Origin of the sequence: Shinella sp. HY16, assembly GCF_028534175.1 — a bacterium.
In the GTDB taxonomy this organism is placed as follows: domain Bacteria; phylum Pseudomonadota; class Alphaproteobacteria; order Rhizobiales; family Rhizobiaceae; genus Shinella.
In genome coordinates this window covers 2,217,235-2,331,471 of sequence record NZ_JAHYXL010000001.1, presented here as the reverse complement: position 1 = coordinate 2,331,471, position 114,237 = coordinate 2,217,235, and the positions used below count along the sequence as shown (strand labels likewise).

101 protein-coding genes and 2 other RNA genes (2 of these 103 cut by a window edge) are annotated in these 114,237 nt (G+C 64.8%); 62 read left to right on the top strand and 41 right to left on the bottom strand.

Going from position 1 to position 114,237, the window contains the following annotated elements:
- The 3 genes from K0P03_RS11680 to K0P03_RS11670 all read right to left on the bottom strand — a co-directional run.
- Positions 1-541, bottom strand: partial view of a lytic transglycosylase domain-containing protein gene (locus tag K0P03_RS11680; RefSeq protein ID WP_272789661.1) — the 5' portion only. 389 nt of this gene lie to the left of the window's left edge; only the first 541 of its 930 coding nucleotides appear in the window; the start codon lies at positions 539-541; its stop codon lies off the left edge, out of view.
- A gap of 132 nt (positions 542-673) precedes the next feature.
- A complete protein-coding gene (locus K0P03_RS11675) occupies positions 674-1,303 on the bottom strand; it encodes a LysE family translocator (protein WP_023517179.1) in 630 nt (209 codons plus the stop codon).
- A gap of 83 nt (positions 1,304-1,386) precedes the next feature.
- Positions 1,387-2,601 (bottom strand): pyrophosphate--fructose-6-phosphate 1-phosphotransferase, encoded by a 1,215-nt coding sequence (locus tag K0P03_RS11670; protein ID WP_272789660.1) that lies wholly within the window; start codon positions 2,599-2,601, stop codon positions 1,387-1,389.
- A 239-nt stretch (positions 2,602-2,840) separates the two neighbouring features.
- On the opposite strand from K0P03_RS11670, the gene K0P03_RS11665 reads away from it, so the two are divergent.
- From K0P03_RS11665 to aqpZ (K0P03_RS11575), 19 genes are all read left to right on the top strand, one after another.
- Positions 2,841-3,581, top strand: coding sequence for a TerB family tellurite resistance protein (locus tag K0P03_RS11665; RefSeq protein WP_037409464.1), 741 nt, complete (start codon positions 2,841-2,843; stop codon positions 3,579-3,581).
- A complete protein-coding gene (locus tag K0P03_RS11660; RefSeq protein WP_023516140.1) occupies positions 3,578-4,342 on the top strand; it encodes an N-acetylmuramoyl-L-alanine amidase in 765 nt (254 codons plus the stop codon). Before K0P03_RS11665 ends, K0P03_RS11660 begins: the two co-directional genes overlap by 4 nt.
- Before the next feature lie 225 nt (positions 4,343-4,567).
- On the top strand, positions 4,568-5,230 hold the full coding sequence (locus tag K0P03_RS11655) for a lytic transglycosylase domain-containing protein (protein ID WP_023516141.1): 663 nt from the start codon (positions 4,568-4,570) through the stop codon (positions 5,228-5,230).
- Positions 5,231-5,303: 73 nt separating this feature from the next.
- Positions 5,304-6,485: an NAD(P)/FAD-dependent oxidoreductase gene (locus tag K0P03_RS11650; protein WP_272789659.1), complete on the top strand. Its 1,182-nt coding sequence runs from the start codon at positions 5,304-5,306 to the stop codon at positions 6,483-6,485.
- Between the two features lie 41 nt (positions 6,486-6,526).
- Positions 6,527-6,922, top strand: an RNA gene (gene rnpB / locus K0P03_RS11645) — RNase P RNA component class A.
- 420 nt (positions 6,923-7,342) lie between these two features.
- A complete protein-coding gene (gene mraZ / locus K0P03_RS11640; protein ID WP_272789658.1) occupies positions 7,343-7,783 on the top strand; it encodes a division/cell wall cluster transcriptional repressor MraZ in 441 nt (146 codons plus the stop codon).
- 14 nt (positions 7,784-7,797) lie between these two features.
- Positions 7,798-8,823 carry a 16S rRNA (cytosine(1402)-N(4))-methyltransferase RsmH gene (gene rsmH, locus K0P03_RS11635; RefSeq protein WP_272789657.1) on the top strand — a complete coding sequence of 342 codons (1,026 nt, stop codon included), beginning with the start codon at positions 7,798-7,800 and terminating at the stop codon, positions 8,821-8,823.
- Positions 8,824-8,826: 3 nt separating this feature from the next.
- Positions 8,827-9,228 (top strand): cell division protein FtsL, encoded by a 402-nt coding sequence (gene ftsL / locus K0P03_RS11630; RefSeq protein ID WP_272789656.1) that lies wholly within the window; start codon positions 8,827-8,829, stop codon positions 9,226-9,228.
- The gene (locus tag K0P03_RS11625) at positions 9,228-10,976 is read left to right on the top strand and encodes a peptidoglycan D,D-transpeptidase FtsI family protein (RefSeq protein WP_050744530.1); all 1,749 of its coding nucleotides are present in this window, start codon (positions 9,228-9,230) and stop codon (positions 10,974-10,976) included. Before ftsL ends, K0P03_RS11625 begins: the two co-directional genes overlap by 1 nt.
- A 64-nt stretch (positions 10,977-11,040) precedes the next feature.
- Positions 11,041-12,492, top strand: coding sequence for a UDP-N-acetylmuramoyl-L-alanyl-D-glutamate--2,6-diaminopimelate ligase (locus tag K0P03_RS11620; protein WP_050744531.1), 1,452 nt, complete (start codon positions 11,041-11,043; stop codon positions 12,490-12,492).
- Positions 12,489-13,922, top strand: coding sequence for a UDP-N-acetylmuramoylalanyl-D-glutamyl-2,6-diaminopimelate--D-alanyl-D-alanine ligase (locus K0P03_RS11615; RefSeq protein ID WP_272789655.1), 1,434 nt, complete (start codon positions 12,489-12,491; stop codon positions 13,920-13,922). Before K0P03_RS11620 ends, K0P03_RS11615 begins: the two co-directional genes overlap by 4 nt.
- Before the next feature lie 116 nt (positions 13,923-14,038).
- Positions 14,039-15,139, top strand: coding sequence for a phospho-N-acetylmuramoyl-pentapeptide-transferase (gene mraY, locus K0P03_RS11610; RefSeq protein WP_023516116.1), 1,101 nt, complete (start codon positions 14,039-14,041; stop codon positions 15,137-15,139).
- Positions 15,140-15,146: 7 nt separating this feature from the next.
- The gene (gene murD / locus K0P03_RS11605) at positions 15,147-16,544 is read left to right on the top strand and encodes a UDP-N-acetylmuramoyl-L-alanine--D-glutamate ligase (protein WP_272789654.1); all 1,398 of its coding nucleotides are present in this window, start codon (positions 15,147-15,149) and stop codon (positions 16,542-16,544) included.
- A gap of 67 nt (positions 16,545-16,611) precedes the next feature.
- Entirely contained in the window at positions 16,612-17,766 is a 1,155-nt protein-coding gene (gene ftsW, locus K0P03_RS11600) for a putative lipid II flippase FtsW (protein ID WP_023516471.1), read from the top strand.
- Between the two features lie 9 nt (positions 17,767-17,775).
- Positions 17,776-18,912, top strand: a complete 1,137-nt coding sequence (gene murG, locus K0P03_RS11595) for an undecaprenyldiphospho-muramoylpentapeptide beta-N-acetylglucosaminyltransferase (protein ID WP_272789653.1) — start codon at positions 17,776-17,778, stop codon at positions 18,910-18,912.
- Positions 18,909-20,324 (top strand): UDP-N-acetylmuramate--L-alanine ligase, encoded by a 1,416-nt coding sequence (murC, locus tag K0P03_RS11590; protein ID WP_023516473.1) that lies wholly within the window; start codon positions 18,909-18,911, stop codon positions 20,322-20,324. Before murG ends, murC begins: the two co-directional genes overlap by 4 nt.
- A complete protein-coding gene (gene murB, locus K0P03_RS11585; protein ID WP_050744536.1) occupies positions 20,321-21,295 on the top strand; it encodes a UDP-N-acetylmuramate dehydrogenase in 975 nt (324 codons plus the stop codon). Before murC ends, murB begins: the two co-directional genes overlap by 4 nt.
- 136 nt (positions 21,296-21,431) lie before the next feature.
- Positions 21,432-22,169: an aquaporin Z gene (gene aqpZ, locus K0P03_RS11580; RefSeq protein ID WP_272789652.1), complete on the top strand. Its 738-nt coding sequence runs from the start codon at positions 21,432-21,434 to the stop codon at positions 22,167-22,169.
- A 126-nt stretch (positions 22,170-22,295) separates the two neighbouring features.
- Positions 22,296-22,982: an aquaporin Z gene (gene aqpZ / locus K0P03_RS11575; protein WP_272789651.1), complete on the top strand. Its 687-nt coding sequence runs from the start codon at positions 22,296-22,298 to the stop codon at positions 22,980-22,982.
- A gap of 65 nt (positions 22,983-23,047) precedes the next feature.
- On the opposite strand, the gene K0P03_RS11570 is transcribed toward aqpZ (K0P03_RS11575), so the two are convergent.
- The gene (locus K0P03_RS11570; RefSeq protein WP_050744538.1) at positions 23,048-24,352 is read right to left on the bottom strand and encodes an MFS transporter; all 1,305 of its coding nucleotides are present in this window, start codon (positions 24,350-24,352) and stop codon (positions 23,048-23,050) included.
- Between the two features lie 436 nt (positions 24,353-24,788).
- On the opposite strand from K0P03_RS11570, the gene K0P03_RS11565 reads away from it, so the two are divergent.
- The 8 genes from K0P03_RS11565 to ligA all read left to right on the top strand — a co-directional run bounded on the left by K0P03_RS11565 (position 24,789) and on the right by ligA (position 36,060).
- Positions 24,789-25,715: a D-alanine--D-alanine ligase gene (locus K0P03_RS11565; RefSeq protein ID WP_024271548.1), complete on the top strand. Its 927-nt coding sequence runs from the start codon at positions 24,789-24,791 to the stop codon at positions 25,713-25,715.
- Positions 25,703-26,623 carry a cell division protein FtsQ/DivIB gene (locus tag K0P03_RS11560; RefSeq protein WP_023515847.1) on the top strand — a complete coding sequence of 307 codons (921 nt, stop codon included), beginning with the start codon at positions 25,703-25,705 and terminating at the stop codon, positions 26,621-26,623. The genes K0P03_RS11565 and K0P03_RS11560 overlap by 13 nt, the downstream gene beginning before the upstream one ends.
- Entirely contained in the window at positions 26,620-27,951 is a 1,332-nt protein-coding gene (gene ftsA / locus K0P03_RS11555; RefSeq protein ID WP_023515848.1) for a cell division protein FtsA, read from the top strand. The genes K0P03_RS11560 and ftsA overlap by 4 nt, the downstream gene beginning before the upstream one ends.
- Positions 27,952-28,048: 97 nt before the next feature.
- A complete protein-coding gene (gene ftsZ / locus K0P03_RS11550) occupies positions 28,049-29,785 on the top strand; it encodes a cell division protein FtsZ (protein WP_272789650.1) in 1,737 nt (578 codons plus the stop codon).
- A gap of 361 nt (positions 29,786-30,146) precedes the next feature.
- On the top strand, positions 30,147-31,103 hold the full coding sequence (gene lpxC, locus K0P03_RS11545) for a UDP-3-O-acyl-N-acetylglucosamine deacetylase (RefSeq protein ID WP_050744603.1): 957 nt from the start codon (positions 30,147-30,149) through the stop codon (positions 31,101-31,103).
- Positions 31,104-31,257: 154 nt separating this feature from the next.
- On the top strand, positions 31,258-32,124 hold the full coding sequence (locus tag K0P03_RS11540; protein ID WP_023513535.1) for an outer membrane protein assembly factor BamD: 867 nt from the start codon (positions 31,258-31,260) through the stop codon (positions 32,122-32,124).
- A 20-nt stretch (positions 32,125-32,144) separates the two neighbouring features.
- On the top strand, positions 32,145-33,815 hold the full coding sequence (recN, locus tag K0P03_RS11535) for a DNA repair protein RecN (protein WP_272789649.1): 1,671 nt from the start codon (positions 32,145-32,147) through the stop codon (positions 33,813-33,815).
- Between the two features lie 82 nt (positions 33,816-33,897).
- On the top strand, positions 33,898-36,060 hold the full coding sequence (gene ligA, locus K0P03_RS11530; protein WP_272789648.1) for an NAD-dependent DNA ligase LigA: 2,163 nt from the start codon (positions 33,898-33,900) through the stop codon (positions 36,058-36,060).
- Here the strand turns inward: ligA and K0P03_RS11525 are convergent.
- The 4 genes from K0P03_RS11525 to K0P03_RS11510 form a co-directional block, all read right to left on the bottom strand.
- Positions 36,047-37,006 carry a M23 family metallopeptidase gene (locus tag K0P03_RS11525; protein WP_272789647.1) on the bottom strand — a complete coding sequence of 320 codons (960 nt, stop codon included), beginning with the start codon at positions 37,004-37,006 and terminating at the stop codon, positions 36,047-36,049. The genes ligA and K0P03_RS11525 overlap by 14 nt on opposite strands.
- Before the next feature lie 65 nt (positions 37,007-37,071).
- Positions 37,072-37,482, bottom strand: coding sequence for a TIGR02588 family protein (locus tag K0P03_RS11520; RefSeq protein ID WP_130515341.1), 411 nt, complete (start codon positions 37,480-37,482; stop codon positions 37,072-37,074).
- Between the two features lie 7 nt (positions 37,483-37,489).
- Complete coding sequence (locus tag K0P03_RS11515; RefSeq protein ID WP_272789646.1) at positions 37,490-38,332, bottom strand: TIGR02587 family membrane protein; 843 nt, start codon at positions 38,330-38,332, stop codon at positions 37,490-37,492.
- Positions 38,333-38,406: 74 nt separating this feature from the next.
- On the bottom strand, positions 38,407-40,350 hold the full coding sequence (locus K0P03_RS11510; RefSeq protein ID WP_272789645.1) for a DEAD/DEAH box helicase: 1,944 nt from the start codon (positions 40,348-40,350) through the stop codon (positions 38,407-38,409).
- Positions 40,351-40,631: 281 nt separating this feature from the next.
- Between K0P03_RS11510 and panC the strand changes: the two genes are divergently transcribed.
- The 4 genes from panC (at position 40,632) to K0P03_RS11490 (ending at position 43,558) form a co-directional block, all read left to right on the top strand.
- Positions 40,632-41,501 carry a pantoate--beta-alanine ligase gene (panC, locus tag K0P03_RS11505; RefSeq protein ID WP_130515347.1) on the top strand — a complete coding sequence of 290 codons (870 nt, stop codon included), beginning with the start codon at positions 40,632-40,634 and terminating at the stop codon, positions 41,499-41,501.
- A gap of 1 nt (position 41,502) precedes the next feature.
- A complete protein-coding gene (gene panB / locus K0P03_RS11500; RefSeq protein ID WP_050744547.1) occupies positions 41,503-42,327 on the top strand; it encodes a 3-methyl-2-oxobutanoate hydroxymethyltransferase in 825 nt (274 codons plus the stop codon).
- A gap of 182 nt (positions 42,328-42,509) precedes the next feature.
- Positions 42,510-43,244 carry an AzlC family ABC transporter permease gene (locus tag K0P03_RS11495; protein WP_272789644.1) on the top strand — a complete coding sequence of 245 codons (735 nt, stop codon included), beginning with the start codon at positions 42,510-42,512 and terminating at the stop codon, positions 43,242-43,244.
- A 2-nt stretch (positions 43,245-43,246) separates the two neighbouring features.
- Complete coding sequence (locus tag K0P03_RS11490) at positions 43,247-43,558, top strand: AzlD family protein (RefSeq protein WP_272789643.1); 312 nt, start codon at positions 43,247-43,249, stop codon at positions 43,556-43,558.
- Here K0P03_RS11490 and K0P03_RS11485 read toward each other — a convergent pair.
- From K0P03_RS11485 to K0P03_RS11465, 5 genes are all read right to left on the bottom strand, one after another.
- Positions 43,548-45,383 (bottom strand): aminopeptidase P family protein, encoded by a 1,836-nt coding sequence (locus K0P03_RS11485; RefSeq protein WP_272789642.1) that lies wholly within the window; start codon positions 45,381-45,383, stop codon positions 43,548-43,550. The two genes, K0P03_RS11490 and K0P03_RS11485, sit on opposite strands and share 11 nt — an antisense overlap.
- A gap of 163 nt (positions 45,384-45,546) precedes the next feature.
- Positions 45,547-46,071: a hypothetical protein gene (locus K0P03_RS11480; protein ID WP_272789641.1), complete on the bottom strand. Its 525-nt coding sequence runs from the start codon at positions 46,069-46,071 to the stop codon at positions 45,547-45,549.
- Between the two features lie 429 nt (positions 46,072-46,500).
- Positions 46,501-47,382, bottom strand: coding sequence for a 50S ribosomal protein L11 methyltransferase (locus K0P03_RS11475; RefSeq protein WP_272789640.1), 882 nt, complete (start codon positions 47,380-47,382; stop codon positions 46,501-46,503).
- Positions 47,383-47,460: 78 nt separating this feature from the next.
- Positions 47,461-48,060, bottom strand: coding sequence for an SCO family protein (locus tag K0P03_RS11470; RefSeq protein WP_023514277.1), 600 nt, complete (start codon positions 48,058-48,060; stop codon positions 47,461-47,463).
- Between the two features lie 120 nt (positions 48,061-48,180).
- Positions 48,181-48,339, bottom strand: a complete 159-nt coding sequence (locus tag K0P03_RS11465; RefSeq protein ID WP_197283984.1) for a hypothetical protein — start codon at positions 48,337-48,339, stop codon at positions 48,181-48,183.
- Positions 48,340-48,605: 266 nt separating this feature from the next.
- Between K0P03_RS11465 and K0P03_RS11460 the strand changes: the two genes are divergently transcribed.
- On the top strand, positions 48,606-49,070 hold the full coding sequence (locus tag K0P03_RS11460; RefSeq protein ID WP_023514279.1) for a chemotaxis protein CheW: 465 nt from the start codon (positions 48,606-48,608) through the stop codon (positions 49,068-49,070).
- 64 nt (positions 49,071-49,134) lie between these two features.
- Here K0P03_RS11460 and K0P03_RS11455 read toward each other — a convergent pair whose 3' ends face one another.
- The 7 genes from K0P03_RS11455 to K0P03_RS11425 form a co-directional block, all read right to left on the bottom strand.
- A complete protein-coding gene (locus K0P03_RS11455) occupies positions 49,135-49,641 on the bottom strand; it encodes a CreA family protein (RefSeq protein WP_130515353.1) in 507 nt (168 codons plus the stop codon).
- A 92-nt stretch (positions 49,642-49,733) separates the two neighbouring features.
- Complete coding sequence (locus K0P03_RS11450) at positions 49,734-50,480, bottom strand: copper homeostasis protein CutC (protein WP_272789639.1); 747 nt, start codon at positions 50,478-50,480, stop codon at positions 49,734-49,736.
- 21 nt (positions 50,481-50,501) lie between these two features.
- Positions 50,502-51,557, bottom strand: a complete 1,056-nt coding sequence (locus K0P03_RS11445) for a dipeptidase (RefSeq protein WP_272789638.1) — start codon at positions 51,555-51,557, stop codon at positions 50,502-50,504.
- Between the two features lie 84 nt (positions 51,558-51,641).
- Positions 51,642-52,802, bottom strand: coding sequence for an N-acetylglucosamine-6-phosphate deacetylase (gene nagA, locus K0P03_RS11440; protein ID WP_272789637.1), 1,161 nt, complete (start codon positions 52,800-52,802; stop codon positions 51,642-51,644).
- Complete coding sequence (locus K0P03_RS11435) at positions 52,799-53,821, bottom strand: SIS domain-containing protein (protein ID WP_130515359.1); 1,023 nt, start codon at positions 53,819-53,821, stop codon at positions 52,799-52,801. Before K0P03_RS11435 ends, nagA begins: the two co-directional genes overlap by 4 nt.
- Before the next feature lie 20 nt (positions 53,822-53,841).
- Positions 53,842-54,606, bottom strand: coding sequence for a GntR family transcriptional regulator (locus tag K0P03_RS11430; RefSeq protein ID WP_023514285.1), 765 nt, complete (start codon positions 54,604-54,606; stop codon positions 53,842-53,844).
- Positions 54,603-55,490: an N-acetylglucosamine kinase gene (locus tag K0P03_RS11425; protein ID WP_023514286.1), complete on the bottom strand. Its 888-nt coding sequence runs from the start codon at positions 55,488-55,490 to the stop codon at positions 54,603-54,605. The genes K0P03_RS11430 and K0P03_RS11425 overlap by 4 nt, the downstream gene beginning before the upstream one ends.
- A gap of 197 nt (positions 55,491-55,687) precedes the next feature.
- Here K0P03_RS11425 and K0P03_RS11420 point away from each other — a divergent pair, with 197 nt between their 5' ends.
- From K0P03_RS11420 to K0P03_RS11380, 9 genes are all read left to right on the top strand, one after another.
- Positions 55,688-56,581, top strand: coding sequence for an N-acetylmuramic acid 6-phosphate etherase (locus K0P03_RS11420; RefSeq protein WP_272789636.1), 894 nt, complete (start codon positions 55,688-55,690; stop codon positions 56,579-56,581).
- A 43-nt stretch (positions 56,582-56,624) separates the two neighbouring features.
- Entirely contained in the window at positions 56,625-57,884 is a 1,260-nt protein-coding gene (locus K0P03_RS11415; protein WP_050744558.1) for an ABC transporter substrate-binding protein, read from the top strand.
- A 288-nt stretch (positions 57,885-58,172) separates the two neighbouring features.
- Complete coding sequence (locus K0P03_RS11410; protein ID WP_023516266.1) at positions 58,173-59,123, top strand: carbohydrate ABC transporter permease; 951 nt, start codon at positions 58,173-58,175, stop codon at positions 59,121-59,123.
- Positions 59,124-59,138: 15 nt separating this feature from the next.
- The gene (locus K0P03_RS11405; protein WP_024271551.1) at positions 59,139-59,978 is read left to right on the top strand and encodes a carbohydrate ABC transporter permease; all 840 of its coding nucleotides are present in this window, start codon (positions 59,139-59,141) and stop codon (positions 59,976-59,978) included.
- Entirely contained in the window at positions 59,975-61,039 is a 1,065-nt protein-coding gene (locus tag K0P03_RS11400; RefSeq protein WP_023515748.1) for a Gfo/Idh/MocA family protein, read from the top strand. Before K0P03_RS11405 ends, K0P03_RS11400 begins: the two co-directional genes overlap by 4 nt.
- Before the next feature lie 11 nt (positions 61,040-61,050).
- A complete protein-coding gene (locus tag K0P03_RS11395) occupies positions 61,051-62,052 on the top strand; it encodes an ABC transporter ATP-binding protein (RefSeq protein WP_272789635.1) in 1,002 nt (333 codons plus the stop codon).
- Positions 62,053-62,229: 177 nt separating this feature from the next.
- Entirely contained in the window at positions 62,230-63,516 is a 1,287-nt protein-coding gene (locus K0P03_RS11390; protein WP_272789634.1) for an efflux RND transporter periplasmic adaptor subunit, read from the top strand.
- Between the two features lie 11 nt (positions 63,517-63,527).
- On the top strand, positions 63,528-66,665 hold the full coding sequence (locus K0P03_RS11385; RefSeq protein ID WP_023515745.1) for an efflux RND transporter permease subunit: 3,138 nt from the start codon (positions 63,528-63,530) through the stop codon (positions 66,663-66,665).
- Between the two features lie 6 nt (positions 66,666-66,671).
- A complete protein-coding gene (locus K0P03_RS11380; RefSeq protein ID WP_272789633.1) occupies positions 66,672-67,295 on the top strand; it encodes a TetR family transcriptional regulator in 624 nt (207 codons plus the stop codon).
- Here the strand turns inward: K0P03_RS11380 and K0P03_RS11375 are convergent.
- From K0P03_RS11375 to K0P03_RS11360, 4 genes are read right to left on the bottom strand one after another with little or no spacing between them, the layout of a single operon-like run.
- Positions 67,287-67,490: a hypothetical protein gene (locus K0P03_RS11375; protein ID WP_336314288.1), complete on the bottom strand. Its 204-nt coding sequence runs from the start codon at positions 67,488-67,490 to the stop codon at positions 67,287-67,289. The genes K0P03_RS11380 and K0P03_RS11375 overlap by 9 nt on opposite strands.
- A 40-nt stretch (positions 67,491-67,530) precedes the next feature.
- Complete coding sequence (locus tag K0P03_RS11370; protein ID WP_272790475.1) at positions 67,531-68,754, bottom strand: aminomethyltransferase family protein; 1,224 nt, start codon at positions 68,752-68,754, stop codon at positions 67,531-67,533.
- A gap of 5 nt (positions 68,755-68,759) precedes the next feature.
- Positions 68,760-70,316 carry a phytoene desaturase family protein gene (locus K0P03_RS11365; RefSeq protein ID WP_272789631.1) on the bottom strand — a complete coding sequence of 519 codons (1,557 nt, stop codon included), beginning with the start codon at positions 70,314-70,316 and terminating at the stop codon, positions 68,760-68,762.
- Positions 70,303-71,922 (bottom strand): phytoene desaturase family protein, encoded by a 1,620-nt coding sequence (locus K0P03_RS11360; RefSeq protein ID WP_272789630.1) that lies wholly within the window; start codon positions 71,920-71,922, stop codon positions 70,303-70,305. The genes K0P03_RS11365 and K0P03_RS11360 overlap by 14 nt, the downstream gene beginning before the upstream one ends.
- A gap of 163 nt (positions 71,923-72,085) precedes the next feature.
- On the opposite strand from K0P03_RS11360, the gene K0P03_RS11355 reads away from it, so the two are divergent.
- Genes K0P03_RS11355 through K0P03_RS11345 form a run of 3 tightly spaced genes read left to right on the top strand, consistent with a single transcriptional unit; the run spans position 72,086 to position 74,722 of the window.
- Positions 72,086-72,904 (top strand): class I SAM-dependent methyltransferase, encoded by an 819-nt coding sequence (locus K0P03_RS11355; protein ID WP_272789629.1) that lies wholly within the window; start codon positions 72,086-72,088, stop codon positions 72,902-72,904.
- A 41-nt stretch (positions 72,905-72,945) separates the two neighbouring features.
- A complete protein-coding gene (locus K0P03_RS11350) occupies positions 72,946-73,611 on the top strand; it encodes a TetR family transcriptional regulator C-terminal domain-containing protein (RefSeq protein ID WP_050744605.1) in 666 nt (221 codons plus the stop codon).
- A 28-nt stretch (positions 73,612-73,639) separates the two neighbouring features.
- Positions 73,640-74,722, top strand: coding sequence for an extracellular solute-binding protein (locus K0P03_RS11345; protein WP_272789628.1), 1,083 nt, complete (start codon positions 73,640-73,642; stop codon positions 74,720-74,722).
- 164 nt (positions 74,723-74,886) lie between these two features.
- Here the strand turns inward: K0P03_RS11345 and K0P03_RS11340 are convergent, their stop codons facing one another.
- The 3 genes from K0P03_RS11340 to K0P03_RS11330 are packed head-to-tail and all read right to left on the bottom strand — an operon-like array spanning position 74,887 to position 77,750.
- Complete coding sequence (locus tag K0P03_RS11340; protein WP_272790474.1) at positions 74,887-75,981, bottom strand: ABC transporter ATP-binding protein; 1,095 nt, start codon at positions 75,979-75,981, stop codon at positions 74,887-74,889.
- Positions 75,982-76,011: 30 nt separating this feature from the next.
- A complete protein-coding gene (locus K0P03_RS11335) occupies positions 76,012-76,836 on the bottom strand; it encodes an ABC transporter permease (protein WP_130515379.1) in 825 nt (274 codons plus the stop codon).
- Positions 76,833-77,750, bottom strand: coding sequence for an ABC transporter permease (locus tag K0P03_RS11330; protein ID WP_272789627.1), 918 nt, complete (start codon positions 77,748-77,750; stop codon positions 76,833-76,835). The genes K0P03_RS11335 and K0P03_RS11330 overlap by 4 nt, the downstream gene beginning before the upstream one ends.
- A gap of 261 nt (positions 77,751-78,011) precedes the next feature.
- Between K0P03_RS11330 and K0P03_RS11325 the strand changes: the two genes are divergently transcribed.
- Positions 78,012-79,436 (top strand): aminotransferase, encoded by a 1,425-nt coding sequence (locus K0P03_RS11325; RefSeq protein WP_272789626.1) that lies wholly within the window; start codon positions 78,012-78,014, stop codon positions 79,434-79,436.
- Positions 79,437-79,532: 96 nt separating this feature from the next.
- Here the strand turns inward: K0P03_RS11325 and K0P03_RS11320 are convergent, their stop codons facing one another.
- The 3 genes from K0P03_RS11320 to K0P03_RS11310 form a co-directional block, all read right to left on the bottom strand.
- Positions 79,533-80,732, bottom strand: a complete 1,200-nt coding sequence (locus tag K0P03_RS11320; RefSeq protein ID WP_272789625.1) for an aromatic ring-hydroxylating oxygenase subunit alpha — start codon at positions 80,730-80,732, stop codon at positions 79,533-79,535.
- A 164-nt stretch (positions 80,733-80,896) separates the two neighbouring features.
- Positions 80,897-81,127: a hypothetical protein gene (locus K0P03_RS11315; RefSeq protein WP_023512225.1), complete on the bottom strand. Its 231-nt coding sequence runs from the start codon at positions 81,125-81,127 to the stop codon at positions 80,897-80,899.
- 99 nt (positions 81,128-81,226) lie between these two features.
- Positions 81,227-82,015, bottom strand: coding sequence for a DUF1194 domain-containing protein (locus K0P03_RS11310; RefSeq protein ID WP_272790473.1), 789 nt, complete (start codon positions 82,013-82,015; stop codon positions 81,227-81,229).
- Positions 82,016-82,195: 180 nt separating this feature from the next.
- On the opposite strand from K0P03_RS11310, the gene K0P03_RS11305 reads away from it, so the two are divergent.
- Positions 82,196-83,284 (top strand): hypothetical protein, encoded by a 1,089-nt coding sequence (locus tag K0P03_RS11305; RefSeq protein ID WP_272789624.1) that lies wholly within the window; start codon positions 82,196-82,198, stop codon positions 83,282-83,284.
- 1 nt (position 83,285) lies between these two features.
- Here K0P03_RS11305 and K0P03_RS11300 read toward each other — a convergent pair whose 3' ends face one another.
- A complete protein-coding gene (locus tag K0P03_RS11300; protein WP_023512222.1) occupies positions 83,286-83,894 on the bottom strand; it encodes a TetR/AcrR family transcriptional regulator in 609 nt (202 codons plus the stop codon).
- A 106-nt stretch (positions 83,895-84,000) separates the two neighbouring features.
- On the opposite strand from K0P03_RS11300, the gene K0P03_RS11295 reads away from it, so the two are divergent.
- From K0P03_RS11295 to K0P03_RS11275, 5 genes are all read left to right on the top strand, one after another.
- Positions 84,001-84,825, top strand: a complete 825-nt coding sequence (locus K0P03_RS11295; RefSeq protein ID WP_272789623.1) for an NAD(P)H-binding protein — start codon at positions 84,001-84,003, stop codon at positions 84,823-84,825.
- Between the two features lie 2 nt (positions 84,826-84,827).
- The gene (locus K0P03_RS11290; RefSeq protein ID WP_272789622.1) at positions 84,828-85,319 is read left to right on the top strand and encodes an anthrone oxygenase family protein; all 492 of its coding nucleotides are present in this window, start codon (positions 84,828-84,830) and stop codon (positions 85,317-85,319) included.
- 64 nt (positions 85,320-85,383) lie between these two features.
- A complete protein-coding gene (locus K0P03_RS11285) occupies positions 85,384-86,802 on the top strand; it encodes an amidase (RefSeq protein ID WP_272789621.1) in 1,419 nt (472 codons plus the stop codon).
- A 253-nt stretch (positions 86,803-87,055) separates the two neighbouring features.
- Positions 87,056-88,246 (top strand): DUF2778 domain-containing protein, encoded by a 1,191-nt coding sequence (locus tag K0P03_RS11280; protein WP_272789620.1) that lies wholly within the window; start codon positions 87,056-87,058, stop codon positions 88,244-88,246.
- A 255-nt stretch (positions 88,247-88,501) separates the two neighbouring features.
- Positions 88,502-90,178, top strand: a complete 1,677-nt coding sequence (locus K0P03_RS11275) for a methyl-accepting chemotaxis protein (protein ID WP_051758656.1) — start codon at positions 88,502-88,504, stop codon at positions 90,176-90,178.
- Between the two features lie 32 nt (positions 90,179-90,210).
- Here the strand turns inward: K0P03_RS11275 and K0P03_RS11270 are convergent, their stop codons facing one another.
- From K0P03_RS11270 to K0P03_RS11260, 3 genes are all read right to left on the bottom strand, one after another.
- Entirely contained in the window at positions 90,211-92,670 is a 2,460-nt protein-coding gene (locus K0P03_RS11270) for an ATP-dependent helicase (RefSeq protein ID WP_023514221.1), read from the bottom strand.
- 102 nt (positions 92,671-92,772) lie between these two features.
- Positions 92,773-93,186, bottom strand: a complete 414-nt coding sequence (locus K0P03_RS11265; protein ID WP_272789619.1) for a carboxymuconolactone decarboxylase family protein — start codon at positions 93,184-93,186, stop codon at positions 92,773-92,775.
- 48 nt (positions 93,187-93,234) lie between these two features.
- Positions 93,235-94,056 (bottom strand): cyclase family protein, encoded by an 822-nt coding sequence (locus tag K0P03_RS11260; protein ID WP_272789618.1) that lies wholly within the window; start codon positions 94,054-94,056, stop codon positions 93,235-93,237.
- A 299-nt stretch (positions 94,057-94,355) separates the two neighbouring features.
- Here K0P03_RS11260 and K0P03_RS11255 point away from each other — a divergent pair, with 299 nt between their 5' ends.
- From K0P03_RS11255 to K0P03_RS11240, 4 genes are all read left to right on the top strand, one after another.
- Positions 94,356-95,531: an efflux RND transporter periplasmic adaptor subunit gene (locus tag K0P03_RS11255; protein ID WP_272789617.1), complete on the top strand. Its 1,176-nt coding sequence runs from the start codon at positions 94,356-94,358 to the stop codon at positions 95,529-95,531.
- On the top strand, positions 95,531-98,707 hold the full coding sequence (locus K0P03_RS11250) for an efflux RND transporter permease subunit (protein ID WP_272789616.1): 3,177 nt from the start codon (positions 95,531-95,533) through the stop codon (positions 98,705-98,707). The genes K0P03_RS11255 and K0P03_RS11250 overlap by 1 nt, the downstream gene beginning before the upstream one ends.
- A 264-nt stretch (positions 98,708-98,971) precedes the next feature.
- Positions 98,972-100,393 carry an FAD-binding oxidoreductase gene (locus K0P03_RS11245; protein ID WP_050744577.1) on the top strand — a complete coding sequence of 474 codons (1,422 nt, stop codon included), beginning with the start codon at positions 98,972-98,974 and terminating at the stop codon, positions 100,391-100,393.
- A gap of 57 nt (positions 100,394-100,450) precedes the next feature.
- The gene (locus K0P03_RS11240) at positions 100,451-104,233 is read left to right on the top strand and encodes an AsmA family protein (RefSeq protein WP_443020577.1); all 3,783 of its coding nucleotides are present in this window, start codon (positions 100,451-100,453) and stop codon (positions 104,231-104,233) included.
- A gap of 116 nt (positions 104,234-104,349) precedes the next feature.
- Here the strand turns inward: K0P03_RS11240 and K0P03_RS11235 are convergent, their stop codons facing one another.
- From K0P03_RS11235 to K0P03_RS11215, 5 genes are all read right to left on the bottom strand, one after another.
- On the bottom strand, positions 104,350-104,574 hold the full coding sequence (locus tag K0P03_RS11235) for a ribbon-helix-helix domain-containing protein (RefSeq protein ID WP_050744579.1): 225 nt from the start codon (positions 104,572-104,574) through the stop codon (positions 104,350-104,352).
- A 135-nt stretch (positions 104,575-104,709) separates the two neighbouring features.
- The gene (locus K0P03_RS11230; protein ID WP_023514230.1) at positions 104,710-104,919 is read right to left on the bottom strand and encodes a DUF4169 family protein; all 210 of its coding nucleotides are present in this window, start codon (positions 104,917-104,919) and stop codon (positions 104,710-104,712) included.
- Positions 104,920-104,928: 9 nt separating this feature from the next.
- Complete coding sequence (locus tag K0P03_RS11225) at positions 104,929-105,450, bottom strand: SspB family protein (RefSeq protein ID WP_024270540.1); 522 nt, start codon at positions 105,448-105,450, stop codon at positions 104,929-104,931.
- Between the two features lie 206 nt (positions 105,451-105,656).
- Positions 105,657-106,017, bottom strand: a transfer-messenger RNA (tmRNA) gene (gene ssrA, locus K0P03_RS11220).
- A 32-nt stretch (positions 106,018-106,049) separates the two neighbouring features.
- The gene (locus K0P03_RS11215) at positions 106,050-107,381 is read right to left on the bottom strand and encodes a putative bifunctional diguanylate cyclase/phosphodiesterase (protein ID WP_272789614.1); all 1,332 of its coding nucleotides are present in this window, start codon (positions 107,379-107,381) and stop codon (positions 106,050-106,052) included.
- 238 nt (positions 107,382-107,619) lie between these two features.
- On the opposite strand from K0P03_RS11215, the gene K0P03_RS11210 reads away from it, so the two are divergent.
- The 7 genes from K0P03_RS11210 to K0P03_RS11180 all read left to right on the top strand — a co-directional run bounded on the left by K0P03_RS11210 (position 107,620) and on the right by K0P03_RS11180 (position 113,404).
- Complete coding sequence (locus K0P03_RS11210) at positions 107,620-107,931, top strand: DUF2853 family protein (RefSeq protein WP_023516050.1); 312 nt, start codon at positions 107,620-107,622, stop codon at positions 107,929-107,931.
- A gap of 87 nt (positions 107,932-108,018) precedes the next feature.
- Complete coding sequence (locus K0P03_RS11205; protein WP_023516051.1) at positions 108,019-108,813, top strand: thymidylate synthase; 795 nt, start codon at positions 108,019-108,021, stop codon at positions 108,811-108,813.
- A gap of 15 nt (positions 108,814-108,828) precedes the next feature.
- On the top strand, positions 108,829-109,350 hold the full coding sequence (locus K0P03_RS11200; protein ID WP_023516052.1) for a dihydrofolate reductase: 522 nt from the start codon (positions 108,829-108,831) through the stop codon (positions 109,348-109,350).
- 154 nt (positions 109,351-109,504) lie between these two features.
- A complete protein-coding gene (hflK, locus tag K0P03_RS11195; protein ID WP_023516053.1) occupies positions 109,505-110,632 on the top strand; it encodes an FtsH protease activity modulator HflK in 1,128 nt (375 codons plus the stop codon).
- The gene (gene hflC, locus K0P03_RS11190; RefSeq protein WP_024270541.1) at positions 110,632-111,558 is read left to right on the top strand and encodes a protease modulator HflC; all 927 of its coding nucleotides are present in this window, start codon (positions 110,632-110,634) and stop codon (positions 111,556-111,558) included. The genes hflK and hflC overlap by 1 nt, the downstream gene beginning before the upstream one ends.
- Before the next feature lie 7 nt (positions 111,559-111,565).
- Positions 111,566-111,754 carry a DUF2065 domain-containing protein gene (locus tag K0P03_RS11185; protein WP_272789613.1) on the top strand — a complete coding sequence of 63 codons (189 nt, stop codon included), beginning with the start codon at positions 111,566-111,568 and terminating at the stop codon, positions 111,752-111,754.
- 117 nt (positions 111,755-111,871) lie between these two features.
- Positions 111,872-113,404 carry a DegQ family serine endoprotease gene (locus K0P03_RS11180; protein WP_443020543.1) on the top strand — a complete coding sequence of 511 codons (1,533 nt, stop codon included), beginning with the start codon at positions 111,872-111,874 and terminating at the stop codon, positions 113,402-113,404.
- 91 nt (positions 113,405-113,495) lie between these two features.
- Here the strand turns inward: K0P03_RS11180 and K0P03_RS11175 are convergent, their stop codons facing one another.
- Positions 113,496-114,050 carry a GNAT family N-acetyltransferase gene (locus K0P03_RS11175; protein WP_272789611.1) on the bottom strand — a complete coding sequence of 185 codons (555 nt, stop codon included), beginning with the start codon at positions 114,048-114,050 and terminating at the stop codon, positions 113,496-113,498.
- Positions 114,050-114,237, bottom strand: the 3' end of a protein-coding gene (gene serB, locus K0P03_RS11170; protein ID WP_272789610.1) for a phosphoserine phosphatase SerB. 703 nt of this gene lie beyond the right edge of the window; the window shows 188 of its 891 coding nt (coding positions 704-891); its start codon lies off the right edge, out of view — the gene reads right to left on this strand; it ends in the stop codon at positions 114,050-114,052. Before serB ends, K0P03_RS11175 begins: the two co-directional genes overlap by 1 nt.

Here is a 114,237-nt window from a genome sequence, read left to right as displayed (position 1 = left end):
GACGGGTCTGCGTCGTCAGAACGGCGTTGCTCACCAAAGCAGGTTTCGCCATCGGCACGATCTTGCGGCTGGCGACGAGCTGTTCGAGACCTTCCGGCTCGCCACTGTCAAAGCCCGGCTCCATGACGGAAACGCCGATGACAGTGTCATAACCCTGCTTCGTCGTGGTGGCTACGCCCGCAACGTCGTTGCCGGCAAGCGCGGCGGTGGCGGCTGCGGCGCCGGTCACTGGCTTGGCCTCGGCAAGAGCCGAAACCGGAACGGCAACGCCCGACGTGCCGCCCGCAACGGCGATCGGCGTCGGCAGGGCTTCGGGCGTGTTTTCCGTACCGGGTTTGGCGGCGGGCAGAGCGGCGTAGGAGACTTCCGTCGTCGTCCCGGCGGCAGCGGCGATATCCGTGGTTCCCGCGGATGCCGGCGTCACGGTCCTGGCCGAGGTCGCATCGTCGGCGACGCTGGCGCAGCCGGCGAGCGTCACGAGAAGGCCGGCGCAGGCAAGCGTGGCAATGCGTGCCGGACGGGAAACGGGTGTATCAGCCATGGTCGTCGCTCTCGGTTTGCGGGGGTGCGCGGGCGCCGAAACGCCCCCGTCTTTGCAAATCAATCGGCCGTGGCCGTGCCCCGTCCATAGCCGATCGGGCGGCAAGCGGCAACCCGTAGGCTTACCGAGGCCTCAGGTGCCTGCCCGCTTGAGCCCTGCCGTCAGCAACCCGGCGCCGATCAGCAAGGTGCCGCCGGTGCGGTTGACGACCTTCTGAACCGAGGGTTTGCGGATGGTTTTGCGCGCGGCGGAGGCGAGCAGGGCATAGGAAAAGGCGTTGAGCGTCGCGAGCACGAGGAAGGTGATTTCGAAGATCACCATCTGCGGCAGGACGGGCTGCGTGAGGTCGAGGAACTGCGGCAGGAAGGCGACGAAGAAGACGATGCTCTTCGGGTTCAGCGCGGTCACCACATAGGCATGCGCGAAGATGCGGAAGGGTTTTTCTTCCGCCGGTGCCTCACCCTCGACCCCGCTGGAGACGGGCGCGCGCCACAGCTTGATGCCGAGCCAGATGAGATAGGCGGCGCCGACCCATTTCAGCACCGTGAAGACCGCGGCTGACGTCGCGAGCAGCGCGCCGAGGCCGAGCATCGAGGCGGTCATGGCGGTGAAATCGCCGAGCGCGACGCCTGCGACCGTGGCGCCCGCCGTGCGCCGTCCATGGCCGAGCGCATAGGAAATCACGAGGAGGATCGTCGGGCCTGGAATGGCCAGCATGATGGCGGAGGCGGCGGCGAAGGCCAGCCAGTGTTCGAAAGACATAAAAAACTCCCCGGATCGAGTGCAATCCGGGGAGCAAGCCATCACAATTTTTTGCCGTCAAGCGGCGTTTTGCGCGACAGGCGTCAGGCCGCCGGCTTCCACTTCTGGCCGATGACGTTCATCACGTCGCCGAACCATTTCGCCGAGGTGTCGAAGTGCTTGCCGCCCTTGATGCGCGGGAACTCGATGGTGCGCAGCTTGCCGCCCTGGCCTTCGTCATGGCCGGTAACGCCCGAGACCTTGTTGAGCGCGCTTTCGACGGCAAGGTCGGTCATGCTCTGGATGAGGCGGAGGTCGTCGCCGTTCGCCGGGGCGGAGCGAGCGTAGTAGCCCGACTTCTGCACCATGGCGCGCTCGGCGCCGAGCAGGGCGGCGAACTGTTTGGAGAACCAGTTGCCGACATTGATCGTGTCGATCTTCACATGGCCGAAAGCGTCGCGCTTGACGGTTTCGCCGGCGGCTTCCCGTTCGGCGACGATCGCGTCGAGGCAGGCGCCTTCCGAAACGAAGAGCGTGACGAAGCCGGCGCGGTTCATGATCTCCTTCAGCCGCTCGGCCTCGGCCTCGAGGTTGAAGGCCAGCTCCGGCAGGTAGAGGCCGTCGATGTTCTTGAGCTGCTTGTTCATCATGAAGCCATCGACATATTCGTTGGCGTTGGTCTTCTGGATGTAGGCCCTGGCCGTTGCGGCGGTGAGCCAGCCGCAGTGGCGGCCCATCACTTCATGCACGACGAGGGTCTTGGGAGCCGCGCTCTGCTCGTTGCTGACATGGTCGAAAAAGCCGGCGCCGACTTCGGCGGCGGTCCAAGCGCCGAGCGACTGGCGGATCGGCACGACGTCGTTGTCGACGGTCTTCGGCAGGCCGACGACGGTGAGGTTGTAGCCGTTTGCGCCGAGATAGGCGGCAAGGTCGGCGGCCGTCGTGTTGGTGTCGTCGCCGCCGATCGTGTGCAGGATGGTGATGCCGTCCTTGGCGAGCCGTTCGGCCGCCACGCGCAAGGGATTCTCGCCTTCCTTGACGAGGCCGCGCTTCACGCAGTCGGCAGCGTTGGTCAGCTTGACGCGGCTGTTGCCGATCGGCGAGCCGCCGTAACGGTGCAGAAGCGGCGCCTTTTCGCGCATGTCCTTGGTGATCTCGATGCGGTCGGCCAGCAGCAGGCCCTGGTAGCCGGAGCGATAGGCGACGAGCTCGATCTCGGGCGCGACGTCGCTGTAGCGTTCGATGAGGCCTCCGACAGCGGACGACAGACAGGGTGCGAGCCCGCCCGCGGTCAGCATTGCGACTTTCTGCTTGGCCATGTTTCCTCCTCGGCGTCAGCCCGTCTCGATGGTGCAGTTGCTCTAGCGCAGAATCCCCGAGAGGGGAACGGCGCGGCGAACTTATCCGCACTCCATGACGGATTGACTCTCGTGCTCCACAGGCGGAAATCCTGCCGCGGGGATTTTGCATGCCGCCACTTGATGAGGGCCATCAAAATTTTGTCATTCAGACATTTCGCGCCTTGCTTTCCCTGCAATTGTCTGCTCAAGATCACCTTATGTTCCAGAATTCGCCCAGTTGCTTCATCAGTGCCGTATGGGATCGCCTCGTCGGCATGGTCTCGGATGCCGCCAGCAACGTGCTGTCCGGCGTGGTCGAGGCCGTGCGCACGCTGTTCGAAGGCGATCCGGAAACCCGCAGGCAGGTCGCCTTCTCGGTGGCGATGATCGCGCTTTCGGCCAAGATGGCGAAGGCGGACGGTATCGTGACGACCGCCGAGGTCGACGCCTTCAAGGACATCTTCAAATACCCCGACAATCAGGCGGCCAACGTCGCCCGGCTCTACAACCTCGCGCGCCAGGACGTCGCCGGCTACGAGGCCTATGCGGAGAAGATGAAGGCGCTCTGCGTCTCCTGCGAAAAGAACTGCCCGATCCTCGAGGACATCGTCGACGGCCTGTTCCATATTGCCAAGGCCGACGGGCTGATTCACGAGAATGAAATGGCCTTCCTCGGCCGGGTCGCCGAAATCTTCGGCATGGCGGACGAGCGCTTCGAGCAGATCACGGCGCGGCATGTGCATGTCAGCGGCCGTGACCCCTACAAGGTGCTGGGCGTCAAGCCGAGCGACGATTTTGCGGAAATCCGCAAGCGGTACCGGGTGCTTGCCTCGGAGAATCATCCTGATAGGCTGGTGGCGCGTGGCGTGCCGGCCGAGTTCCATCAGATTGCGAACGACCGCATGGCCGCGCTCAACGCTGCCTATGAGGCGATCGAGAAGGAACGCTGCGCTGCATGAGCGCATTCATCTGTGACTATGCCGGCGCGACCGCTGCGCCGTCGCCGAATTTCGGCGAGCGGGCGGGCGGGCGCACGCCTGACATCATCCTCCTGCATTATACCGGCATGGAAACGGCCGACGGCGCGCTGAAATGGCTCTGCGCACCGGAAAGCCAGGTCTCCTGTCACTACTTCGTGCATGAGGACGGGCGCGTCGAGCAGCTCGTGCGCGAGGCGGATCGTGCCTGGCACGCGGGAAAGAGCTTCTGGAAGGGCGAGACCGACATCAATTCGGCCTCCATCGGCATCGAGATCGCCAATGCCGGACACCCCGGCGGGCTGCCGGATTTTCCGGATGCTCAGGTCGCAGCGGTCGTCGAACTGTGTCGGGATTGTGGCAAGAGATGGCAAATCGCCCCGGAACGGGTGCTCGCGCACTCCGATGTTGCCCCCGTTCGCAAGGTCGATCCGGGTGAAAAGTTCCCCTGGGAACGCCTTCACGCCGGGGGGGTCGGGCACTGGGTGGCACCGTCGCCGATCGCCGGCGGACGCTTCTTCCAGAAAGGGGATGCGGGCCAGCCCGTCGAAGCCCTGCAGACCATGCTGTCACTCTACGGCTATGGTACTGAAATCGATGGTGTTTATTCGGAAAAAATGGAGGGCGCCGTAGCTGCTTTCCAGCGCCATTTCCGGCCTGAGCGGGTTGATGGCATCGCCGATTTTTCGACCATCGACACGCTGCACCGACTGCTTTCCGCGCTGCCGCGACTGGCTGCCTGACAGCCCATCCGAATATTCGAATATTACAGGCCGTAACAGAAGTTTACCGTTTCGCCACATCCTGACCCGATTGGGGATGTTCTTTCCGCTTGCGTTCATTGCAGCGCAGCATGCGGTCAGGGCCTGATCGCGATCAATGAGGATCGAGACGTTTGCGCGGGCTGCGCGGCTTGAAATGCCGCCGGCCAAGGCAGTGCCTTTGCGCCTTTTGGAGACGATGACTAGATGAGAAGACTTCTTGCTGCCTTCAGCGCGGCCTGCTTTTGTGTGTCCGTTTTTTCCGCCGCCACGGCATATGCCGAACCCTCCCGGGGCCCGGCCAAGAAACAGTATCTGTTCCAGACTTCCGAAAAACAGGAGGCCGCCGGCAAGGAAAAGCCGCGCAAGGTTTCCAGCAAGCGCAGCAACAAGCGCAAGACCGTCATCGACAAGGACGGCGTGGTCGTCGGCAAGCTGAAGACCTACAAGAGCACGACCGGCTATCCCAAGGCGGAAAACCCGCTGAGCGCGGATCTCAAGACGGCCAGCTATTCCGGCTTGATCCAGACCTACGCCAAGGCCTACGGCGTGCCTGTCGACCTCGCCCATGCGGTGGTGCGCGTCGAGAGCAACTTCAACCCGCGGGCTCGCGGCGGTGCCGGTGAAATCGGGCTGATGCAGATCAAGCCGGCGACGGCCCGCATGATGGGCTATCGCGGCGGCGCCAAGGGTCTCTACGATCCCGAGACCAACATCAAGTTCGGCATGAAGTACCTTGCCATGGCGCACGACCTTTCCGGCGGCACGACCTGCGGCACGATCCTGCGCTACAATGCCGGCCATGGCGCCAAGCGCATGAACCCGGTCTCCAAGCGCTATTGCGGCAAGGTGCAGAGCATCATCGACTGATCGCCGCGACGTTTCGCGGGCTGGAATCGGCCCGCGGCCATGCTATGCCATCGGTGAAAAGCGAGGGTAGGGCATGGATCGGCATTTCGATTTCGTCGTCGTGGGCAGGGGCATGATGGGGGCGGCGGCCGCGCGCCACCTTGCCGCAACGGGCGCTTCCGTGGCGCTCGTCGGGCGGGGAGAGCCTGCCGACTGGCAAAAGCACGACGGCGTCTTCGCCAGTCACTACGACAGCGGCCGCATTACCCGCACGATCGACCAGGATCCGGACTGGGCCCTGCTCGCCAAGCGGTCGATCGCCCGCTACCGCGCCATCGAGGCCGAGAGCGGCATAGAGTTTTACGGCGAGACGGGTTGCCTCATCAGCGGTCCCGCCGGTGGCGGTTTCCTCAATGCCGTGGAGGCGGTGGCGAAGCGCTATGCGCTGGAAGCGCCGCTGCTCGACCGGGCGGCACTGCGGGCGCGGTTTCCCTGGTTCGACCTGCCGGAAAGTTCGGCCGGCGTCTTCGAGGTGAAGGGAGCCGGCTATGTCGATCCGCGCAAGCTTGTCGCCGCGCAGGTTGCCTGCCTTGAAAAGGCCGGCGGCGTTTCCATCCTCGACGATGCCTTGTCCGTGACGGATGCCGGCGAGCGCGCTTCGGTGGCGCTGAAGTCTGGCGGCACGGTCACCGGCGGGCGCGTGCTGGTCGCGACGGGCGGCTTTTCCCGCGCCCCGGGGCTTTTGCCGAAGGTGCCGGCGCTCGTCATCAAGGCTCGCACGGTCGTGCTGGCGCAGCTTACGCCGGGACAGGCCGAGGCCTATCGCACCATGCCGTCCTGGATCGACGAAAGCGCCGATCCGAGCGACCATTTCTACTTCCTGCCGCCGATCGTCTATCCGGACGGCCATTCCTATCTCAAGATCGGCGGTGATCCGACCGAGGTCGAGATCGAGGACGAGCAGACGATTCGCGACTGGTTCCGCGGGGAGGGGCGTCCGGAGGCGATCGTGCATCTGAAGCGCCTGCTTGCACGGTCGATCCCCGATCTCGATCCGGTCCGCCTTGTCTCGGTGCCCTGCGTCACGACCTATACGGTACGCGGCTATCCCTATGCCGGTTTCGTGGAGGGAGACCGCATTGCGCTCCTGACCGGTGGCAACGGTGCGGCGGCGAAGAGTTCCGACGAGATTGGCCGCATCGGTGCGGACCTGCTGATTCGCGGAAAGATGGACGAGCCGGACTACAAGACGGATTTTGCGGTTCATTTCCGCTAAGCCACTGGCCTTTCCCTTCGGTATCGGTTAGTCAGCGCCTGCCAGTTGGCCGGGCAGCCGCGCCTTGCAAGTGCCGAAAGGCCGCAGGGGGAGGAAAGTCCGGGCTCCACGGAAACACGGTGCCGGATAACGTCCGGCGGGGGCGACCCCAGGGAAAGTGCCACAGAAAGCAAACCGCCTTCCTCGGAAGGTAAGGGTGAAAGGGTGGGGTAAGAGCCCACCGCGGCCATGGCGACATGGACGGCAAGGTAAACCCCACCGGGAGCAAAACCGAATAGGGATGACGCGAAGCGTGCAAGCGCTTCAGCCTGTTTCCGGGCCGGTCATCCGGGTGGGTTGCAAGAGGCCGGGCGCAAGTCCGGTCCCAGATGAATGGCTGCCACGTTCCGGCGAAAGCCGGAGCCATACAGAACCCGGCTTACAGGCCAACTGGCAAAAATCTCTCGTCGCATGACGATTTTTCACGACGTGCTAATGCGCTGAATTCCTTGGGGTTCGCGCATGGCTTGCCGTGCGTCGAAACGCACGCGGCCAATGTTTCGATCCGTGCAAATACAAGGTGTTGGCAGGCCGTTCCTAACCATTTGTTAAACTTAACGCCTTATAAACATTTGACGGTCTCACTACGGGGAACGAGGTCACTTCCCATTGACGCCCATATGGTCCCATGGTATCCCAAACTCACACTGCACGAGGACGCATGAGCGTCCGATCATCGCAAAGCTTTGAGGCTAACCGGCTGGGGGCGGTGCGGCGCGTAGGCGACGCATCAGGGCTGGCTTGCGTGCGCGGTGTTGTGTTGGGTGAGCCGGGGCGGATGCACAGCGCCATGGCTCTGGAAGCGGCTGTATCGCGTCATGAACCGGTTCCTGTCGAATGCGACAAACAGGATCGATGCCAAGGGGCGGGTTTCCGTTCCTTCGGTCTTTCGCTCCGTGCTGTCGCAGCGCGACATCCGGGAGCTGTACTGCTTCCAGGATTTCTTGTTTCCGGCGATCAGTGTCGGCGGGCTGGATCTTCTCGATCGTTTCGAGCGCCAGATCGCCAGCGAGGATGTTCTTTCGCCGCAAGCCAATCGGATGTCGCTCCTGGTTCACGGGGGCGGGGTCTTCATGAAGCTCGATTCGGAAGGGCGCCTGCCGGTCACGGATTTCATCCGGGACTATACGGGTATTGCCACGGACGTGACCTTTGTCGGTCGGGCGGATCATTTTCAGCTCTGGGCACCGCAGACATTCCTAGCCACACAGGCGGCCGCCCGGGAAGAGTTCAGGACGCGAGGTCTGGGCTTGGGGTAAGACGGAGAATCGGAATGGCGGCGGATCTTGGCGGAGGTTTTTCTGATGCCGATGGCGGATCGGTCCGTCACATTCCGGTTCTTCTCTCCGAGGTTCTTGCGGCGCTTACGCCGAAACCCGGCCAGGTCATCCTCGATGGCACGTTCGGTGCAGGCGGGTACACCTCCGCAATCCTCGCCGAGGGGGCGGATGTTATCGCGCTTGACCGCGATCCCAACGCCATTGCCGGCGGCCAGGGGCTTGTCGCGGCCTCCGGAGGCCGGCTGAGCCTCATCCATTCGCGTTTTTCCGAGCTTGCCGAACACGCGCCCGCGGGCGGGCTTGATGGTGTCGTGCTCGATATCGGCGTGTCCTCCATGCAGATCGACGAGGCCGAGCGCGGTTTCTCTTTCCAGAAGAACGGCCCGCTCGACATGCGCATGTCCGCATCGGGCGTTTCGGCCGCCGACGTGGTGAACCGCGCAAAGGTTTCCGACCTCATCCGCATCTTCGGCTTCCTCGGCGAGGAGAAGCAGGCCGGCCGAATCGCCCGCGCCATCGAGAAGGCGCGCGAGAAGGAGCCCTTCACCACGACGCGCCAGCTCGCCAACCTCATCGAGCTGACGACGCCGCGCAAGGCCAAGGACAAGATCCATCCCGCGACACGCGTCTTCCAGGCGCTGCGCGTCTTCGTCAACGACGAGCTCGGCGAGCTCGCCGAGGCGCTGTTCGCGGCCGAGCGGGCCCTGAAGCCGGGCGGGCGGCTCGTCATCGTCTCCTTCCATTCGCTGGAAGACCGGATCGTCAAGAAATTCTTCCAGGATCGCGCCGGAAAGGCGGCAGGGTCGCGGCATCTGCCGCAAGTTCACGACAAGGCCGCAACCTTCGCACCAGTCGGGCGCTCTATGGTGGCGGCCAGCGACGAGGAGAGCGCGGTCAATCCGCGCGCCCGATCCGCGAAGCTGAGGGCGGGCGAGCGCACCAGCGCCCCTGCCGGGACGGATGACCTGTCCATTTTCAACCTGCCGAACCTTGCCGACCTTGCGAAGATGGGAAGCTGAGTGATGTTCCGTACCCTTGATGTCGTGATGATCGCGGTCATGACCACAGCAGCCACCGTCACCTATTCGATCAAGCACCAGGCGGAGAACAAGCTGGAAGAGGTGCGCAAGCTCGATGCCGAGATCAAGCTGGAAGAGGACACGATCGACCTCCTCAAGGCGGACTGGGCGCTGCTCACCCAACCGAACCGCCTGAACCGCCTGGTGAAGACCTTCGAGACGGACCTGAAGCTCGTTCCGACCGAATCGACCCAGCTCGCCCAGCCGAACGAGCTGCCCATGCCGATGGCCGAGTTGCCGGCGCTGGAGCCGGAGAAGGACGACAAGGTCGCCCAAAACGACAAGAAGAACAAGAAGAAGGCGAAAGAGACGGACGCAATCCAAACCGGATCGGTGGCAAACTGATGTCGTTTCTCTCCCGCATCATGGACCTCAAAAGCAAGGCGCATTTCAGTGCCGGCGGCAACAACAACCGTGCGACCGGCAATGGGGGCCACGCCTTCGAGGGCACGCGCAAGCGCTCCGGCTCGCAGGCCCGCAGCCGCGTCGCCGTCATCATCTGCTGCTTCGGCATGGTCTATGCCGTCATCGGCGGGCGCCTCGTGCAATATGGCATGGCCTCGCCCGAAACCGTGTCCTCGATCGGTCCTGCCGACCACCTGATGGCTTCGCGCCCCGACATCGTCGACCGCAACGGTGAAATCCTCGCCACCGACATCCGCACCGTCTCGCTCTATGCCGAGCCGCACAAGATCGTCGATGCGGACGAGGCGGTGGAAATGCTCGCGACCGTCATGCCCGATCTCGATCGGCGCGGCATCTACCGCAAGCTCACCTCGAAATCCCGCTTCCAGTGGCTGAAGCGCCAGCTGACGCCCAAGCAGCAGAGCCGCATCCTGGCGCTCGGCATTCCCGGTGTCGGCTTCCGGCCGGAAAAGCGCCGCTTCTATCCGGGCGGCGTTACGGCCTCGCATATCGTCGGCCACGTCAATATCGACAACCGCGGCATTGCCGGCATGGAGCGCTACATCGACAGCCAGGGTCTTGCCGACCTCGCTGCGATCGGCATGACGAGCGATGCCAAACTGGAACCGGTGCGCCTGTCCATCGACCTGCGCGTCCAGGCTATCGTGCGCGAGGTCGTCGCGACGGGCATGGAGAAATACAAGGCCATCGCCGCCGGCGCCGTCGTGATGGACGTTCATACGGGCGAGATCCTCGCCATGGCCTCGGTGCCGGATTACGATCCGAACAACCCGGCCGAAGGCGCCAAGGACGGCTGGATGAACCGCATGTCGAACGGCACGTTCGAGATGGGCTCCACCTTCAAGAGCTTCACGACGGCCATGGCGCTCGATTCGGGCAAGGTGAAGATCACCGACAGCTTCGATGCCCGCGCGCCGATCCGCATCGGCGGCTTCACCATCAAGGACTTCCACGGCAAGCACCGCGTGCTGACCGTGCCGGAAATCTTCCAGTACTCTTCCAATATCGGTACGGCCAAGATGGCCGACGTCGTCGGCATTGCCGGCCACAAGGAGTTTCTGACGCGGCTCGGCCTGCTGACGAAGCTCGAGACCGAGTTGCCCGAGGTGAAGACCCCGACGCAGCCGCGCGAATGGAAGAAGATCAACTCCATCACCATTTCCTTCGGCCACGGCGTCTCGACGACGCCGCTGCAGACGGCGGTGGCCGCGGCAGCGCTGATGAACGGTGGCCTCCTGATCAACCCGACCTTCCTGCCGCGCACGGCCGAGGAGGCGAACGAGGTGGCGAAGGTCGTGGTCAAGCCGGAGACCGGCGACAAGATGCGCTACCTTTTCAAGCTCAACGCGAATGACGGTTCCGGTCGCCGGGCGCTCGTTCCGGGTTTCAACGTCGGCGGCAAGACGGGTACGGCCAACAAGGTCGTCGGCGGCCGCTATTCCAACACCCAGAACTTCAACGCCTTCCTCTCGGCCTTCCCGATCGACGACCCGAAATATGTGGTCCTCACCTTCATCGACGCGCCGCAGACGGGCGAGGGTGGGGGGCGCACCGCCGGCCTCAACGCCGCGCCGATGGTCGGCGAGATCATTCGCCGCTCGGCCGCGCTTCTCGGTGTAAAGCCGAAATTCGGTGAGGACGGGTCTGCCTTGCTCGTGTCTTATTGAATGGAGAAGACGGGAAGCCGATTCGAATGGAAACGGTTTCCACTGGAAAGCAGCAGAGCGGACAATGAAGATCAGTGACCTTGCCGGACCCGAAACCAACGACCTTTCCGTCGCAGCCGCGACAGACATCCGCGGCATAACCAGCGACAGCCGGAAGGTGAAGCCGGGCGATCTCTTCGTCGCGCTTACGGGCACCAAGGCCGATGGCAGCGCCTTCATCGCCGATGCCGTCTCGCGCGGCGCCGCCGCGGTCGTCGTTGCCGCCGGGAGCAAGGCTGACGCCTCTGTCCCGGTCATTGCGGTTGCCGAGCCGCGCCGGTTCCTGGCGCTTGCCGCCGCCCGCTTCTACGGTCGCCAGCCGGAGACCATGGTCGCAGTGACCGGTACCGCCGGAAAGACCTCCGTCGCGTCCTTCACCCGCCAGATCTGGGCCCATGCCGGCCACGCCGCCGCGATGATCGGCACGACCGGCGTCGTCGCACCCGGCCGCAACGACTATGGGTCGCTGACGACCCCCGATCCGGTGTCGCTGCACGAACTGCTCGCCGAACTTGCCGCTGCCGGAGTCACGCATGCGGCCATGGAAGCGTCCAGCCACGGGCTCGACCAGGCGCGCCTCGACGGCGTGAAGCTTGCCGCCGCCGCCTTCACCAATCTTGGTCGCGACCACATGGATTATCATCCGACGGTCGAGCACTACATGGCCTCCAAGATGCGGCTGTTCGATACGCTGCTTGCCAAGGGCCAGCCCGCCGTCATCTATGCCGACGACGAGTGGTCGGCCCAGGCAATCGACGCTGCGAAGAAAGCCGGGCTCGATGTGCGCACGGTCGGCCGCAAGGGCGACTATCTCGCGTTGAAGCGTGTCGAGCATTTCCGCCACAAGCAGACCGCCGAAATCCATGTCGGCGACGACATCTATGAGGTGCACATCCCGCTTGCCGGCGATTTCCAGGTGGCGAACGCCCTTGTGGCTGCGGGCCTTGCCATGTCGACCGGCGTTTCCGCTGCAACCGCCATGGCCGCACTCGAAAAGCTGATCGGCGCCGCTGGCCGCCTCGAACTGGTGGGGCATGCCAGGAACGGCGCGCTCGCCTATGTCGACTATGCCCACAAGCCGGATGCGCTGGAAAACGTCCTCAATTCCGTGCGCCCCTTCACGACGGGTCGCGTCATCGTGGTCTTTGGCTGCGGCGGCGACCGTGACAAGGGCAAGCGGCCGATCATGGGCGAGATCGCGACGCGCCTCGCTGACGTGACGATCGTCACCGACGACAATCCGCGCTCCGAAGTCCCCGCTGTCATCCGCTCGGAAATCATGGCTGCAGCGAGGGGGGCGACCGAGATCGGCGACCGCGCCGAGGCCATCCGCAGCGCCGTCCGCATGCTGCAGTCCGGTGATACGCTGATCGTCGCCGGCAAGGGCCACGAGGAGGGGCAGACCGTCGGTACCGTCACGCTGCCGTTCTCCGACCACGCGGAACTGCGCAAGGCCCTGGAGGAACTCGACCGTTGAAATGGCTCTGGACCACGCCTGATCTCGTCGCCGCCCTGCACGGCCGCCCCATCGGCAACCTGCCGCAGGGCGTCACGGGCATTTCCATCGACAGCCGCAACATCGGCCCCGGCGAAGCGTTCTTCGCCATCAAGGGCGACCGCGTCGATGGCCATGACTTCGCGAGCTTTGCCGTTGCCAACGGTGCGGCGCTGCTCGTTGTCAGCGAGGGCAAGCTGCCGGCGCTCGGCCGGCTCGTGACGCCGATGATCGTGGTGCCGGACGTGCTCCAGGCGCTTGTCGATCTCGGCTGCGCGGCGCGTGACCGTACGGCTGCCCGCATCATCGCCGTCACCGGCTCCGTCGGCAAGACGACGACGAAGGAGATGCTGCGCCAGGCGCTCTCGCCGTCCGGCAGCGTGCATGCCTCCGTCGCATCCTTCAACAACCACTGGGGCGTGCCGTTGACGCTCGCCCGCATGCCCGAGACCACCGACTATGGTGTCTTCGAGATCGGCATGAATCACCCCGGCGAGATTCGCCCGCTGGTCGCCATGGTGCGCCCGCATGTGGCAATGATCACGACGATCGCACCGGCCCATCTCGGCAATTTCCGCGATCTCCAGGAGATCGCCGCTGCCAAGGCCGAGATCTTCGAGGGTGTCGTACCGGGTGGCCATGCCCTTCTCAACCGCGACAACGAGCAGTTCGCCTTCCTCGAAAAGGCGGCCGAAGCGGCCGGCGTCTCGCATATCCACAGTTTCGGCGCCGATCCGTCGGCCGAGTTCCGCCTGCTCGATTTCATGCCGAGCGCCGATGGCGGGCTGCTGCGCGCCGCGGTCGGCGGGCAGACGCTGGAGGTGCCGATGGGCGCGCCCGGCCGGCACATCGCCGAGAATGCCGTCGCCGTGCTCGGCGCGGTGCATCTTGCCGGTGGCGATGTCGAGAAGGCGATGGCGGGGCTCGCCACCATGCAGGCGGAGAAGGGGCGGGGACGCCGCTACCGGCTTGCCAAGGATGGCGGCTGGTTCACGCTGATCGACGAGAGCTACAACGCCAATCCGGCCTCGATGCGTGCGGCGATCGCGCTCTTGCGCGACGCCGAGCCGCATGGCCGCGGCCGGCGCATCGCCGTGCTCGGCGACATGCTGGAAATGGGCGAACATTCGCCCCTCGTTCATGCCGGCCTTGCCGAACCGCTTCTCGAGGCGGGCATTGGCGATGTCTGGCTCGGCGGGCCTGATATGGCGGCGTTGCGCGATGCGCTGCCGGAAGGCGTTGCAACGGAGTATCGCGATACGGCGGATGCATTGGCCGCTCACGCGCTGGGCGCGGTGCAGCCGGGCGACGTTCTGGTCGTGAAATCGTCGAAAGGCACGGGATTCAGCCGTATCGTGGCGGCCCTGCTTGACAAATATCCGGCGTTCTCGGAGAGGGAACGCGAGCTTTGAGGGAGGTTCGGCCGGGCAGACGCCCGCCGGGCCTTCTTTTTTATGGAATCGACATCTCCGTCTGCGGTCGGTCACGTCGTGGATGACTTGGGGAACCTTTTGGGGAAAGGGTGACAATGCTGCTTTGGCTCGTCGAACTGGCTGACACCGTGCAGGTGTTCAACCTGTTTCGCTACATTACCTTCCGGACGGGCGCTGCGCTGTTCACCTCGGCCACCATCGTCTTCCTGTTCGGACCGATGATCATCTCCTCCCTGCGCATCCGCCAGGGCAAGGGCCAGCCGATCCGCGCCGACGGGCCGCAGACGCATTTCAAGAAGGCCGGCACGCCCACGATGGGCGGTCTGATGATCCTCGCCGGCATCGTCGGCAGTGCGCTGCTGTGGGCCGACCTTTCCAACGTCTACGTGGTCGCGACGCTGCTCGTCACCCTCGGCTTCGGTGCGATCGGCTTCTACGACGATTATCTCAAGGTTACCAAGCAGACCGAGAAGGGGTTTTCCGGCAAGGCGCGCCTTGGCCTCGAATTCCTTATCGCCGGGGCTGCGACCTATTTCATGATGCGGGCGTCGCTGGCGACGGGTGCCGCCGGCTCGACCTTCGGTTCCTCCATCGCCTTTCCCTTCGCCAAGGACTTCCTGCTCAACCTCGGCATCTTCTTCGTGCTGTTCGGCGGTTTCGTCATCGTGGCGGCCGGCAATGCGGTGAACCTGACGGACGGCCTCGATGGCCTTGCGACGGTCCCCGTGATGATCTCTGCCGCCTCCTTCGGCGTCATCGCCTATCTTGCCGGCAACGCCGTCTTCGCGAACTACCTGCAGATCCATTTCGTGCCCGGCACGGGCGAGCTTGCCGTGGTGCTCGGTGCGGTCATCGGCGCCGGCCTCGGCTTCCTGTGGTTCAACGCCCCGCCGGCCGCCATCTTCATGGGCGACACGGGTTCGCTGGCGCTCGGCGGCCTCATCGGTACCGTCGCCGTCGCCACGAAGCACGAAATCGTCATGGCCATCATCGGCGGTCTCTTCGTCATGGAGACACTGTCGGTCATCATCCAGGTCGCTTCCTTCAAGCTGACGGGCAAGCGCGTCTTCCTGATGGCGCCGATCCACCACCATTTCGAGAAGAAGGGCTGGACGGAAAGCCAGGTCGTCATCCGCTTCTGGATCATCGCCGTCATCCTGGCGCTGGTCGGCCTTTCCACGCTCAAGCTGCGGTGAAGAGGCCATGATCTCCGTCACCACCTTCAAGGGAAAGACGGTCGCGCTCTTCGGGCTCGGCGGCTCCGGTCTTGCGACGGCGTTGGCGCTTGCCGCCGGCGGTGCCGATGTCACCGCCTGGGACGACAGCGCGGCAAGCGTCGAGAACGCGTCGTCCGCCGGTATCCGCACGGGTGACCTGCACAATCTCGACTGGACGGCCATCGACGCGCTGGTGCTCTCGCCCGGTGTGCCGCTCACCCATCCGAAGCCCCATTGGAGCGCGGAGCTTGCCCGCGCCGCCGGCGTCGAGATCGTCGGCGATGTCGAGCTCTTCGTGCGTGAGCGCCGGGCGCATGCGCCCGATTGCCCCTTCATCGCCATAACGGGCACGAACGGCAAATCGACCACGACGGCGCTGATCGCCCATATCCTCAAGGCGAGCGGGCGCGATACCCAACTCGGCGGCAATATCGGCACTGCGGTGCTGACGCTCGACCCGCCGAAGGCCGGCCGCTTCTATGTGGTCGAGTGCTCCTCCTACCAGATCGATCTGGCGCCGACGCTGAATCCGTCCGCCGGCATTTTGCTCAATCTGACGCCGGATCATCTCGATCGGCACGGTTCGATGGAGCACTATGCCGACATCAAGGAACGCCTTGTCGCCCACAGCCGGACCGCGATCGTCGGCGTCGACGACAGTTTTTGCGAACGCATTGCCGACCGCGTCGAGCGGGCCGGCACGAAGGTCGTGCGCATCTCCAAGCGCAATGTTCTGGCCGACGGCATCTATGCCGAGGGGCCGCGTCTCATCTTCGCGCAAGGTGGTGCGACCCGTGTGATCGCGGACCTCTCTTTGATCCAGACCCTGCGCGGCGCCCACAATGCCCAGAACGCCGCAGCCGCCGTCGCCGCTTGCCTTGCCGTCGGTATCGGTGAGGACGAGATCCGCGCCGGCCTTGCGTCCTTCCCGGGCCTCAAACATCGCATGCAGCCGGTCGGGCGCAAGGGCGGCACGCTCTTCGTCAACGATTCCAAGGCGACGAATGCCGATGCGGCGGCACCCGCCCTGTCGAGCTTCGACCGCATCTACTGGATTGCCGGCGGCGTGCCGAAGGAGGGCGGGATTTCCTCGCTCGGCACCTTCTTCCCGAAGATCGCCAAGGCCTATCTTATCGGCGAGGCGGCGCCCGCCTTCGCGGCAACACTGGGCGAGGCGGTACCCTTCGACATGTCCGGCACGCTGGAGCGGGCGGTTCAGGACGCGGCGGCGGATGCCGAGCGGGAAGGAAACGGCCCGGTTGCCGTTCTGCTTTCCCCGGCTTGCGCAAGCTTCGACCAGTACAAGAACTTTGAAGTGAGAGGCGATGCCTTCGTGAAACATGTCGCGGCGCTGCCGGGCGTGTTCATGCTGGTCGAGGTTTAGACGAAGCGATTCCGGCAGGCGCATGCGGCGGCTTGCGTCCGGAATGGTGGAAACAGAGGATTGAAACATGGTTAGTCGTGCCGAACGTGGTGCATTGGCGGACTGGTTCTGGACGATAGACCGGTTCTTCCTGGCGGCCTTCATCCTGTTGATGGGCCTCGGCTTCATGCTGTCCTTCGCGGCGAGCCCGCCGGTTGCCGAGCGCCTCGGGCTCGACAGCTTCCACTTCGTCAAGCGCCACGCCATGTTCCTGATCCCGGCCATCGCCGTGATGTTCGGCATTTCCTTCATGACGCCCCGGCAGGTGCGGCGGGCGGCGATGATCCTTCTCGTCATCTCGATCGCCGCCATGGTGCTGGCGCTGTTCTTCGGCGTCGAGGTCAAGGGCTCGCGGCGCTGGATTTCCATCGGCAGCTTCTCCATCCAGCCGTCGGAATTCATGAAACCGGCCTTCGTCGTCATCTGTGCCTGGCTTTTCGCCGAACACGCCCGCCAGCCGGAAATCCCCGGCAACCTCTTCGCCATCATCCTCTTCGGCATCGTCGCGGCGCTGCTCGTCGCCCAGCCCGACCTTGGCCAGACCATCCTGACCGCTGCCGTCTGGGGCGGCATGTTCTTCATGGCCGGCATGCCATGGCTCTGGATCATCGTGCTTGGCGGTGCTGCCGTCGGCGGCCTGTTGACGGCCTATACCTTCCTGCCGCACGTCGCCGGCCGTATCGACAAGTTCCTGACCGGCGAGGGCGACACGTTTCAGATGGACACGGCGCGCGAGGCGATCATCCGCGGCGACTGGTTCGGCCAGGGGCCGGGCGAGGGTACCGTCAAGCGCATCATCCCCGATAGCCACACCGACTTCATCTTCTCCGTCGCGGCCGAGGAATTCGGCATTCTCTTCTGCATGGTCATCGTCATGATTTTCGCCTTCGTGGTGATGCGCGGCCTCAACCATGCCTTCAAGGAGCGCAACGATTTCACGCGGTTCGCCGTTGCCGGCCTCGTGCTGCAGATCGGTACGCAGTCGATGATCAACATCGGCGTGAACCTCGAACTCCTGCCGGCCAAGGGCATGACGTTGCCGCTGATCTCCTACGGCGGCTCGTCGATGATCGCGATCTGCGTGACGGCCGGCTTCATTCTGGCGCTGACCCGCCACCGTCCGGAAAAGCGCGCCTCCGAGCGCAGCCTGTTCCGTGGTGGTATCATGGCGCCTGCCGAATAAGGGTTTTGCATGAACAAAGGCATCGTTCTTCTCGCCGCCGGGGGTACCGGCGGCCATCTCTTTCCCGCAGAGGCGCTCGCCCATGAGCTGAAGGCCGGCGGCTGGTCGGTGCATCTCGTCACCGACAGCCGTGCCGAACGTTTTGCGGGCAAGTTCCCGGCAGACGAGATCCATGTCGTGCCGTCGGCGACGATCGGCTCGAAGAACCCGGTCAGTGTGGTCAAGTCGCTGTTCACACTGTGGAAGGGTATTCGCGTCGCGCGAAAACTGATGGCGCGGCTGAAGCCGAAGGTCGTCGTCGGCTTCGGCGGCTATCCCACCGTGCCGCCGCTCATCGCCGCGACGGGCATGGGCATTCCCTCGATGATCCACGAGCAGAACGCCGTGATGGGCCGTGCCAACAAGGCATTGGCGAACCGCGTCAAGGCGATTGCCGGTGGCTTCCTGCCGGAAACGGACGGTCCCTATGCGGCAAGGACGGTGACGACGGGCAACCCGGTCCGCCCGGCTGTGCTCGAAGCCGCAAACATTCCCTACCAGGCCTCGACGGATGGCGAATTCCGTCTCGTGGTGTTCGGCGGCAGCCAGGGCGCGCAGTTCTTCTCCAAGGCCATCCCTTCGGCGATCGCGGCGCTCGAGCCGGCGGACCGGATGCGGCTCAGGATCACCCAGCAGGCGCGGCCGGAAGACCGCGACGAGGTGGTGCGCACCTATGGCGAGCTCGGCATTCCCGCCGACGTCTCGCCCTTCTTCACCGACATGGCCGCGCGTATCGGCAACGCCCACCTCGTCATCAGCCGTTCCGGCGCCTCGACGGTCTCGGAGGTCTCGGTCATCGGTCGGCCCGCCATCCTCGTGCCCTATCCCTATGCGCTTGATCACGACCAGGCGGCGAATGCCGCGGCGCTCGCCGCGGGCGGCGGGGCGAAGGTGATCGTGCAAGGAGAGCTCTCGACGGAGCGGCTTGCCAGCATCGTTTCGAAGGCGATGCACGATCCGGCGCGCATGACGGAGATGGCCGCAAACGCCAGAAAGGCGGGCAAACCGGATGCCGCGCGCTTGCTCGCCTTGATGGTTGAGGCTATTGCGGGCGGCAAGCCCATTGCACAGTTCAAGGGCGCACAATTCAAGGGAGAACGGCCATGAAGATGCCGCAGAGCATAGGGCTCGTTCATTTCATCGGCATTGGCGGCATCGGCATGAGCGGTATTGCCGAGGTGCTGCACAATCTCGGCCACAAGGTCCAGGGCTCCGACCAGGCGGATAGCGCCAACGTGCAGCGCCTGCGCGAAAAGGGCATCGAGGTCTTTGTCGGCCACAAGGCGGAAAACCTGGGCGACGCCGAAGTGGTCGTCGTCTCCACCGCGATCAAGAAGAGCAATCCGGAACTCGTCGCGGCGCGGGAAAAGCTGCTGCCGGTCGTGCGTCGGGCGGAGATGCTTGCCGAGCTGATGCGCTTCCGCAATGCCATCGCCATCGGCGGCACACACGGCAAGACGACGACGACCTCGATGGTCGCGACGCTGCTCGAGGCCGGCGGCCTTGACCCGACCGTCATCAATGGCGGTATCATCAACGCCTATGGCACCAATGCCCGCATGGGCGAGGGTGAATGGATGGTGGTGGAAGCCGACGAATCGGACGGCACCTTCCTGAAGCTGCCGGCGGATGTCGCTATCGTCACCAATATCGACCCCGAACATCTCGACCACTACGGCAATTTCGATGCCGTGCGCGCGGCCTTCCGCCAGTTCGTGGAAAACGTGCCGTTCTACGGCTTTGGCGTCATGTGCCTCGACCATCCGGAAGTGCAGGCCATGGTCAGCCGCATCGAGGATCGCAAGGTCATCACCTATGGCGAAAACCCGCAGGCCGACGTGCGTTTCGGCAATATCCGCATGGACGGCGCGACCTCGGTCTTCGACGTCGAGATCCGCCGCCGCCGCACCGGCCAGGTCATTTCCCTGAAGGACCTGCGCCTGCCGATGCCGGGTCGCCACAACGTTTCCAACGCGACGGCGGCGATTGCCGTTGCGCAGCGTCTCGGCATCGCGCCGGAGGCGATCGCCAAGGGGCTCGCCAGCTTCGGCGGCGTCAAGCGTCGCTTCACGCTGACGGGCAGCTGGAACGGCGTGAACGTCTATGACGACTATGGTCACCACCCGGTCGAGATCAAGGCCGTGCTGAGCGCGGCGCGCGAGGCCTGCACGGGTCGCGTCATTGCCGTTCACCAGCCGCACCGCTACAGCCGCGTCGCGAGCCTGTTCGAAGAATTCGCCGGCTGCTTCAACGATGCCGATACGGCGATGATCGCGCCGATCTATGCGGCGGGCGAGGACCCCATCGAGGGCGTCACGGCGGAGGAAATGGTTTCCCGCATCAAATCCGCCGGCCACCGGGACGCGCGTTTCCTGTCGTCGCCGGAAGCTTTGGCGCCGATCGTCGCCGGCATTGCAAAGCCCGGTGACTTTGTGGTTCTCTTGGGGGCTGGCAGCATCACGTATTGGGCGCAGGCGCTGCCGAAGGACTTGGCAGGCATTTCGGGGCAGGTGGCATGAAGCAGGTGGATGGTGCAAAACTTCTGGCGTCGTTGGGTGAGGGGATCAAGGAGGTCCGTGGCCGCCTGACGCCCGATGCGCCGATGGATCGCGTCACCTGGTTCCGGGCCGGCGGCCTTGCCGAGCTGATGTTTCATCCGCATGACGGCGAAGACCTTGCAACGTTCCTGAAGCTGGTTCCGGAGGAAGTACCGGTCACGGTGACCGGTGTCGGCTCGAACCTTCTGGTGCGTGATGGCGGCATTCCCGGCGTCGTGATTCGTCTTTCGGCCAAGGGGTTCGGTGATGTCGAGCTCGTTGGCGAGAACCGGATCAAGGCCGGCGCGATCTGCCCGGACAAGAACATCGCCGCCATGGCGCTCGACCACGGCATTGCCGGCTTCGAATTCTACTATGGCATTCCCGGTTCGATCGGCGGCGCGCTGCGCATGAACGCCGGCGCGAATGGCGGCGAGACCAAGGACCTCGTGGTGGAGGTGCATGCGATCGACCGCAAGGGCAACCCGCATGTGCTGTCCCATGCGGACATGGGCTATACCTATCGCCATTCGGCTGCGCCTGCCGACCTGATTTTCACCCACGCCGTCTTCCAGGGCGAGGCGGGTGACAAGACGGATATCCGCGCCAGGATGGATGCGGTGCGCCAGCATCGCGAGACCGTGCAGCCGATCCGCGAGAAGACCGGCGGTTCGACCTTCAAGAATCCCGAGGGGCATTCGGCCTGGAAGCTGATCGACGAGGCGGGCTGCCGCGGCGTGATGATCGGCGGCGCACAGATGTCGCCGATGCACTGCAACTTCATGATCAACACGGGTCAGGCGACCGGCTACGAGCTGGAATATCTCGGCGAGACCGTGCGCAGCCGCGTGCTGGAGCATTCCGGCATCATGCTGCAATGGGAAATCAAGCGCCTCGGCAATTTTATGCCGGGCTACGAGGTCAAGGAGTTCCTGGGCCGCGCAACGGCCTGATCCGACAACACTCTTGCTGGGGCGTTTTGACAAGCGCCCTCTCCCCCACAGGCAAGTTCATCGAAACGAAACTGTGTAACGTCGCGCCTCCGGCGCGCGATGCGGCTCTGCGCGCAGGGCCCTGATGGGGATATTCATGAACAGGAAACTCGCTGCCGAGTTCATCGGCACGTTCTGGCTCGTCTTCTGCGGCTGCGGCAGCGGAATCCTGGCTGCGGCCTTTCCGGAGAGTGGCATCGGCCTTGCCGGTATTTCCCTTGCCGCCGGCATCGCGCTGATGGCGATGATCTACACGATCGGCGGCATTTCCGGCGGGCATATGAACCCTGCCGTTTCCGTGGGCCTTGCCATCGCCGGCCGGTTTCCGGTTGCCCATATCCTGCCCTACGCGGTGGTGCAGGTTGCCGGTGCAACGGTGGCGGGCACCGTTCTCTATCTCATCGCTTCCGGCAGGGCCGGTTTCCAGGCGGGCGGTTTTGCCGCGAACGGTTACGGCGATCTCTCGCCGGGCGGCTATTCGCTGACGGCGGGTCTTGTGACCGAGGTGGTGCTGATGGCGCTCTTCCTGTTCATCGTCCTCGGCTCGACCCATCGGCGTGCGCCGGTGGATTTTGCGCCCGTCGTCATCGGTCTCAGCCTGACGGCGATCAACCTCGTGTCGATACCGGTCACCAACACGTCCCTCAATCCGGCGCGCTCGACGGGTGTCGCGTTCTTTGCCGAGACGGCGGCTCTGTCGCAGCTCTGGCTGTTCTGGCTCGCCCCTCTTCTCGGCGCCATTATCGGTGCCGTGGCCTGGAGATATGTCGGAGAGGCAGACGAGGCGCAGGCGAAACCGGCTCTGGTTTCGAGCAGAAATAATGTGCTTAATTAGAAAATGCGAAGATTTATTTTTCCTGTTCAGCCCCTGTTCATAGGGGTTTAGCGAAAGCTATGCTGGATCGCGCGATGGTTGCGCGATGAAGCCTCGCTCCAGCGGGGCTTTGACCAGGGGGCATTCATGTTCAAGAAACTTTCCGCCGAATTCCTCGGCACGTTCTGGCTTGTCTTCGGCGGCTGCGGCAGTGCGGTGCTGGCTGCTGCATTCCCGGAGGTCGGCATCGGCCATCTCGGCGTGTCCTTCGCCTTCGGCCTCACGGTGCTGACCATGGCCTATACGGTCGGCGGCATTTCCGGCGGGCATTTCAATCCCGCCGTCTCTGTCGGCCTGACGGTCGCCGGCAAATTCCCGGTTTCCAGCCTCGTGCCCTATATCGTGGCGCAGGTCGTCGGGGCGGTTGCGGCGGCGGCGGTGCTCTACCTCATCGCGTCCGGCAAGACAGGCTTCCAGGCGGGCGGTTTCGCCTCGAACGGCTATGGCGACCTGTCGCCGGGCGGTTACTCGCTGACGGCGGCGCTGGTTGCCGAAGTGGTGCTGACGGCGTTCTTCCTTATCATCATCCTCGGATCGACCCATGGCCGTGCGCCCGTCGGTTTCGCGCCGATCGCCATCGGCCTCGGCCTGACGCTGATCCACCTCATTTCGATCCCGGTGACGAACACCTCGGTCAACCCGGCCCGCTCGACCGGCGCGGCGCTCTTTGCCGATACGGCGGCGCTCTCGCAGCTCTGGCTGTTCTGGCTCGCCCCGGTCCTCGGCGCCGTGGTCGGCGCGGTGATCTGGAAGATCGTCGGCGAGGACGACTGATTGCGGACAAAAAAAGAACCCGCCGCGTTGCCGCGGCGGGTTTTTTGAAGGAAGCCACGAAGGGCTCAGACTTCTTCCTTGCCCGAGAGCAGGATGCAGACGAGCGTGATGACGGCTGACAGGCCGAGATAGTATCCGACATAGGTCATGCCGTAGTTCGCCTGGAGCCACGTCGCGATATAGGGCGCAAGCGACGCGCCGAAGATGCCGGCGAAGTTGAAGGTGATCGACGAGCCCGTATATCGCACCTTCGTCGGGAAGGGCGCGGCGAGCGCCGTGCCGATCAGACCATAGGTCATGCCCATCAGCGCCATGGCGAGGATGACGAAGACGAAGATGCCGCTCTCGCCGCCCGTCATCAGGCCCGGCAGGAGGAACGAGAAGGCGCCGATCAGCACGGTCGTGAGAATCAGCACCTCCCGGCGGCCGAACCTTTCGGCAAGCTTCCCGGCCAAAGGAATGAAGAGGCCGAACAGCACCGAGCCGAGGAGCTGGACTTCCAGCGCTTCGACGAAGGGCAGCTTCAGTATCTTGACGTTGTAGGACAGCAGATAGGCCGAGCCGATATAGAACAGCACAAAGGTGGCGAGCGCCACGAAGGTGCCGAGCACGAGGCTGCGCTTGTGGTTGCGGAAGAGCTCCACGACCGGGACTTCCACGCGCTCCTGCTTGTCGATGGCTTTCTGGAAGGCGGGCGTCTCGGTGATCGACAGGCGAACCCACAGGCCGACGGCGATCAGGATGATCGAGGCGACGAAGGGGATGCGCCAGCCCCAGGCGAGCAGCGATTCCTGCGACATGACATGCAGCAGAAGCCAGAAGACACCGGAGGAGAGGAAAAGGCCGACGGGGGCGCCGAGCTGCGGGAACATGCCGTACCAGCTGCGCTTGCCCGGAGGAGCGTTTTCGGTGGCGAGCAGCACCGCGCCACCCCATTCGCCGCCAAGCCCGAAGCCCTGGCCGAAGCGGCAGAGCGCCAGAAGCAGCGGCGCGAGCACGCCGATCGTCTCGTAGGAGGGCAGGAGGCCGATGATCACGGTGGAGACGCCCATGGTCAGGAGCGCCGCCACCAGCGTCGTCTTGCGGCCGACGCGGTCGCCATAGTGCCCGAAGACGACCGCACCGAGCGGACGGGCGAAAAAGGCGATCGAGAAGGTTGCGAAGGACGCGAGCAGGGCAGTCGTCGGATCGCTGTTCGGGAAGAACAGCGTCGGGAAGACCAGCACGGCGGCGGTGGCGTAGACGTAGAAATCGAAGAATTCGATGGTCGTTCCGACCAGGCTTGCAAAGAGAACGCGCGCCGGGGAGTTGAGCCCGGCGCGGTTGGAATGCGTTGCGGTCGGCGACCCGGAAGCGAGCGTATCACTCATCGTGGGTGCCTTTTCTTGGTTTTGAGGCTGTCTTGGGAGGCAGCGCCGTTCTATTACGTCAACCGATCGGTCGGTGAAACAATAAAAGTACGCTGAACGGTAAAAAATCGTACTTTTCGTACGCTTTCGGGCGATCCCGCATTTACCAAGCCTTTGCGGGCAGGCAGCGGCCGTTCGGTGTCGCTTTAGGAAGAGCTAAATTTTTCTTTTTCTTGCGTCCGTCACAACTCTCTGATTCCAGAGAGAGAATCGAAGCGTGACTTGATTCGGGACAGGAAAATTCGCCTCCGGGCGGCCGCGGTTAACGAAAGTAAACGCTTCATTAACCTTAATGGCGCTCTAGTGGTCCCAACTCGCTCGCCGAGTCGGATCGCAGAGGCAAATCAGGTCCGCGCAAGGGACGAGAGGCAGTGTGCGGAATTCAGTTGGGGGTTCTATGAGCGTAAAGCATGTCGCGATGCTGATGGGTGGTTTTTCGTCGGAACGGCCGGTGAGCCTTTCGTCGGGCAACGCCTGCGCCGACGCGCTTGAGGCCGAGGGCTACAAGGTCACGCGTGTCGATGTCGGTCACGATGTTGCAAGCGTGCTTGCCGAACTGAAGCCCGATGTCGCCTTCAATGCGCTGCATGGCCCCTTCGGCGAGGACGGCACCATCCAGGGCGTGCTCGAATATCTCGAGATCCCCTATACCCATTCCGGCGTGCTCGCCTCGGCGCTCGCCATGGACAAGGCGCAGGCAAAGATCGTCGCCAAGGCGGCGGGCATTCCGATCGCCGAGCAGCGGTTGATGAACCGCTTCGATTTCACCTCCTCGCATCCGATGAAGCCGCCCTATGTGGTGAAGCCCGTGCGCGAGGGGTCCTCCTTCGGCGTCGTCATGGTCAAGGAAGACCAGTCTCATCCCCCGCAGATCATTACCTCGTCCGAATGGCGCTATGGCGACAGCGTCATGGTCGAGCGCTACATCTACGGCCGCGAACTGACCTGCGGCGTTATGGGAGACGTGGCGCTTGGTGTCACGGAAGTGGTGCCCCAGGGCCACGCCTTCTACGACTATGATTCCAAATACGTAAAAGGCGGTTCGAAACACGTCATCCCGGCACAAATTTCACCGAATATTTACCAAAAAGTACAAACACTCTCCCTCAAGGCGCATCAAGCGATCGGGTGCCGTGGCGTCAGCCGTTCCGACTTCCGTTACGACGACCGATTCTCCGAGAATGGCGAGCTTGTCTGGCTGGAAATCAACACCCAGCCCGGCATGACCCCCACCTCCCTGGTGCCCGAAATGGCTGTTCATGCCGGCCATTCCTTTGGTGAATTCTTGCGGTGGATGGTGGAGGACGCGTCGTGTTTGCGTTGAGCGTCAAAAGGAGCAGGGTACGCCCCGTCGGGCCTCCGGAAACGGAAGCCGGTCGTGTGCTGCCGCGCCCGCTGCGCCGGATCGTCCGGTTCCTGGTCAGCCTTGCGGCCGGTCGTATCCACATTCCGCGCCATACCGGCAGCATCGCGACCGTGCTTTTCATCGGCGCGACGGGCCTCTACGGCATGTCGCTCGGCGGTCATTCGCAGGATGTCGCCCAGGCCTCGACGACGGCGATCGGCTTTGCCATCGAGGACGTCAAGGTTTCCGGCAACCGCGAGACTTCGGAAATCGACATTCTCGAACGCCTTGGCCTCGATGGCACGACCTCGCTGGTCGCGCTCGACGTCAACGAAGCCCGCAAGCAGCTCACCGAACTGCCGTGGGTCGAGGATGTCTCGGTTCGCAAGATCTATCCGGGCACGATCGAGATCGCACTGAAAGAGCGCGAAGCGTTCGGCATCTGGCAGCACGGCAGCGATCTTTCGCTGATCGAGAAGAACGGCAGCGTGATTGCGCCGCTGCGCGACAACAAGTTTTCGACGCTGCCGCTGTTCGTCGGCCGCGACGCCGAAACCGCTGCCGCCGGCTTTGCCGACGAGTTCGACAACTGGCCGGAAATCAAGGCGCGCGTGAAGGCTTACATCCGGGTCGCCGGCCGGCGCTGGGACCTGAGGCTCGACAACGGCATCGTCGTCAAGCTGCCGGAGCACAACGTGCCGCGCGCCATGGATACGCTGGCAACGCTTGAAGCGGAGCAGGGCATTCTGGAACGGGACATCGCGGCCGTTGATCTTCGGTTGGAAGACCGCACGACGGTTCGTTTGACGGAAGGGGCGCTCGAACGCCGCAATGCGGCGGTCGAGCAGAGAACGAAGGACCTGAAGAAGGCAGCGAAGCGCACATGAGCATTTTCGGTTCGTCCCATTTTGGCCTGCCGCGCTTGAAGCCGCTTTCCTCCAAGCGGGCGCATGTCGTTTCGGTCCTCGATATCGGCTCCACCAAGGTCGTCTGCATGATCGGCCGGCTGACGCCGCGCGCCGAGAGCGAGATCCTGCCCGGCCGAACGCACAATGTCGAAGTCATTGGCATCGGCCACCAGAAATCCCGCGGCGTGAAGAACGGCGTCATCACCGATCTCGACGCGGCCGAAAGCGTCGTACGCCTTGCCGTCGATGCGGCCGAGCGCATGGCCGGCCTGACCATCGAAAGCCTGATCGTCAACGTTTCGGCCGGCCGCCTGCAAAGCGACGTCTACACCGCGACCATCGATCTCGGCGGCCAGGAAGTCGACGCGAACGACCTGCGCAAGGTGCTTGCCGTTGCCGGCCAGCAGTCGCTGCGCCAGGACCGCGCCATCCTCCACTCGCTGCCGACGGGCTTCTCGCTCGACGGCGAGCGCGGCATCCGCGATCCGCTCTCCATGTTCGGCGACGTGCTCGGCGTCGACATGCATGTGCTGACGGCGGAGCGCGCCGCGCTGAAGAACCTCGAACTGTGCATCAACCGCGCCCACCTCTCCGTCGAGGGCATGGTCGCGACGCCCTATGCCAGCGGCCTTTCCGCGCTCGTCGACGATGAGGTCGAACTCGGCTGCGCCTGCATCGACATGGGCGGCGGCACGACGACGATCTCCGTCTTCGCCGAAGGCAAGCTGGTGCATTCCGACGCCGTCTCGCTCGGCGGCCACCACGTCACGACGGACCTTGCGCGCGGTCTTTCGACCCGCATCGAGGATGCCGAACGCCTGAAGGTCGTGCACGGTTCGGCGCTGCCGAACGCGGCCGACGAGCGCGACATCGTCACCGTCCCGCCGATCGGCGAGGATGACCGCGACCAGCCGACCCATGTGCCGCGTGCGCTGCTCTCGCGCATCGTGCGTGCCCGCATCGAAGAGACCATCGAACTCATCCGCGACCGCATCCAGCGCTCCGGCTTTTCGCCGATCGTTGGAAAGCGAATCGTGCTGACGGGCGGCGGGAGCCAGCTCACCGGCCTGCCGGAAGTCGCGCGCCGCATCCTCGCCCGCAATGTCCGCATCGGCCGCCCGCTCGGCGTGTCCGGCCTGCCGACGGCGGCGAAGGGCCCGGCCTTTTCGACAGCGGTCGGCCTGATGATCTATCCGCAGGTCGCGGAACTGGAAGAACACGCTGTGCAGGGCGGCATGCTCTCGCAGCTCACGGGTGGCAACGGCCGCATTGCCCGCATGGGCCAGTGGCTGAAGGAAAGTTTCTGACGGGTTTTCCGGCGGCGTAGTGCCGGGAAAGACCGAGATTTGAGTTTTGGGAATAGACCGGCTGGGCGAAGCGGCCGGAAACGAAAGGAACACTGCAATGACTATCAAGCTCCAGAAGCCGGACATCACCGAGCTGAAGCCCCGCATCACCGTCTTCGGTGTCGGCGGGGGCGGTGGCAATGCTGTCAACAACATGATCACCGCGGGCCTGGAAGGCGTCGACTTCGTCGTCGCCAACACCGACGCCCAGGCGCTGACCATGACCAAGGCGACGCGGATCATCCAGATGGGTGTCGCCGTCACCGAAGGTCTTGGCGCCGGCTCGCAGCCGGAAGTCGGCCGCGCTGCCGCCGAAGAGTGCATCGATGAGATCATCGACCACCTCAACGGCACCCACATGTGCTTCGTCACCGCCGGCATGGGCGGCGGCACGGGCACGGGTGCGGCTCCGGTCGTCGCGCAGGCCGCCCGCAACAAGGGCATCCTGACGGTCGGCGTCGTCACCAAGCCGTTCCACTTCGAAGGCGGCCGCCGTATGCGCCTTGCCGAAGAAGGCATCCAGGAACTGCAGAAGTCGGTCGACACCCTGATCGTCATCCCGAACCAGAACCTCTTCCGCATCGCCAACGACAAGACCACCTTCGCCGACGCCTTCGCGATGGCCGACCAGGTGCTCTATTCGGGCGTCGCCTGCATCACCGACCTGATGGTCAAGGAAGGCCTCATCAACCTCGACTTCGCCGACGTCCGCTCGGTGATGCGCGAGATGGGTCGCGCCATGATGGGCACGGGCGAAGCTTCGGGCGAAGGCCGCGCAATGGCCGCTGCCGAAGCCGCGATCGCCAATCCGCTGCTCGACGAAACCTCGATGAAGGGCGCACAGGGCCTGCTCATCTCCATCACGGGTGGCCGTGACCTCACCCTCTTCGAAGTCGACGAAGCCGCAACCCGCATCCGCGAGGAAGTCGATCCGGACGCAAACATCATACTCGGCGCTACCTTCGATGAAGAGCTCGAAGGCCTGATCCGCGTTTCCGTTGTTGCAACCGGTATCGACCGCGCGGCCTCGGAGGTGGCTGCACGTAATGCTGACTTTCGCAGCCTCAGCAAGCCGGTAGTTCGTCCCTCCGCCGCCGTTCCGGTCCAGCCGCAGTTCCAGGCCGTCGCGCCCCAGCCGCAGCCGGTCATGCAGCAGCCCGTCATGCAGCAGCCGGTTGCCCAGCAGCCGCTCGTCGATCCGATCGCCGAAGCCATCCGCGCCTCGGAAGAGAGCCTCGAGCGGGAACTGGCCATTCCGGTGAACCGTCCGGCTCCGGTGCAGCAGCCGGTCGCTTCCACCCAGGAAGAGCCGCGCCTGCAGAACCGTCTCTTCGCCGCTCCGGCAGAAATGCCGGCGCAGCGTCCGGTCCAGCAGCAGCCGATGCACCAGGCTCCGGTCATGCAGCAGCGCGTCGAACCGTCCGCTCCGATCATCCGGCAGGAGCCGCAGACGATGCGCATGCCGAAGATCGAGGACTTCCCGCCGGTCGTGCAGGCCGAGATCGACCATCGCGCTGCCCAGCAGCCGGTCGCCTCGCACAGCGAAGAGCGCGGCCCGATGGGTCTCCTGAAGCGCCTGACGTCCTCGCTCGGCCGTCACGAGGAGCCGCAGGTCGCCCAGGAGCCGGCACCGCAGGCCCAGCAGCAGCGCCGCCCGCTGTCGGCTGAAGCCAGCCTCTATGCTCCGCGCCGCGGCCACCTCGACGATCATGGCCGCGCCAATCCGCAGCCGCGTTCGCTTGGTGAGGACGACCAGCTCGAAATTCCGGCCTTCCTGCGCCGCCAGTCGAACTGAGGTCTTCCCGGAGATCGTTTTTCAGAATGCCCGGACCCTGGTCCGGGCATTTTTGATTCGCCTCTGATTTCAAGAGCTTGCCGCCGAGATAAAGCGTTACAAAGCGAAAGAAACAGTGATTTGTGTAGCCCTGAGGGACCTACTACATTCAGGCTAGGCACAGGGGCCAGTCAGGGATCGGATGCCGGCATCGCGCCGGAGAGCATCAAATCACTCCAGACGTCGAGGCGGACTTGTCGGTGGGCGCAGCGCGCCCGGCCAAGGGTTTCCTTGGGCCAATGAAAGACCGGGGCTCCCGCGAGCCCATGAAAGACAGAATGTCGGCGAGGAATGAGCCGACAGTAAGACGAGGCGAATGCACATGACGATCGGTATGCTCGGTTTCCAGACGACGATTGCGAACCCGGTGACCATTTCGGGCACGGGCGTCCATTCCGGCGCGGCCGTTTCGATCACCTTCAATCCTGCCGAAGCCGACAGCGGCATCGTCTTTCAGCGCCTGCACGACGACGGCACCGTCAGCGAATACCGCGCGGTCTCCGCACAGGTCGGCAACACGGACCTCTGCACGGTCCTCGGTTTTTCGCCGGCCACCATGATCGCCACCGTGGAGCACGTCATGGCTGCGCTGTACGCGCTTGGCCTCGACAACGTGCTGATCGAAGTCACCGGCGCCGAAATGCCGATCATGGACGGCAGTTCTGCGCCGTTCATCGACGCGATCGACCAGGTCGGCCTCATCCCGCTCGCCGTCAAGCGCCGCTATATCCGCATCGTCAAGCCGGTGCGTGTCGAGGCAGGCGCGTCCTGGGCCGAGTTCTCGCCCTATGACGGTACGCGATTCGAAGTCGAGATCGATTTCGACTGCCCGTTGATCGGCCGCCAGTCCTGGAAGGGCGACCTTACGCCGACAGCGTTCCGCAACGAACTGTCGCGCGCCCGCACCTTCGGTTTCATGCGCGACGTGGAAAAGCTCTGGGCCGCCGGCTTTGCGCTCGGCTCGTCGCTGGAAAATTCCGTCGTCATTTCCGATGACAACACCGTGATCAATGTCGAGGGCCTGCGGTACGCCAAGGACGAGTTCGTGCGCCACAAGACGCTCGACGCCGTGGGTGACCTTGCGCTTGCCGGTGCACAGTTCATCGGCTGCTACCGCTCCTATCGCGGCGGCCACAAGATGAACGCCCATGCCCTGAAGGCGCTGCTCAGCGACCGTACGGCCTATGAGGTCGTCGAAGCCGCCGCGCCGCGCTCGCGGCCGGGGCAGCGCGAGCTGATCGCGGTCAACGCGCCGGAATTTGCGCCCTGGTCCCTTTGAAGGGAATTTTTCCGGCCGCTGCTTTCCAGACAGCCTTGCCACAAAAATGCGTTAATGCATCGGCATGGCGTTGCGGTCTTCACGTATTTGGAGATACAACGCGGGGCGCGCGGGGCGGGTTACCGCATCGCGTCCGTTGAACTGGGATTGTCACATGGTTGTTGCAGGGTCTGTTGGTGTGAAGAAGACGGCGCGCATTGTCTATCTTACGCTTTTTGCGGCGGCTTCGCCTGTCGTTCTTTCCGCGTGCCAGTCGGATCCCGATATCGACATCACCAAGCTGGCCGGCGAGACTGAGCCTGCCGACAAGCTCTACAACCAGGGCCTTGCCAACCTGAACGCCGGCAAGGTGGGAGAGGCGAGCCGCAAGTTCGAGGCCGTCGATCGCCAGCATCCCTTCTCCGAGGAAGCGCGCAAGGCGCTCGTCATGTCGGCCTTCACCAATTACCGCCAGGGCCGCAACGAGGAAGCGATCACCGCCGGCAAGCGCTATCTCAACCTCTATCCGGGTTCGGAAGACGCGGCCTATGCGCAGTACATCGTCGGCCTTGCCTATTGGAAGCAGATCCCGAGCGTGACGCAGGACCAGCGCGCCTCCGCGCAGACGCTGGAAGCCATGCAGGCCGTTGTCGAGAACTACCCCGATTCGGAATATGTCGAGGACGCGCAGACCAAGATGCGGTTTGCCCGTGACCAGCTCGCCGGCAAGGAAATGCAGGTCGGCCGCTACTATCTCGAGCGCAAGGAATATATCGCGGCAGCCAGCCGCTTCCGCGTCGTCGTCGAAAAGTATCCGATGACCAACCAGATCGAGGAAGCGCTCGCCCGTCTCGTCGAGACCTATTACGCCATGGGCGTGGATACGGAAGCGCAGACGGCGGCGGCGGTGCTCGGCCATAACTATCCCGACAGCCAGTGGTATTCCGACAGCTACAAGCTCCTGCAGTCGAAGGGCCTCGAACCGCGTGAAAACAGCGGGTCCTGGATTTCTCGTGCAGGCAAGAAGCTGCTCGGCGTCTAAGCAAGAGATATGGCAGGGCCATGCTGGCGCAGCTTTCGATCCGCGATATCGTCCTGATCGAAAGGCTCGACCTTGCTTTCGAGCCGGGCCTTTCCGTGCTGACGGGCGAGACGGGCGCCGGAAAATCCATTCTTCTCGACAGTCTGTCGCTCGCGCTCGGCGGGCGGGGTGACGGCTCGCTGGTGCGCCATGGCGTGGATCGCGGTCAGGTGACGGCGGTCTTCGACGTGCCGCATGGTCACGCCGCCCGGACGCTCCTGCGCGACAATGGCATCGACGACGATGGCGACCTCATCTTCCGGCGCCAGCAATCCGCCGACGGGCGCACCAAGGCCTTCGTCAACGATCAGCCGGTCTCCGTGCAGCTGATGCGGCAGGTCGGCCAGCGCCTCGTCGAAATTCATGGCCAGCATGACGATCGTGCGCTTGTCGATACCGATGCGCACCGTCTGCTGCTCGATGCCTTCGGCGGTCTCGGCGAGGCGGCAGGCGATGTCGGCACGCTCTATCACCAGTGGAAGGAAGCCGAACGCACGCTGCGCCGTCACCGTGACAAGGTGGAAGCGGCTGCCCGCGAGGCCGATTACCTGCGTTCCTCCGTCGAGGAGCTGGAAGTCCTCTCGCCGCGGGATGGCGAGGAGGATGCGCTGGCGGAAGTCCGCGCCCGCATGATGAAGGCCGAGCGTATCGCCGGTGACATCAACGAGGCGAGCGAATTCCTGAATGGCAATGCCTCGCCCGTGCCCCTCATCGCCGCGCTTGTGCGCCGTCTTGAGCGCAAGAGCCACGAGGCGCCGGGCCTGCTGGAGGAGACGGTCGAGCTGCTCGATCAGGCATTGAACCAGCTTTCCGACGCACAGATGGCCGTCGAGGTGGCGCTGCGCAAGACCGAATACGATCCGAAGGAGCTGGAGCGCACGGAAGAGCGCCTCTTCGCCCTGCGCGCGGCTGCCCGCAAATACTCCGTGCCCGTCACCGGCCTTCCGGCCCTTGCCGCCAAGATGATCGCCGATCTTGCCGATCTCGATGCCGGCGAGGAGAAGCTGGTGCGGCTTCAGGCGCATCTTGCCGAGACGCGTGCCGCATTCGACCAGGCCGCCCGTTCGCTCTCCGACAAGCGCCACCATGCGGCGGACGCGCTTGCCGCCGCCGTCATGGCGGAGCTGCCGGCGCTGAAGCTGGAGCGCGCGCGCTTCACCGTCGAGATCACCACCGACCTGGAGGGTGGCGCGGAAGAGGGGATCGACACGGTCGAATTCCACGTCCAGACCAATCCCGGAACGCGTCCCGGTCCGATCATGAAGGTCGCCTCCGGCGGCGAACTCTCGCGTTTCCTGCTGGCGCTGAAGGTGGCGCTCGCCGACCGCGGCTCTGCGCCGACCCTCGTCTTCGACGAAATCGATACCGGCGTCGGCGGTGCGGTGGCCGATGCCATCGGCCAGCGGCTGAAGCGGCTGTCCTCCACCGTGCAGGTGCTCTCCGTCACCCACGCCCCGCAGGTCGCGGCCCGTGCGGCGACGCACCTTCTCATCTCCAAGGGACCAGTCGAAGGCAGCGAGACCGTCGCCACCCGCGTCGCCCGCATGGACGATGGCGCGCGCACGGAAGAAATCGCCCGCATGCTCGCCGGCGCTTCGGTGACCGACGAGGCGAGGGCGGCGGCGGCGCGGTTGCTTTCGGGTGGGATATAGCCGGCGACGGCCCCTCATCGCGCTGCCATCTTTTCTTTCACCTCATTTCCTCTAGAACGGTGGCAGAATCCCGGAGCAGGCCATGGCGAATGTGAAAACCCCCGTCGAGAATCTCAATGAAGAAGAGGCTGCGGCAGAACTCGCCTTTCTGGCGGCCGAAATTGCGCGCAACGACGACCTGTACCACGGTCAGGACGCGCCGGAAATTTCGGATGCCGACTATGACGCCCTGAAGCGGCGCAACGAGGCGATCGAGGCGCGGTTTCCGGCGCTGGTGCGCGACGACAGCCCGTCGCGCCGCATCGGCTCGGCTCCACTGCCGACCTTCGCGCCGATCACCCATTCGCGCCCGATGCTCTCGCTCGACAATACGTTCTCCGACGAGGACGTCCGGGACTTCGTCGCCTCCGTCTACCGCTTCCTTGGCCGCCTGCCGGACGATTCGATCGCGTTTACCGCCGAGCCGAAGATCGACGGCCTTTCGATGTCGATCCGCTACGAGAACGGCCGGCTGGTCAGCGCGGCGACGCGCGGCGACGGCACGACGGGCGAGAACGTCACCGCCAATGTCATGACCATCGGCGAGATCCCGAACCGCCTGCCGGCCGGTGCGCCTGATGTCGTTGAGGTGCGCGGCGAGGTCTATATGGCCAAGAGCGACTTTCTGGCGCTCAATGAGAAGATGGCGGCGGAGGGCAAGCAGACCTATGTCAACCCGCGCAACACGGCGGCGGGCTCGCTGCGCCAGCTCGACGCGACGGTGACGGCGAGCCGAAAGCTGCGTTTCTTCGCCTATGCCTGGGGCGAGATGTCGGCCATGCCGGCCGATACGCAATATGGCATGATCGAGGTGCTGAAGGCCTGGGGCTTCCCGGTCAATCCGATGACCAAGCGGCTTTCCCGCGTCGATGACATCATCGCGCATTACCGCGAGATCGGCCTCGACCGCCCGGATCTCGACTATGACATCGACGGCGTCGTCTACAAGGTGGACGAACTGGCATTGCAGGAACGCCTCGGTTTCCGCTCCCGCTCGCCGCGCTGGGCGACGGCGCACAAGTTCCCGGCCGAGCAAGCCTTCACCACCGTCGAGGATATCGACATCCAGGTGGGTCGGACCGGGGCGCTGACGCCCGTCGCCCGCCTTGCACCCGTTACCGTTGGCGGCGTGGTCGTCACCAATGCAACCTTGCACAATGCCGACTACATCGCGGGCATCGGCAACAGCGGTGACCGCATCCGGCCGGAGGGCCATGACATTCGCATCGGCGACACCGTTATCGTGCAGCGCGCGGGCGATGTCATTCCGCAGGTGCTTGGCGTCGTGCTGGAGAAACGCAAACCGGAATCGCAACCATACGAATTTCCGACGGAATGCCCGTCCTGCCGCAGCCATGCCGTCCGCGAACGCAACGAAAAGACCGGCCGCCTCGATTCGGTGACACGGTGCACGGGCGGGTTCGTCTGCCCCGCGCAGGCGGTGGAGCATCTCAAGCATTTCGTCTCGCGCAACGCCTTCGACATTGAAGGCCTCGGGACCAAGCAGATCGACTTCTTCTTCACCGCGCAGGACGATAGTCTCAGCATCCGCACCGCGCCTGACATCTTCACGCTCCGGAAGCGGCAGGACGAATCCGAGCTGACGAAACTCGAGAATATTGACGGTTTCGGCAAGGTGAGCGTTCGCAAGCTCTATGATGCCATCGATGCGCGGCGCTCCATCGCGCTCAACCGTTTCATCTACGCGCTCGGTATCCGCCATGTGGGGGAAGGCAATGCCAAGCTGCTGGCGCGCGCCTACGGCACCTACGCGGCCTTCGAGGAGGCGCTGATCGCGGCGTCGTCGTTTTCGGGCGACGCGTGGACCGAACTGAACAGCATCGACGGGATCGGCGAGGTCGTCGCCCGGGCTCTCGTGGAGTTCTACAAGGAACCGCGCAACCTTCAGGTCATCGCTGCCCTGCGCAAGGAGGTGGAGCCGCAGGCCGCCGAAGCAGTGGCGGCGACCGCGAGCCCGGTCGCCGGCAAGACGGTGGTGTTCACGGGATCGCTGGAGAAGATGACGCGCGACGAGGCCAAGGCGATGGCTGAGCGGCTGGGCGCCAAGGTGGCGGGTTCTGTCTCCAAGAAGACGGATCTCGTGGTCGCTGGGCCGGGCGCCGGCTCCAAGCTCGACAAGGCGCGGGAGTTCAACGTCGAGGTCATCGACGAGGACGGCTGGCTCGAGCGGATCAAGGCGCCGTGACGATCGAGCCGCGCACGAGGAAGCGGCCGTCGAAGGTCATGGGCACGCCCTGGCCTTCGTTGTAGTCCCGCGTGCCGCCGAGATAGGCATGCATGTGCAGGTGCGGCTCGGATGAATTGCCGGAATTGCCGACCTGGCCGAGCGTTTCGCCCTTCGTGACGACCGCGCCATCGGCGACGGCGACCGAACCCTTGCGGAAATGGGCAAGCAGGATGCGCGCCGAGCCGCAGGCGAGGATGATGTGGTTGCCCGCCGGCGCCTCGGTATTGCTCTCGGAGATGCGGTTGTCATCGACACCGTCGTGGGTGGCGATGGCGACGCCGTTGCAGGGGCTCTTCACCTCCCGGTCATAGATCTCGTAGTCCGCAAGGTCCTTCGGCATCAGCCCGTTCGCGCGCATGCCGAAACCGTTAAGCGCGACGATGTCGAGCGCGAAGCGCTGGCTCTGGCTGGCGTGGTGATAGTTGATCGAGGTCGTGCCGCCGCCCTGGCCGACATAGTAGGTGCCGGCGGCGAACGGGAAGGCGAGCTCCACGGCCGTCTCCTTGTAGCCGTAGCCGGAAAGGGCCCGTGCCGTCAGCGCCAGGAAGAACACGGCCATGGCTGCGGTGAAGCCATGCGCGCGCAAGAGCGAGGGTGATGCATTCCAGGGCCGGCCGCGAACGCGCAGATAGGAGAGGGCGGCGGCCACGACGAACGCCGCCGGCAGGAGCATTGCAAGGGCGGAGCCGAGGAAATCCCAGCGCCCGATGACGGTGACGAAGGCGAAGTAGGCCGCCCCGTAGGTGACGCGTGTCAGCCAGCCGAGCCGGTCGATGGGGCGGGGCAGAAAGAGCCAGGAGAAGAAGAAGGCCGGGAGGAGGACCTGGGTGGTCAGCAGGATGAGAATGGGCCATGCCATGGTGAAGCCTTGCGGGGTCTGGAATGCCCATTTCGATGCGGACACGGATACTTGTCTTTTGTTCAATCCGCAGATGCGTATTTGGTTCCGCTTTTTCAAGCCGTTGGCCGCTATGGACCGGTGTAGCCGGCGGCACGGATATCCACCCGCCGCCCGGCCGGGTCTCCCGCAAACAGGATGGCGCCTGTCGACTTCGATTCTGCGGCGACATAGTCGAAGACAACGTGGTTCTCCTCGACGATCTTTTCGCCTTCCATCAGCCGCCCGATGACGGTGACGGCTGCCGCGGTGGTGGTTCCGGAATTGGCGATGTCGAAGGTGACGCGCTGTCCGGCGCCGGTCTTCTCCGTCGTCAGCACCGTGACGGAAAGGTCCGGTGGCGTCGCCTCCCGCGTGAAAGCCTCCCAGCCGATCCAGCCGAGCATGCCGGCGACGAGGAGGGCGGAGACCAGGCCGGTCAGCCATTCGATCCAGTGAGGATCGTGGCGTTCGCGATGGCGGCCCCGTTCGGATCGGGTCATGGCTGCCTCACAGGATCAATCGCGCGGCTGCGGCGCCAAGCGCTGCGGGAAAACCGAGCACGATGACGGACAATGCGACCTCGACCGGCGCACTGCCGCCAAGGCGCTCGAAGATCCACAGGGCGAAGATGCTGATCGCCAGCGCAATGACATAGCCGGGCAGGGTGAAGCGCACGAAGGCGTGCCACCAGGGCGTCTGCGGGGAAAGCTCGTGCCCGCCGGTGAAGGACACCGCATAGACGAAGCCGTGCATAAGGGCGATGGAGATGAGGGCGACGGCAAGGGCATGCCAGACGGTCATCTTGTAGGCGAGCACCATCATCTCGTCGGTCGGCGCGATGTTGAGCGAGAGAAAGAGGGCCCCGGCCGCCATCAGCAGCAGCTCGCCGGCATAACTCGTCTCCTTCGTTCCGGTGTCATCGTCGTCATGGCCGAGCTGGCTGCGGCCGAGCATGGCGCCGATGCTGGCGGGGACGGATTGCAGGGCGACCTTGCCGGAAAGTTCGCTCGCCGGCATGCCGCCACGCAGCAGGCCGAGCGCCGTCAGCACCACCAAGCTGGTCAGGATGCCAATGCCGTAGGCGATCGCCGCGTCACGGATTGCCTCGCGCCAGCCGAATGTCTCCTCGAAACCGATGCGATGGGCGAGCAAGATCAACAGGGGAATGTCGAGGAGGAGCAGCAGGAACAGGCGCTCGCGCGCCATGGAGAAGCCGAGATGCCACATTTCCATGGTCATCAGCATGGGCAGCGCCAGGAACAGGGCGCCGGCGACACCGCGGCCGAGGCCGGTCACGAACCGGTTGAGTTCGTCTTTGTCCGCCGCCGTCTGCGCGTCGTTTCTGGCCATGAAAACCCCCTCGCAAAAGCGCGGGGGTAACGCGGCGCGGACCGGATGGTTCCGCGCCGGTCAGGTGTCATTGTTTAGAAGCGATCCGGCTTCTTGGCCTTCGGCTTACGCGGCGCGCCGTCGGGCTTGGCGAATTTTTCGTCGCGCTTGCCCTTGAAGGGCTTGGCACCGGCGAAGGGCTTGGCGGGCTTCTTGCCGCCGTCTTCGCGGTCCTTCCAGTGCGGCTTGGCGGCGGCACCTTCCGGCTTGTCGAAATCGCGCTTCTTCTCGAAACGCGGCTTCTTCTCGAATTCGCCCTTCGGCTTCCAGTCGGCGCGGCGTTCCGGCTTGTCGTAGCGCTGCGTCTTCTCGCCGGGCGCACGCGTATAGGGCTGCGGCGTCAGGTCGGGCTGGCCTTCCAGCACGGTAACGCGGATGCCGCGCTCCAGCATGCTGCCCGGGCCGAGATGGCCGAGGAAGCCGTCGGCGGAAGCGGCGGAGAGCTCGATATAGGTCTCTTCCGGCTGCATCTTGATCGCGCCGATCTCGTTCTTGGTGATGCTGCCGTTGCGGCAGAGCATCGGGATCAGCCAGCGCGGTTCGGCGCGCTGCTTGCGGCCGACCGACACGGAGATCCAGACGCTTGCCCCGAAACCGTCGCGCGGGCGCTTGGTTTCGGCGGGAATGAAGTCGTTGCCGCGCTCGCGCGGCTTGCGCTGTTCGAGCGAGACCTCGACCAGGTCTTCCGGCGCCGAGCGGCCAGCCTTGAAGAAACGGGCGACGGCGGCGGCCAGCTGGCGGGCGTCGAAGCGTGCGGCGAGCGCGTCGATCGTCTCGACCTCGTCTTCTCCGATCGTGTCGGTCAGCATGGGGTCGGCGAGCAGACGCTCGTCGTCGCGGCGCAGGATGTCCTCGGCGGACGGCGGGGTCGCCCAGTTCGCCTTGAGGTTGGCGGCCTGCAGCAGGCGCTCGGCCTTGCGGCGGGCGCTGAGCGGCACGATGAGCGCGCTGACGCCCTTGCGGCCGGCACGGCCGGTGCGGCCCGAGCGGTGCAGCAGCGTTTCCGGGTTGGTCGGCAGGTCGGCATGCACGACGAGCTCGAGATTGGGCAGGTCGATGCCACGGGCGGCGACGTCGGTGGCGATGCAGACGCGGGCGCGGCCATCGCGCATGGCCTGCAGCGCGTGGGTGCGCTCGTTCTGGCTGAGTTCGCCGGAGAGTGCCACGACCGAGAAGCCGCGATTGTTGAAGCGGGCCGTCAGGTGGTTCACCGCTGCGCGCGTCGAACAGAAGACGATGGCGTTCTGTGCATCGTAGTAGCGCAGAACGTTGATGATGGCGTTCTCGCGGTCGGCGGGCACGGCCAGCAGGGCGCGATAGTCGATGTCGACATGCTGCTCCCGCTCGGACGCGGTCGAGATGCGGAGCGCGTCGCGCTGGTAGTTCTTGGCGAGCGCGGCGATCTCCTTCGGCACGGTGGCCGAGAACATCAGCGTGCGGCGGTCTTCCGGCGCGGCTTCGAGGATGAATTCGAGGTCTTCGCGGAAACCGAGGTCAAGCATCTCGTCGGCTTCGTCGAGCACGACTGCGCGGATGGCGGAGAGATCGAGGTTGCCGCGGGTGATGTGGTCGCGCAGGCGTCCCGGCGTGCCGACGATGATATGGGCGCCGCGCTCCAGCGCGCGCCGCTCGTTGCGCACGTCCATGCCGCCGACGCAGGAGGCAATGACGGCACCGGTCATCTCGTAGAGCCATTCCAGCTCGCGCTTGACCTGCATGGCAAGCTCGCGCGTCGGCGCGATGACGAGGGCAAGCGGGCTCTCGGCGCGGGCGAAGCGTTCTTCGCCCTCAAGCAGCGTCGGGGCGAGCGCGAGGCCGAAGGCGACGGTCTTGCCGGAGCCGGTCTGGGCGGAGACCAGCGCATCGGAATCGCCGATCTTGGGGTCGGAGACGGCGATCTGCACCGGCGTCAAGGTAGTGTAGCCGCGTTTTTCCAACGCCTTTGCCATCGCCGGAGCGAGGCTTTCAAAACTCGTCATGTAGGGTCTTTCGGAATTCGGGTTCCGCGACGATCTGGCGTCGCACTCTGCGCTCGTATGCGACGGGCGTGTCAACGCGCTCTCTACTGGGCATTGAGCGAAATGTACAGTGCGCAAAATGCAATGCTGCCCAGCGGCGGGGCCTATCGCCGCCCAAGGTGTTTGCCGATTGTCTTTTTGCGCTGCACAAGATAGAAAACGGCGCCTCCTGGAACCGATCCGCAGAGATCGTGCAGGCGGCATCGCCCGCGGGAGAGGGTGAGAGCAAGGAGGAACCGTCGATGCAGACCTTTACAACCATCGCGGATTTGCGCGCGGCGCTGGCGCCGCACCGGCTGGACGGTCGCACCATCGGTCTCGTGCCCACCATGGGCTACCTTCATGTCGGCCATATGGAGCTTGCCCGGCGGGCCTGCGCCGACAACGACATCGTCGTCGCCACTATCTTCGTCAATCCGCTGCAGTTCGGAGCAAACGAGGATCTTGCGCGCTATCCGCGCGACCTTGCCCGCGACCAGGCGATGCTGGAGGCCGAAGGCGTGCACTATCTCTTCGCACCCGGCGTTTCCGACATGTATCCGCGGCCGATGGAGACTGTCGTTGATGTGCCGAAGCTCGGCTCGGAACTCGAAGGGTCCGTCCGCCCCGGGCATTTCGCGGGGGTCGCGACGGTCGTCACCAAGCTCTTCAATATCGCCCAGCCGGACCGCGCCTATTTCGGCGAGAAAGACTTCCAGCAGCTCACCATCATCCGCCGCATGGCCGAGGACCTGGCACAGCCGGTCGAGGTGATCGGCGTGCCGACGGTGCGCGAGGCGGACGGGCTCGCCTGTTCCTCGCGCAACGTCTACCTCTCGGCCGGGGAGCGCGCCGCTGCCGCCATCGTACCGCGCGCGCTGGAGGAAGCCGAGCGGCTGATCATGGCGGGCGAGACGGATGCAAGGCGCCTGGAGGCGGGCGTCACCGCCTTCCTTGCCAGCGAGCCGCTCGCCAAGCCCGAAGTGGTCGCGATCCGCGATCCGCAGACGCTTGCCGAGATCGACACGGTCGGCGATCGACCGGTTCTTTTGTTGCTTTTCGTGCGCTTTGGGAGCACGAAACTCCTCGATAATCGGGTTTTTGGCCCGAAAAACATGAAAAAGGTAGCGTGATATGAGCGTACATACCGCCAAGCGCCGTCTGGCGCCCGCCGACATCCGGGCCCTCAAGGGCGAGCGTCCGATCGTCAGCCTCACCGCCTACACGACCCCGGTCGCCAAGCTCATGGATCCCCATGTCGATTTCATGCTGGTCGGCGACAGCCTCGGCATGGTGCTCTACGGTCTCGATTCCACCGTCGGCGTGACGATCGAGATGATGATCGCCCATGGCCAGGCCGTCATGCGCGGCTCGTCCAGCGCCTGCGTCGTCGTCGATCTACCCTTCGGCTCCTACCAGCAGTCGAAGGAACAGGCCTTTGCGACGGCTGCCAGGGTTCTCAAGGAAACCGGCTGTTCGGCGATCAAGCTGGAGGGCGGGGCGGAAATGGCCGAGACGGTGCATTTCCTCACCCAGCGCGGCATTCCGGTGCTCGGCCATGTCGGCCTGATGCCGCAGCTCATCAACACGACCGGCGGCTACCGCTCGCTCGGTCGCAACGACAAGGAAGTCGAGAAGATCCGCCGCGACGCTGCGGCCATCGACGATGCCGGCGCCTTCGCCATCGTCATCGAGGGCACGGTCGAGCCGCTGGCGCGCGAGATCACCGGCACGGTCAAGGCGCCGACCATCGGCATCGGAGCCTCGCCGGCCTGCGACGGACAGGTGCTGGTCGTCGACGACGTGCTCGGCATCTTCACGGATTTCAAGCCGCGCTTCGTCAAGCACTTCGCCAATCTCGCCCCCGTCATGAGCGAGGCTTTCGCGACCTACGCCGAAGAGGTGAAGGCGCGCAGCTTTCCGGCACCCGAGCACACGTTCCAGCTCAAGAAGAGCTGATAATCGATCAGCGCCGGAAGAAAAACGGCGCTGATTGATCAACGACGCTGAACGGTCCATCAGCCATATTGGTTTGCGGGTGGATCGCGCCTGTTCTATGGGTGGCGGATCGTTTCCTGCAAGTCCGGCCGGAAGACCGCCGTGCGCTCCTCCCGGATTTGCGACAGATCTTGAGCAGACCCATGACCCCCGCCACGAAAGAAGAAATCCGCGACGCCTTCCGGCGTGGCAGCGCCGTCGCGATCGCCGCGGCGCCATTTGCCGTGCTGTTCGGCGCCGTCGCCGTGGACAACGGCCTGACGATCGCGGAAGCGGCGCTGATGAGCGCGACGCTTTATGCCGGCGCCAGCCAGCTCGTCGGCGTCGAGCTCTTCGATCACAATGTCGCGCCCTGGCTGGTGGTGCTGTCGATCTTCGCCGTGAACTTCCGGCACGTGCTCTATTCGGCGGCGATCGCCGCCCATATCCGGCATCTCACCTTCTGGCAGAAGGCGACGTCGCTGTTCTTCCTCACCGACCCTCAGTTCGCCGAAACCGAGCGCCGTGCGGATGCGGGTATCCGCGTCAGCTATCTCTGGTCGATGGTGCTCGGCCTCAGCGTCTATGTGCCCTGGCTCTGCCTGACGGTTGTCGGGGGATTACTCGGCAACCTGATCGGCGACCCCAAGGAAATCGGCATCGACGTGCTGCTGCCGATCTACTTCATGGGCCTGGTGCTCGGCTTCCGCAGTCGGGCGAACTGGCTTCCGGTGGTGCTGGCCTCCTCGGCAGGCTCGATCCTCGCGCTGCATTTCGTCGGCTCGCCCTGGCATGTCAGCCTTGGCGCGCTTGCAGGCGTGCTCGTCGCGGCGGTCATGCCGCTCGATGACAAGGCACCGGCCGAGCCGGTCGGCGATGCTGCACGCGGGGAGGCATGAGCATGGACATGCTGTTCCACATGCAGACGCTGCTGATCATCGCCGCTGGCGCCATCGCGACCTACCTGACGCGCGTCGGCGGCTATGTCTTCATCACGCGCATGAAGCGCATCCCGCCGCGCGCCGAAGCGGCGCTGAACGCCGTTCCGGCCGCTGTGCTCACCACGCTGGTGGCGCCGGCAGCCGTGACGGGCGGTTTCGACGTCAGCGTGACGATGGCCATCGCCTTCCTGCTTGGCCTGCGTCTCTCGCTCCTGCCGGTGCTGGCCATCGGCTGGGTCGTCGTGATGGTGCTGCGTCAGTTCATCGGCTGACCGGCGCCGTCGCCTTTTCCAGCCAGCTCTTCGTTGCTTCGTCCGACAGCAGCGGCGTGATCTTTTCGCGCACATCCGCGTGGTAGGCGTTCAGCCAGGCAAGCTCGTCGTCCGTCATCAGGGCGGCGACGACGAGCCGGCGGTCGATCGGGCAGAAGGTCAGCGTCTCGAAGCCGAGCATGTCCATGTCGCCGCCGTCGACCGGGGCGGCCGGCAGGACGTGGATCAGGTTCTCGATGCGGATGCCGAAGGCGCCGGGGCGGTAGTAGCCGGGCTCGTTGGACAGGATCATTCCGGCCAGAAGCTCCTGCGTCGAAAGCCGGGAAATGCGCTGCGGACCCTCATGCACGGAGAGATAGGAGCCGACGCCGTGGCCTGTGCCATGGGCAAAATCGGCACCGGCCTTCCACAGCGCGATGCGGGCGAGCGGATCGAGGTCGCAGCCGCGCGAGCCTTTCGGGAAGCGTGCCGTGCTGATCGCGATCATGCCCTTCAGCACCAGGGTGAAGAAGCGCTTCTGCTCTTCCGGCACCGCGCCGATCGCCACCGTGCGGGTGATGTCCGTCGTGCCGTTGATATACTGCGCGCCGGAATCGATGAGGAAGAGCGTACCCGGCTCGATGAGCGTGTCCGATGCGGTCGTCACGCGGTAATGCATGATGGCGGCATGGGCGCCGGCGCCCGCGATGGTGTCGAAGGACACATCCTTCAGCGGGTTCTGATGGCGCTCGCCGACGCTGGCGCGCACGGCCTCCAGTTTCTTCGTGACGGCCATTTCGGTCTGCGTGCCGGGCGTCGTGCCGTCGAGCCAGGCGAGGAACTCCACCATGGCTGCGCCGTCCTGAAGGTGGGCACGCGCGGAGCCCTGCAGCTCGACGGCATTCTTGCAGGCACGGGGCAGGCGGGCCGGGTCGGCGGCTTCGACCAGCGTGCCGCCCTTGCGGCGTACGATCTCGGCAAGCGCGAAGGGCGCCTGCTCGGGGTCGATCAGGATGCGCTTGCCCTCGGCGGCGAGCGCCGCGATGCGCTCGTCGAACTGCGACGGCGGTACGAGGTCGGCGAGCTGGGTGAGGTAGGCCTCGGGCTCGATGCCGGTCTTGCGCTTGTCGAGGAAGAGCTGCGGGCGACCCTCTGCCGGAATGATGGCGCGGGCCAACGGATGCGGCGTGTGCGGCACGTCGCTGCCGCGGATGTTGAAGATCCAGGCGATGGAGGACGGGTCGGTGACGGCGAGGGCATCCGCGCCGGCCTTGACGGTTGCCTCCGCCATCTTGACGAGCTTGTCCCTGGCCAGTTCCCCGGCCTGGTCGATCGCCTGGATCGTCACGCTGCCGAGCGGTTCGCTCGGGCGGTCGGCCCAGGCCTTGTCGAGCGGGTTGTGGGGCAGGAAGACGAGGGCGCCGCCGAGGCCGGCAAGCGCCTTCTCGAGGCGGCGCACTTCCGCGCCGGTGTGCAGCCACGGATCGATGCCGAGACGGAAACCCTTCGGCGCGTGGTTCTGCAGCCAGAGATGCGGCGGCTCGCCGACAAGGTCGCCACCGGTGTAGACGCTGCCGTCGACCTGCTCGGCGAGCTGCGTGACATAGCGGCCATCGACGAAGACCACGGCCGCACCGCGCATGACGAGCGCAACGCCGGCCGAACCGGTGAAGCCCGTCAGCCAGGAAAGGCGCTCGGCCGAGGCCGGCACGTATTCGCCCTGATACTCGTCTGCGCGCGGCACGAGGAAGCCGTCGATGCCGAGTGCATCGAAGCTGGCGCGCAGCGCATCGGCGCGTTCGCGGCCGAACTGGGGCGTGGAGGTGACGTCGAAACTCTGGAACATGGGAGACTTCCGGTATGGCGATGAATCGTGCCGGCAATCTAAAGCATGTCGCGCAAAAGTGCGCGGCGGTTTTGCGCTGCCGGCATGCGAAAAACCAAAGCATTGAAGCGAAGAGAGCGAATATGGCCGATCGCGGTACGCTTTGGCCTATCGGCCGGCTGCGTCAAAGGCGGGAGAGATAGCGCTCCAGCACGGCGCGGGTCAGGCGCTGGTTGTTGCGATACCAGTCGTCCTCGGTGAAGAAGGCGGGTTCGCCGGCATCCCAGCCGCTCATCGAAAAATCCGACTGGCGGGCGAGGAAGGCGACGAAGTCTTCCTCGGTCTTCCACGCCGCGATGGGGGAGCCGAAATAGGCCCCGCCATCCTGCACGTCGGCGAGCATGACGCCATCATCGGTGCGGATGAGGCCCTGGCCGCAGAAATCCCGGTGATAGTCGTAGATCACGCCGTTGCCCGGCACCTCGTTTGCCAGCTTTCGCCAGAGCTGTTCGGCCAGCGTTGCGCCGAGCGGCTTGCGGCTGAGGGCACCGCGCAGGGACAGGGCGATACGACGGCGTTCAGCCTCGGTGCGCGTGGTGCTTTCGACGCGGTGCGGATTCCTGCGCGCCTCGATGTTGGCGCGGATCGCGATCCACAGCACGAAGACGATAATCGCAAGGGCGATGAGCGGAATGACGGTGGCGGCCATGATCAGGAAAGCTCCCGGATCGTGCCAAGAGGTCTGTAATTGGACTTATGCATTGTGTGCATGGCACCCATGTCCCAAAGGCTCTGTCGCAAATTTTCGAATCTTGTATAAGCGGCGCCAACGAAGCGAAACAAAACGCGCTTCAAGCGAAATGAAGTGAAAGCTCCTCCAGTCCTTCGGATCGCAAAATGAACTGCCGAAAGGCAAAAGACTAGGTGTTCCGATCAGGCGTCTTGCCGGTCACTCCTCCTCCCTCCTCCGGGAAGGCGCTCGGAACACATAGGCCCGCTTGAGCACTCCTCCTCCTCAAGCTCGCGGGCAGGTCGGTTCGCCGGCCCATAGGCGGTGCCTCTGGCACCGCCTTTTATTTTGCCTGTATTTCCCTTGCGGTGAAGCGGGATGTTGCCACCCCGCTTCCGGACAGTGCCGTCACCGCCGGTTGTCGAGGTGGATCGTCACCCAGCCTTCGCGCCAGATCGTGCGCACATGACGCAGGCCTGCGCCATTGTAGGCAGCAAGCACCTTCCAGCGCTGCGAGGCGAGGATGCCGGACAGGATGACATCGCCCTGCGGCGCCAGTTGTGCGGCGAGCTGCGGCGCCATGCGCATCAGCGGCCGGGCGAGGATATTGGCGATGATGAGGTCGAAGGGGCCGTGGCGGCCGAAGGCGGTGGAGTGGAAGCCCGGCGCTGTTTCCAGTGCGACGCCGGAGGCGATGCCGTTGAGGCGGACGTTTTCCCGTGCGACGCGCGTGGCGATCGGGTCGATGTCCGTCGCCAGAACCGTGACCGGGGCGAGCTTGCGCGTGGCAATCGCCAGAACGCCGCTGCCGGTGCCGAGGTCGAGAACGCGCTTGACCTTGCGCGTGCGCATCACGTCGGAGATCACCTCCAGGCAGCCCGCCGTCGTGCCGTGATGGCCGGTTCCGAAGGCCTGGCCGGCGTCGATCTCGATGGCGATCTCGCCAGCCCGCACCTTGCCGCGGTCATGCGAGCCGTGCACGACGAAACGCGCGGCGCGCACCGGCTTCAGGCCTTCCAGCGACTTGGCGATCCAGTCGATATCGGGCAGTTCCTCGCGCTCGATAGGCGCATCGGGAAATGCCTCGGCAAGCAGCGCCGCGAAACGCCCGTGGATCTCCGCCTCGTCCTCACGGAACATGTAGACGGAGGCTTCCCAGATGTCCTTCTTTTCGTCGATCTCCATCGTCGCGATGGCATAACCTTCTTCCTCGAAGGCGTCGGTCATCAGCGAGAGGGCGATATCGGCCCGCTTCTCGGTCGTGGTGATATAGAGGCGGATTTCGCTCACGGCTCGGGGTCCCTGTTGTTTCAGGTCCGCCTAGCATGTCCGAAAGCCGAGGGCAAAGGTGTATGCCCGGCCTGACGATTATCCCTTGATCAGGTTCGTCAGCTTCTGCTCGGCGACCTCGGGGTTCTCGCCATAGGCGATGGTGCCGACGAAGCGGCCGGTCGCGTCGAGCAGGAAGACGGATGCCGTGTGGTCCATCGTGTAGTCGCCGTCGGGCTTGGCCTCGTCGAGCGGCACCTTGCGGTAGTAGACCCGGTAGCCCTTGACCATCTCCAGCACCTTGTCCGCCGGGCCGGAAATACCGGTGATGCGCTTGGAGACGTTGCCGACATACTGGCCGATCAGCTCTGGCGTGTCGCGCTCCGGATCAACGGTAATGAAATAGGCCTGCAGCTTGGAACCGTCGGGATCGACCTTGGTGAGCCAGCCGTTCATCTCGAACAGCGTCGTCGGGCAGACTTCCGGGCAGTGGGTGAAGCCGAAGAAGAGGGCGGTCGGCTTGCCGGTGAAGGCCTTTTCGGTGATCGGCTTGCCATCCTGCGCGACGAGCTCGAAGGGTACGCCGAACGGACCGCCCGCGACCTCTTCCTTCGTCTTGGTCATTTCCAGCGTCAGCCAGCCGAGCAGGGCGGCGACGAGGGCGACGGCGATCCAGAGTACGAGGCGCAGGGTCTTCATGGCAGTCCTTCGATAAGGCTATGTCCGAGGTCTGCGCGTGTCATAGTCCTTCGGTCCGGCGCGCGCAAACGGGCCAATTGCCGCAATGCGCGGAAGGATCGGGGGCTCGCGGAATTGTGATCAGAAGCACCAGGCCATGCCGGATTCGGCAAGGCTGAGGAAGATCGCCGAACCATGCTCTACCCAGCCTGCAAAGGCGGCTGTGGCGGCCATAACGCCGAGGCCGAGCACGATGAGTGCAGCGGGCAGGGCGGTGTATCGGCGGGCGGTCTTGTCCATAGGGCGAGTATAGACCGGAACCGCGGAATTTCAAACGGGCAGGATTGCCGTAACGGAAGGCGTTTCACCGCCCGGGAATTCATCAAAAGCGGCTAAAATGCAAATTCCCGGTGCCCTTCCTTAGCCATTGTTTAATCTCTCTTTGCCACTTTCGGATAACGCGCAAAGGGCCGGTCTGACCCGCTGGACATGATGTCCGCCGTGCGCCGGAGACGGCGTGCAGCGCATTCCAACAAGTCCATCGTCGATTGGAAAGAGCCTCACCCATGTCCAACGCCCTGAAACAGTCCGGCGCCTATCTCGAAATCGTCTCCTTCCATCTCGGGGAGCAGGAATTCTGCATCGACATCATGGCCATCCGCGAAATCCGCGGCTGGGCGCCGGTGACGCCGATGCCGCACACGCCGCCCTACGTGCTCGGGCTCATCAACCTGCGCGGCGCGGTGATCCCGGTCATCGACATGGCCTGCCGCCTCGGCATGAAGATGACCGAGCCGTCCGAGCGCTCCGCGATCATCGTCACCGACATTGCCGGCAAGCTTGTTGGCCTGCTCGTCGAGCAGGTTTCTGACATGATGACAATCAAGAGCGAAGCTCTGCAGCCGGCGCCGGAAATCATCCCGGAAGCCCAGCGGGCCTTCTGCCGCGGCATCGTCGCGCTCGAGAAGTCGATGGTCTGCTTCCTCAACCTCGACACCGTCATCGCCGACGAACTCGCCCAGGCCGCCTGACGCGGCAGCCGAGCGATCGACATCTTCTGCACCCGGCCGGTTCACGGCCGGGTGTTTTGCGTTTTCAGGGTTTGCCGTTCGTCCAGGTGACGGCCTCGCCATAGAGCGGCACGGTGGAGATCGACATCTTCGCCGACCCTTCCGTCAGTTCGCGCGAATGGGCGAGATAGATCAGCGTGTCGTTCTTCTTGTCGTAGATGCGCGTGACGATCAGCGACTTCCAGATCAGCGACAGGCCGGACTTGAAGACCTCTTCGCCCTCGCGGTCGAGCTCTATGTCGCCGATGGTGATCGGGCCGGTCTGCTGGCAGGAGATGGCGTTGTTCGAGGGATCCTCGAACCAGTTGCCCTTCTTCAGCCGGTCAATGACGCTGCGGTCGAAGTAGGTGACGTGGCAGGTGACGCCGGACACCTCCGGATCGGTCACCGCATCGATATAGATATCGTTGCCGATCCAGTCGACGCCGACCTTGCCGACCGTCTCGGCGGCAGCGGGCAGGGCGGCGAGCGCCATCAGGCCGGCAGCAAGGGCTGTGCGAAGGCGAGGTGCGGCAAGTTTCGTCAGCGACATGGCAGGTCTCCTTGTTCCGTCTTCAAGGTAAGGAGGCGTCGGCCGCTTGCAAGCCGGCGCCCGGCGCATTTTCGCTTTCGCTGAAGTTGCCCTTACGATTTTGCCGTGGCGATGGTGGCGCGCACCGCATCCCTGTCGGTCAGCGTCACCTCGTATTCCCGGTCCTTCTCCGTGCCGCCCATGCCGACATGCGGGTTGCGGAAAGCCATGCCGCTCGGCACGGTCTTCAGCGCGGCGAAGTGCAGCTCGGCAAGTCCGGCGCCGTCGCGGACCGCGCGGATGGTGTCCGCATCGAGCGCGCCGCAGCCCATGATCACGATGCGGCCGGCAGCCTGCTCGTTGGCGGCCTTGAGGATGGCAAGGCCTTCCAGCGCCGTGTCGCGCTGGCCCGACGTCAGCACGCGGTCGACGCCGCAGCGGATGAGCGCCTCCAGTGCCTCGCCGGCATCGGCCGTCATGTCGAAGGCGCGGTGGCAGGTGACGGACATCGGCCGCGCGGCCTCGACCAGCCGTTTGGTGCGCGCCTCGTCGATCCTGCCGTCCGGCGTCAGGCAGCCGATGACGACGCCGGAAACGCCTTCGCCCCGGAGGGCGGCGATATCCTCCACCATCGTCTCGAATTCGGTTTCCGAGTAAAGGAAGTCGCCGCCACGCGGGCGGATGATGACGTGGACGGGGATTTTGGCGGCCTTTACCGCGGCGCGGATCGTCGCAAGGCTCGGCGTCAGGCCGCCCTCGACAAGGCTGGCGCAGAGTTCCACGCGGTCGGCGCCTGCATCCTGCGCGGCCAGGAAACCGTCGATGCCTTCGACGCAGAGTTCGATGAGGGGCTTGGCCATGGTGTCCTTCCGGGCTTCGGGTCAGGCTTCGTGCCAGACGGTTTTGAGGAGCCGCAGCCAGTTTTCCCGGCAGAGCTTTGTCAGGTCGTCCTCGCCGTAGCCGGCCTGGCGCAGCGCCTCGACGAGGGCTTGGCTGCCGGCGGCGTCGTGGATCGCGCCGGGAATGGTTGCGCCGTCGAAATCCGAGCCGAGCGCCACGCAGTCGATGCCCATGCGCTCGACCATGTGGTCGATGTGGCGCACCATGTCGGCGAGCGGCGTTTCGGGGCTTTCGAGGCCATCGGCGCGCAGCATGGTCGTGGCGTAGTTGAGGCCGGCAATGCCCTTGCGCTCGCGGATCGCGTCGAGCTGCCGATCCGTGAGGTTGCGCGAGATCGGCGTCAGGGCATGGGCGTTGGAATGGGTGGCGACGAGCGGCTGGGTGCTGACGCGTTCGACATCCCAGAAACCCTGCTCGGTGATATGGGCGAGGTCGATCATGATGCCGAGCCGGTCGCAGGCCTTCACCAGCTCGACCCCTGCGGCCGTCAGGCCCGGGCCTGTGTCGGGCGAGGAGGGATAGGCGAAGGGCACCCCATGGCCGAAGAGGTTGTGCCGGCTCCAGACGGGGCCGAGCGAGCGCAGGCCGTTGTCATAGAAGGTTTCGAGGTTCGACAGGTCCTCGGCGATCGGCTCGCAGCCTTCGATATGAAGCACGGCGGCAAAGCGGCCGGCCTCCATGGCGGCGCGGATCGCCGCGGTGGAGCGGCAGATCGCGAGGCTGCCGGCTGCTTCCAGCCGGTTGGCGATATCGGCCATCTCGAGCGCGATCTCAAGCGCATCGGCATGGGCGCGCGGCCCGACCATCGGGATATTGTAGTGGCCGTTCCCATCGACTTCGCGCGGCGGGTAATCCTCAACCGGCGGGATGAACATGGCGCAGAAGCCGCCGGCAAGGCCGCCCTTCTTCGCGCGCGGGGCGTCGATATGGCCCTGATCCGTTCCACCGACGAATTCCGCGACCGGATCGGCACCCTTCCGGGCGTGCTCCCACAGGCGCAGGAGAACGTCATTGTGGCCGTCGAAGATCAATTGCATGGGGCGCTCCCGGATCGATAGGTCAGATTATCCGACGGGGTAGAGCCGATTCCGCCGCGGCCCGCAAGAACCGCGGTGGAGGCATCAGGCGGCGAAGACCGGCGTGCCGGCAATCCAGGTCGAGACGACGTTGACATTGTCGTCGATGACAGCGAAATCGGCGTCGTGGCCGTGGGTGAGGCGCCCTTTGCGGCCGGTCATGCCGATCGCTTCCGCCGGGTAGAGCGAGGCCATGCGCAGCGCCTCTTCCAGATCGATGCCGACCTCGTCGCGCATGAAGCGGATGCAGGAGGCCATGTCGATATCGGCACCGGCGAGCGTGCCGTTGGCGAGCGTCAGGCGCCCGCCCTCGCGGAAAATCTCGCGGCCGTTGAGGAAGAAGCTCCTCATGTCGGTGCCGATGGTCGACATCGCATCGGTGACGAGGAAGATGCGGCCGGGGCCGCGCTTGGCCCTCAGCGCCACGCCGATGGAGGCCGGGTCGACATGGAAGCCGTCGGCGATGAGGCCGGCATTGAGATGGCCGAGATCGAGCGCCGCGCCGACCATGCCGGGCTCGCGGTGGCCGAGCGGGCTCATGGCGTTGAAGAGGTGGGTCATCATGCTGGCGCCCGCCTCGGCGGCGGCGGCGGCGGTCCGGTAGCCGCAGTCCGAATGGCCGAGGCTGACGGTGACGCCTGCCGCACGCAACGCCGCGATCTGGTCGTTGGTGGCGTTTTCCGGCGCCAGCGTCATGAGGAGCGCATCGAGGCTATGTCGCGCTTCGATGGTGCGCTCGAGGTCCGCCTGCTCCATCGGACGGATGAGGTTCGGGTCATGCGCGCCCTTGCGGGCGACCGACAGGTGCGGGCCTTCGAGATGGAGACCGAGGAAGCCCGGCACCTTTGCCGCCTGTGCTGCAAGGCCCGCGGCAATGGTTTCCGTCGTCACCTGGACATTGTCGGTGATCAGCGTCGGCAGGAGGCCCGTCGTGCCGAAGCGGGCATGGGCGGCGCAGATCGTGCGGATGCCTTCGAGGTCCGGCCGCTCGTTGAGCAGCACGCCGCCACCGCCATTGACCTGCAGGTCGATAAAGCCGGGGACGAGCGAATGCCCGTCCATCGGCACAACGCGGGCATCGGCCGGCACGTCGCGGGCCGCCGCGATGGCGGCGACCTTGCCATCCGCGAGCAGGAGCGCACTGTCCTCATGCCACAGATCGCCGTCGAAGATGCGGGCGCCGGTAAGGGCGGTGAGCGCTGTCATCGGGTTTCCGTCACTTTCTTCAGGTTGACCGGCTTGTCGGGGTCAAGGCCCTTGCCGCGCGACCAGGCTTCGACGAAGCCGTAGAACGGCACGATGAGGGCGAGCGCATCGGTGATCGGGTGTCCGGTGGCAACGAAGGGCAGTTTTCGCGCGCTCTTTGCGCCGGCGGCGGTGACGCAGGCATAGGCACCGCGATCGGCGAGGCTGTCGGCCATGCCGGTGACGGAGGCTTCGGCGGCATCGCGTGCCGCAAGTGCGATGACCGGGAAGGACGGGCCGACCAGCGCGACCGGGCCGTGCAGCACCTCCGCCGAGGAATAGGCTTCGGCGTGCATGCCCGACGTTTCCTTGAACTTCAGCGCGGCTTCACTGGCGATGGCAAGGCCCGGGCCGCGGCCGAGCACGTAGAGCGACTGGGCGTCCTTGAGGTCGCCGGCAAGGTCGGACCAGTCGAGGGCGACGGCCTTCGCGAACTGCTCCGGCAGGTTTTTGACGGCGCGGTCGAGATCGGTGTCACCCGTCCACTCGGCGAGCACGGCAAGGCCGGCGACGATGGAATTGACGTAGGACTTCGTAGCGGCGACGCTGAGTTCCGGGCCGGCCGAGAGGTCGAGCGAATGCGAGCAGGCATCGGCGAGGGGTGAGGGCAGGGTGTTGGTGAGCGCAATGGAGATCGCGCCGCCCTTGGTGGCGCCGTCGGCCATGGCGACGATGTCGGGGCTCTTGCCGGACTGGGAGATGGCAATGGCGGCCGCACCGCCGAGTTTCAGCTTGGCGCCGTAGATGGAGGCGAGCGACGGGCCGAGCGAGGCGACCGGCCGGCCGGCGGTCAGTTCGATCGCATATTTCAGGAAGAGCGCGGCATGGTCGGAAGACCCGCGGGCGACGGTGACGAAGAACTGCGGATCACGCTCCCGGAGCGCCCTGCCGGCGGCCGTGATGGCGCTGGCGGAATTTTCGAGCAGGCGGGCCGCCGCTTCCGGGATTTCGTTGATCTCTTTGCGCATGTTGGTCTGCATGGAATTCCCTTTGCGGTTGGTCACGTCTCGGAAAGCGTCAGTTCGGCGACGAAATCATAGGCGTCGCCGCGATAGATGGAGCGGGTGAACTCGACCACCCGGCCGGAGCGCAGATAGGAGACCCGCTCGATGGACAGCCCCGCCGAACCCGGCGGCACGCCGAGCATCGAGGCATCGGGATCCTTCATGTTGTAGGCGGAGATACGCTGCACGGCGCGCACCGGCCGGCAGCCGCGCTTTTCCAGCGCGGCATAGAGCGAGCCCTGCACCTGCATGGGATCCGGCAGGAACTCCGAGGAGATGCAGGCGCGCTCGATGGCGAGCGGCATGTCGTCGGCAACGCGCAGGCGCCCGAGCCGCGCGACGAGCGCATCGGCAGGGAGGCCGAGCATCATCATCTCGTCCGGCGAGGGGTGGAACAGGCCGCGGTCGATCCACTCGGCCCGGGTGACGAGGCCGCGGCGGGCCATGTCCTCGGTAAAGGAAGTCAGGCGGGACAGCGACTGCTGCACCTTGGCGACGGGCTTGGCGACGAAGGTGCCGGAGCCGTGGCGGCGCACCAGGAGACCGTCCTTGACGAGATCGTCGACGGCCTTGCGCACGGTGACGCGGCTGACATTGGCATGGTCGGCAAGGTCGCGCTCGGCGGGCAGCGCGTCGCCGTAGGTCAGCTTGCCGGAGGTGATCGCCTCTTCCAGCATCTGGCGCAGCTTGACATAGAGCGGGCCGGGCACGCCCGACTGCAGGCTTTCCGGCGAGAGGATCGCGGCAAGGGACGTGCTCATGCGGCCGCTCCCGTGCGCTCTCTGAAGCCCTTGGCGGCGAGCGCTACGGCGCCGGTCAGCGCATCGGCCTCGGCCTCCACCAGGATTGCGCGGTGATGTTCGGACAGCCATTGCGGATAGAGCGGGGCGAGGCCGCCGAGCAGGCAGAGGCGCGGCGCGCCGGCCAGCGCCATGATGGCGTCGAGGGATTCGTTGACGCTGGCCGCCCCGGCCTTGACGATGGCGATCGCCTGCGCGTCGCCGTCCTTTGCATGGGTGAAGACGAGGGGAGCGTAGCGGCCGAAATCGCCCGGCTTGGAGAGGCGGGCGAATTCGACGATGCCACGCGGGTCGTGCTTGAATTCGTCGAGAATGGTGTCTGTCACGCCCGAGTGCGGATGCACGCCGTCGTGGGCGAGCAGGGCCTCCTGCAAAGCGGCATGGCCGATGCGCGCGCCGCCGCCGAGATCGCCGACGGTAAAACCCCAGCCGCCGATGTAGCGGACCACGTTGTTCTTGCGCCCCATATAGATGGAGCCGGTGCCGAGGATCGCGACGGCCCCGTCCGTATCGCCGATCGCACCCTGCAGGGCGATCAGGCCGTCGGAATCGATATCCGTATGACGGAAGGGCAGGCGGTCGTGCACGTAGCGGGTGAGGTCGCCGACATTGGTGCCGGCAAGGCCGAGAAAGGCAGAGGCGCCGCTGACGCCGGCCTCGTCCAGTCCGGCATCGCGATAGGCGGCCTTGGCGGCCTCCGTAATGGAGATGATCGCGTTGTTGGGGTCGGTCAGGATATTGGCTGCGCCGCTCTTGCCGCGCCCGAGGACTGTGCCGTCCGGGCGTGCGACCGCCGCGCGGCAACTCGTTCCCCCACCGTCGATACCGAGAATAAGATCTGTCATGGGCACCTCCAAGCACAACGATACCAAAAAAATACCATTTACCAAGGGGTATGGTGGTATGGAGAATAAGCTTTCGTTTAAATTACTGTTTTAAAACAATAAAAATATTGAGTGGTAAAAAAGTGGTCTCAAAAATTAATTTCCTATGGACAATTGGTATTTTTTTGGCATTAATTCCGGCCAGAGGAGACACGGTGATGGCTGCAGGCAGGACAGAGGGCAGGCACGATCAGGCAAGCGGGCTGGACGAACGTCAGCCCGTTGATGTGCTGAAGGTGCTTGCGGATGCCCAGAAGGCAGCCGCCGGCGTTGTCGATGCCGCGCTTGTCGATATTGCCGCTGCGGCCCGTCTTGCGGCCGATGCGCTTCTTTCCGGTGGACGTCTTGTCTATGCCGGCGCCGGCAGCTCCGGCCTGATGGCGATGGCCGATGCGCTCGAACTCCCCGGCACCTACGGTATTTCCCGCGATCGCATCGTCATCCTGCTTGCCGGCGGCGCCGCGAGCCTGGAGGACCTGGCGGGCGGGTATGAAGACGACCGTGCGCTTGCAGGCCGCGATGCCGCGTCTGCCGCTATCGGCCCGCGGGACTGCGTGATCGCCGTTTCGGCGAGCGGCAGCACGCCCTATGTGCTGGCGATCGCATCCTACGCGAAGGAGAAGGGTGCCCGGATCGTGGCGCTTGCCAACAATCCCGGTGCCGCGCTGTTCGAGGGCGCCGACGTCGCGATCCTCCTGCAGACGCCGCCGGAGGTCATTTCCGGCTCGACGCGCATGGGCGCCGGCACGGCGCAGAAGATCGCTTTCAACATGTTTTCGACGCTTGTCGGCGTGCATCTCGGCCACGTTCACGATGGCCACATGGTCAATCTCAAGGCCGACAACATCAAATTGAAGGGGCGCGCCTGTCGCATCGTGTCCGACATTTCGGGTGTCGGGCTCGATGAGGCGGAACTCCTTCTTCAGCGCTCCGAAGGCTCGGTCAAGACGGCCGTGCTGCTCGCTGCGGGGGTGGAGGACGCCAGCGCGGCCGAGGCTGCGCTGGAGCGGTCGGGGCAGAGCCTCCGGCGCGCCCTGAAAGCCCTCGGATAACTGGTCTCAAAACGCGCTGCGGCGCATAAAAGGGGAGAATGCAATGACACGCACCGCAATCAAAGGCCTGTTGCTCGCCACGAGCATCCTCGGCACGGCCGGAATCGCTCAGGCGGCCGACGTCACGCTGACGGTCGAAAGCTGGCGCAACGACGACCTCGCCATCTGGCAGGAAAAGATCATCCCGGCCTTCGAAGCCAAGAACCCCGGCATCAAGGTCGTCTTCGCGCCGACCGCGCCGACCGAGTACAACGCCGCGCTGAACGCCAAGCTTGACGCCGGCTCGGCAGGCGACCTCATCACCTGCCGTCCGTTCGACGCCTCGCTCGAGCTGTTCAACAAGGGCCACCTTGCCGGCCTGAACGATCTGCCGGGCATCGAGAACTTCTCCGACGTCGCCAAGTCCGCCTGGACGACGGACGACGGCGCGACGGCCTTCTGCGTGCCGATGGCTTCGGTCATCCACGGCTTCATCTACAACAAGGACGCCTTCGACACGCTCGGTATCTCGGTTCCGACGACGGAAGCCGAGTTCTTCGCCGCGCTCGACAAGATCAAGGCCGAAGGCAGCTACATCCCGATGGCCATGGGCACGAAGGATCTCTGGGAAGCCGCCACCATGGGCTACCAGAACATCGGCCCGACCTACTGGAAGGGCGAAGAAGGCCGCAAGGCGCTCATCAAGGGCGAGCAGAAGCTGACCGACGACGCCTGGGTCGAACCCTACCGCGTTCTCGCCAAGTGGAAGGACTATCTCGGCGACGGTTTCGAAGCCCAGACCTATCCGGACAGCCAGAACCTCTTCACGCTCGGCCGCGCTGCCATCTATCCGGCCGGCTCGTGGGAAATCGGCCTGTTCAACACGCAGGCGCAGTTCAAGATGGGCGCGTTCGCGCCGCCGGTGAAGAATGCCGGCGACACCTGCTACATCTCCGACCACAACGACATCGGCATCGGCCTCAATGCCAAGAGCCCGAATGCGGATGCCGCCAAGAAGTTCCTGAGCTTCGTCTCCTCGCCGGAATTCGCCGACATCTACGCCAACTCGCTGCCGGGCTTCTTCAGCCTGAATTCGACGGCCGTGAAGATGGCCGACCCGCTGGCGCAGGAATTCGTCTCCTGGCGTGAAAAGTGCCAGCCGACGATCCGCTCGACCTACCAGATCCTGTCGCGCGGCACGCCGAACCTCGAAAACGAGACCTGGACCGAATCGGCCAACGTCATCAACGGCACGGATACGCCGGAAGTGGCTGGCGAAAAGCTCCAGAAGGGCCTCGACAGCTGGTACAAGCCGGCCAAGTAAGCCTGCGTCTCGACTGCTGAATTCTGCTTTGAGGAGCGGGCATCGTCCCGCTCCGGCCCTCTCCCCGTAAAATTCGGGGGGAGGTGCTTGGGCGGTGCGGCTCGAATGATCAGGCGCACGCCGTATCCCTCTTCGTCCCGGTGGACAGAGGGTGCCGAAGGGCAAAATCGGGGAGCGACCCCGGCACTATCGTGTATGCTGAATTTGTCATGTGCGGCACTACCGGCCGCGCACGGCGTCCGTGCATGCGGATCTAACGAACAACAACCGGACGGGGCACGCTGGGCCATGAGCGACATACCTTCTTCCCATGAGGCAACAGGACCGATCAAGCGGCCAACACGCTGGCATATCGGCGTTTTCCTGCTGCCGGCCTTCATCGTTTATTCGGCGGTCATGATCCTGCCGCTCATCGAGACGCTGCGCCTGTCGCTGTTCAACACGGTGGACGGCCAGTCGACCTTCGTCGGTCTCAGCAACTTCAAGGTGCTGTTCGGCGACGAGCGCTGGGCGGCCGACTTCTGGAACGCGCTGAAGAACAACGTGATCTTCTTCGTCATCCACATGCTGGTGCAAAACCCGATCGGGGTGGCGCTCGCGGCCATGCTGTCGATCCCGAAGCTGCGCTTTGCCGCGTTCTACCGCACCGCGATCTTCCTGCCGACACTGCTTTCCTTCGTGATCGTCGGCTTCATCTGGAAGCTGATCCTCTCGCCGATCTGGGGCGTCTCGCCCTATCTGATGGATCTGGTCGGCCTGAAGTCGCTCTTCGCCCCCTGGCTCGGCAAGCCGAACTCGGCGCTCATCGCAGTGTCGCTGATCTCTGTCTGGCAGTATGTCGGCATTCCGATGATGCTGATCTACGCGGCGCTGCTCAATATCCCCGAAGAGGTGATCGAGGCTGCCGAATGCGACGGCGTCACCGGCTGGAGCCAGTTCTGGAAGATCAAGCTGCCGCTCATCCTGCCCGCCATCGGCATCATCTCGATCCTCACCTTCGTCGGCAACTTCAATGCCTTCGACCTCGTCTACACCGTGCAGGGTGCGCTCGCCGGGCCTGACAAGTCCACCGATATCCTCGGCACGCTGCTCTACCGAACCTTCTTCGGCTTCCAGCTCCAGCTGGGCGACCGATCGATGGGCGCGACGATCGCAACGGTCATGTTCCTCATCATCCTCGCCGGCGTCTCGCTGTATCTCTTCGCCATCCAGCGGCGCATGCGTCGCTACCAGTTCTGATCGGGAGGGCAAGACATGTCCAAAGCACGCACCTCGCTGACCCGCACGTCCCTCGTTCACCTGGCGCTGATCGGCTACGCCGTGATCTCGATCTTCCCGGTGTTCCTGACGATCATCAATTCGATGAAGGACCGCAACGCCATCTTCCGCAACCCGATGCAGCTTCCGACGCCCGGGACCTTCGACCTTGTCGGCTACACGACGGTGCTGGGGCAGGGGGATTTCGCGACCTATTTCCAGAACAGCTTTATCGTCACGGTGGCCTCCATCGCGCTGGTGCTGCTGTTCGGCGCCATGGCCGCCTTCGCGCTCTCGGAATACCGCTTCCGCGGCAACATGCTGATGGGCCTCTACCTTGCCATCGGCATCATGATCCCGATCCGTCTCGGTACCGTGGCGATCCTGCAGGGCATGGTGGCGACGGGGCTCGTCAACACGCTGACGGCGCTGATCCTCGTCTATACCGCGCAGGGTATCCCGCTCGCGGTCTTCATCCTCTCCGAATTCATGCGGACCGTCTCCGATGACCTCAAGAATGCCGGGCGTATCGACGGTCTCTCGGAATACTCCATCTTCTTCCGCCTCGTCCTGCCGCTGGTGCGGCCGGCCATGGCGACCGTCGCGGTCTTCACCATGATCCCGATCTGGAACGACCTGTGGTTCCCGCTGATCCTGGCGCCGAGCGAGGCGACCAAGACGGTGACGCTGGGCTCGCAGATCTTCATCGGACAGTTCGTCACCAACTGGAATGCAGTGCTCGCCGCACTCTCGCTCGCGATCCTGCCCGTCCTCATCCTCTATTTCATCTTCTCGCGGCAGCTGATCCGCGGCATCACTTCGGGAGCAGTCAAGTGAGTTCTGCCACGTCCCCCCTTCGCGTCCTGTCCGCCGGTCTCGGCAATATGGGCCGCAGCCATGCGCTCGCCTACCATGAGAATCCGGGTTTCGAGATCATCGGTCTCGTCAACCGGTCGAAGGTTCCGGTTCCGGCCGGGCTGGAAGGCTACGAGATTCATCCGTCCTTCCCGGAGGCGCTGCGCGCGCTGAAGCCGGAACTCTGCTCGATCAACACCTATTCGGACAGCCATGCCGAATATGCGATCGCAGCACTCGAAGCCGGTGCCCATGTCTTCCTCGAAAAGCCGCTGGCGACGACCGTTGCCGATGCCGAGCGGGTGGTCGCCTGCGCCAAGGCGAACGGCCGCAAGCTCATCGTCGGCTATATCCTGCGCCACCATCCTTCCTGGGTGCGGCTCATCGAGGAAGCGCGCAAGCTCGGCGGCCCGTATGTCTTCCGCATGAACCTGAACCAGCAGTCGAGCGGGCCGACCTGGGCGACCCACAAGGCGCTGATGCAGACGACGCCGCCGATCGTCGACTGCGGCGTGCACTATGTCGACGTGATGTGCCAGATCACCGATGCCAAGCCCGTGGAGGTGCGCGGCATGGGCCTGCGCCTTTCCAACGAGATCGCGCCCGACATGTATAACTACGGCCACCTGCAGGTGCTCTTCGACGATGGCTCGCTCGGCTGGTACGAGGCGGGCTGGGGCCCGATGATCTCGGAGACGGCCTTCTTCGTGAAGGACGTCATGTCGCCGAACGGCTCCGTTTCCATCGTCATGGATCCGAACGCGAAGTCCGACGACATCGACACCCACACCAAGACGGCGGTCATCCGCGTTCACAACGCGGCCACCGGCCCCGACGGCAAGTTCCTGTCGCCGGACGAGGACCTGAAGATGGCCGGCGAGCCGGGCCACCAGGAACTCTGCGACCGCGAACAGGCCTATGTGCTGAAGGCGATCCGCGAGGACATCGACCTCACGCGGCATATGGACGATGCGGTGCAGTCGCTGAGGATCTGCCTCGCGGCCGATGAAAGTGTCAGAACCGGTCAAACGGTCAAGCTTTAAGGGGATATCAGGTGGGCTCTCTTCAACTCAAATCCGTACGCAAGTCCTTCGGCAATGTCGACGTGATCAAGGGCATCGACCTTGACGTGAAGGACGGCGAGTTCGTCATCTTCGTCGGCCCCTCGGGCTGCGGCAAGTCCACGCTGCTGCGCATCATCGCCGGCCTTGAGGATGCGACATCGGGCTCGATCACCATCGACGGCACGGAAGTCGTGACCGTGCCGCCGGCAAAGCGCGGCATCGCCATGGTCTTCCAGTCCTACGCGCTCTATCCGCACCTCACCGTCAAGGACAATATGGGCCTCGGCCTCAAGCAGGCAGGCGCGCCGAAGGATGAAATCGAAAGGCGCGTCGCCAAGGCCTCCTCCATGCTGTCACTGGAGAAGTACCTCGCCCGCCGCCCGGCCGAACTGTCGGGTGGCCAGCGCCAGCGCGTCGCCATCGGCCGCGCCATCGTGCGTGAACCGAAACTCTTCCTGTTCGACGAACCGCTCTCCAACCTCGATGCGGCGCTGCGCGTCAACACCCGCCTCGAGATCGCCCGGCTGCACCGCGAGTTGAAGGCCACCATGATCTACGTCACGCACGACCAGGTCGAGGCGATGACGCTGGCGGACAAGATCGTGGTGCTCGACGGCGGTGTCATCCAGCAGGTCGGCTCGCCGATGGAACTCTACAACCGGCCCGCCAACCTCTTCGTTGCCGGCTTTATCGGGTCGCCGGGCATGAACTTCATCGATGCGGGCCGCCTCGGCGCGTCCGATGCCAAGACCATTGGCGTGCGCCCGGAACACGTCACTCTGTCGCGCGACAGCGGCGAATGGCAGGCGAGGGCCGTGCATGTCGAGCACCTCGGCGCGGACACGATCGTCTATCTCGAATCGGAGAAAGTCGGTGCCTTCACCGTCCGTCTGTTCGGAGAGTATCACTACGCGCCCGGTGACGTGGTCTTCGCCACGCCGGCCGCAAACCAGATGCATCGTTTCGACGCAAATGGTCACGCCATACGTTGAGGACCCTCATCACAAGTCCGTGATGGGTGAGGATTGCGGCGGGCGGGGCCGTGGTCTACGATTGTCAAAGATCAGAAACTAACATACAGCGTTGTTTGTATGTTGCGATGCGGTGGTCCTGCGATCACCGCATCTTCATGTTTTCAGGACCCTGCCGCGCTTCAGGCGGCACCGCTTATGGAAGAACCCATGCGTTTCACGAGACCGATTTCGATTGCGACCTTCGGCGCCCTTTTGATTCTCGCCGGCTGCCAGGACGAGCAGGCGCCGCAGGGCGGCTTTGCGTTCCCGCCGCCGCAGGTGGCCGTCATCACCGTGAAGGCAGAGGATGTGCCGATCACCAACGACCTGCCGGGCCGCATCGCAGCGACCCGCACGGCGGAAGTCCGGCCGCGCGCGACCGGCATCGTCATCGACCGCATCTTCGAGCAGGGCTCGCAGGTCAAGGAAGGCGACGTGCTCTACCGCATCGATCCTGCGCCGTTCCAGGTGCAGGTCGACAGCGCCGAGGCGACGCTGCGCCGTGCCAAGGCCGTCCAGGCCCAGGCGCGCAACACTGCCGAGCGCCAGGAACAGCTGCGCAAGTCGAATGTCGCGTCCGCGCAGACCTATGACGACGCCGTCGCCCAGCTTGCGCAGGCGGACGCCGATGTCGCCATCGCCGAGGCGAGCCTTGCGACCGCCAAGCTCAATCTCGAATATACCGAGGTCAAGGCGCCGATCAGTGGCCGTATCGGCCGTGCGCTCATCACCGAGGGTGCGCTGGTTTCGGCCAATGGCACGGAAAACCTTGCGACGATCCAGCAGCTCGACCCGGTCTATGCCGACTTCACCCAGTCGGCGACCGACCTGATGCGCCTGCGCAAGGCGCTGGAAGACGGCGCGCTGATGGCCGACAACAATTCGGCCGACGTCAAGCTGGTGCTTGACGACGGGTCCGCCTATCCGCATCCGGGCAAGCTCCTGTTCTCCGAAGCCGCCGTCGACGAGACGACCGGCCAGGTGACGCTGCGCGGCGAATTCCCGAACCCGGACGGCGACCTCTTGCCGGGCATGTATGTGCGCGTGCAGATCGAACAGGGCATCGAGAAGAACGCCGTGATCGTGCCGCAGCAGGCCGTCCAGCGTGATGCTTCGGGCAGCGCGCTCGTCTATGTCGTTTCCGCCGACAACAAGGCCGGCACCCGCAATGTGCGCGTCGGCCGTGCCATCGGCACGAACTGGGTCATCCCGGATGGCCTGAAGGACGGCGAGAAGATCATTGTCGAAGGCTTCCAGAAGGTTCAGCCGGGCGGCGAAGTCGTGCCGGCCGAGTGGGACCCGAATGCCGTGGCGAAGGCTGCCGAAGGCGGCGCTGCCGAGACCGGGGAGGCCGGCAAGGCCGAAGCCGGTGCTGCACAGACCGGCGCAGCCGGCAAGGCGGAGGGCGGCGAAGGCGCCGCCAAGGCCGAGCAGGCGAAGTGAGGATCTGAAGGATGCCCAGTTTTTTCATCGACAGGCCGATTTTCGCCTGGGTCGTCGCGATCTTCATCATGATCGCCGGCGCCATCGCCATTCCGCTTCTGCCGATCGCGCAGTATCCCGACGTCGCCCCGCCGCAGATCACGGTGTCGACGACCTATTCCGGCGCGTCGTCGCAGGACACTTACCAGAGCGTCACCAAGCTCATCGAGGATGAGCTGAACGGCGTCGAGGGCATGCTCTATTTCGAATCGACCTCGAGTGCCTCGGGTTCGGCCGAAATCAACATCACCTTCGCGCCGGGCACCGACCCGAGCCAGGCGTCGGTCGACGTGCAGAACCGCGTCAGCCGCGTCGAGCCGCGCCTTCCCGATTCCGTGCGCCGCCAGGGCGTGCAGGTCGAAGAAGCCGGTTCCGGCTTCCTGCTCATCGTCGCGCTGACCTCCACCGACGGCTCGATGGATGCCATCAGCCTCGGCGATTACGTCAACCGCAACGTTCTCTCGGAAATCCAGCGCGTGCCCGGCGTCGGCCGTGCGCAGCTCTTCGCCACGCAGCGTTCCATGCGCATCTGGCTCGATCCTGCCAAGATGCGCGGCCTCAACCTGACGGCCGCGGACGTGACGGCCGCCGTCCAGGCGCAGAACGCCCAGATCGCCGCCGGCAGCATCGGCGCGCAGCCGAACCCGATCACCCAGCAGATCGCGGCTCCCGTCAACATCAAGGGCCAGCTGACGACGCCGGAAGAATTCGGCGCCATCGTGCTTCGCGCCAATGCGGATGGTTCGGCCGTGCGTCTGCGCGACGTCGCGCGCGTCGAGGTGGGCGGCGAGACCTATTCGTTCTCGACGCGCCTCAACGGCCAGCCTTCGGCCGCCGTCGCCGTGCAGCTCTCGCCGACCGGCAACGCCATGGCGACCTCCGAGGCGATCAAGGCCCGCATGGACGAGCTTGCGCAGTTCTTCCCGCCGGGCCTCGAATATTCGACGCCCTATGACACCTCGCCCTTCGTCAAGGTGTCGATCGAGAAGGTTCTGCATACGCTGCTCGAAGCCGTCGGTCTCGTCTTCCTCGTGATGTTCCTGTTCCTGCAGAACATCCGGTACACGATCATCCCGACGCTCGTCGTCCCGGTCGCGCTGCTCGGCACTTGCGCCGTCATGCTCGCCATGGGCTTTTCGATCAACGTCTTGACCATGTTCGCCATGGTTCTCGCCATCGGCATTCTCGTCGACGATGCGATCATCGTCGTGGAAAACGTCGAGCGCATCATGTCGGAAGAGGGCCTGCCCCCGAAGGAGGCGACCCGCAAGGCGATGAAGCAGATCACCGGCGCCGTCATCGGCATCACGCTGGTGCTCGCCTCGGTGTTCATCCCGATGGGCTTCTTCCCGGGCGCGGTCGGCGTCATCTACCAGCAGTTCTCGCTGACGATGGTCGTGTCGATCCTGTTCTCGGCGTTCCTCGCACTCTCGCTGACCCCGGCGCTTGCCGGCAGCTTCCTCAAGCAGGTGCCGAAGGGCCACCATCACGCCAAGCGCGGCTTCTTCGGCTGGTTCAACCGCGGTTTCGACCGTTCGTCGAAGAGCTATAGCGGCAGCGTCGGTTGGCTGGTGCGCCGGACGGGTCGCTTCATGGTGATCTATCTCGCGATCCTCGCCGGCCTCGGCTACCTGTTCATGAAGCTTCCGTCCTCGTTCCTGCCGGACGAAGACCAGGGCTTTGCCATCGTCATGATGCAGCTTCCCTCCGAAGCGACGGGCCACCGGACCGACGAAGTGCTGACCCAGGTCGAGCAGATCTTCGGCCAGGAGCCCGCGGTCGAGACGATCGTCGGCATCAACGGCTTCTCCTTCTTCGGTTCGGGGCAGAACGCAGGCCTTGCCTTCGTCACGCTGAAGGACTGGAGCGAGCGTGGGCCGGAGAATTCGGCGCAGGCGATCGCCGGGCGTGCCAGCATGGCCATGAGCCAGATCAAGGATGCGATCAGCTTCGCGCTGTCGCCGCCGCCGATCCAGGGTCTCGGCACGACGGGCGGCTTCTCGTTCCGTCTGCAGGACCGAGGCGGCCTCGGCCAGCAGGCACTGTCGGCCGCGAGCGCCCAGCTTCTCGGCCTTGCGGCCCAGAGCAACGTGGTTGCGGGCGTGCGCGTCGATGGCATGCCGGATGCAGCCCAGGTCAACGTCATGATCGATCGCGAGAAGGCCAATACCTTCGGTGTGACCTTCGCCGACATCAACTCGACGATCTCGACGAACCTCGGCTCGACCTATGTCAACGACTTCCCGAATGCCGGGCGCATGCAGCGTGTGACGGTCCAGGCGGACCAGAACGAACGCATGCAGGTGGCCGACCTCCTGAATCTCAATGTCAGGAACGCGTCGGGTGGCATGGTGCCGATCTCCGCCTTCGCGACCGCGGAGTGGACGATGGCGCCGACGCAGACCGTCGGCTACAATGGCTACCCCTCCATGCGCTTCAGCGGCGACACGAAGCCGGGCTTCTCGTCCGGTGACGCGATCGCGGAGATGCAGCGGCTTGCCGCCCAGCTTCCGCCGGGCTTCGGCTATGAATGGACGGGCCAGTCGCTGCAGGAAATCCAGTCCGGTTCGCAGGCGCCGATCCTCGTCGGTCTCTCTATCCTCCTGGTGTTCCTGTGCCTTGCGGCGCTCTATGAAAGCTGGTCGATCCCGTTCGCGGTCATCCTCGTCGTGCCGCTCGGCGTCATCGGCGCGGTCATCGCGGTCACCTTGCGCGACATGTCGAACGACGTGTACTTCAAGGTGGGCCTGATCGCGATCATCGGCCTTTCGGCGAAGAACGCGATCCTGATCATCGAGTTCGCCAAGGAACTGATGGAGGACGGCAAGTCGCTGATCGAGGCGACCATCGAGGCCTGCCACCTGCGCTTCCGCCCGATCCTGATGACCTCGCTCGCCTTCACGCTCGGCGTTCTGCCGCTCGCGATTGCCACGGGCGCAAGCTCGGGCAGCCAGCGCGCCATCGGTACGGGCGTGATGGGCGGCATGATCACGGCCACGGTGCTCGCCATCTTCTTCGTGCCCGTCTTCTTCGTCTTCGTGATGAAGATGTTCGGTTACGGCAAGGAGAAGAAGGAGGAGCCGGCTCCGGCGGCAAACCCGGCGGAGTAAGTCGCCATGCGCCGGACCAAGGCAGAGGCCAAGGAAACCCGCCAGCAGATCCTGCTGGCGGCGGAGAAGGTCTTCTACGAAAAGGGTGTCGCCCATGCCTCCATGGAGGATGTGGCGCGCGCCGCGGGGGTTACCCGCGGCGCCATCTACTGGCACTTCGCCAATAGGGCGGATCTCGTGCTGGAACTCTACAATTCGTTGCCCATGCCGCAGGAGGAGCTGATCGCCCGCGAGCTGGAAGCGGAGAACGCCGATGTTTTCGGCGTGCTCGAACGGATCGGCCGGGAATGGCTTGAGCTGCTGGCCACCGACGAGCACCGCCAACGCATCCTGTCGATCCTCCTGCGTTGCGATACGTCGGGCGAATTCGCCGCCATCTCCGAACGGCAGAACGACATCAACGACGAGCACATGCAGGCGCTGGAAGCGGCATTTGCGAAGGCCGAGGGACAGGGCAAGCTGGGCGCGGCCTGGACGCCGCGCTCCGCCGCCTCGATGCTGCGTTGGCTCATCAAGGGACTCTGCGCGGAATGGCTGCTGTTCGGCCGGCGGTTCGATATCGCCAGCGAGGGCAAGGACGCGTTGCGCCGCCTCTTCTTGACCTATGCGAGCCCCGTACCGTCACGCTGAGCGGGGGGCATCGAGCCGCGCGATCCAGTCTGCGCCGATCTGCCAGCGCCTGAGCACCGAGACGGGGTCCTCCGCGTCGAGCCGTGAACAGATGCGGTAGACCTCCAGCACCTCCGGTGCCATCTCGCCACGCTGGCAAAAGTACATGGCCGCCGCGTAGCGCGCCCGGCCGGACCATTCAATGCCGGGGGGCATGGTGATGATCTCCCAGTTGCGGCGGGCCTCCTCGTCCATGTCAGGTGAGGCCCGGCGGGCTTGCCGTCCGCCTTGCGAGCCTGACGAAGGGACGCGGCACGATCTTGGCGCGCTTCATCAGCTTCTGGTATTTCAGTTCCCGCATCGCATAGATCTCCACCCAGAGGTCTTCCGTGAATTTCGATCCGTAGGGCCGCTCGAGGCTGGCGATGGCGATGTTGCGCTTGGCCGTCGGCGACCAGATCGCGGCGGTGACGAGGCCCGCCTCGCGCTTTTGCCGATGATAGACGATGGCATGCTCGGCGGGAATATTCCCTTCGATTTCAAGGCCGACGAGGATGTGCTTCAGAGACTGATTCCGCCGCGCGTCGAAGATGGGCCGGCGCCCGTTGAAGTTCGGCTTGTCCGGATCGACCAGCCAGTCGAGGCCGATCTCGTCGGGCATGCGCACCCGGTCGGCGCGCAGCGCGCCCTCGGCGGTGACGAAATCCGTGTTTGCGACGATGAAGCCCGCCTCGATGCGCGCCTGGTTGAGCGCGCCGTAGCCGATGGCGCGGATTGTGTGCCGCTCGCCGGCGCTCCACAGCCGATCCCACAGCGAAAGCGCGTTCGCGCGGGGCACGAAGAGTTCGTAGCCGAGATCGCCGGTGAAGCCGGTGCGCGAGATGGTCACCTCGCCGCCCTCATGCGGGAAAGTACCTATATGGAAGGGTTTCAACACGTCCACGCCGGCAAAGCCGGCATCGCGCAGCACGGCGTAGCTTGTCGGACCCTGCAGGGCGAGACCGGCGATCTCCTCCGTCTCCTCGTGGATATCGACCGTAAAACCGAAGGCGCTGTCGATGAGCCAGGGCAGGTGGCGTTCCTGGCAGCAGAGGCGGAACTCGCTCTCGCCAAGGCGGAAGAGCGTGCCATCATCAAGCACATGGCCGTGGTCATCGCACCAGGCGGTGTAGTGCACGCGGTTCACGGCGAGCTTGCGCACGTCGCGAAGGGTCAGGCGGTTGAGATAGCGCACGGCGTCGGGGCCGGTGATGCGGTATTTCACCATCGGCGAGATATCGAAGAGGGCGGCCGTGGAACGGATGGCGAAATATTCGAGTTCGCCGTCGAACAGCGCATGCGGCGCCTTGTAGCCGGCCCAGTTGTACCAGTCGTTCACCTCGCTCAGCGCCATCAGGCGCTCATGGAACGGGCTCTCCAGTCGCGGCGCGAGAATGTGGTTGCGGGCGGCGCGGCGGATTTCGGCGGCGGATTTCGTCATGGCGTTCATGCGGTCGCTCCCGAAAGGATGTGACGGGCCGCGTTCCAGCCCGGCAGGCCGGATATGCCGCCGCCCGGATGCGCCCCGGCGCTCGCGAGATAGAGGCCTTCGATCGGCGTGCGATAGCCGGAGGCGGCGCTGGTCGGTCGGTTGACGAGCAACTGGTCGGCCTGCAGTTCGCCGTGGTGCCAATGGCCGCCCGGCAGGTTGTATTCCGCCTCGATATCAACAGGCGTCATCAGGCTGGCCGAGACCACGGACTTTCCGAGGCCCGGCGCATGGCGCTCCAGCGTGTCGAGCACGATCTTGAGGAAGGCCGGCTTGCCGCTCTCCCAGCCCCTCTTGAGGCGATAGGGAGCATATTGCACGAGCGCCGAGAGCGTGCAGCCGCCGGCCGGCGCCAGCGACGAGTCGGCAAGGCTCGGCAGCGTCACTTCCATGACGGGATCGCTGGAGAATTCGCCGTATTTTGCCGGGTTGAAAGCCTCTTCGACCTGTTCCATCGAGCGCACCAGCACGATGCGGCCCCCCCAGGCTTCCTTTGGCAGGCCGGTGAAATCGGGGATGCGGTCGAGTGCGAGGTCGAGCTTGGCGACGTTGCCGTGGCTGCGCACGTTCTTCACCGAGCGCACGAAGCCTGTGCCGCTTTCGGCGGGATCGACGAGGTGGAGGAAGGTCGTTTGCGGGTGGATCGCCGAGACGATGACGGGTGCGGTGATCTGCGTCCCGTCGGCGAGAACGACGCCGCTCACCCGGCCGCGATCGGCAAGGATACGGCCGACGGGCGCGCCGCAGCGCAGGGTGACGCCGGCCTTTTCGGCAGCGCGCAGGAAGGCGGGCGCGACGCGCGCCATGCCGCCCGCCGGCACGAACTGCCCGCCCGCCTTGCCGGCGACCTCACCGGTCAGGCGATAATAGAGGCCGAGCAGGGAGGTCGGCGAGCGGGGCCCGAGATGGATGCCGAGGGTCGCATCGAAGGCGAGGAGGCCCTTCAGCCGGTCGTCCGAAAGATGTTCGTCGGCGACGTCGGCGACGTTCATCAGCAGCATGCGCAGGAAATCGCGGCCCTCGCTGCGCCCCTTGCGGATGAGGCCGAAGCCGGCGGAAGCGAAGGTGGAAAGGTCGCCGAGCGACAGCGCGCCGATCTGCGGCGGCGGGCGGCGCAGGAACCGTTTCAGGATGCCCGCCTGGAAGACCAGTTTCCTGCGCAGCGCCGTGAAGGCCTCGGCCTCCTGCGGCGAAACGCCGTCGATGCGTTCGCCATAGGCGCCGTGCAGCACGGCGGCCGTTCCCGAACCGTCGAGAACCGTCGTCGGCAACACCGTGTCGGTGCCGGCAAGGTCGAGACCGATGTCGAGGGCCATGTCCGCATCGAGCCGGTTGACGAGATGGGCAAGGCCGGCGGAGCGGAAGCCCGGGAAAAACTCGCGGCCGCGCGTCGCGCCGCCCGGTTCGTTCGCCGCTTCCAGCACCAAAACCCTGCGGCCGCCCTTGGCGAGGCGGGCGGCGGCGGCAAGGCCGTTATGGCCGGCGCCGATCACGATGGCATCAAATGACGTCATGGGCTTTGCTCATCTGCTCGGGGGAACGCTTCAGGTCGCGCAGGATTTCGGCGGCGGCGTTGCGGCCGGGCGCCCCCATCACCCCGCCGCCCGGATGGGTGGAGGAGCCGCACATATAGAGGCCGGATATCGGGCTGCGGTACTGAGCGTAGCCGGGCACGGGCCGATTGAAGAGCAGCTGGTCGAAGGTGAGCTCGCCCTGGAAGATGTTGCCCTCCGTCAGGCCCACCTCGTTCTCGATCTCGCGCGGGGTGCGCACCTCCATATGCACGATGCGCTCGCGAAAGCCCGGCGAATAGTCCGCGATCTGGCCGATCACCGTCTCGGCGAAGGCGTCGCGGTCGGCGTCCGTCCAGTCGCGGCCCTCGAGCTTTGGCGGACAGTACTGCACGAAGCAGCTCATGAAGTGTTTTCCCGGCGAGGCCATGGTCGGGTCGAGCGTCGTCGGGATCACCATGTCGAGAAAGGGATCGGCCGACCAACGCCCAGCCTTCCAGTCGTCATAGGCCCGCTCCATGCGCTCGATCGAATCGGTGAAATGCATGTCGCCGCGCAGGCAGGAGGAGCCTTCCGGCAAGGCTGGAAACTCCGGCAGGCTGTCGAGCGCGATGTTCACCTTGCCGGAGGAGCCGCGCATCTTGAAATGCCTGACCCGGTGGACGAATTCGCCGGGCAGGGTGTCCTCGTCGACGAGCGTGAGGAAGGTGCGCTTGACGTCGGCATTCGAGACGACGAGGCCCGCGTTGAGTTCGTCGCCATTGGCGAGCACCACGCCGGTCGTGCGGCCGCCGCGGGTGAGGATTTTTGCAACCTCGGCGTCGGTGCGGATCGTGCCGCCGGCGGCCTCGAAGGAGCGGGCGAGGGCCTGTGTCACCGCGCCCATGCCGCCGCGCGCATAGCCCCAGGCACCGACCGAGCCGTCCACCTCGCCCATATAGTGGTGCAGCAGCACATAGGCGGTGCCGGGCGACATGGGGCCGAGCGCGGTGCCGATGATGCCCGACAGTGCGAGATAGGCCTTGATGACGTCGGTCTCGAAATATTCGTCGAGGAAGTCGGAGATCGACATGGTCCAGAAGCGGAGTGTCTCGGCCATTTCCTGTGGGCTGAATTCACCGAACTTTTTGGCGAGGTAGAGGAACTCGGACAGGTCGCGCGGGCGAAAACCGAACGGGTCGGGGGCGGTGCGCATCAGGAGCGGCTGGATGAAACGGCACTGGCGCGTCACGTCGCGGGCGTAGCGCTCGTAGGCCTCCGCGTCGCGCTTCGAATAGCGCGCGAACTCGCGGCGGTGGCTGTCGTGGTCACGGTAGGAGGCGAGGTAGTCCCCGTCGCGGGTGAAGACCGCGCCGCCCTCGTAGGCGATGACCTGGAGGCCGTGTTTCGGCAGTTCCAGGTCGCGCATGATCTCCGGCCGGAAGAGGGAGCAGACATAGGAACAGTTGGAGTAGAGGAAGCCCGGCGTCAGCTCGCGGCTCGTTGCCGCGCCGCCGACCCAGCCATTCTTTTCGAGCACGGCGACCTTCAGGCCGGATCGCTGGAGGTAACAGGCGGTGACGAGCCCGTTATGGCCGCCGCCGACGATCAGGGCATCGTATTTTTGCATTTTTGATGTCTCCCTTGTTTCTAAAAGCTGCATCAAAAGCAAAATGTTGTCCAGATATTCTGAATGATCATTCAGCAAGTATCTTGCAATCGCCTGATTATGCGCTAGAATTTCGGCCACGGGAAAAGCGCGCCGGCCATGCGGCCGAGGGATGGCGGAGGCCATGACGGCAACGGGCAGGGACGGTGCGGCGGCGGAGCCGGAATATGACGAGGCGGCGATCCGCTTCCTCGCGGTCCTCTGGGGCGAGGGCTATCTTTCGCCGGGCGGTCCGGCGGAGGTCGATCGCATCCTTTCTGGCGTCAGTCTGAAGGACCGGCGCATCCTCGATTTCGGTTGCGGTGCCGGCGGCATCGCGCTGCACATTGCGAGCACCTATGGCCCGGCCGAGGTCGTCGGCTACGACGTGGAGCAGCCGGTCATCGACCGGGCGCGGGTGGCCGCGGCCAAGGCGGGGCTTTCCGCGGTCGCGCGTTTCGCCTCCAGCCCGCCGGGCCGCCTGCCGTTCGACGACGGCGAATTCGACGTCGTCTTCTCCAAGGATGCGATGATCCACGTGCCGGACAAGGAAGCGCTGTTTTCTGAGCTTTTCCGTGTGCTCAAGCCGGGCGGCATCCTTGCGGCGTCCGACTGGCTGATCGGCCATGACGGTGAGCCGAGTGCCGATATGAAAGACTATATTGCCGCCGAAGGGCTCTCCTTCGGCATGGCCTCGCCACGTCGCTATCTTCTGGCGATGGCCGCCGCCGGCTTTTCCGAAGGGACGGTCGAAAGCCGCAATGCCTGGTATCGCGACGTGGCGCGCGGTGAGCTGGAGCGCCTCAAGGGGCCGCTTCATGCCGAGGCGGTGGCGGCAGTGGGCGACGCCTATGTCGCGAAGAACATCCGCACCTGGACGGCGATGCAGAAGGTTCTTGACAGCGGGGAGCATTGTCCGGCTCATCTGCGCGGCATCAAGCCGGCCGCGGGAGTTCGCCCGTGACCGTGACGATGCGCAATCCCAAAGGCAAGGTGGCGGTGAAGATGCGGGCAGGCGGGGCTGAACAGGGCTCGGGCGACGGCGAGAAGCGGGGACGCAAGGCCTCGAAGGAGACGCGGCGGCAGCAGCTCGTCGAGGCGACGATCGATTCGCTCGCCAAGCGCGGTTATTCCGACACGACGCTCGCGGATGTCGCCGACGGCGCCGGCCTTTCCCGCGGCATCGTCAACTTCCATTTCGAGAGCAAGGAAAACCTGCTCATCGCCACGCTGCAGTTCATGTCCGAGGAATATGCGGACCATTGGAACGCGGCGCTCGAAAAGGCCGGCCCGAGCGCGGCGAGCCGCATCTGGGCGCTGGTTCATGCGGATTTCGACCGGAAGATCTGCACAAAGCGCAAGCTTGCAGCCTGGTGCGCCTTCTGGGGCGAGGCCAAGTCGCGGCCGACCTACCAGGCGCTGTGCGGCGCGCGTGACGTGAAGTACCAGGAGACCGTGATCTCGCTCTGCGCCGCGTTGAAGGCGGAGGGCGGCTATGCCTATGAGCCGGAGCCGACCGCGCTGTCGCTCTGCGCCATGCTGGAGGGCCTGTGGCTGCGCCTGATGATGGGCGACGGCACCACTCGGGAAAAGGCGCTGGAGGCGGCGATCGCCTTCGTCGCCACGACCTTCCCGAAGCATCTCACCTTGCAAGGACCACAATCACAATAGGGAACCCGGAACGGGGAAGGAGTATGGCATGAAGACTGCACACACGGCCAAGCGCACCACAATGGCGGCACTCACCGCCTTCCTCGCCCTCGGAACCGCCCTCCCAGCCTTCGCCGCCGATACGCTCACCGTCTTCGACTGGTCCGGTTACGAGGACCCCGCCTTCCACCCCGCCTATACGGAAAAGCATGGCGGTTCGCCGGATTTTTCCTTCTTCGGCGACGAGGAAGAGGCCTTCCAGAAGCTGCGCTCCGGCTTCAAGGCCGATCTTGCGCATCCCTGCGCGCAGAGCATCGTGAAGTGGCGCGAGGCTGGGCTGCTGGAACCGCTCGACACGTCCAAGCTGGCTGCGTGGAACGATATCCTGCCGGCCTTCAAGGGCATGAAGAACCTGATGACGTCCGAGGACGGTACGGCCTGGTTCCTGCCCTTCGAATGGGGCAACACGGTGCTGACCTACCGCACCGACACGGTAAAGCCCGAGGAGATCGCCTCCCTCAAGGCCTTTGCCGATCCGAAGTTCAAGGATCGCGTGTCGATCGGCGACAATGTCGATGATGCCTATGCGCTGGCGGGCCTTGCCACGGGCCTCAAGGACCTGACCACGATGACGGATGCACAGTTCGGGGAGGCCTCCGCCTTTCTGCGCGAGGTGCACAAGAACGTGCGGCTCTACTGGACCGACAACACCGATCTCAGTCAGGCGCTGGCGAGCGGCGAGGTCGATCTCGCCTGGGCCTGGAACGAGACGGCGACGACGCTGCAGGCCGACAGCCAGCCGGTCGCCATCAAGAAGGATACCAAGGAGGGGCTGTCCACCTGGGTCTGCGGCTATTCGCGGCTGAAGGGTGCGGAGGGCAGCCCTGACCTTGCCTATGACTACCTCAACGCCGTCACCGATCCCGGCGTTGCCGCCTATATGGTCGAAAGCTGGGGCTACGGCCATTCCAACGCCAAGGGCATGGCCGCGGTCGATCCGAAGATCCTCGCCGACAAGGGGTATGCGGATGTCGATGCCTTCGTCGCCAACACGCTGTTCCAGGCGCCGATCCCGACAGAGCTGCGACAGAAGATGATCGCGGAATTCGAGAAGATCAAGTCGGGGTATTGAGGGGGCAGCGGCCCCTCATCCCGCTGCCGCGACCTTCTCCCCGCAAGCGGGGAGAAGGAGGCTGTGGCGACCTCTTCACGTTGATCGAAGGAAAGCCCTGCAGCACGGTTCCTTCTCCCCGCTTGCGGGGAGAAGGTGGCCAGCAGGCCGGATGAGGGGCTAGGTCACACGCGCGTAACCGGTGGGTCTTCCGCCAGCAACACGAACGCCTCCGGATCATAGGCGAGCCGGATCTCCGCGCCGACCGGCAGATCGTCCGCACCGAAATTGTTCGTCTCGACCAGCGAGAGCGGCTGTTCCAGTCCGTCGACGCCGACGGCCAGGTGGGTGACCTCGCCGAAATAGGCGCGGTTCTCGATGCGGCCGGCAAGCTCGTGCGGGGCGCGGTCGTCGTCCCACAGCAGCCGCAGCCGTTCCGGGCGGATGCCGACGGTGACCTGGCCGTTTGTGGCGGCAAAGCCCTGCGGCTTGTCGAGGTTGACGGCGCCGAAGCGGGCGGCATCGACGGAGACGGCGTTGCCCTGTTCTCCCAGCACCTTCGCTTTCAAAAAATTCATGCCGCCGAGGAAGTCGGCGACCTTGCGGGTGCGCGGGCGCTGGTAGATTTCCTTCGGGCCGGCGATCTGCGCGATGCGGCCGCCGAACATCACGGCGATGCGGTCCGACAACGCCAGCGCCTCGTACTGGTCGTGGGTGACGAGGATGAAGGTGATGCCGACAGCCTTCTGCAGCGTGCGCAGCTCCACCTGCATCTCCTCGCGCAGCTTCTTGTCGAGGGCGGAGAGCGGTTCGTCGAGCAGCAGCACCTTCGGCCGCATGACAAGCGCACGGGCAAGCGCGACGCGCTGGCGCTGGCCGCCGGAGAGTTCATGCGCCTTGCGCTGGCCGAGGCCCGCTAGGCGCACCTGGTCGAGCGCGTCGCCCACCCGCTTCTTTTCCTCCTGCGCCGGAAGCCGCAGTCGTTTCAGACCGTAGGCGACGTTTTCCGCGACGTCGAGATGGGGAAAGATCGCGTAGTTCTGGAAGACCATGTTGGTCGGGCGCTTGTTCGGCGGCAGTGCGAGGGAGGGTATTCCGTCGATGAAGATTTCGCCCGCCGTCGGTGTCTCGAAGCCGGCGATGGAGCGCAGGAGCGTGGTCTTGCCGCAGCCGGACGGCCCGAGCAGCGAGAAGAACTCGCCTTCGCCGATGGTGAGCGAGACGTCGTCGAGCGCCTTGTAGATGCCGTAGTACTTGGACACGTTGGCGATTTCGATCATCGGGCGGTCGGCCATGGCGGACTTCTCCTCTCAGGGCAGCGTGAAGGCCATCTGCGTGCGGCGTTCGGCCCGGCGGCGCAGGATTTCGGCAAGGGTGAGCATGAGGATGGAGGCGACGAGCATGACGGTGCCGAGCGCCAGCACGCCCGGCAGCTTTGCCGCAAAGCGCAATTGCCCCCAGATATAGACCGGCAGCGTCGGTTCGGTGCCCGACAGGAAGAAGGCGAGGATGAACTCGTCGAGCGAGATGGTGAAGGTGACGAGCAGGCTGGAGACGATGGCCGGCGCGACGACCGGCAACGTGACGCGCCGGAAAGTGCCGATCGCGGTCTCGCCGAGGTCGTAGGAGGCCTCCTCCAGGCTGCGATCGAACCCTTCGAAGCCGGAGACGAGCACCGCCATGGCATAGGGCACGCAGAACACCGTCTGGCCAAGGATGACCGTGATCAGCGACAGTTGCACGCCCATTGCGAGCACGATCATTAGGAGAGAGACGGCGACGATGATCTCCGGCAGGAAGAGCGGCGCCATGATGAGGCCGGCCGCAGCCCTCTGGCCGCGAAAACGGTAGCGCGTGATGGCGCGGGCGGCGCAGATGCCGAGAACGGTGGAGAGCAGCGAGACGGAGACGCCGACGACGAGGCTGTTCCAGGCCGCTTCCAGCATGACCGAATTGCCGGCCAGCGAGGCGTACCACTTGGTGGTGAAGCCGGCGAGCGGGAAGGTGGTGGTGGCCGCGTTGTTGAAGGAGAAGACCGGCAGCAGCAGGATCGGCAGATAGAGGAAAAGGAAATAGAGCGCGACATAGGCCGGCAGGAACGGAAGAACGCGCAGGCGCTGCGTGAGGAGGTTCATCTGATCCTCCTGACGGCGAATTTCAGCGCCAGCACGACGGCCGCCGCCGTGAGCGAGACGAGCACCATGGTCGTGACGGAGAGAGCGGCGCCGAGCGGCCAGTTGGCGGCCTTGCCGAACTGCGCCTGGATGGCGGTTGCGATCATCACGCCGTCCTTGCCGCCGACGAGGCGCGGCGTGACATAGTCGCCGACGGTCGGGATCATCACGATCAGGAAGGCGGAGATGATGCCGGGCAGCGAGAGCGGCAGGGTGATGCGCAGAAAGGCCCTGAAACGACTGTCGCCGAGATCGCGTGCCGCCTCGATCAGCGTGCGGTCGATCTTCTGCAGCGAAACGTAGATCGGCAGGATGGCGAAGGCGGCCCAGCTGTGCACCAGCGTGATGACGACGGCGTTGGAATTGTAGACGAGCGAGGTCAGCGGCTTGTCGATGAGGCCCATCGAGATGAGGCCGGTGTTCAAGACGCCGCCATAGCCGAGGATGACCTTCCACGACATGACGCGCAAAAGGTAGCTGGTCCAGCAGGGCACGGTGACGAGGAACAGCCAGAGGTTCTTGTGCACCCCGCCATGGAAGGAGATGAACCAGGCAATCGGATAGGAGAAGACGACGGTGACGATGCTGACCGTCAGCGAGATCCAGAGCGAGCGGACGAAGAGGTCGCGGTAGATCGGCTCGGTGAGGGCCTGGCGGTAGTTCTCCAGCGTGAAGGTGCGGTCGATGTCGAGATAGTTCTGGGTCCAGAAACTGTAAGCGATGACGATGAGGACCGGGAGGAAGAGCAGCGCCAGCGCATAGAGGAAGGTCGGGGAGATCAGTGCGAGGCCGCGGGCCTCTTTGCTGCGCATCCAGACCTTGCGCCTCCCGGGGGAGGGTGTGTCGGCAAGCGGGCCGAACGCCGCCGCCGTCATCGGCCACAACTCCCGCCGCGACAACTTTCATAGAGCGTGAGATTTCCCGTTCCCATGCGCTTGCGCCTTTTCGGCCTTTGCGTGCTGCTTTTCGGGCACGCTGCTGTTCCCTGATTGACAGCATGCGCTGAAATCCCCGTTGAAATCAAGCCCTGGTTCTGCAATATTGATTGAACGAACATTCAATATGATTGAGAAAGGTAATATCTTTCATATTGTTGGTCTGGTATTCTTCTTGGTAAATAATCGATGGAGAGGGACATGGCGGCAATTCCGAAGACGGTGAACGAGGACCGGTGTGCCGACGAGGCGACTGGTGACGCGCTTACCCGGCTGGCCGAGCGCCACCTGGTGCAGCCCTGGCCGGTTTCCGGCTCCATCGGCGCGGAGGCGCGCGGGCGCATCGAGGCGGGCGAGGGCATCTACGTCACCGACGCCGCCGGCCGCCGCCTGATCGACGGGCCTGCCGGCATGTGGTGCGTCAATGCCGGGCATCGCAACAGGCTGCTGGCCGACGTCATGGCCACGCAGGCCATGGAGCTTTCCTACAATTCGCCCTGGTACACGACCAACGCGCCGTCCGCCGTGCTCTCCGCGCGCCTTGCGGAACATGCGCCCGACGGGGTCGACCATGTCTTCTACACGACCGGCGGCTCGTCCGCGGTCGAGACGGCGCTGCGCTTCATGCAGTTCGCCAACAATGTGAAGGGTCGGCCGGAGAAGAAGCTGATCGTCTCGCGCCAGGGCGGCTATCACGGCTCGACATACCTCTCCGCCTCGCTCAACGGCCGGCCGCGCGACCACGACTGGATGGACAGCGCTGCCGATCTCGTCGTCAAGCTCTCCTGCCCGGATCCGTTCCGCCGGCCGGAGGGCATGAGCGTCGAGGCTTTTTGCGATTTCCTTGTCGAGGAGTTCCGCGCGGTCATCGAGGAGAAGGGGGCGGAGCATATCGGCGCCTTCATCGCCGAGCCGGTCATGGCGTCCGGCGGCGTCATCGTGCCGCCCGATGGCTACCTCAAGCGCATGCACGCGCTCTGCCGCGCCAACGACATCCTCTTTATCGCCGACGAGGTGGTGACGGCTTTCGGCCGCCTCGGTCATGTCTTCGCCGCGCAGGACGTTTTCGGCATCGACCCGGATATGATCACCTTCGCCAAGGGGGTGACGTCGGGATATTTCCCGCTTGGCGGGGTGATGATCGCCGGGCGCCTCTTCGAAGAACTGCGCCGCTCGAACCATTCGGAGGCGATGTTCGCGCATGGGTTGACCTATTCCAGCCATCCGGTCGGATGCGCGGTGGCGCTGAAGAACCTCGACATCCTGGAGGACGGGCTGCTCGACCATGCGCGCGCCGTTACCGGTCATTTCCAGGCGAGCCTGAAGGCGCTGGAGGACCTGCCGCTGGTCGGGGAGGTGCGCGGTCTCGGGTTGATGGCCTGTGTGGAATGCGTCGCCGACCGTGTCAGCAAGAACCCGTTGACGCTCGACCTGGAGGTCGGCAAGCGTATCGACCGGCATTGCCAGGAACTGGGCCTGCTGGTGCGCCCGCTCATCAACATGTGTGTGATGTCGCCGCCGCTCACCATCTCCACCGCCCAGATCGACGACATGACGGCGATCCTGCGCAAGGGGATCGAGCTGACGATGGACGATCTTGTCCGCGAAGGCCTTTGGCGGGGCTGATCCGTCAGAGAACAGATGTGCGCGGCGACATTCCCCGCCTCGCACGCTTGAGGCCCGCGCAAGCGGGCCTCTCTTTTTGTCGCCGGATGCCCGTGATCAGCGGCCTTCGGCGAGCCCGGCATTGGTGCCAGCCATATCCTTCTCCTCCGGTGCGTCCTTCAGCGTCATCACCGGCACCACCTTGCGCAGATGGTCGTGGTGGGTGCGCACGCCATATTCGAGGTCGGAGAGGTAGAAGCCTGCGAAGGCGTTGGAGGTCATCGCCTCGTTCGACCAGACGGTGAGCTGCACATCCTCGGCCTGGGTATCACGGTCGATGCGGAAGGCGAGGTAGCGGGCAAGGCGATGGGCACGCTCCTCCTGCCTGTAACGGTAGATGCCGCCACGCAGCAGCGTCTTGCCGACGCCGAGCGGAAACTCCTGGTAGAACTGCACGGTTTCCGGCGTGACGGCAATGACGGCGTTGGGGAACAGGCCGAAATAGATCCATGCCTTGCGCAGCCGCTCCGGCAGCGCATGGTTTTCCGGCGAGATCTTCACATAGTTGCGCACGCTCCAGCGCCGGCCGGCATGCGGGTTGTAGGTGGCGAAGGAGCGGCAGAGGCCATCGACGAAGGGTTCGTCATAGTAGGTCGAGCCATAGAGGTCCTGCAGGGCGGGATGCGCCATCGCAACATGGTAGCCCTCGTTGTCGACATCGCGCACGGACTTCCAGTTGACCGGCGTTTCCTGCGTCCAGATGGCGCCGGCGGGGATCATCTCCCCGGTGCGGTAATGCGCCAGCTCCGCTTCAAAAGGTTTCATCAGCGCGGCGACGGACGGCTGTGGGCCGGGCGCGAAGCGGATGAAGACGAAACCCTGCCAGATCTCGCATTCCAGCGCCTTCAGCGCGAATTCGTTCTTGTCGAGCGGCGGGAAGCTGCGGGGGCGGGCGGCGCCGCGCAGCGTGCCGTCGAGATTGTAGACCCAGCCGTGGAAGGGACAGACGAGCGCGTTGCGGCAGCTGCCCTTCTCGTCGGCGACGAGGCGCGAGCCGCGATGGCGGCAGATGTTGTGGAAGGCGCGCACCGCGCCGTCCTGCCCGCGCAGGATCAGCGCCCGTTCGCCGACGACGTCCATGGCGAGATAGTTGCCGGGCTCGGGAATGTCGGAGACGTGGCAGGCGATCTGCCAGTGTTCGCGGAAGACGTGCTGCCGCTCGAGTTCGAGGAGGGCAGGGCTGTGATAACACCAACCGGGAAGTCCGCTTCTGTCCCAGTCGTTCGGAACGTTGATATCGCGGATCATCTCGTTCATGTCACTCCCCTTTATTTTGCTGAACGTTCATTCAATATAAGCATGATTTCCGTTCAAAAGGAATAGGTTGCGAAAGTTGCGTATCCTGCCAATTGCAAAACCCCGGCCGCAAAGCGGCCAGGGCAGGGCGGATTCCTCGCGAAAAATCGCGCCGGTACCGGCGCTTACCGGCAGACCTTCACGCGCTTGACGACGAGATGGCCCCACTTGTTGTAGCGCTTGATCTTCTTCCAGAAGCAATGGCGGTGATGGCCGTAGTCGTGGCTGACATAGCCGTGGTGATGGCCGCCCCAGCCATGGCTGAAACCGATATAGAAGCCGCCGGCCTGGGAGGGGGCGGCGAAGGACACCGCTGCGATGGTCGCGACAACGGCGGACATGATGAACTTGCGCATTTCAGTCTCCTCTCTACCAGTCAATGGACGAACCATTTCATCCAGTAGGGTGACTGTCGCATGCGGGAGCCTGCCGCGCTGTTTCGGGTGGAACAGGGGTTAGCGGTCGAGTTCCGGGTAGAAACGCTCCATGTAGCTGGGCCTGAGCTTTTCGCCGATCAGGCAATCGGCCGGCTCTCCGGCGGCGGGTATGGTGCGCGCGGGCGGTTCGGCGCCGCTGACTTCGAGGATCAGCTTGCGGCGGATGGCAATGGCGAAATCCTCGGGCTCCTGCACCGGCAGCACGAAGGCACCGGGGCCGCCGATGACGCAGTTGGCATAATAGTCGTCGAGCGAGCCATAGGCGGCGGAGGGGCGGATCATGATGGCAAGGCCGTTGATGATGATGCCGAGCGCGGTCGCCGCATCGCGCGCAGGGGTTACCGGCGGGCCGAAATTGTTCGGCCCGTCGCCGGACACGTCGATGACGCGGCGCAGGCCGCTATAGCCGTTGGCATCGAAAAGCTGTGCGCCATAGACGATCGCGCCCGATATCGAGGTGCCCCGGCGCGTCGCGATCGGGCGGGCTTCGAGCTGGGCGGCAAACGCGTTTGCATCCTCCGGCCCGGAGATGATCTGCCAGGACACGAGGGAATTGTCGCGGATCGTGCCGGCCCATTCGAAATAGCTGATGGCGATGCGGCCGGTCAGCCCGTCGCGCACGGCATCGATGAATTCCGGGTGGCGCAGCGCATCGACATAGCCGGCGCGCTGCACCTGCGCCTCCTCAAGGTCCATGGAGCCGGAGACGTCGACCGCCAGCACCAGTTCCACATCCACCTCCTGGTCCGCGGCGGCGAGTTCCGCGCCGGGCATCAGGCTTATCAGCAAGGCAAGCGTTGTCAGCATGACCATCACCCATCCGTGCATCCGGGGTTGGAAAATGTATCACGACCTGCACGCGGAAAGGGCATGCATTCTTCAAAAATCGGTGATGCGGCGAATAGCCGTCCGCCTGCAGCCGTTTCCCGGTGGTTCCCGTCCCTCGCGGCGGAACACATATGCCCCGGGCTGAGGAAGCGGATCGACATGGGTTTCAAGGATATTCTTGCCGGCATGCGCAACAGGGTGTTCGGCCGGGCGAGCGCCGCGCCGCAGGAGCTTCTGTCCCCGGAGGAGCAGCTGGTGCGTGACTACGACCTCTATCTCGTCGACCTGCACGACGAGATACCGGCGCTCGTGCCGCAGCGCGACGCCATGCGCGCCGCCTGGCGCAATGGCGATTTCGAAGCCTACCAGCGGGCGTTCGAGGCTGCGCGGGTGGGTGGTGTCATCACGGAAAGCGGCCGGCCGCTCTACGCGCTGGTGAAGGACTGGTTCGTCGAGCCGTTCCTGGAGCTTCCGGATGACGAGACGGTGGCGCATATCGACATGCTGGAGCCCTTCCGGGCCTTCTTCCAGCGCAGCCCGTCCGCCTTTTCGGCCGCCACCTATGCCGATGCGTTGCGCGTCACCGCCTTCGTGCGACGCGGCACCGCCTATGGGCGCCTTGTTCGGGCGGACCAGTGGCGGGACTACGAAACGCTGCTGAAGGAGGCGGACGACGTGCTCGACAGCCATGCCGATCCGGAAAATTTCAGCTGGCGGATGAGCGACTATCGCCGCTCGGCCAACGACGGCGATTTCGAGAAATTCAGAGCGCGCTTCGAGCGCGTCTGGTTGCTCGACCGGTACAATATCGACCTCTGTCGCTCACATGCCCGCATGATCATGCCGCGCTGGCTGGGACGCAGCGCGCAGGATCTCGAGGATTTTGCCCGTCGGGCGGCGGAGCTGACGCAGGACCGCTTCGGCCTCGGCTTCTATGCGCTGATCCAGCAGGCCAATACCGATGTCGGCGACCACGAGCTTGCCGATACGCTCTGCGATCCGGATATGGCGAAACGCGGCTTCGAGGATCTCCTGACGCGGTTTCCCGCGCCCAGCGTGATGAACCTCTATGCCGACATGCTGGAATGGATGGGCGACACCGAGGCGCTCGCCGATCTCCTTGTGAGCCGCTTCCGCGTGATGGTGCCGCAGATCTGGTACGGCGATACGCGCGGCGACAAGATCTCCTACCTCTTCGCCACGTTGCTCGAGGCGGCGGAAGTGCTGGAGGCGCGGCGCACCCGATAGGCTACAGCGCCGTCAGTTCCCGGATCGCCATGCGCTTGTAGGCCTCGACCAGCCTGTCGCCTTCGGCCCGGTCGACCGAGACGGCGAGGCGCATCGTCGCCTCGCCAAGATGCATGACGAGGAGCGCGACCGCCTCGATCCGGTCGGGGTCGGCCTTCGGGCGCAGCATTCTCAGCCGGGCGGCGAGCAGCGCGCCGTTGCGGCGGCTTTCCTCCGCTTCCATGGCCCGCAGCGCCCCGTCCGCCTGCACGGCAGACCAGATGTCGCGGATGACCGGTTCGGCGAGGAAGATCGCGTAGTAGGTGTCGATCAGGCCGCCGAAGGCCTCGGCAAGCGCGTCCATGCTGCCGACCGCGGCAAGGCCTTCGGCGATGCAGGCGCGGCTTTCCTCGTTGCAGCGTTCGGCCAGCGCATGCACCACGGCGCTCTTGTCGGGAAAATACTGGTAGAGCGAGCCGATCGAGATGCCCGTGCGCTGGGCAAGCTCGCTCATGCGCAGGGCGTCGCTGCCCGTCTGCGCGATCATGTCCGTCGCATTGGCAAGGATGGCGTCCACCCGCTCGCGGCTGCGTTTCTGGGTGGGGGCGCGGCGCATCTGTGGTTCGGTCATCGGGTTTTCCAGGCGGCTGCGACGTGGTTTCAATTGCTCTTGACAAATACGAGCAATCCTCACATTTTGCAAATATGAGGATTGCTCATGTTTTGGAGGGTAGACGATGACGAACGAGTGCATTCTGCTTCTGGGCGGCGAGGGAAAGACGGGGCGGCCGATTGCCGAGCGGCTTCGCGAAAGGGGCGTTGCGGTGCGCATCGGCTCCCGCTCCGCGGCGATCCCGTTCGACTGGCGCGACCCGGCCGGGTGGTCGGCGGCTCTGGAGGGCGTCACGGCCGTCTACATCGCCTATCAGCCTGACCTTGCGGTGCCGGGATCGGATGCGGACCTGCGCCACCTGGCGTATCTTGCAACTGCCGCCGGCGTGCGTCGCCTGGTGCTTCTGTCGGGCCGCGGCGAGGATGCCGCGGAGGCGGGGGAGGCGGCGGTGAAAGAGGCGGGTGTAACCTGGACGGTGCTGCGCGGCAGCTGGTTCTTCCAGAATTTCAGCGAGGGGCTCTTCGCCGAGGAGATCCTTGCCGGTGAGCTGGTGCTGCCGTCCGCCACCGTGCGCGAACCCTTCGTCGATACGCGCGACATCGCCGACATGGCGGTCGCCGCTTTGACGGAAGAGGGGCATGCCGGCAAGACCTACGAACTGACCGGACCGCGGCTGATGACCTTTCGCGAGGCCGTTCAGGAGTTCGCCGCCGCCGGCGGGCGCACGGTGGCCTATATGCCCGTCACAATCGAAGCCTATGCCGGCATGCTGCGGCAGGCCGGCCAGCCGGAAGAGGTCGTCTGGCTCGTCAGCTATCTCTTCGGTTCGGTGCTCGACGGGCGGAACGAGCATCTGAGCGACGACATTGCGCGTGTGCTCGGCCGTCCGCCGCGTGACTTTTCCGAATTCGCCCGTGATACGGCCGAAAGCGGTTTCTGGAGGACCTGACCATGGCAAGTGCCGTTCCCATCCTGACCTTCCTCGCCATTCTCGCCGCGGCGCTGAATGCCGGGCTGTTCTTCATCTTCTCGGTCTGCATCATGGCGGCCTTCGCCCGCCTGTCGCCGACCGAAGGGGCGGCGGCGATGAACGCCATCAATGCCGTCATCCAGAATCCCTGGTTCTTCTCGGCTTTCTGCGGCGGGGCGTTGCTGTCGCTGGTGCTGACGGTGCTCGGTTTTCTGCAGGACGGGCCGGGCGGACTGACGGCTGCGGCCGGCGGCACCGTCTTCCTTGTTGCGGTCATCGGCGTGACGGTCGTCTTCAACGTGCCGCTCAATGAGGCGCTTGCCGCCGCGCCGGCGGGAAGCGCCGAACAGGCGGCGCTCTGGCAGCGCTATCTCGACGTCTGGACGCTGTGGAACCATGTGCGCACGCTCGGCGCGCTTGCCGCCGTGGGTTTCTTCACGCTCGCGTTCCGCCAGGGTGCCGCGCTCGGCTAGGACCGGGCTGGCGCTCCCTCCTTCCGCCTGCTAGCTCTGTTCCAGACGAATGCCGGAGCCGACCTTGCAGGACATTACCGACCTTTCCGCCCTTGCCCTTTCCGCCGCCATCGCCGAGCGCCGGCTTGACTGCCGCAGCGTCATGGTGGCCTATCTCTCCCGCATCGAGGCGATCAATCCGCGTCTCAACGCCATCGTCAGCCTGCGTCCGGCGGATGCGCTGCTGGCCGAAGCGGAAGCGGCAGACCGGGCCCTTGCGGTGGGGGACTATCGCGGCTGGCTGCACGGCGTGCCCTTCGCGGTGAAGGACCTTTCAGAGGCGAAGGGCATCCTCTGCTCCTTCGGTTCGGCCAATTATGCGGATTTTGTCCCCGACTACGACGACATCCATGTCGAGCGCATCCGGGCTGCCGGCGCCATCATCATCGGCAAGACCAATGCGCCGGAAATGGGCCTCGGCTCGCACAGCTACAACCCGGTCTTCGGCGTCACGCGCAATCCCTACGACACCGGCAGGAGCGCCGGCGGGTCCTCGGGCGGCGCGGCGGCGGGGCTGGCGGCGCGGCTCTTGCCGGTCGCCGACGGCAGCGACATGATGGGCTCGCTGCGCAATCCCGCGGGCTTCAACAATGTCGTCGGCTTCCGTCCGTCCTTCGGCCGCGTGCCCTCGCTCAACACCGAACTTTTCCTCGGCCAGCTCGCCATCAACGGCCCGATGGGGCGCAGCGTCGCCGATGTCGCGGCCCTGCTGGCGACGCAGGCCGGCCATGACCCCCGTGATCCGCTGTCGCTTGCCGATGATGGCCTTGTGCACGATGGCGACCGCGATCTTTCCGGTGCCCGCATCGGCTGGCTGGGCGATTTCGACGGCTACCTTGCCTTCGAGCCCGGCGTGCTGGAGCTCTGCCGCGCCGCGCTCGACGTCTTTCGCCGGCTTGGATGCCGCGTCGAGGACGTACCGCCGGGCTTCGACATGGCGCGGCTCTGGCAGACCTGGCGCACGTTGCGCCATTTCCTCGTCGCCAATGGGCAGGCGGGCGACTATGCAGACCCCATCCGGCGCGCGCGCATGAAGCCGGAGATGATCTGGGAAATCGAGAACGGCCAGAACCTCTCCGCGGCGGAGGTCTATGCCGCCTCGCTCGGCCGCAGCGACTGGCTGCGCCACGTCATGGGCCTCTTCGAACGCTACGATTTCCTCGTCCTTCCCTCTGCCCAGGTCTTCCCCTTCGCGGCCGAGCTCGACTGGCCGAAGGTGATCGCGGGGCGGGCGATGGACACCTATCATCGCTGGATGGAGGTGGTGATCGGGCCGACGCTGGCCGGCCTTCCCGTCGCCGCCATGCCGGCTGGTTTCGGCGTGAACGGACTGCCCGCAGGCATCCAGATCATCGGTCGCCCGCGGGCCGATCGCGACGTGCTCGCGGCTGCCGCGCGCTATGAGGCAGCGACCGACTGGCTCTCCCGGCATCCCCAGTTCTAGGGATACGGGGGCTTTTGACACGCCAGCGCCGCATTCTCGTGACAGGCAGCCTTGCCGGGTGTTGAGGACCGTCCGGCAGACTCCTTCAAAAACGCGAGGCGCCGTTTAGGAATTGCTTACCATATTTCGTCATTCTTTGCTCGTTCGGCAGAAGCCCGGGACGCGTGATCCCGCCGCCTGCCGCAAGCGTAACGGCTTCCGGAGTGTGTTTTCCGCGGCCGCGTCGAGTAACGAGTATCGGGTAACGAGTATCATGGCGTCTGTATACAGTTCCGCGCGTTCCGCGTCGAAGACCCGTCGGGGTATCCTTCTCAGCGCATTCCTGGCCTGCGGTGTCGTCGCAGGATCCGCCTGGGCCGTCGTTTCGACGCTGGGCGCAATGCAGGATGCTGCCTCCTCCCTTTCCGAAGACAAGAAGATCATGACCGCCTCGCTGCATGGCAAGCCTGCGGCGCGGCTGACCCAACACGCCGAGCGCACGGTGAAGGTCGCGAAGTTCTCGCGGCTGTCGCAGCCCTCGGAAAGCGAGCTGCGCCAGAAGCAGCTGACGGCCGAGGCGATCCAGCTCGCCCACCAGCGCAAGATCTCCATCCAGCTCGCCTCCGCCGTCAAGCGCGAGAAGGCCAAGGCGGCGATGATCGAGGCGGCTATCGCCCGCGCCGAGCGCTCCGTCGAGGACGAGAAGCGGATCACTGGCCAGCCGACCATGGTTACCGCGCTGGTCGAGGATGTTTCCGCCCGCAAGGACATCCAGCCCTTCGGCCTCGTCATGCAGAAGCCGGAAACCGAGGAGGAGAACCTCCTCAGCGAGATCCCGCTGCCGGAGGCCAAGCCCGCGCTGGAGACGGTCACCATCGAAAAGCCGGTGGTCGAGGAGAAACCCGTCGCCCGCGCCAAGCGCGAGGAGGCGAAGGACAAGGACAAGGAAGACGTCGCTCTCGTCAAGCCCGAGCGTTCGCTGTTCGGCGATCTCTTCAAGAGCAAGGGGGGCGCAAGTGGCACCGGCTGGCCGGGGCGCGGCACGCGGGTCGCGATCTACGACGTCTCCAATGCGACGGTCTACATGCCCGACGGCACGAAGCTGCGCGCGCATTCCGGTATCGGCAAGATGCGTGACAACCCGCGCTACGAACATGTCAAGATGACCGGGCCGACGCCCGCCGGTATCTATCGCCTGAAGATGCGCGAGCGGCGCTTCCACGGCGTCGAGGCGATCCGCATGACGTCGATCGACGGACGTGACCCGAAGAACCGCACGGGCCTCCTGACGCACACCAACCTGCTGCGCGGCCAGAAGGGTTCGCATGGCTGCGTCGCCTTCCAGAACTACGAGCCATTCCTCAATGCCTTCAAGCGCGGTCACATCACGATGATGGTCGTGGTGCCGGAGCTGCCGTCCTCCCGCACGCAGCTTGCCGCCCTTTACCGCAAGGCCGGTGCCTGACTGCCTTCCGCTTGATGGGCTGAAATCCGAGCCGGCGCCCTGCAGCGCCGGTTTTTTATTGGAATGCGGTTTCTTGCGTTTTTCCAAGAATCTTATGCCAATGATCTATTTGGTTTATCAAACGCTAAGAATTTCGCGTCAAATTTGGCCAGTGTCATTTTAGGGGTCTTGGAGAAGCCGGGACCGCACTGAGGGTAGGAACCAGACGTGACCGCTTTCGATTTTGGATTGAACGCCCGCGCCGTACTTGCTGCGATGGATCGCTCCCAGGCGATCATCGAATTCGACCTGACCGGCAGGATACTGCATGCCAACGAGAATTTCCTGCAGGCCGTTGGCTACCAGCTTTCCGAGGTCGTCGGCCAGCACCACCGCATGTTCGTCGATCCGGTGGAGGCGCAGTCGAAGGACTATGCGGCCTTCTGGGCGCGGCTTGCCGAGGGCCATTTCGACCGGCGCCAGTACAAGCGCGTTGCCAAGGGCGGCCGCGAGATCTGGATCGAAGCCTCCTACAATCCGGTCTTCCGGGGCGGCAAGCCCGTGAAGGTGGTGAAGTTCGCCACCGACATCACGACGGTAAAGCTGAAGGCAATGGAGGACGAGGGCAAGCTTGCGGCACTCAGCCGCGCGCAGGCGATCATCGAGTTCACGCCGAAGGGAGACATCCTCGGTGCCAACGAGAATTTCCTCGCGGCGCTCGGCTACGATCTCACGGAGATCACCGGTCGCCACCACTCGATGTTCTGCATGCCCGACCATGTCGCAAGCCCGGAATACCGGGTGTTCTGGCAGCGGCTGGCGGAAGGCCATTTCGTCGCCGACCAGTTTACACGTATCACCAAGAGTGGCGCCAAGATCCATATCCAGGCGTCCTACAACCCGATCCTCGATGCCGACGGCAAGGTCTTCAAGGTCGTTAAGTTCGCAACCGACGTGACGGAGCGTGTGAGGTCGATCGAGGAGATCGGCGCCGGCCTTGGCCGCCTGGCGGAATGCAACATCCGCATGACGATCGACCGCGCCTTCGTGCCGGAGTTCGAGCCGCTGCGGCGCGACTTCAACAACTCGATCGGCGCCTTCCAGGAAACCCTCTCGCAGGTTCTCGACCAGACCTACATCCAGAACCGGAGCGGACAGGAGATGCGCAAGGCGGCCGAAGATCTCTCCGAGCGCACGCGCCAGCAGGCTGTTGCGCTGGAGGAGACGGCTGCTGCCCTCACGGAGGCGACCGTCGCTGTGCGTTCCTCGACCGACCGTACGCGGGAAACGCGCAAGCTCGTGCGGGATGCGCGCGCCTCGGCCAACATGTCGGCCAGTGTCGTGAGCAACACGGTCAGCGCCATGCAACGCATCGAAGCGGCCTCCGCCGAAATCGGCCAGATCATCGGGGTCATCGATGAAATCGCCTTCCAAACCAACCTGCTCGCGCTGAACGCCGGTGTCGAGGCGGCGCGCGCCGGCGAGGCGGGCAGGGGCTTTGCGGTGGTCGCGCAGGAGGTGCGCGAACTGGCGCAGCGTTCCGCCAAGGCGGCACGCGAGATCAAGAAGCTGATCACCAATTCCAGCACGGAAGTGCATGAGGGCGTGCGTCTCGTCGGCGAGACAGGCCGCGCGCTGCAGGAGATCGAAAGCTTCGTCGCGGAGATCGACCACAACGTGGATGCCATCGCGACATCCGCTGCCGAGCAGGCGAGCGGCCTCGAGGAGATCAGTGCCGCCGTGTCCGACGTCGACCGGATCACGCAGGAAAACGCGGCCATGGTGGAGCACACGACGGCGACGAGCCAGTCGCTGGCGGAAGGCGCAATAACCCTGAGCGAACTCGTGAACCGCTTCCAGCTGAACCGTCGTGCCCGTCGCCGTGACGGTAGCGAGGTCTGGACGCCGGAAGAGCGCGCGGCCCGTCTCGGCCATATCCGCAAAGCATCCTGAAAAACGAGGGACGGGGTCGCAATACGGCTCCGTCAGGCCTTGTTGACGAAGCCGTCCAGGACACGCTTCTGGCCGGCGCGGTCGAAGTCGATCGTCAGCTTGTTGCCTTCGATCGCCGCCACGTTGCCATTGCCGAATTTCATGTGGAAGACCCGGTCGCCGATCGCAAATTTCGATGGCTCGCTTACCGTCGATTTCGCCACCAGCTCGCCGTCGATGGTGCGGGCGCGCGGCCCGCTTTCGCCATAGCCGATGCGCTCGACGGCATGGCCGGAGCGCGAGCCCCAGTTGTCGCGGGTCGCATCCGTGCGGTTCGCCTGGGCGCGGCGCCAGCCGGGCGTCGAATAGGCGTTCTGGAAGGGTTCCTGCTTGTCGAAGCGTGACTGGCCGTAACCGCCGCCGCGACCGTAGCCGCCATAGGATTGCTCGACCTCGGCAACCTCGACATGGGCTTCCGGCAGCTCGTCGAGGAAGCGCGAGGGCAGGGTCGTCTGCCACAGGCCGTGGATGCGGCGGTTCGAGACGAACCAGATGTGGCAGCGGCGCTTGGCCCGCGTGATGCCGACATAGGCAAGGCGCCGTTCTTCCTCAAGGCCCGAACGGCCGCCCTCGTCGAGCGAGCGCTGGTGCGGGAAGAGGCCTTCCTCCCAGCCGGGCAGGAACACGGTCTCGAATTCGAGGCCCTTGGCCGAGTGCAGCGTCATGATCGAGACGGCATCGAGTTCGGCGTTCTGCTCGGCATCCATGACGAGCGAAACGTGATCCAGGAAGCCGCGCATCGATTCGAAGGCCTCCATCGAGCGGATGAGTTCCTTCAGGTTTTCGAGGCGGCCCGGTCCTTCCGCCGACTTGTCGGCCTGCCACATGGCGGTGTAGCCGCTCTCCTCGAGGATCTGCTCGGCAAGCTCGGTGTGCGGCATGGTCTCCAGCAGCGACTGCCAGCGGCGGAAATCGGTGACGACGTCGAAGAGCGCCTTGCGAGCCTTCGGCTTCAGCTCGTCCGTCTCGATGATATCGGCGGCTGCGGCGAGCATCGGGATGTCGCGGGCGCGGGCATAGTCGTGCAGGTTGCGGATCGTCGTGTCGCCGAGGCCGCGCTTCGGCGTGTTGACGATGCGCTCGAAGGCGAGGTCGTCGGCCGGCTGGCTGACCAGGCGGAAATAGGCCATGGCATCGCGGATTTCGAGGCGCTCGTAGAAGCGCGGGCCGCCGATGACGCGGTAGTTGAGGCCGAGCGTGACGAAGCGGTCTTCGAATTCGCGCATCTGGAAGGACGCACGAACGAGGATCGCCATGTCGTTCAGCTTGTGCTCCTTGCGCTGGAGCTGTTCGATCTCCTCGCCGACGGCGCGGGCCTCTTCCTCCGAATCCCAGGCGGCATGCACGACGACCTTGTCGTCTTCGGGGTCGCGCCGGTCGGTGAACAGCGTCTTGCCGAGGCGGTCCTCGTTGTGGGCGATGAGGTGGCCGGCCGCACCGAGGATATGGGCGGTGGAGCGGTAGTTGCGCTCCAGCTTGACGACCTTGGCGCCCGGGAAATCCTTCTCGAAGCGCAGGATGTTGTCCACTTCCGCACCGCGCCAGCCATAGATCGACTGGTCGTCGTCGCCGACGCAGCAGACGTTCTGCGGCGTGCCTTTCGGCCGCTGTGCGAGCAGACGCAGCCACATGTATTGCGCCGTGTTGGTGTCCTGGTACTCGTCGACCAGAATGTAGCGGAATTTCTGGTGGTACTCGGCGAGCACATCCGGATTGGCGCGGAACAGGCGGATCGGGTGCAGCAGCAGGTCGCCGAAGTCGCAGGCGTTCAGCGTCTTCAGGCGGTTCTGGTAGGCGATGTAGAGTTCGCGGCCCTTGCCGTTGGCGAAGGCGCGGGCATCGCCCTCCGGGATCTGCGCGGGATCGAGGCCCTTGTTCTTCCAGCCGTCGATCATGCCGGCGAACTGCTTTGCCGGCCAGCGTTTGTCGTCGATGCCCTCGGCCTGGATGATCTGCTTGACCAGCCGCACCACATCGTCGGTGTCGAGGATGGAGAAATCCGACTTGAGGCCGACGAGTTCGGCGTGGCGCCGCAGGAGCTTCACGCCGATCGAGTGGAAGGTGCCGAGCCAGGGCATGCCCTCGACGGCCCCGCCGACGAGGAGGCCGATGCGCTCCTTCATCTCGCGTGCCGCCTTGTTGGTGAAGGTCACGGCCAGCATCTGGCTGGGGAAGGCGCGGCCGGTGGCGAGGATATGGGCGATGCGGGTGGTCAGCACGCGCGTCTTGCCGGTACCGGCGCCGGCAAGCACCAGCACGGGTCCGTCGAGCGTTTCCACCGCCTCGCGCTGCTCTGGGTTGAGGCCGGAGAGATAATCCGGCGCCCGGTGCGCGTCGCGGGCCGCCATGGCACGCGCGGCGATGCCGCCCGTCGGCTTGGCCGGTGCTGCGGGCTTGCCGGCCAGCTGCGGGTCCTCGTCGAAGAAGGGAATGTCGTCGTAACCGCTGATCATGCGGCTCAATGTAGTGATTCGGTCCCGAAAGGCCAGTTTTCCGTTCTGCTTTTATTCCACGGGGGAAAAGAATGGCCGGAAGATTGTGGAAAGCGGCGCTGTTCAGGCCTGTCGGCGGTCCGCATCGAAGAGGTCGTCCACGGGCACCTGCAGGGCGGTGGCGAGCTGGTTCGTCTTGCCGGCAAGCGAGACGATGGCCAGGAGTTCGGCATAGTGCGCGTCCGTCATGCCCTTGGCTTTCGCCGCCGCGGTGTGGGAGTGGACACAATAGCTGCAGCCGTTCGTTATCGAGACCGCGATATAGAGCATCTCCTTGACGAGCGGATCGAGCGTCGAGGGTGTCGCCATGACGACCTTCACCTCCGCCCAGGTGCGCTCCAGGAGCGCCGGGTCGAAGGCGAGGTAGCGCCACATGTTGTTGACGAAGTCCGACTTGCGGGTGGCGCGGATGTCGTCGAACACCGCCTTGACGCGCGGATCGGCTTCCAGATTGTCGGCGGGCTTGACGGTGCTCATGAGCGTCTCCGAGGAATGGGCCGGCGGAAAACCGCCGGCCGGAAGGGATCAGGCGAGGGCGATGACACGGGACGGGCCACCCGTGCCGCCGCGCACCTTGGGTGCGCCGACGAAGAGGGTCGCGCCCTTGGCCGGAAGCTTGTCCAGATTGGCGGCCGCTTCAAGGCCCCAGCGGCCCGAGGGCAGCCAGGAATAGTGCGTGGCGAAATCCGGGGAGATGCCGTGGTCGAGCGAAAGCGTATCGACGGCGATGCCGACGGCGCTCGAATTTTCCGCAAGGTACTGCACCGCTTCGACATGGAAGCCGGGGAAGTGCAATTTCCCCTCGCCATCGGCATTGCGGAACTTGTCGGTGCCGAGGTGCTTGTCCCAGCCGGAAAGAAGGGCAACGCAGGCCTTTTCCGGCAGGTCGCCATTGGCGGATATCCAGGCCTTGATGTCATCCGGCGTCAGCTGCGCATCGGCATTGGCGGCGGCCTTTTCCCGGATGTCGATGACGGCGAGGGGCACGACCAGATCGGATACCGGGATTTCCGCCACGGATGTGCCGTCCTCGGTAAAATGCAGCGGCGCATCGAGATGGGTGCCGGTGTGCTCGTTGTACCGGAGTTCGAAGATGTTGAACTTGTGTTCCTTGTAGTTGAACTTCTGCTCGCGCCAGAACTGCTGCGGCCCGAAAAAGGTCGGGAACTCCTCATAGAGTTCGTGGGTGAGGTCCGTTGCCTTCGTCGGAGCCTGGGCCAGTGCCGGGCTCAGCGCGCCGCTACCTGCGGCAGCGACCGTTGCTGCTCCGGCGGCGGCGGCGCGGAAAAAGCTTCTCCTCGAAAGCATGCGGTTCTTGACGGTATCGATGACGCAGGCGTCACACATGGAATTCCCCCTGTCGTTCAATGCGTTGATGAAAGAATACTGAAATAGGGCTTGGCCGCTGAGGCCTGGAAAAAGCTATCACAAGTGTTGGAGGCGTCCAGTCATGCACGTGCTCGCAAAAAGCGCGGCGAGGGAAGATTTCTCCACCTTTTCTTACATTTCGGTAACAGAGCGGGCCGCCAATCTTACATTTCGGTAATGAACGCATTCTTTCATTGCTCGTTCATTTTCAAAGCGGGATACTTGGCCTATGTCGCGCCGCAACAGGCGACGGTTCGCTTCCTTCGGAGACAGATTGCATGCGGGTTTGGAAACAGCTCCTCATAAGCCTTGGCGTCCTTTCGGCCGGGGTCTTGCTCTGGGGTCGCTTCGTGCCCGGGGCAAACGCCACGCTGCAGGCCACGGGTCTGCCGGGGTCGCTCGTGGCGGTCATCGCGCCGGCCGGCGACGGTGAGGCGCAGGGCGGCCGCGAAGGTGGTCGCCGCGGCGGTTTCGGTGGCGGACCGGCGCTTGTCGCCACCAAGCCTGCCGCCATGTCGGTCGTCAACGACCGGCTGAACGCCATCGGCGACGGCGAGGCGATCCGCACCGTGACCGTCACGCCCTATGCCACCGGCAACCTCACGGAAGTGCTGGTGAAGTCCGGCGAACGGGTGGAGCAGGGCCAGGTGATCGCCCGCCTCGACAGCGACGAGCAACGCATCGCAGCCGATCAGGCGCGCGTGGCGCGCGACAGCGCCCGGCAGAAGCTGACGCGGATCGAGAACCTGAAATCCACCATGAGCATTGCCGAATTGCAGGACGCCCAGACGGCGGTGCAGGCTGCGGAATTGGCGCTGCAGAATGCTGAGCTGACGCTGCGCCGCCGCGACATCACCGCGCCCTATGGCGGCGTCGTCGGCATCATCTCCGTCAACCCCGGCGACTATGTCACCACAGCCTCGGCGATTGCCCGCATCGACGACCGCTCGGAAATCCTCGTCGATTTCTGGGTTCCGGAGCGGTTTGCGACAAGCATGCGCGTCGGTGGCGCTGTGACGGCGACGGCGGTCGCGCGGCCGGGCGAGACCTTTACGGGCGAGGTGCAGGCGATCGACAACCGCATCGACCAGGAAAGCCGAACACTGCGCGTGCGCGCCCAGATCGACAATCCCGAGGATCTCCTGCGCGCGGGCATGTCCTTCCAGGTGACCATGCGCTTTGCCGGCGACCTTTATCCGAGCGTCGATCCGCTTTCCGTGCAGTGGAGCGCCGATGGCTCCTATGTCTGGCGCGTCAAGGATGAAAAGGTCGAGCGCGTGCCGGTTCACATCGTGCAGCGCAATCCGGACAAGGTTCTGGTGAAGGCCGAGATCGCCGAGGGCGATCAGATCGTCACCGAGGGCGTGCAGACGTTGCGGCCGGGCGGCGCGGTGCGCACGGCGGCGCGGGAGCGTGACCAGCAGGCGACCTCCTCCGTGGCGGAGGGGTCGTGATGTCGGGGGAGGGGAACGCGCTCGACACGTCCGGCAAGGCGGGTTTCACCGCGCTCTTCATCCGCCGGCCGATCTTCGCCCTCGTGCTTAACACGCTGATCGTCGTCGCCGGCCTTGCCGCCTTCAACGGTGTGGAGATCCGCGAGCTTCCCTCCGTCGACCAGCCGGTCATCAGCGTCTCGACGGAGTTCGACGGCGCCTCACCGGAAACCGTCGACCGCGAGCTGACGGACGTGATCGAAGGCGCGGTCTCGCGGGTCCAAGGCATCAAGGACATCTCCTCGTCCTCCTCCTTCGAACGCAGCCGCGTCACCCTGCAATTCTCCGATACGACCGACGTCAACCAGGCCGCCAACGACGTGCGCGATGCGCTCGGCCGGGTGGCGAACCAGCTTCCCGACGGCGCCGACGAGCCGCGCGTCGTGAAGGCGGATGCGGACAGCCAGCCGATCATGCGCCTGGCGCTGACCTCGGACAGGCTGTCGCTCGAAGACCTGACGCTTCTCGCTGAAAACGAGATCACCGACCGGCTCGCGTCCGTCGAGGGTGTTGCCGATGTCGCCGTCTATGGCGACCAGGAGAAGATCTTTCGCGTCGATGTCGACCAGTCAAAGCTCGCCGCACGCGGGCTGACGGTCGCGGACCTGCGCAATGCGCTTGCCACCGCCGCCTTCGACGTGCCTGCCGGCTCGCTGAAGAGCCAGAGCCAGGACATCACGGTGCGCGCAACCGCGGACCTGACGACGCCCGCCGACTTCGAAAACCTCATCCTGAAGAACCGCGTTCGCCTCGGCGACGTCTCCATGGTGACGATGGGGCCGGACGAAGGCTCGACCGCGCTGCGCTCCAACGGTCGCCAGGGCATCGGTCTCGGCATCATCCGCCAGGCGCAATCCAACACGCTCGACATCTCCAACGGTGTGAAGCAGATGGCGGCGCAGTTCGACAACATCCTGCCCGAAGGCACCGAGATCAAGATCACCAGCGATGACGCCGTCTTCATCGAGGGTGCGATCCATGAGGTGGAGATCGCACTTGTCGTCGCCGTCGTCATCGTCACGCTCGTCATCTATCTCTTTCTGCTCGACTGGCGCGCGACGCTGATCCCGACGATCAGCATGCCGATCGCGCTCATCGGCACGATTGCGGCCATCTACATGGCCGGCTTCTCCGTCAACATCCTGACATTGCTTGCCATCGTGCTGGCGACGGGCCTCGTGGTGGACGATGCGATCGTCGTCCTCGAAAATATCGTGCGCCGCCGTGCCGAGGGCTTGAAGCCGCGCGCCGCTGCCATCCTCGGCACGCTGGAAGTGTTCTTCGCGGTCATCGCGACCACCGCGACGCTCGCCGCCGTCTTCGTACCGCTCTCCTTCCTGCCCGGTCAGGCCGGGCGGCTTTTCCGCGAGTTCGGCTTCGTGCTCGCCTTCGCCATCCTCCTGTCGTCCTTCGTCGCGCTGACGCTCTGCCCGATGCTCGCCTCGCGCATGCTGACCAAGGACGTGACGCACGGGCATAGCGGCCTTCTCGCCCGCATCGGCGGAGCGGCGTCGCGCTTCTACCGCTCGACGCTGAGCGCCTGCCTCGGCGCGCCCTTCATCGTCTTCGTCGTCGCGCTGCTCTTCACCGCGGCGGGTGCCACCTCCTTCTTCACCATCAAGTCCGAGCTGACGCCGAGCGAGGACCGGTCCATGGTCATGCTGCGCGTGAACGCGCCGCAGGGTGTGTCGCTGGAATATGCGCAGGACCAGATGAAGCTGATCGAGAACAAGCTGCGCCCGCTGTACGAGGATGGCGAGATCATCAACATCTTCTCGATCTCCGGCCAGGGCGGCTCGACGAACAGCGGTTTCATGGTGCTGACGCTGGCGCCCTGGGGCGAGCGCGAGCGCACGCAGCAGGCCATCGTGCAGGACATCAACGCGGCGGTCGGTTCCGTGCCCTCGGTGCGCGCCTTCGCCATGCAGCCGAACAGCCTCGGCATCCGTGGCGCCGGTAATGGCCTGCAGGTCGCGCTGGTCGGCAACGACTATACCAAGCTCGGCAATGCCGCGGCGGAACTCGTGCGAAAGATCGAGGACAGCGGCCGCTTCCAGAACGTGCGGCTGAACTACGAGGCCAACCAGGCGCAGCTTTCCGTGACCGTCGACCGCGAGCGCGCTGCCGATCTCGGCATTGACATCACCGGCCTTTCGGCCGCGTTGCAGGCCATGCTCGAAGGCACGAGCGTCGTCGATATCTATGTCGAGGGGCAGGCCTATCCGGTCAAGCTCTCTTCGACGACACAGCCGATCAACGACCCGATGGATCTGGAAAACATCTTCCTGAAGACCGGTGACGGCAAGATCGTGCCCATGTCGTCCATCGCCACGCTGGAGGAAAAGGCCGTCGCGCCCCAGCTTTCGCGCGAGCAGCAGCTGCGCGCCGTCTCGCTTTCGGCCGGCCTGAAAGACGGCCTGGCGCTCGGCGAGGCGCTTTCCCTCGTTCAGGAAATGGCCGAGCCGCTGCTGCCGGAGGGCTCCCGCGTGTTGCCCATGGCGGAAGCGGCGACGCTGCAGGAGAACTCGAACGGGCTCTTCATCACCTTCGGCTTTGCGCTCGCCATCATCTTCCTCGTGCTGGCCGCGCAGTTCGAAAGCTTCGTCAGCGCGATCATCATCATGGTGACGGTGCCGCTGGGGCTCGCCTGCGCGGTCTTCGCGATGATCGTGACGGGCACGACGCTCAACATCTACAGCCAGATCGGGCTGGTGCTGCTTGTCGGCATCATGGCGAAGAACGGCATCCTGATCGTCGAATTCGCCAACCAGCTGCGTGACCGCGGGCAAGATATCCGCAGCGCCATAGAGAACGCCTCGAATATCCGCCTGCGGCCCGTCATGATGACAATGATCGCCACGGTCGTCGGTGCGGTGCCGCTGATCCTTGCCAGCGGCGCGGGCGCAGAGGCGCGCATCTCGCTCGGCTGGGTGCTCGTCGGCGGCCTCGGCCTTGCGACCGTGGTCACGCTCTACCTGACGCCCGTCGCCTATCTTGTCATCGCCCGCTTCACCAGCCCGCATGCCGACGAAGAAAAGCGCCTTGCCGCCGAGCTTGCCCATGCCGAGACGCTGGGGCGGCGCGACGACACGGCGCTGCCGCAGCCGGCGGCTGTCTTGCCACAGGCGGCGGAGTGAAGGCCGGCGGTGCTATCCCTTGCCGTGATTTGCCCTCACCCTCGCACTAACCCTCTCCCCACAAGCAGGGAGAGGGGACTTGCCCCGCAAACGGGCATGGGGTGTGGAAATCAGATCGGCATACCCCTTCGCCCCGCTTGCGGGGAGACGGTGGCCGACAGGCCGGGATGAGGGCGGCCACGACTTTTATCCTTTGCGCAATTGCGGCTGGACAGCCGCTCCTCAATTTGCTGAGTAAATCCCCACGGAGTTGAGGATTTTACGATGGCTTTGGCGGATATCAGGGGCGGCGCACGCAACCACGAGGGCATCGCAGCGGCACTGCCGCGCCTGGCGGAGCGTTTCGGCACGCGATTCCAGACGGGTGAGGCGATCCGCGCCCAGCATGCACACACGACGACCTATATTCCCGCCCAGCTGCCTGACGGTGTCGTCTTCGTCGAGAGTGCCGAAGAAGTGAAGGCTGTGGTCTCGCTTTGCGCGGAGCTGAAGGTTCCCGTCATCCCCTTCGGCACGGGCTCTTCGCTGGAGGGGCAGGTGAATGCGCCGAATGGTGGCATTTCCATCGATTTCAGCAACATGAAGCGAGTCCTGGAAGTCAATGCCGAGGACCTCGACTGCACGGTCGAGCCCGGCATCACGCGCGAGGAGCTGAACGTCTATCTGCGCGATACCGGCCTGTTCTTCCCGATCGACCCCGGCGCGAATGCGTCGATCGGCGGCATGACCTCGACACGCGCCTCCGGCACCAATGCCGTGCGCTACGGCACGATGAAGGACAATGTGCTCGCCGTCACCGCCGTGACAGCCACCGGCGAGGAAATCCGCACCGCCCGCCGGGCGCGAAAATCCTCCGCCGGATACGACCTGACGCGGCTCTTCGTCGGGGCGGAGGGCACACTCGGCGTGCTGACCTCGGTGACGCTGCGCCTGCAGGGCATCCCGTCGGTCATCGCCGGCGGCATCTGCGGCTTCCCGACGCTGAAGGATGCCTGTGATGCCGTCATCATGACCATCCAGCTCGGCATTCCCGTCGCCCGCATCGAGCTTGTCAACACGCTGCAGATCAAGGCTTGCAACGCCTATTCGGGCCTGACGCTGCCCGAGCAGCCGACGCTCTTCGTCGAGTTTCACGGCAATGAGGACAGCGTTCGCCTGCAATCGGAGGAGTTCGGTGCGATCGCCGCCGAATGCGGCGGTGGGACCTTCCAGTGGAGCGCGGATGCGGAGGAGCGCGCGAAACTCTGGAAGGCGCGGCACAATGTCTACTGGTCGGCCAAGGCGCTGCGACCCGGTTGGGAGGCGATCGCCACCGATGTCTGCGTACCGATCTCGCGCCTTGCCGATTGCGTGGCGGAAACCGAGCGCGACATCGAGGAACACGGGCTTCTAGCGCCGATCGTCGGCCATGCGGGCGACGGAAATTTCCATGTCAGCCTCGTCTTCGACGACAAGGATCCGGCGCATGTTGCCAAGGTCGAGGCTTTCGTCGGCCGGCTCAACGCCCGGGCGCTTGCCATGGACGGCACCTGCACCGGCGAACACGGTATAGGCCAGGGCAAACAGGCCTTTCTGCCGGGTGAGCTCGGTGGCACGGTCCAGCTGATGCGGCAGATCAAGCAGGCGCTCGACCCGGACAACATTCTGAATCCCGGCAAGATTTTTTCGACCCTCTCAGGCAATTAGTCGTTATCCTGAGGCGGTGAAACGAAATTCAAGGCAGGCGGCGTGCTTTCCAGAATCATGCTCTTCGTTGGCGGCTTGGTGGTCGTGGCGCTCTTTGCGGCGCTGCTTGCTCCGCTTTTCGTCGACTGGACCAGCTTCCGCCAGGATTTTGAACGCGAGGCGAGCCGCATCATGGGCCGCACCGTCGTGGTGCATGGTAGCGTCGACGCACGCCTGATCCCGTTCCCCTCCGTGACGCTCAACGACGTGCGCGTCGGCGCGCCGGAGGATGGCCAGCCGCTGGTCGAGATTGCGCGTTTCTCCATGGATGCGGAACTGGCCCCGTTCCTCTCCGGCGAGGCGCTGATCTTCGATATGCGCATCGAGGAGCCGAAGGCGCGCATCAAGCTTTTCGAGGACGGCACGCTGGATTGGGCGCGCGGCCGCAAGTCCGATATTCCCGCCCGCACCGTCATCCTGGAAAGCGTCGCGATATCCGGCGGCGAGATCGAATTCGTCGATGCCCAGACTGGCCGCACCCGCCGTGTCACCGGCCTCGATGCACAGGTTTCGGCGAAATCGCTCGGCGGCCCCTGGCGCATCGACGGGCGCGCGTCGCTTGATGGCGAGAGCGGGGCGTTCCAGCTTTCGAGCGGACAGGTGGAGAATGGTGCGCTCTCCCTGCGCGCCCGCATCGTGCCCGACCGGCTTGCCTTCACTGCCGATCTGGACGGTGCGCTGAAGGTCGTCGATTTCCGTCCGCAATATGGCGGCGACTTCACCATCTCGGAAAAGCCGCGATCGAAGGGTGAGGGGCCGGCCGACCCGATCCGTGTCGCGGGAAAATTCGAACTTTCCAACGAGCGCATCCGCGTGCCGGAATACCGCCTTGAAGCCGGCCCGCGTGAGGATCCCTATGTGGTGACCGGCGAGGCGACGCTCGATACCGGCCGTGCGCCGGAATTCCTGTTGATCGCCGATGGCCAGCAGATCGACGTCTCACGCATCGGCAACAGCGGGGAGGGCGGCAAGACGGGCCGCAACCCGCAGGTCTCCGCTCGCCAGCGGCTACAGGCGCTGCTCGCCATCGCTGCCGATATCCCGATCCCGCAGGTGCCCGGCCGCGCCAGCCTGTTCCTCCCCGCCGTGGTGGTCGGTGACACGACCGTGCGCGAGGTGCGTCTCGATGTGAAGCCCGATGGGGAAGGCTGGCAGATCGACCGGGCGGATGCGCTCCTGCCCGGCCGCACGACGCTCGAGGCCAAGGGCCGGCTGACGCTCAAGGCCAACCGCGGCTTTGTCGGCGATCTGCTGGTCGCCTCGAACCAGCCCTCGGGGCTGGCGACTTGGCTTGCCGGATCCGTGGATCCGGAAATCCGCAAGCTCAAGACCGCCGGTTTTTCCGCCGAGGTCAACCTGACCGACGAGTTGCAGCGCTTCGAAAATCTCGAGATCGCCATCGGTGGCGCCTCGCTGCTCGGCCGTATGGAGCGCGAGTCACGTGCGGATGTTCCCACGCTGTCGCTGCAGTTGCGCGGCAACGAGGTTGCGCTGGAATCGCTGCAGGCGCTTGTCGGCCTGGTGGCGGGAGATACCTCGCTTTCCGCCGTGCTGGACCATTCGATCGCGCTCGATATCAAGGCTGACCGTTTCCTCGCCTTCGGTGAAAGCGCCTCCGGCGTCAGCGCGGCGCTGTCCATCAAGGACGGCCTTCTGACCTTGAGCCGCCTGAACATCGCCGCGCTGGATGGTGTTACCCTTTCGGCCAGCGGCACGCTGGGCGGTTCGCTCTTTGCGCCGAGCGCCGGGCTCGACATGACGGTGAAGGCGGCTGCGATGCGTCCGGTGGCCGAGCTTCTGGCGCGGCATCTGCCCCAGCATCCGGTGCTAGCCCGTTTCCTCGCCAATGCCGGCTATTACGACAATGCGGACCTTGCCGTTCGGCTGGCCGTTTCCGGCGAGGCGGGGGATCCGGCGACCGTGACGATCAGCGGCCCCGTCAATGACGGACGGGTCGAAATGAAGCTTTCCACCGCGATGCCCGCGGACCTTCTGGCGGGGCGCAATTTCGAGCTTGAGGGCAGCATCTTCAATCCGCAGTCGGTGGTGCTGGCCGGGCAGATCGGGCTCGATCCGTTGCCCTTCGATGCGGATCCGGATGGCAGCGTCACCTTTCGCGTCAAGCAGCCGGAAGAGGGACCGGCCGATGTCTCTGTCGCCTTCAGCGCCGGCAGTACGACGATCTCGGCCAAGGGCACGGCTGCGCTCTCCGCGGCCGATTTCCCGGCCGGTATGCTCGCCCTTTCGGCGAAGAGCGATGACATCGAGCCTTATCTGATGATGAACGGTATCGCCGTGCCGCAGGCCGGCGCAGGCCTTCCGCTCGCGTTGCAGGCATCGGTGGCGACGAGCGCTGCGGCGATCACGATCACCGATATCGCCGGGGAGGCCGACCGCAACGCCTTTTCCGGCCGCCTCACGCTCGATCGCACGGCGCCGGTGCTCAAGGGCACGGGTGCGCTGCGCTTTGATACGGTGGATTTCGCCTTCCTCGCCGAAGCCGTCGCCGGGCCGGTGACGGATGTGCTCGACGGCGGGCTGAACGCGGCGCCGCTCGTGCAGCCGCTTCAGGATGCCGCCGATCTCTCCGTCGCGCTGGAGGCGGGGGCCTTCTGGCCGGGCCTCTATGGGGCCGTGGAGGGCTTTTCGGGCAATCTCGTCTGGAAGGGTGGCGAGTTGACGCTGACCGATATGGCGGGCGACTGGCTGGGTGGCCGGGTGGCCGGGCGCCTCAAGGTCGCCAATGCGGACGAGAATGGCCTGTTCGAGGCGCGGGTGGACCTGTCGGGTGTGGATCTGGCGAAGATCGTCTGGGCGGGCCCGCTGGGGGCCGTCGCGACGGGCAAGGCGGATGTGACGCTGGCTGTCGATGCCTCGGGCAAAAGCGTGCGTGCCATGGTCGAGGGCGCCAGCGGTTCGGGCGAGGCACAAATCTCCGATCTCACCCTGCGTGGGATCGATACCGGCGCGTTGCCGGCGCTGCTGAAGGCGGCCGATGGCATCGAGGGCGATATCACGCCCGAGCGCGTCGCCGGGTTTGCGGCGGATGCGATTCTCGCGGGCGAAGCGGTGCTGGGCACCGTGCGCCTGCCCTTTGCGCTTGCCGGTGGCAAACTGCGCGTCCAGAGCGTGGCCGCAGGCGACGGCAAGGCGGCCTTCTCCGGCGATGCGGATATCGATCTTGCCGGCGATATGTTGGCGGGTCGGCTGTCCGTCACCTATGCGGCTGGCGAGGACGCGCTGGCGGGAGCGGAACCCGAGGTGGCACTCGACTATCGCGGCCTCGTGGAGGCGCCAGGCGTGGCACTCGACGTGCAGCCGCTTGCCAACTTCCTCTCGCTGCGGCGCTTCGAGACGGAGCGGCGCCGGGTGGAAACCTTGCAGGCAAACGTGTTGGAAAAGCAGCGCCTTCGGCGTGAGGCCGCGCTCTATCGCTCGCGTGCGGAAGCGCGCGCCGCACTTGCCGAAGCGATGCGCCTGCAGATGGAGGAGGAGCAGCGCCGCCGCACCGAGGCACGCGAGCGCGTCGAGCGGGAACGGAGCGCGCGGGAGGCCGCCGAAGCCGCCGAGCGTGCCCGCCGCAAGGCTGCGGACGACGAACGCCGCCTGCGGGAGGCCGAGGAGCAGGCCCGCCGTCTTGCCGAACAGCGCGCGGCGGCGGAGGCCAGCCGGGCCGAGGACGAGGCGGAGCGCCGCCGCCTGCCCGTCCTGCCGGGCGAAGGCGTGGAGCGTGGCGGCGAACTGCCGCCGCTCGACAGTGGACAGAACCTGAATTTCGATGGGCTGCCCGGTGTAAACTGAGCCGTTCCGGGAAGGGCAAGGGCCGGATGCCGGCGCACCGCGCGATCCGGAAACGGGATTTGCGGCCGCGGAAGGTGCGCGTCCGGAGCGCCGCAGCGTTTTGCGGGGGGCTTGCTTTACGCCGCGCCGTTCGCCTTGCGTTTCAGCCAGCCCAGCACATGAAGGCGCAGGGCCGAGGACAGGTTGCCCTCGATGCCCCTTTCGTCGTCGATGTCGCGGATGAGGGCGGCGAGCGGTAGATCGCGCTCGACGGCGATGGCCTTCAGCTCGTCGTGAAAGGCGGGCTCGAGCGAGAAGCTCGTACGGTGGCCGTGCAGGGTGGTCGAGTATTTGCGGATCATGCCCGTCCCCCACAAAGGTGCCGTCCGTCTGGAGCCGCTCCATGTGCGAGAGCCAACGGCGCGCCCTGCTGCTTCGACAAATGCCGCAGCCTTCTGACGGATCGATTCCGCTTCTTTCGGCAAGGGCTTGAAAGATCAGCCTTTGCCGTTCTTGGGATCGTCTTCCGGCCGTTCCAGCTGGCCCTGTTCGAACGCCTTCTGCGCCTTGTCGTTCAGCGTGCGCGTCAGTGTCTTCTCCGCCTTGGTGCGGCCAAAGCTGATGCGGTTCTGCTCGGCCTGCTTCTCTTTTTCGGAGCGGGCCTTCTGCTTGCGAACCTGGCGGAGATTGACGACGTCGCCGCTCATCGCGCGGCCTCAGTTCTTCTTGCGGAAGGAATCGAGCGAAACGACGGAACCACCCTTGTTGTTGTCGTCGCCACCGGTCGGCGGCGTCGGGTCCTCGGTGGTTTCTTCGGTTTTTTCCGCAGCGACGGGGTAGGCGGTGATCTCGGCGGAGTGTTCTTCCTCTTCCTCGACGGCCGGTACGTCGAATTCCAGTTCGAAGCTTACCGACGGGTCATAGAAGCCGCGGATGGCGTTGAACGGGATGACGAGCTTTTCCGGCGTGTCGGAGAAGGAGAGGCCGATCTCGAACAGGCTTTCCGTGACTTTGAGGTCCCAGAACTGATGCTGGATGACGATGGTCATCTGCTCGGCATATTTTGCCTTCAGGTGCTGCGAGATGCGCACGCCGGGGGCGTTGGTCAGGAACGTGATGAAGAAGTGGTGCTCGCCCGGCAGATGGCCGGTGACCGCAATTTCGGACAAAACCTTGCGGATGACGCTGCGCAGCGCGTCCTGGGCGAGAATGTCATAGCGAATGTGGTCTTGCGCCATCCGTTCCTGTCTTTCTTCCAGCCTTTGTGTTCAGGCATTGCATGAGAGCACTTCCGCTTTTCGTCGAATTGCAGAAAGGCTCCGTCTCTTGTTTCAACGCAATTCCAGCAAAACCGCTTCACGCTTTTGCTGGAATTGCGTTGGCCTCATACCCTAGGGCACGAGTCATCTGGCACAGCTATAGACCATTTCAAGGGATTGGAGAAGGTGAAGGCTTCTGTTGCCAGGTGCCTTCGGACCCCGCCTGCCGGTGCGACCCGTCAGGACTTTGAGTGAAGTGTCACACCGCCATTAGGCAGCGAGACGAGCTTCCGCATAGTTGTCGTTTGCAACTACAAGTTTAGCCCGATAACGGTGGTACAATGCCGAGCAAAAAGTCGATCTTTACGCCCTTGTCGATCCTATTTCGCCCCCATCAAAAGCCGGTCTGCTTGGAAAGACCGGTTTTTGGTGGAGGCGCCGGGTACCGCCCCCGGGTCCAATGGGTTTATTACACCGCCCGTTTATTGCCATAGCTGCCGAGGCAGCACCCCTCATATAGGCGCTCTCGGCCTTCAAGAAAAGGGCTTTGTGACAGGGATTTGGCAAAGTTTTTCGGTTCAGGCGGTTTCGGCGAGCGGGGGCGGGGTTTCCGCCGTCCATTGCTTCTGGAAGTCGGCAAGCGGGACCGGGCGGCCGAAATAGAAGCCCTGGAAGGCCATGCCGCCGAAGGATTGCAGGAGCAGGAACTGTTCCTTCGTCTCGATGCCTTCGGCGACGACGGACAGGTCCAGCGTGCGGGCGATGTCGAAGATGCTCTTGAGCAGCAGGCGGTTGCGTTTGCTCTCCGGGGCGTCCTTGACGAAGGAGCGGTCGATCTTGATCTCCTGGATCGGCAGGCGGCGCAGATGGCTGAGCGAGGAATAGCCGGTGCCGAAATCGTCGAGCGAGAGGGTGAGGCCGGCGGCGCGCAGCACGCCCATCTTCTCCGCGATGGCATCGACGTCGTTCGCCATCATGCTTTCGGTCAGTTCCAGCTTGAGGCGTGCCGGGTCGATGTCCTGCGCGCGGATCCGGGCGAGCACCGTGTCGGCGAAGTCGGCCTTCATGAACTGGTCGGCGCTGACATTGACCGCGAGCCTCAGGTGGCGGGTTGCTTCGTCCTGTTGCCAGAAGGAAAGCGTCTTGAGAGCCTCGTTCAGCACCCAGTCGCCGATGGCGGGCATCAGGCCTGCCTGCTCGGCGATGGGGATGAATTCGGCAGGCGACACGAAGCTGCCGTCCGGTCGCCGCCAGCGCAACAGCGCCTCCGCGCCGGTGACCGTGCCCGTCTGGTCCACCTGCGGCTGGTAGAACAGCTCGAATTCCCGGTTCTTCAGCGCGGCGGTGATGTCGCGCTCCCGTCCGAGATTGCGGGCGAATTCCTGCCGCATCATATAGAGGCAGCCACACAGCATGGTGACGGCGATCGTCACGTTGACCCACGATCCGACGAAGCGGAAATCGTTGGAAATCGGCCGGGCGAAGGGCAGGGCGACCTGCGTGCTGGCGAAGACGACAAAGGTCGCAAGCGAGAGCGCGATGATGGCGAGCTGCCGGCGCGACGGGCGTTGCTGGTAATTGATATAGCCGATCATCGCCAGCACGAGCAGGAAGAGATGCGAGACCCGCGGGGCGATGTCGTTCGGCACGTCGAACAGCAGGCAGAAGGCGGCGATGATGACGAGGAAGGCGACCTGGGAAAGGAAGATGGCAGCGGTCAGCTGGCGGCGCCGGGCGAGCACGAAGCTGGCGATCGCGACGGTGACCAGCGCCACGTCCATGGCGACCATCGACCATTCCTGCATCGCCGCGAAGACGAAGCCCCAGCCGGCCGTCAACACGCCTGCGGCGAGGGAGGCCGTGGCATAGACGAGCCGGAAACGATCGGAATAGTCGTCAGTCTGTCTCACATGCGGGGGTACTCGCGGTGGGGTGGTCCATCAGGTCTTGTGCAGATAGCTGTAGCGGAAATTCCTTCAGAAAGTGCAAAAATATCGCGCGGTAAAACCCAGGCGAGCGGGGCCTGCGCCATGTGGAGGCTTTCGCTGGCGCTTTATTAGCGCTTGACTTGCCGGAGCGGCTTGAAAAACATGGCCGCCGGCCGGTGCGCCATGGCGGCGGCCGCCGCGCAATCGGAGAGGAGATGCCATGACCGATTATCTCGCAGACGTCCGCAAGTATGACAGTGGTGCGGATGAGGCCATCGTCAAGAAGATCGTGAGCCATCTCGGCATCGCGCTGCGCAACCGGGACTCCTCGCTCGTCTCCTGCTCCGACCCGGAAGAGCTGAACCGCGTCAAGGAAAAGTGGTGCGCCAAGAAGTTCGGCATCACGGGCGAGGCTGCCGACAAGGCGGTGGAGGCCGTCTGCAAGGCGATGGCCGACGACCGCACGAAATCGCGCGTCACCTTCTATTATCTCACCGCAAAGGAACTCGGCACGCTCGGCGCGCTCGCCTGAGGAAATCCGGGACAACCCGATTTCACGCTTTGGCCGCCGCCGTTCCCGCTCTAGTATCTCACGCTGGACAACGAATCGGCGGCGACCATGCAGCAATATCTCGACCTTCTCGCCCATGTGATGGAAAACGGTACCGACCGCGGCGACCGGACCGGCACGGGCACGCGTGGCGTCTTCGGCTACCAGATGCGCTTCGATCTCTCGGAAGGTTTTCCGGTTCTGACCACCAAGAAGCTGCATCTGCGCTCGATCATCCATGAGCTCCTGTGGTTCCTGAAGGGTGACACCAACATCGGCTATCTCCATGAGAACGGTGTCACCATCTGGGACGAATGGGCGGATGCCGAGGGTGAACTCGGCCCGGTCTACGGCTACCAGTGGCGCTCCTGGCCGACCCATGACGGCCGCCATCTCGACCAGATCGTCGCCGTCGTCGACAGTATCCGGCGCAATCCGAATTCCCGCCGTCATATCGTCTCGGCCTGGAACCCGGCGCTGGTCGACGAGATGGCGCTGCCGCCCTGCCATTGCCTGTTCCAGTTCTACGTGGCGGATGGAAAGCTCTCCTGCCAGCTCTACCAGCGTTCCGCCGACATCTTCCTCGGCGTGCCCTTCAACATCGCCTCCTATGCGCTGCTGACCATGATGGTGGCGCAGGCGACCGGCCTGCAGCCGGGTGATTTCGTGCATACGCTGGGTGACGCGCATATCTACTCCAACCATTTCGAGCAGGTGCGCACCCAGATGGCCCGCCGCCCGAAGCCCTTGCCCTTCATGAAGCTCAATCCCGATGTGAAGGACCTTTTCTCCTTCAAATTCGAGGACTTCACCCTGATTGGCTATGAAGCCGATTCAACCATCAAGGCGCCCATCGCCGTCTGATTTTCGGGTACTCGCATGACTGAAGCCAAGATCGTCCTCGTCGTGGCTGCCGCCAGGAACGGCGTCATCGGCCGCGACGGCGACCTGCCGTGGCGCCTGCCGTCGGATCTCAAGCGCTTCAAGCAGTTGACGCTGGGCAAGCCGGTGGTGATGGGGCGGAAGACTTGGGAATCGATCGGCAAGCCGCTGCCGGGCAGACCGAACATCGTCATTACCCGTGATGTGTCGTTTTCCGCACCCGGCGCTGCGGTCGTTTCCTCGCTCGACGCCGGGCTTTCCGCTGCCCGCCGTGAGGCGGAAGGACTTGGCGTGGACGAGATCTGCGTCATCGGCGGCGGGCAGATCTATGCGCAGGCCTTCGACCGGGCGGACATCCTGCACGTCACCCATGTCCAGGCGGATGTGGAGGGCGATGCGCGCTTTCCCGATATCGATCCGGCAGTCTTCGAAAAAGTGGTGGACGAGCCGATTCCGCAGGGAGAGAAGGACAGCCACGCCATGCGCTTCGTCACCTGGCGTCGAAAAGCGGTCCTGTAGCCCCGATCACGAACTATTTTGCCGCACAAGCCGGCAAGCTCACGCGGATTTGTTGAAAGGTGCCGGAGTGATACCTATAACGGGTTCACCTCGCGTAGCGCGGTGAAACATTCCGCGAAGCGCGGCACGTAGGGATATAAAGAAAGAGGTATTGATGCCCTGGAGCAATCAGAACGGCGGCGGCGGCCCTTGGGGCGGCGGCAGCGGCGGTGGTGGAAACAATCAGGGGCCATGGGGGCAGGGTCCGAACCGGCCCCGCGGCGGCGGCGGAAGCGGCAATGGCGGCCCGCCCGACCTCGAGGATATCATCCGGCGCGGCCAGGATCAGCTGAAGAACGTCATGCCTGGTGGCATCAATGGCGGCGTCGTGGTCATCGCGCTGCTTCTTGTCGGCGTCTTCTGGCTGATGAACGCCATCTACACCGTTCAGCCGGACGAACGCGGCGTCGAGCTGCGCTTCGGCAAGCCGAAGCAGGAAGTCGCCATGCCCGGCCTGCATTTCCACCTCTGGCCGCTCGAAACCGTCGAACTCGTCAAGATCACCGAGCAGCAACAGAATATCGGCCGCCGCTCGGCCTCGTCGAATGCCGAAAATTCCGGCCTGATGCTCACGGGTGATCAGAACATCGTCAACGTGCAGTTCTCGGTGCTCTATTCGGTCACGGATCCGCAGTCCTACCTCTTCAATCTCGAATACCCGGCGGAGACGCTGCAGCAGGTTTCCGAAAGCGCCATGCGCGAAGTCGTCGGCCGCCGCCCCGCCCAGGACATTTTCCGCGACAACCGTCAGGCCATCGCGGAGGGCGTGAAGACGACGATCCAGGCGACCATGGACGCTTACGGCGCTGGCATCTCGATCAACACCGTCGCCATCGAGGACGCGGCCCCACCGCGCGAGGTCGCCGACGCCTTCGACGAAGTGCAGCGCGCCGAGCAGGACGAAGACCGCTTCGTCGAGGAAGCCAACCAGTACGCCAACCAGAAGCTGGGTCTTGCCCGCGGTCAGTCGGCGCAGATCCGTGAAGAGGCGGCCGCCTACAAGGACCGTGTCGTCAAGGAAGCGGAAGGCGAGGCGGCGCGCTTCCTCTCCATCTACGAACAGTACAAGGTAGCGCCCGATGTCACCCGCAAGCGTCTTTTCCTTGAAACCATGGAAGACGTGATGAAGAACTCCAAGAAGGTCATCATCGACGAGAAGCAGGGCGGCCAGGGTGTGGTTCCCTTCCTTCCCCTCAATGAACTCGGCCGCACCACCGGCCAGCAGGCGGGAGGCACGCAGTAATGGGCAACCGTATACCGGCAATCCTGATCGCCGTCGGCGTTCTCCTCTTCATCGTCTATTCCTCGGTGTTCGTCGTCAACGAACGCCAGCAGGCGATCGTCATCCGCTTCGGCCAGATCCAGGACGTCAAGTCCGAACCCGGCCTCTACTTCAAGCTGCCCTTCGGCTTCATGGATGCCGACAGCGTGCAGTACATCCAGGATCAGGCGCTGCGCTTTGATCTCGACAACATCCGCGTCCAGGTCTCGGGCGGCAAGTTCTACGAGGTCGATGCCTTCGTGGTCTACAAGATCACCGATGCCCGCCGCTTCCGCGAAACGGTTTCGGGCGATCGGGAATCGGCTGAAGCGCGCCTGCGTACCCGTCTCGACGCGGCCCTGCGCCGGGTCTACGGTCTGCGCGGCTTCGAGTCCGCTCTCTCCGAAGAGCGCGCCTCGATGATGCGTGAAGTGCGCGGCGAACTGACGAACGATGCATCGAGCCTCGGCCTCACGATCTCCGACGTTCGTATCCGTCGTACGGACCTGACGCAGGAAGTCTCGCAGCAGACCTATGACCGTATGAAGGCCGAGCGTCTGGCGGAAGCCGAACTCATCCGTGCCCGTGGTAACGAAGAAGGCCAGCGCCGCCGCGCCATCGCCGACCGTCAGGTCGTCGAGTTCGTCGCCGCCGCGCAGCGCGATTCGGAAATCCTGCGAGGCGAGGGCGACGGCGAACGCAGCCGTGTCTACGGCGAAGCCTTCTCCCAGGATGCGGCTTTCTACGACTTCTACCGGTCCATGATCGCCTATCGCGATGCGATGAGCACCTCCGACACCACGCTTGTGCTGTCGCCGCAGTCGGAGTTCTTCCGCTACTTCGAGGATGCCGCCGGTGCGAAGCCGGTGACCTCGGGCACGGCGACGACGCCGTCGACCGCAAACTGAGAACGGCATGACCGATTTCCTGACGGGGATCGCGTTCTTCCTGATCATCGAGGGGCTGGTGTACGCACTGGCCCCTTCGATTTTGAAGCGCATCGCGGAAATGCTGCCGCAGATTCCGGAAAGCCAGCTGCGTGCCTCCGGGCTCGTCGCCGTGGCGCTCGGCGTCGCCATGGTGTGGTTCATCCGCGGCGCGTGAACGCGGCCCTTGCGGCTGCCTGCGAAGACGGGCAAGACTTCACATGAATTCAGCGCGGCGGACTGATTTTTGCCGTATCCGGGGCAAACACTCGCCGCGACAATCAGACGAAAGAGGATGCCGACCATGGCTTTGAAGATGAGGTCCAGCGTTGCCCATGCGGCACTCGCACTCGCGGTGAGTTTTTCGCTGGTCGCGGGGGGACCGTTTGCCGTGCCGGCAGCTGCGCAGGTCAAGCCGAACGGCCCGGAATCGGTCGCCGATCTTGCCGAAAACCTGCTCGACGCCGTGGTGAACATCTCCACCTCGCAGAACGTCAAGAGCGACGACAAGGCGCCCATCCCGCAGGTGCCGGAAGGTTCGCCCTTCCAGGATTTCTTCGACGAATTCTTCAAGGGTGAGGGGGGCGAGGGCTCCAACCAGGGCCAGACCGTCAACTCGCTCGGTTCCGGCTTCGTCATCGACCCTTCGGGCTTCATCGCCACGAACAACCATGTCATCGAGGGCGCTGACGACATCGAGGTGAATTTCGCCAACGGTTCCAAGCTGAAGGCAAAACTCGTCGGCACCGACCCGAAGACCGATCTGGCGCTCTTGAAGGTCGAGCCGAAATCGCCGCTGAAGGCGGTGCCGTTCGGCGATTCCCGCACCATGCGCATCGGTGACTGGGTGATGGCGATCGGCAACCCGTTCGGCCTTGGCGGCTCGGTGACCGTTGGCATCATTTCCGCGCGGGGGCGCAACATCAATGCTGGCCCCTACGACAATTTCATCCAGACGGACGCCGCCATCAACCGCGGCAATTCCGGCGGTCCGCTGTTCAACATGAAGGGCGAGGTCATCGGCATCAACACGGCGATCATCTCGCCTTCCGGGGGGTCGATTGGCATCGGTTTCTCCGTGCCGACGGAGCTTGCGCAGAACATCTTCATGCAGCTGCGCGATTTCGGCGAGACGCGGCGCGGCTGGCTCGGCGTACGCATCCAGCCGGTCACCGACGACATTGCCGAAAGCATCGGCATGAGCGAGGCCAAGGGCGCGCTCGTTGCTGGCATCATCAAGGGCGGGCCGGTCGACAACGGCTCGATCATGACCGGCGATGTCATCACCCGCTTCGACGGCAAGGATGTCGACGAGATGCGCGACCTGCCGCGCGTCGTTGCCGAAAGCCCGGTCGGCAAGGCGGTCGACGTCGTGTTGCTGCGCGACGGCAAGGAGATGACCGTCAAGGTCACGCTCGGCCGCCTCGAGGACGGCGAGAAGCAGGCCGAGGGTGACGAGGTGACCCAGGACGAGGGCACGACGGAGGAAGGCACGACGCCCGAGACCGGCGAAGCCCAGCCCAGCAAGGCCGACATGGTGCTTGGCATGGGCATCAGCGACCTCGGCGAGGAGGCGCGCAAGACCTTCGAGATCGTCGAAAGCGTCAAGGGCGTCGTGATCACCGAGGTGGCGCCCGATTCGGCTGCCGCCGAACGCGGCATCGTGCCCGGCGACGTCATCGTCGAGATCGGCCAGGAGGCGGTAGCGACGGCGGAAGAGGTCAAGGCCCGAATCGCCAAGCTGAAGTCCGAAGACCGCCGCAACGCGCTGATGATGATCGCCAACCGCACCGGAGCGCTGCGCTACATCACCGTGCGCATCGATTAAGGCGAGTCCCGCCAAGGGTTTGCAGGCGAAAGCCGAAAAACGGATTCAGGCCGTTGGAGCATTGCTTCAACGGCCGTTTTCATGGCCGTGGCTAGCGGTTGTACCAGGTTGCACGATCCAGCGTGTAGAGCACGTGCGGGCGCAGCGCATCGTCGAGGCCTGGCATGTCGAAATTCCGCTCGGGAGCCGCGCGCATGCCGATGCGCTGCATGACGGCGATCGAGCGCGTGTTTCCGGCGACTGCGAAGGAGACGATCTCGCCGAGGTTCTTTTCTGTGAAGCCGAAGGCGAGCAGCCGTTCGGCGGCCTCGGTGATGTAGCCCTTGCCCCAGTGACGCCGGGCCAGCCGCCAGCCGATTTCCACCGTGCCGGCCGGCAGGTGCGGTTCAAGCCGTTCCGTCGTGCGCGCGAGACCGCAGAAGCCGAGCGCCGCGTCGCTTTCCCGCTCGGCGAGCGCGTAGAAGCCGAGGCCGGTCTCGGCGATGGTGTCGCGGATGCGCTCGAAGAGTTCGTCGGACTGGGCGCGGGTGCGCAGGAACGGGAAGAACTCCATCACCACGGGATCGGAATTGATCTCGTGGAAGAGGTCCCGGTCCTTCTCCTCCCAGTTCCGGAGCGTGAGGCGGCTGGTCGTGGAGATAGGCATCAGCCGGCAACGAAATCGGATTTGCGGTAGCCCTGCAGGTAGAGCAGCGCAGTGAGGTCGCCGTGGTCGATGCGGATCTTCGCCTCTGCCGCGACGGCCGGCTTGGCGTGCAGTGCGACCCCGGCGCCCGACAGATGCAGCATGCCGAGATCATTGGCGCCGTCGCCGACGGCCATGGCGTCGTCAG

Coding starts and splice junctions, on each gene's coding strand:
- K0P03_RS11675 (WP_023517179.1), bottom strand. CDS start 1,303: ATGTCTTTCGAACACTGGCTGGCCTTCGCCGCCGCCTCCGCCATCATG.
- K0P03_RS11670 (WP_272789660.1), bottom strand. CDS start 2,601: ATGGCCAAGCAGAAAGTCGCAATGCTGACCGCGGGCGGGCTCGCACCC.
- K0P03_RS11665 (WP_037409464.1), top strand. CDS start 2,841: ATGTTCCAGAATTCGCCCAGTTGCTTCATCAGTGCCGTATGGGATCGC.
- K0P03_RS11660 (WP_023516140.1), top strand. CDS start 3,578: ATGAGCGCATTCATCTGTGACTATGCCGGCGCGACCGCTGCGCCGTCG.
- K0P03_RS11655 (WP_023516141.1), top strand. CDS start 4,568: ATGAGAAGACTTCTTGCTGCCTTCAGCGCGGCCTGCTTTTGTGTGTCC.
- K0P03_RS11650 (WP_272789659.1), top strand. CDS start 5,304: ATGGATCGGCATTTCGATTTCGTCGTCGTGGGCAGGGGCATGATGGGG.
- mraZ (WP_272789658.1), top strand. CDS start 7,343: ATGAACCGGTTCCTGTCGAATGCGACAAACAGGATCGATGCCAAGGGG.
- rsmH (WP_272789657.1), top strand. CDS start 7,798: ATGGCGGCGGATCTTGGCGGAGGTTTTTCTGATGCCGATGGCGGATCG.
- ftsL (WP_272789656.1), top strand. CDS start 8,827: ATGTTCCGTACCCTTGATGTCGTGATGATCGCGGTCATGACCACAGCA.
- K0P03_RS11625 (WP_050744530.1), top strand. CDS start 9,228: ATGTCGTTTCTCTCCCGCATCATGGACCTCAAAAGCAAGGCGCATTTC.
- K0P03_RS11620 (WP_050744531.1), top strand. CDS start 11,041: ATGAAGATCAGTGACCTTGCCGGACCCGAAACCAACGACCTTTCCGTC.
- mraY (WP_023516116.1), top strand. CDS start 14,039: ATGCTGCTTTGGCTCGTCGAACTGGCTGACACCGTGCAGGTGTTCAAC.
- murD (WP_272789654.1), top strand. CDS start 15,147: ATGATCTCCGTCACCACCTTCAAGGGAAAGACGGTCGCGCTCTTCGGG.
- ftsW (WP_023516471.1), top strand. CDS start 16,612: ATGGTTAGTCGTGCCGAACGTGGTGCATTGGCGGACTGGTTCTGGACG.
- murG (WP_272789653.1), top strand. CDS start 17,776: ATGAACAAAGGCATCGTTCTTCTCGCCGCCGGGGGTACCGGCGGCCAT.
- murC (WP_023516473.1), top strand. CDS start 18,909: ATGAAGATGCCGCAGAGCATAGGGCTCGTTCATTTCATCGGCATTGGC.
- murB (WP_050744536.1), top strand. CDS start 20,321: ATGAAGCAGGTGGATGGTGCAAAACTTCTGGCGTCGTTGGGTGAGGGG.
- aqpZ (WP_272789652.1), top strand. CDS start 21,432: ATGAACAGGAAACTCGCTGCCGAGTTCATCGGCACGTTCTGGCTCGTC.
- aqpZ (WP_272789651.1), top strand. CDS start 22,296: ATGTTCAAGAAACTTTCCGCCGAATTCCTCGGCACGTTCTGGCTTGTC.
- K0P03_RS11570 (WP_050744538.1), bottom strand. CDS start 24,352: ATGAGTGATACGCTCGCTTCCGGGTCGCCGACCGCAACGCATTCCAAC.
- K0P03_RS11565 (WP_024271548.1), top strand. CDS start 24,789: ATGAGCGTAAAGCATGTCGCGATGCTGATGGGTGGTTTTTCGTCGGAA.
- ftsA (WP_023515848.1), top strand. CDS start 26,620: ATGAGCATTTTCGGTTCGTCCCATTTTGGCCTGCCGCGCTTGAAGCCG.
- ftsZ (WP_272789650.1), top strand. CDS start 28,049: ATGACTATCAAGCTCCAGAAGCCGGACATCACCGAGCTGAAGCCCCGC.
- lpxC (WP_050744603.1), top strand. CDS start 30,147: ATGACGATCGGTATGCTCGGTTTCCAGACGACGATTGCGAACCCGGTG.
- K0P03_RS11540 (WP_023513535.1), top strand. CDS start 31,258: ATGGTTGTTGCAGGGTCTGTTGGTGTGAAGAAGACGGCGCGCATTGTC.
- recN (WP_272789649.1), top strand. CDS start 32,145: ATGCTGGCGCAGCTTTCGATCCGCGATATCGTCCTGATCGAAAGGCTC.
- ligA (WP_272789648.1), top strand. CDS start 33,898: ATGGCGAATGTGAAAACCCCCGTCGAGAATCTCAATGAAGAAGAGGCT.
- K0P03_RS11520 (WP_130515341.1), bottom strand. CDS start 37,482: ATGACCCGATCCGAACGGGGCCGCCATCGCGAACGCCACGATCCTCAC.
- K0P03_RS11515 (WP_272789646.1), bottom strand. CDS start 38,332: ATGGCCAGAAACGACGCGCAGACGGCGGCGGACAAAGACGAACTCAAC.
- K0P03_RS11510 (WP_272789645.1), bottom strand. CDS start 40,350: ATGACGAGTTTTGAAAGCCTCGCTCCGGCGATGGCAAAGGCGTTGGAA.
- panC (WP_130515347.1), top strand. CDS start 40,632: ATGCAGACCTTTACAACCATCGCGGATTTGCGCGCGGCGCTGGCGCCG.
- panB (WP_050744547.1), top strand. CDS start 41,503: ATGAGCGTACATACCGCCAAGCGCCGTCTGGCGCCCGCCGACATCCGG.
- K0P03_RS11495 (WP_272789644.1), top strand. CDS start 42,510: ATGACCCCCGCCACGAAAGAAGAAATCCGCGACGCCTTCCGGCGTGGC.
- K0P03_RS11490 (WP_272789643.1), top strand. CDS start 43,247: ATGGACATGCTGTTCCACATGCAGACGCTGCTGATCATCGCCGCTGGC.
- K0P03_RS11485 (WP_272789642.1), bottom strand. CDS start 45,383: ATGTTCCAGAGTTTCGACGTCACCTCCACGCCCCAGTTCGGCCGCGAA.
- K0P03_RS11480 (WP_272789641.1), bottom strand. CDS start 46,071: ATGGCCGCCACCGTCATTCCGCTCATCGCCCTTGCGATTATCGTCTTC.
- K0P03_RS11470 (WP_023514277.1), bottom strand. CDS start 48,060: ATGAAGACCCTGCGCCTCGTACTCTGGATCGCCGTCGCCCTCGTCGCC.
- K0P03_RS11465 (WP_197283984.1), bottom strand. CDS start 48,339: ATGGACAAGACCGCCCGCCGATACACCGCCCTGCCCGCTGCACTCATC.
- K0P03_RS11460 (WP_023514279.1), top strand. CDS start 48,606: ATGTCCAACGCCCTGAAACAGTCCGGCGCCTATCTCGAAATCGTCTCC.
- K0P03_RS11455 (WP_130515353.1), bottom strand. CDS start 49,641: ATGTCGCTGACGAAACTTGCCGCACCTCGCCTTCGCACAGCCCTTGCT.
- K0P03_RS11450 (WP_272789639.1), bottom strand. CDS start 50,480: ATGGCCAAGCCCCTCATCGAACTCTGCGTCGAAGGCATCGACGGTTTC.
- K0P03_RS11445 (WP_272789638.1), bottom strand. CDS start 51,557: ATGCAATTGATCTTCGACGGCCACAATGACGTTCTCCTGCGCCTGTGG.
- nagA (WP_272789637.1), bottom strand. CDS start 52,802: ATGACAGCGCTCACCGCCCTTACCGGCGCCCGCATCTTCGACGGCGAT.
- K0P03_RS11435 (WP_130515359.1), bottom strand. CDS start 53,821: ATGCAGACCAACATGCGCAAAGAGATCAACGAAATCCCGGAAGCGGCG.
- K0P03_RS11430 (WP_023514285.1), bottom strand. CDS start 54,606: ATGAGCACGTCCCTTGCCGCGATCCTCTCGCCGGAAAGCCTGCAGTCG.
- K0P03_RS11425 (WP_023514286.1), bottom strand. CDS start 55,490: ATGACAGATCTTATTCTCGGTATCGACGGTGGGGGAACGAGTTGCCGC.
- K0P03_RS11420 (WP_272789636.1), top strand. CDS start 55,688: ATGGCTGCAGGCAGGACAGAGGGCAGGCACGATCAGGCAAGCGGGCTG.
- K0P03_RS11415 (WP_050744558.1), top strand. CDS start 56,625: ATGACACGCACCGCAATCAAAGGCCTGTTGCTCGCCACGAGCATCCTC.
- K0P03_RS11410 (WP_023516266.1), top strand. CDS start 58,173: ATGAGCGACATACCTTCTTCCCATGAGGCAACAGGACCGATCAAGCGG.
- K0P03_RS11405 (WP_024271551.1), top strand. CDS start 59,139: ATGTCCAAAGCACGCACCTCGCTGACCCGCACGTCCCTCGTTCACCTG.
- K0P03_RS11390 (WP_272789634.1), top strand. CDS start 62,230: ATGGAAGAACCCATGCGTTTCACGAGACCGATTTCGATTGCGACCTTC.
- K0P03_RS11385 (WP_023515745.1), top strand. CDS start 63,528: ATGCCCAGTTTTTTCATCGACAGGCCGATTTTCGCCTGGGTCGTCGCG.
- K0P03_RS11380 (WP_272789633.1), top strand. CDS start 66,672: ATGCGCCGGACCAAGGCAGAGGCCAAGGAAACCCGCCAGCAGATCCTG.
- K0P03_RS11375 (WP_336314288.1), bottom strand. CDS start 67,490: ATGCCCCCCGGCATTGAATGGTCCGGCCGGGCGCGCTACGCGGCGGCC.
- K0P03_RS11370 (WP_272790475.1), bottom strand. CDS start 68,754: ATGACGAAATCCGCCGCCGAAATCCGCCGCGCCGCCCGCAACCACATT.
- K0P03_RS11365 (WP_272789631.1), bottom strand. CDS start 70,316: ATGACGTCATTTGATGCCATCGTGATCGGCGCCGGCCATAACGGCCTT.
- K0P03_RS11360 (WP_272789630.1), bottom strand. CDS start 71,922: ATGCAAAAATACGATGCCCTGATCGTCGGCGGCGGCCATAACGGGCTC.
- K0P03_RS11355 (WP_272789629.1), top strand. CDS start 72,086: ATGACGGCAACGGGCAGGGACGGTGCGGCGGCGGAGCCGGAATATGAC.
- K0P03_RS11350 (WP_050744605.1), top strand. CDS start 72,946: ATGCGGGCAGGCGGGGCTGAACAGGGCTCGGGCGACGGCGAGAAGCGG.
- K0P03_RS11345 (WP_272789628.1), top strand. CDS start 73,640: ATGAAGACTGCACACACGGCCAAGCGCACCACAATGGCGGCACTCACC.
- K0P03_RS11340 (WP_272790474.1), bottom strand. CDS start 75,981: ATGATCGAAATCGCCAACGTGTCCAAGTACTACGGCATCTACAAGGCG.
- K0P03_RS11335 (WP_130515379.1), bottom strand. CDS start 76,836: ATGAACCTCCTCACGCAGCGCCTGCGCGTTCTTCCGTTCCTGCCGGCC.
- K0P03_RS11330 (WP_272789627.1), bottom strand. CDS start 77,750: ATGACGGCGGCGGCGTTCGGCCCGCTTGCCGACACACCCTCCCCCGGG.
- K0P03_RS11325 (WP_272789626.1), top strand. CDS start 78,012: ATGGCGGCAATTCCGAAGACGGTGAACGAGGACCGGTGTGCCGACGAG.
- K0P03_RS11320 (WP_272789625.1), bottom strand. CDS start 80,732: ATGAACGAGATGATCCGCGATATCAACGTTCCGAACGACTGGGACAGA.
- K0P03_RS11315 (WP_023512225.1), bottom strand. CDS start 81,127: ATGCGCAAGTTCATCATGTCCGCCGTTGTCGCGACCATCGCAGCGGTG.
- K0P03_RS11310 (WP_272790473.1), bottom strand. CDS start 82,015: ATGCTGACAACGCTTGCCTTGCTGATAAGCCTGATGCCCGGCGCGGAA.
- K0P03_RS11305 (WP_272789624.1), top strand. CDS start 82,196: ATGGGTTTCAAGGATATTCTTGCCGGCATGCGCAACAGGGTGTTCGGC.
- K0P03_RS11300 (WP_023512222.1), bottom strand. CDS start 83,894: ATGACCGAACCACAGATGCGCCGCGCCCCCACCCAGAAACGCAGCCGC.
- K0P03_RS11295 (WP_272789623.1), top strand. CDS start 84,001: ATGACGAACGAGTGCATTCTGCTTCTGGGCGGCGAGGGAAAGACGGGG.
- K0P03_RS11290 (WP_272789622.1), top strand. CDS start 84,828: ATGGCAAGTGCCGTTCCCATCCTGACCTTCCTCGCCATTCTCGCCGCG.
- K0P03_RS11280 (WP_272789620.1), top strand. CDS start 87,056: ATGGCGTCTGTATACAGTTCCGCGCGTTCCGCGTCGAAGACCCGTCGG.
- K0P03_RS11275 (WP_051758656.1), top strand. CDS start 88,502: ATGGATCGCTCCCAGGCGATCATCGAATTCGACCTGACCGGCAGGATA.
- K0P03_RS11270 (WP_023514221.1), bottom strand. CDS start 92,670: ATGATCAGCGGTTACGACGACATTCCCTTCTTCGACGAGGACCCGCAG.
- K0P03_RS11265 (WP_272789619.1), bottom strand. CDS start 93,186: ATGAGCACCGTCAAGCCCGCCGACAATCTGGAAGCCGATCCGCGCGTC.
- K0P03_RS11260 (WP_272789618.1), bottom strand. CDS start 94,056: ATGTGTGACGCCTGCGTCATCGATACCGTCAAGAACCGCATGCTTTCG.
- K0P03_RS11255 (WP_272789617.1), top strand. CDS start 94,356: ATGCGGGTTTGGAAACAGCTCCTCATAAGCCTTGGCGTCCTTTCGGCC.
- K0P03_RS11250 (WP_272789616.1), top strand. CDS start 95,531: ATGTCGGGGGAGGGGAACGCGCTCGACACGTCCGGCAAGGCGGGTTTC.
- K0P03_RS11245 (WP_050744577.1), top strand. CDS start 98,972: ATGGCTTTGGCGGATATCAGGGGCGGCGCACGCAACCACGAGGGCATC.
- K0P03_RS11240 (WP_443020577.1), top strand. CDS start 100,451: ATGCTCTTCGTTGGCGGCTTGGTGGTCGTGGCGCTCTTTGCGGCGCTG.
- K0P03_RS11235 (WP_050744579.1), bottom strand. CDS start 104,574: ATGATCCGCAAATACTCGACCACCCTGCACGGCCACCGTACGAGCTTC.
- K0P03_RS11230 (WP_023514230.1), bottom strand. CDS start 104,919: ATGAGCGGCGACGTCGTCAATCTCCGCCAGGTTCGCAAGCAGAAGGCC.
- K0P03_RS11225 (WP_024270540.1), bottom strand. CDS start 105,450: ATGGCGCAAGACCACATTCGCTATGACATTCTCGCCCAGGACGCGCTG.
- K0P03_RS11210 (WP_023516050.1), top strand. CDS start 107,620: ATGACCGATTATCTCGCAGACGTCCGCAAGTATGACAGTGGTGCGGAT.
- K0P03_RS11205 (WP_023516051.1), top strand. CDS start 108,019: ATGCAGCAATATCTCGACCTTCTCGCCCATGTGATGGAAAACGGTACC.
- K0P03_RS11200 (WP_023516052.1), top strand. CDS start 108,829: ATGACTGAAGCCAAGATCGTCCTCGTCGTGGCTGCCGCCAGGAACGGC.
- hflK (WP_023516053.1), top strand. CDS start 109,505: ATGCCCTGGAGCAATCAGAACGGCGGCGGCGGCCCTTGGGGCGGCGGC.
- hflC (WP_024270541.1), top strand. CDS start 110,632: ATGGGCAACCGTATACCGGCAATCCTGATCGCCGTCGGCGTTCTCCTC.
- K0P03_RS11185 (WP_272789613.1), top strand. CDS start 111,566: ATGACCGATTTCCTGACGGGGATCGCGTTCTTCCTGATCATCGAGGGG.
- K0P03_RS11180 (WP_443020543.1), top strand. CDS start 111,872: ATGCCGACCATGGCTTTGAAGATGAGGTCCAGCGTTGCCCATGCGGCA.
- K0P03_RS11175 (WP_272789611.1), bottom strand. CDS start 114,050: ATGCCTATCTCCACGACCAGCCGCCTCACGCTCCGGAACTGGGAGGAG.